Here is a 115343-nt window from a genome sequence, read left to right as displayed (position 1 = left end):
ATAATGTTACGATTTGGATCAAGCCAAAGACTGTTGAGAAAAAATGGTATTTAATTGATGCAGCAGATAGAGTTTTAGGTAAAGTTGCTGTAGATGTTGTTAGGATTTTAAGAGGCAAGCATAAAGCTTATTATACTCCTCATCAAGATTTAGGTGATAATGTTATTATTATTAATGCTTCTAAGGTTAGGCTGACTGGAAAAAAACATCAACAAAAACTTTATTATAGGCACTCAAGATATCCAGGAGGTCTTTATTCTGATACTTTTAAAACATTGTCAGAGAGAAAGCCTTGTGCACCTCTTGAGATCGCTATTAAAGGTATGTTGCCAAAAGGTCCTTTAGGGCGTGATCTTTTTAGAAATTTAAAAGTCTTTTCTGGTTCAGAGCATACTCTTAAAGCTCAAAATCCTATAAAGCTGGAAGCTAATTTAAGAGAGGTAAAATGAAAAAATCAAATTTTAGCAATGTTAATTTATCAATGGGAACTGGTAGGAGAAAGTCTTCTGTTGCTAGAGTTTACATTAGAGAGGGTAGTGGAAATATTAGAGTAAATAATAGAGATTTTGACTCTTATATCCAGCTTGAAAATTTAAGAACAATGGCACTATCGCCTTTAGTTTTGACAAATACACTTGGAAAATATGATCTTTATATTAATGTTTATGGGGGAGGAATTTCAGGTCAATCGGGTGCAATAAGGCACGGAATCTCAAGGGCTCTTTTTGAACTTGATGAATCTAATAAGATGATTTTGAGATCTAATGGGTTTTTAACAAGAGATTCTAGGAGAGTTGAACGTAAAAAATTTGGGCAGAAAAAAGCACGAAAAAGTTTTCAATTTTCCAAAAGATAATTTTATTTTTTATACATTTTACATTGTTATTTAAGCAAAAAAAAATCCCTTTTACAGGGATTTGATTTGTTTTTGCTTAATAGAATAAAAGACGTTTTTACCGTGGTATTCTGCAGTTGTTTCTAATTCTTCTTCTATTCTTATGAGTTGATTGTATTTTGCTATCCTATCTGTTCTTGAGAGTGAACCAGTTTTAATTTGTCCCGTTCCAAGAGCTACTACAAGATCAGCTATTGTCGTATCTTCTGTTTCTCCTGATCTATGAGATACTATAGCTGTGTATCCTGCTTTTTTAGCCATTTCCACAGCTTCAAATGTTTCTGTTAGTGTTCCAATTTGATTTACCTTTATAAGGATTGAATTAGCAACCCCCATTTCAATTCCTTTTTTAAGAAATGAGGTGTTTGTTACAAATAAATCATCTCCAACAAGTTGTATTTTGTGTCCAATTTTGTCTGTAAGTTTTTTCCATCCATCCCAATCTTCTTCGGCCATACCATCTTCGATTGAAATAATTGGATATTTTTCTACCCATTTTGACCAATATTCAACCATTTGTTCGGAAGTAAGCTCTTCTTTTGTTGACCATTTAAGTACATATTTTTTTGTTTTTGGATCATAAAGCTCAGATGTTGCTGGATCAAGAGCTATTGCTATGTCTTTTCCAGGCTCATATCCTGCCTTTTTTATTGCTTCTATAATCATTTCGCAAGCTTCTTCGTTTGATTTTAAATTTGGAGCAAATCCCCCTTCATCTCCAACAGAAGTTGCATACCCTTTGCCATTTAGAATGCCTTTTAGTGTATGAAAAACTTCTACCGCCATTCTTATTGCTTCACTAAAAGTTTTTGCTCCTACGGGCATTATCATGAACTCCTGAAAGTCAACAGAGTTGTCAGAATGTGCACCACCATTGATAATATTACACATAGGTGTAGGCAAAATATTGGCTTTGTAAGCTCCAAGATATTGATAAACCTTGAGCCCAAGGTACTTCGCAGCAGCTTTAGCTGTAGCCATTGAAACTGCTAAGATTGCATTAGCGCCAAGCTTTTCTTTTGTAGGGGTTCCATCAAGTTCAAGCATTTTTCTATCGATTGCAACCTGATTTAAGGCGCTCATACCCTCAAGTTCTGGGGCAATTATGTTTTTTATATTTTCAATTGCCTTTAAAACCCCTTTTCCCATATATACAGACTTATCACCATCTCTAAGCTCAACAGCTTCGTTAATTCCTGTTGATGCACCTGATGGTACAGCAGATCTTCCGCAAGTTCCATCTTCTAAAATGACATCAGCTTCAACTGTTGGATTCCCCCTAGAATCAATAATTTGTCTGGCTTTGATTTCATAAATGTGAAAACCCATTTTTATTACTCCTCTTATTATTTATTTACTTTAATGTATGTTTTTAGTATAATGTTAAAAAGTTTAAATGTGTAGCATTTGCCAAAAGAATTATTATTGTGGGCTTTGTATATAATCTATGAAAGAAAGCTTTTTGTATTTATTTATTTTTACAGCTTTATGTGTTAATAATCTTTTTTCAGATGATTATGTAATATATGATTTTGATTTAAGTTTAAATGAATTTTTAGAAGTTTCAACAAGAAAAGGCAATCTTGAGCCCATAGTTGATTCCAAACGCATATTATTATTTTATCCTCCCAATAAGGAAATTAGAAAAATTTTTGCTGCTTTTGACTTTGATCACTATTCTAAGAAATATTTATTCAAAAAAAATGAGTATGGAGTTTTTTTTGTTAAAGTTAATATTCCACATGGCACAAGCAATATAAAATATAGGCTTATTGTAGATGGTGTTTGGACTAATGATGAGTATAATAAAAATGTGGTTTACAATGAGGATTTAATCCCATTTTCTAAAATTGAGGTTGCTAAAGAAAAGTCCAGTTATATTTCGTTGAGAAATCCAATACAATCTTATGATAATAATGAGATTGAAATTTTTTATATTGGTCGTCCTGGACAAATAGTTACAATAGCTGGTAGTTTTAATAATTTTAATCCTTTTTTAAATAGGCTTGTAGAAAAAGAAGATAATAGGGGAATTTATACTATTAAGCTTAAAAATTTGCCGAAGGATAGAATTTATTATTATTTTATTGATTCTGGTAACAAAGTAATAGATAAAAATAATGTTAATAGAATTAATTTATATTTTGTTGAGGGGATTGATAATAAAATAGATTTTGAAGTCTCCTATTTTGATCATAAGTAAACTTTTAAATTATTTATTTATTCATTTCATCAAAAAGGTATTTAGATACAAAGTGATCTTTTTCTACTTCTTCAAGTTTTGGGTGTGCTTGGGTTGATAAATGAATTTTTCTAATGTTTGCTAGAGTTTGTTCGTCTAGTTTTATATTTTTATTTTTTCTTTTTTCAGGGTTGATTTCAGGAATTGATGCTATTAGCATTTTAGTATATGGATGAATTGGGTTTGAAAATAGTGTTTCTCTGGATGCAAGTTCCAAAATAACCCCAAGGTACATTACAGCGATTTTATCACTCATATATTTTACTACAGCAAGATCATGAGAAATAAATAAATAAGATAAATTGAATTCTTTTTGCAGGGTTTTTAGCAGATTTAAAATTTGGGCTCTTATTGATACATCAAGGGCAGAAACTGCTTCATCTAAAAGTAAAAGCTTGGGATTTAAGGCCAATGCTCTAGCAATTCCTATTCTTTGCCTTTGCCCCCCTGAAAATTCGTGAGGATATCTAGCCAACATGCTTTTATGTAACCCAACAATATCTGTTAGTTCCGTTACTCTTTGCTCTATTTCTTGTTTTGTTTTTGGAAGAATTTTGTTTTCATTGTATATTTCCAGCGGCTCTGCTATTATTTCTTTTATTGTCATTCTTGGATCAAGTGAAGTATGGGGATCTTGGAATACCATTTGCATATCTTTTTTTGTTTTTAAGAGCTCTTTTTTTGAAAGTTTAGTTATGTTTTTCCCGTTAAAGTAAATATTTCCAGAAGTTGGTGTGTAAAGCTGCATTATTGAGCGAAGAGTGGTGGATTTGCCGCAGCCAGATTCTCCTACAAGTCCCAAAGTTTTGTTTTTTTCAACTTCAAAGCTAACATTGTTTACTGCATTTACTTTTTGTTTGTTTTTCCAAAATAAAAAATCTTCTCCAGTTGTGAATGTTTGTATTAAGTTTTCTACTTTAAGAATTATTTCTTTTTTACTGCTCATTTAAAACTCCTCAATACTGGTTTTTGTGATATTAATAGTATTTTCTTTTATTGAATAAAGTTTTTTATTTGGATCTTGTTCTAGTGTAAGAATTGATTTTAAGAGCCCAATAGTGTAGGGGTGTTTGGGATTATTAAATATTTCTTCTACTGTTCCTTCTTCTACAATTTTTCCTTGATACATGACAGATACTGTATCACAAATTTCAGCAACAACTGCAAGATCGTGAGTTATAAATATTGTAGAAGTATTGAATTTTTTAGATAGATTTTTGATTAATAATAATATTTGCTCTTGGATTGTAACATCAAGGGCTGTTGTAGGTTCATCCGCTATTAGTAGAGATGGATGACAGCTAAGTGCCATAGCAATCATTACTCTTTGCCTCATTCCTCCTGAAAATTGATGAGGGAAATGTCTTATTCTCTCTTCTGCGTTTACAACACCGACAGTTTTTAACATTTCTATTGCTTTTTCTTTGGCGTCTTTTTTCCCTAATCCTTGGTGTAAGATTATTGTTTCTTCAAGTTGAGTTGATATTCTTAAAAATGGGTTTAATGAAGTCATTGGGTCTTGAAATATCATTGATATTTTATTCCCTCTGATTTTTAAAAGTTCTTTTTCGCTAAGTTTTAGCAGATCTTGATTTTCAAATAGTATTTCTCCACTTTTATATACTGTTGTAAGTTCTGGTAATAATTTTAGAATAGCCATGCTTGTTACGGATTTCCCACTTCCAGATTCTCCAACAATAGCTCTAATTTCTCCTCTTTTTACAGATAGGTTAATATTTCTTACAGGATGAATTGTTGTATGTTTTAATCTAAATTCAATTGCTAAATTTTTTATTTCTAATATATTTTCTTTTTCCATTCAATTTCTCCTTAGATGCTATCTTTTGGATCAAATGCATCCCTTAATCCGTCACCTAAAAAGTTCATAAATAATAGAAATATTGTCATAACTATAGCAGGAATAAAAACTTTCCATGGATATTCAACAAATGTAGCAATTCCATTTTGTACTAATTCTCCCCAGCTTGTCATTGGAGCTGAAATTCCAAGGCCTAAAAAGGATAAAAATGCCTCAGCTATAATAAAGCTTGGAACTCTTATTGTGGTGAATATAACTATCATTCCAATGCTATTAGGTATTAAGTGTTTTAAGATTATTCTTTGATTTGTTGCACCAAAGGTTTTGGCTGCCTGTATAAATTCTGAACTTGATAGTGATTGTACCTGACCTCTTACAACTCGAGCTACTGTTAACCACGATACAAATGCAAGTGCTATAAATAATCCTATTATACTTCTTTCCATTATTGCCATTAGTATTATTACAATAAGCAAATAGGGTAATACATAAAGAATTTCGATTATTTTGGTGATTATTTTGTCAGGCAATCCCCCAAAAAAACCTGCTATTGAGCCCAGAATAGTTCCTATTATCATAGACAAAAAAGCCCCAATAAATCCTACAGCAAGAGATATTTGGCTGCCTTGTATTAATCTTGCAAGCAAGTCTCTTCCAAGATTGTCTGTGCCAAGCAAATACACTCTTTTATGTACTTTTACTTCCTTTTTATCTATTATTTGAACTTCATTCTCTATTTTTCTTTTTATGTCTTCAAGTTTTTTTAGTTCGTTTTCATTTATTTCTCTTTTTTCTTTTTTTGCTAATCTTTCAATAAATTTTTTTTCTTTTTTGTACCATAGTTCTCCAGCAGGCTGGAAAGATGGTGGTAAATCGGAATGTTCTACTATTTGAGTATGGTATTTATATATTGGCAATATTGGCCGCAAAATGGCAATTGAGATATAAAATCCAATTACAAAAAGACTGCCAAATGCCAGTTTATTTTCTTTGAATCTTGACCAAGCTCTTCTTTCGGATTTAGAACTGTTTTCTTCATTTTGTTTTTCAATGCTATTCATTTTGATTTCCTTTTATACTCTTGGATCTAACATTTTATATATAATATCTGATATTAATATAGAAATAAGAAGTATTATTGAATATACTAACAATCCTCCCATTAATACTGGATAATCTCTGTTTAGTGCGGATTCTGTTATAAACATTCCCATCCCAGCAATTCTAAATATTTTTTCAATAACTACGCTTCCAGAGATTATGGCAGCAAATGCTGGACCTATATAACTTACTACAGGCAGCATTGCTCCTCTTAACATGTGCTTTATAACGATCTTTCTGAAGCTTAGTCCTTTTGCACGTGCAGTTCTTACAAAGTCGCTCTGTATTATTTCTAGCATTGAGCCTCTGATTATTCTTGAGAAAATAGCTATATTGGGCATGGTAAGAGTTATTATGGGTAGAATTAAATTTGAAAATCCCCCTCTTTCTGTGATCCATCCGGAGGTGTAAAGCAAACCCCATTTAATTGCAAAAAAGTATTGTAAAATTGGTCCTATTACGAATAATGGTATGGAAATTCCGAATATTGCTATTGATACTATTATATAATCTATATAAGTGTTTTTATAAATAGCAGCTAATATTCCTATTGGTATTCCTATTGATAGTGATATTATAAGGGATATTACTCCTAGTGTAAGTGATTTTGGAAATCCTAATTTTATATATTGATTAACTGTAAGGTCTTTCTTTTTTAAAGAAGGTCCCAGATCTCCTTTTAGAACGTTTAAAATATAATAAAAAGCTTGAATATAAAAAGGTTTGTCAAGATGATATTTTTCCATTAATCTTGCTTTTACTTGAGGATCAATAGGTTTTTCAGAATCAAATGGACTTCCAGGAGCCATCCTCATTACAAAAAAGCATAAAAAAACGATTGCTAGTAAAGTTGGTATCATTCCTATTATTTTTTTTAAAGTAAACCTTAACATTTTTGCTCCTTTGTAAATAGATTGGCAACATTACGTATTAGTCCATTATATCATATAGTGTTTATTGTTTTTCAAGTTATAAATTATAATTTTTGATAGGATAGAAGGTTTTTTGCATTGTAATTAATAGTTTAATTTTCAATAAAATTAACTTTTGTCTTTTTTAAAATTTTTTATTAGAAATTTTGTTATATTGATTGGAGAAAGGTTTATTTTTTTATTTAAGATTCTAAGGTAATTTCAACTTAGAATCTTAAACATTATTTGTATATTTTTGCCTTTATATTAGACTCAAATATTATTTTTAATTTATATTAAGCCCTTTTAAAAAATTAATTAATTTCGTTTTGCATTTTTAATTGATTTTAATTCAAAAAAATAATAAATTTCTGATACATTAGGACTCCATCCAGTCCACTTATCGTTTCTGAAAAGATAGTGTCCAGAATATATGTATATTGGTGCGGCAGGAAAATCTTTTTCAATTATTATTGATTCTGCCTTTCTGAGTAAATTTTTTCTTTTTATAGGATCTTGCTCAAAATCTGATTCTTTGATAAGCTTGTCAAATTCTAAGTTTGCATATTTGTATGATGCAAGTTGAGAATTTTTGCTTGTGAATATAGTGAAGTATGTGTGTGGATCCAAATATTCTCCAATGCGCCCAATTCTTATTATTTCAAAATTACCCGTATTTCTACTATTGGTAAGAACAGGCCAATTTTCATTAGTAAGCATAATATTTATATTTAAAATTTTTTTCCATTGGTTTTGAATAAATGTAGCAACTTTTTTATGAGTTTCGTTTGTATTATATTTTAGCGTTAGGGTTGGGAATCCTTTTCCATTAGGATATCCAGCTTCTGTTAAAAGCTTTTTAGATTTTTCAGGATCAAATAAAGCCAATTTTTTGCCATAATTGTAATTTTCAAGATCAGGCGTTATTTCTCTTGTGGGAACTGTGCCGTCATTAAGTACTTTGTAAGTTAAAGTTTCTCTGTCAATAGCTAACGTTAAAGCTTCTCTAACCTTAGCATCATCAAGGGGTTTTATTTTTGTATTAAACGAGTATAAATAAATTGCATTGCTTTTGTGTTGATAATAGTCATTTTGTAGTTTTATTTCATTTACAATATCCGGCGGTATGCTGTTAAAAATAGCATCGATTTCATTGTTTTTGTACATATTATATACAGTCATATCATTGTCAGACGTAATGTAGACAAGCTCTTCAAGTTCTACTTCTTTTGCATTGTAATAATGTTCGTTTTTTTCAAATATAATTTTTTCATTAGGCAATCTTTTTTTTAATTTAAAAGGACCGCTGGTAACCATGTTTTCAGGGTTTGTCCAATTCTCCTTATATTTTTCAATAACATGAATAGGCACTGGCATGAATGTGTGATGTAGGAGCAATTCAAGAAAATAGGTTTTTGGAGATGTAAGTGTTATTTCCAATGTTTTGCTATCAATTGCCTTAAATCCAAGTTCAGAATCAGATACTTTTCCATCAAAATATTCCTGTCCATTTTTTATTATTGATTTAAGCATATCAACATGTGTAGATTCTGTTTCTTTATTTAAAATTCTTAAAAAAGATTTTTTTATCCCTTCAGCGGTAATTGAAACTCCATCGCTCCAAAAAAGGTTGTCTCTTAGGTAAAATTGATATGTTTTTTTATCTTTTGAGGCTTCCCAATTTTTAGCAAGTCCAGGCATTAGCTTTCCTGTTTTGGTATTTAATGCTAAGAGTCCCGAGAATACTTGTTCTAAAATTCTTGCTCCGATTGTCTCATCTACTAAGTGTGGGTCAAGTGATGAAGGTGCTCCCCCTATGTATACTTTAAATGTTAATTTTTCCTTTTCTGAATTGTTATTACATGTAATTAAAGATATGGCAAGCATAATTAGTGCTGCTATTTTGATTTTTCTACCAATTTTCTTAGCTTTATTAAAATTCATTTTAACCTTTCCCCAAAATTTAAAATTATTTTATTTTTTTTATAAGTTTTAAGCTATCTTCTTTTTAGAAGAAAGTCAATAAAAAAATCGCCTATGAAAAGAAATTCATAGACGATTTTTATTTAATTAAAGATTATTTATTTATTTTTTTAATTTTAGTTGAGATAAATCGAATCTTTCTGTAATATTGGTATTCCGGCCTGTCCACTTGTCATTTCTGAAAAGGTAACTATTTCCATATATATATATTGGGGCTATTGGAAAATCTTTTTCAATAATTATCTCTTCTGCTTTTCTTAGGATATCTTGTCTTTTTATTGGATCAAGTTCAAGATCAGACTTTTTAATAAGTTCGTTGTATTCTGGGCTTGAATAATTGTGAGATGAGAATTGTGTGTATCCTTGTGTGAATATACTTAAAAATGTTAAAGGATCAGCATAATCGCCTATCCACCCTGCTCTTGCTATTTCGTAATTTCCATTTGACCTAGTGTTTAGGTAAGTTGTCCATTCTTCGTTTTCAAGTTCCACATCAATGTTTAAAATTTTTTTCCATTGGTTTTGAATAAATTCACAAATTTTTTTATGAGCTTCACTTGTATTATATTTTAATTTTAAAATAGGAAATCCATTGCCATTAGGGTAACCAGCTTCAGCTAGAAGGGTTTTTGCAATTTCAGGATTAAATAATTCCAAATTTTTTGCATAAGAATATGAGCTAAAGTTAGGGGCTATTCTCCTTGTAGGAGTAGTCCCATTGTCAAGAACTTTATAGGTAAGTGTTTCTCTATCAATAGCAAGAGTTAAGGCTTTTCTAACTTTAACATTGTCTAATGGTTTAATGTGCGTGTTGAATGCGTAAAAATATATAGCATTAACAGCTGATGAGTAATAATCACTTCTTAACTTTAGATCTTTAATTAAATCAGGCGGTATGGAGCCAAATATTGCATCTAATTCTTTATTTTCATACATTTTGTATGCTGTTGAGCTGTCATTGGTTGTATAAAATGTAATTTCTTGTACTTCTACTTGGTTTGAGTTATAGTACTTATCATTTTTTTCGACCACATATTTTTCGTTAGGAATTCTTTCTTTTAACTTAAAAGGACCGCTGGTAACTATGTTCTCAGGGCTTGTCCAGCTTTGTCCATACTTTTCGGCAATATGAATCGGTATTGGAATAAATGATTGGTGTACTAACATATCGATAAAATAGGGTTTTGGTGATTCGAGTGTTATTTCTAATGTTTTTTCGTCAATTGCCCTAATTCCAAGTTCAGAGTCAGACACTTGTCCATCAAAATATTTTTGACCATTCTTAATGGTTGATTTAACCATTTCAGCATAATTTGAGCCAGTTTCTTTATTTAAAATTCTAAGATAAGATTTTCTAATCCCTTCTGCAGTGATTGCAACCCCATCACTCCAGATGATTTTTTCTCTTAGGGTGAATGTGTAAACTGTTCCGTCAGGAGAAATATCCCAACTTTTTGCAAGTCCTGGTTTGTTTCCTCCTGTGTTAGGATCGCCTGTAATAAGCCCTCTAAACATTGTGTCTATCATTTTTGATCCGACATTGTCGTCTGCTAATTGGGGGTCAAGACTGCTTGGTTCTGATCCCAGGCTTATTTTAAATGATATTCCTTCTTTTTTTTCCTCTTTATTACAACAAAGAAAAGTTAGAAAAAATATTACTGAAAATAATAACTTTTGTAATTTCATAATTTTTTATTCCTCCGTTTTAAAGTTAACTTTAATTTTATAATTGCCCCTCCGTAGATATTAATTTTAAATCTTAATTTTAAAATTACTTAATTTATTATTTTTTAGTTTTAATATTTTCATATAAATAGCTTTCTGCAATATTTGGCGCCCATCCTGTCCATTTATCATTTCTGAAAAGGTAATGAGATTTGGGTATAGATAAGGGCGCCATAGGAAAATCTTTTTCTACTATGATTGCTTCAGCTTCTCTTAAAATGTCTTGCCTTTTTATTGGATCAAGTTCTAAATTAGATTTTGTTATTAATGCATCATACTCTTTGTTTGAATATTTGTATGCTCCAAAAAAATGATTTTCTGTTGTAAATAAGCTTTCTAAGAATGTTAAAGGATCAAAATAGTCTCCTATCCATCCCACACTTGAAATTTGGTAATTTCCAGTTCTTCTGCTTCCTAAAAATGTTGTCCATTCCTCGTTTTCGATTTCTATTTTAATGTTTAGGATTTTTTTAAATTGTTCTTGTAAGAATTCTGCTCCTTTTTGGCCTCCCCCTGAGACTTTATATTTTAATGTAGGGAATCCTTTCCCATCTGGATATCCAGCTTCAGCTAAAAGTTTTTTTGCATTCTCGGGATCAAATAATATTAAATTTTTTCCATAAGAATAATCATCAAATTTTGGAGTTAAGTTTCTTGTTGGCTCTGAACTTCCTTTTAAAACTATTTTACATAAAGTTTCTCTATCAATAGCAAGTGAGATAGCTTGTCGAACTTTTAAATTATCTAGTGGCTTTATGGTTGTATTGAATGCTATGTATGCCACTCCATTTTTTAATCCTGAGTAATAATCATCTCTTATTTTAATTTCTTCTAAATTGCTCTTTTCTGCTCCTTGCAGAAAATCGAGTTCACCGTTTATGTACATATTGTAAGCTACATTACCTTCTATTGGATAAAATATCACTTCATCAATTTCTACATTTTTTGCATTATAATATTTTTCATTTTTTTCTATTACGATTTTATCGTTAATTAATCTTTCTTTGAGTTTGTATGCGCCATTAACAACTATATTTTCGGGATTTGTCCAATTTTCTCCATATTTTTCAACAATATGTATTGGAACTGGTATGTATGCTGAGTTTGTTAGCATATCGGGGAAATAAGGCTTTGGAGATGTTAATGTTATTTCCAGGGTTTTACTGTCAATAGCTTTTATACCAAGCTCAGATTCAGGCACTGTCTCATCAAAATATTCTTGTGCGTTTTTTATTGTAGACTTTACTAAATTGGCATATAGTGCAGCTGTTTTTTTATTTAAAATTCTTAGATATGATTTTTTTATCTCTTCAGCAGTAATGGCAACTCCATCGCTCCAAACTATATCTTCTCTTAGGGTAAATGTGTAAATAGTTCCCTTGCCAGAAATATCCCAGCTTTTTGCAAGTCCTGGTTTATATCTTCCAGTTTGTGAATCTTTTACTGCTAGCCCTAAGAATAGGTTTGTAATAATATTGCTACCGTAAAGGTCTGTTGAGAGCTGTGGATCAAGTGATGATGGTTCGCTTAAGTTTGACGCTCTAAAGGTTATTTTTTCTTTTTTTCCATTATTAGTACAGGCTATTAAAGAGAAGATAGTTAGTATTAAAGCTATTTTTATGTATTTCATGGGATTTTCCTTTTTCAATATTTTACATATTTGTTTTGTTGATTTTTTATTAATCTTTTTTAATAAAAAATATTTACTTTATTTTGCTTTTAAATATGGGTCCCTCCTGTACTTTGATTTGCCTTATGTTAAAATTTTACTTTAAATCTTGCAATAAGGAAAGTCTAATAAATTGGGTAGTTTTTAATAATATTTTTCTATTCATGTAGATTAAAATGTTACTTTAATTTGTGTAATAAATAAGGTATAATGGGTCTAAAATGTTGTCAAAAATGTATGCTTTTTAATATTAGTTATGTATTTTTAGCTTTTTAGAATTATTTGTTAGTAAAAAATGATTTAACTAATGATTAAGTGGCAACATAGAATGCTTTAAAAGGTGCTAGTTTTATGTTTGTACAAAATGAAAGTTTTGATAAATATTTTAAAGATATGGAGAGCGACTTTATAAGTCAATTTAAGTCTGTTGAAAATGTTAATTATTTGGATAAATCTTATCGCAATGCAGATTCTAATAGTAGAAAATTGGCAGATAGAATGATAGAGAGACTTCTTAAGAGCGGATCTACAATTGTTGGCATTCAAAATATTTTAGAACTTTACGAAAAGGCCAAATCTGGTAAGTCTTCAATTATATTAATGGAGCATTATAGTAATTTTGATTTTCCCTGTTTCCAATTTTTACTTTATAAAATGGGTTATCATGAAATTGCAGATCATATTATTCCAATAGCTGGAGTTAAGCTTTTTAGAGACAATTTATTTGTTAAAACTCTTTCTTTGGGATACAATGCAATATTGGTGTATCCACCACACGCATTTGTTGGGGTTGGTTTAGAGCATGCGAGGCAAAGACGTGTTTTTAATGCTAATTCTATGAAATATATTTATGAAAAGAAAAATAGTGGATACATTATACTTATTTTCCCTACGGCTACTAGATATAGAAAAGGAAGGCCTGAAACAAAAAAAATAATTTTCGAAATTGGTAATTATTTTAAAATTTTTGATTATTGTTTGATGATTGGAGTCAATGGAAATGTTTTAGAAGTTTCTGAAGATGGAGATATGTCTCACGATGTTTTTAAAAGAGATTCTCTTATATATAATGCTGACAAGGTTATGAGTATTGCTGAATATAGGGATAAAATTTTAAGCGCTTTAAAAGATTGTCAGACAGAGATTACAAAAGAGGTTTTAGGGTTGAAAATTGCTGAAGATTTAGAAAATCGTTTTAATGTTCTTCATGCAGAAGGACTTGAAGTTTATAAAAAGAGTTTTTGATGAGCTAGGAACTTGATTGCAATATGCCTGATATAGATAAGATAAAGCAGTTTAAAAGAGAAATATTAGATAATCTTTCATTAGAAAGATTATCTAAAGAATCTTTTGGTGTAAGTATGGATGTTAAGGTTCCTGAACCTGGAGAGAGTATTGTTCCCTGGATAAGTGAAGATCTTGCTTTAGAGGAAAATGATGATGACCTTGATTTAAATTTTATGCTTGATGCTCTTGAGAATGAGGATAAATTACCTTACTCTGACATTTTTAATGACAATTTACCTTTAAGTAGTTCTGACTTGAGAGTTGATATGGATTCAGAGTTTTCAACTTTGAATAATGATTTTGATGTTTCTTCTAGCGATTCTTTTGAAAACAATATTGACAAAGTTCTTGATGATAATTCTATTGATTTAGACATTGCTTCTAAACTTGATTTTGATAAGTTAATCAATTCTTCAGAATTTAATTCTGAAGAATTGATTAACAATCAAGACAATAATAATTTTTTAGAATCTAATAATGATTTTTCTGTTTCAGGGGATGATGATTTTTTAAAATCTAATAAATCTAATGAAATTAATATTGATGCCACAGTAAATGATAAAATTCCGGCAGACGAACAATCAGAGATGTTTGTTGGAGGTGATTTAAATTTAGGTACTTATGACAATGATTTTGAAAATGTTGCAGATGATTTTAAATTTTTAGAGTATAGTCAAAATACAAATTCTAAACGCTTTGAATTTAAGGTTAATTATCCGTTATTTTTAAAACATTTAAGTTCCTATCCTAGAAATTTAAGAATTGCAATTGCTGAGGCTTTAACTAAGGAGAATGTTTCAAAGTATAAACTTGAAGCTTTAATTGATCTTGTTGAAAAAAATAAAAAAGGGTTGAAATTTATTGCTAAATTCGTAGGAGATATTGTTGGGCGATCTATTAAATTGCCTTTAATTTATTTTAAGGCGGAAGAATTTAGCAAGCTTCAGCAGAAATTAAGCTATAGAATATCAAGGGCTTTACTACCTTTGATAAAAATAGCTTCCCTTTTTGTTGTTTTAGTCTTAGTTTCTTTGTACTTTATAGTAGATGTAGTATTTTTTTATGTTGCCTCTGAGGGTAAGTATAAAGAGGGTATAGAATCTATATATGCAAATAAAAGAGAGCTTGCAAAAGCTATCTTTAGAGACGCTTATTACATTAGGCCTGATGATAAATGGTTTTTAAATTATGCTAAAGCGTTTGAAGAAATCAGAGATTTTGATAGTGCTGAAGAGAAGTATGAGGAATTGTTTACAATTGAGCCTTTTTCTAAAAATTCTACAAGCAGAAGGCGAAAAAAGTTTAATAAGGAAGGATATATTGCATATGCTTCTATGAAAATTAGTCTTGGAGAATACTCTCAGGCTAATTCAATACTTGATGAGGTTATATCTTACGATCTTTATGATTATGATGCTTTAGTATTAAAGGGAGATAATTATTTTAAATGGGCTAAGACAAATTCTAATTACTATAAAGATAGTATTAATAGTTATACAGTTGCGCTTTCAAAGTATGGACAAAAAAAGGAAATTTTATTTAAACTTTTCAATGCTTATATTGAAGCCGATTTAGATACTGAGTCTGACAATGTTAATAATTTTATTAAGTCAAATGAAATCCTAGATGTTGATGAAGTTGTTTATACAAAATATGCTAAAAAGCTGGTAGACAAGTATATTTCTTTTGTGACCTATAATCAGAGGGCAAATAATCTTGCCATAAACCTAAATTATCTTAATGGGCAAACAAATTTATTGAATAAGGAATTCTCTGATTTTAAAAGAAATGATAGTAGAACTATTTTTAAGCTTGACAATAATGTTAATATGAATTCAGAGATTGAATACATTCTCAGAAAAATATTAAATAAAAATCCCAATTATGATAAGGCACTTTTCGAAAGTGGAAGATATTCTTATTACATAGGGGATTTTAAGAAAGCGGAAGTATATTTGCTTAAGGCATTAAATAGCTTTAGGCAGAAAAATTCAATTGAAGATGCTGAGGACAAGATATTGGCTTATAAAATTTTAGCAGACATTTATGAAAAATCTAAGGATTCTCTTAGAGCTAGTAATATTATTGGTTTGGCCCTGAATGATTATTCTTTTTATAAAAAACACAATCTTATACAAGGGTCTAAGGAGATTTCTTCAATTTATGAAAAGCAAGGCGATATTCTTAGATCTTTAAATGATTTTAAGTCTGCGATATCTTCTTATAAATTAGCAATAAATGAGGGCGTTGATTATCCGGATGTTTACTATAAGGTTGGATTACTTAGTTACAGGGAAAATAATTATGATGATGCATTAAAATATTTGTTTAAAGTAGAGAGCATGGCGGGGTTTTCAAGTAGTAACGAAGTTTTAAATTCTATTGCCCTAACTCTTTATAAAATAGGTGATTTTTTAGCTTCTAGGAGCTATTATTTAAGAGTTATGCAAAATTTAGAACTAGAAAAGGCTAATGTTTTGAATTTTAATCCCAAAGAAAATGATTATCATAAAATTCTTTTATTAAAAGAAATTGAAACTTATAATAATCTTGGAGTTGTAGAAGTGATGGCTTCTTTTTCATCCATAAGAGATACTAAACTTTTTAATTCTGGGCTTAGTAATTTAAGCGAATCAGCTAAGATTTTTGATATATTAAATAGAGATGAAGATATGATAAAAAGTGTTAAAAAAGATCTTGCTAGCTTAAATCTCAGGAATATTTTTAAGAATAGTTTTTCCAAATCGAATGTTTTGTTTTATGAAAATTTATCCGAAAAACTTTAATTATAGGTCTTATTTATTTGTTTTGAGTTATTTATGAGGGCGGTTTCCTTATGAAGAAAATTTTTTTCTTTCTTTTTATTAGCTTTTATTTGTTTGGATTTGAAGATAAATCTTTAAAAATCGACATTGATGATGTTTACGTTGAGGCCCATGAAGAGGGATTTCATCTTTTTATTAGAAAAAAACCTTCAATCAAGTCAGTAATATTGACAGAGTCTTTTGAAATTCCTGATAAGAAAAAAGATGTGGCGACTTATTCATTTCGTACATTAAGTTATAATAAGATTAATGGAGATGAAATTCGAATTTTAAATGGAAGGGTTATTAAGAATAAAGAACTTTTATCATTAACATCGTCAACACCTGTTCCTAATAAGAAGTTTGGAGAAGCTTTTCATATATTGATTCCAAAAAAATTAAAATATGGATTTCCAAATTTTTCAACAAGAAGTGGTGATATTGATTTAGAAATATTAAAAAGCAAGAAAGAACCCTTTTGGTTTTCTATAAGATCTTTTGAGAAAAAATATAATGATTATTTAGGTAGGTACCAAGACAATGCTTATGAATTGTTTTTTAAGGATACTCAAAATCAAGGAAAAATTGAATTTAATGAATTAAAAGATACTTTTACAAAATTTTCAGATGAGGTTGTTATTGCTAATAATGGCATTGATATTGTTGATAAAATAAAAAAAATTTTAAAAAACTCAGAAGATTCAGTTTATGATTTAGATCTAGTGCTTGTTGTTGATGTTACTGACAGCATGAAAAGTAATATTGAGATTTTAAAAGAGCATTTATTTTCAATAATAGAACCTCAACTGCAAAAGTTTAAATCCTATAGAATAGGTCTTGTTTTTTATAAAGACTATCTTGAAGATTTTTTAACCAAAGCTTTTGATTTTAATACTATTCCCTATTTAAATAATATTCTTAAATATGTCAGTGTTGGTGGTGGTGGAGATTATCCAGAGGCTGTGTTTGAGGGGATTGATGCTGCCATAACTCAGTTTGATTGGAGGGCAGAAAGAAGATTTATTATTGTTATAGGAGATGCCCCTCCTCATGAATATCCAAGAGGGTCTGTTGTTTATAAAGATGTTATCAATTCTGCAAAAGAAAAAGATATTACAATTTATGGAATAATATTCCAGTAAAAATTTTTATTTTTTTAAATTTTTATTTTCCATTTTATTTAATATTTTTTTAGCTAAAGGCTTAATCCATTTAGGCATTTCCGCCTTATTTTCTATTAGCTCTTCAAATATTTCTTTTGCTTTTTCTGTTTTGTTTATTGTGTAGTATATGAATGCAATTTCATATTTGCCAGTAGCAACTATATTCGGATTGTGATCGAAATTTTGAATCATTTTTTCGTATGCTTTTAACGCAGAGTTGTAATCATTAACATTGATAGCCTTTTGAGCTTCTCTAAGATAAATCCCATAAGGAGTTTCTTTTGTTAATTTTTTTAAGTTAATTGTATAGCATGAAATGAGTATTAAGTTTAATAATGCTAGTTTTCTCATTTTCTGTCTCTTTTAGAATGTTTTTATTTTTAATTTTATTAGATATAAAACAAGAAAGCAAGGCCGAAGAGCCTTGCTTTCTGATTATTTTTAATTATTTAGCAGGAATTATTATCTTCCAGTTGGAATGAATCAGATCTGGATTTTGTATTTTTTGTCTGTAGCCAAACCAATTTTTTGGCCATAAGTAAGGGTCGTTGTATAATTTTTTAGAAATGCCCCATAAGGTATTGCCTATTTTTATTACATAAAGCTCACTACTTGCATTGCTTTGATAAGCTTCTAGGTATCTTGCAGATTCTAAAAATAATTCATTGGCAAGTCTAAAGTTTTTGACATTTTTAGCCTCAACTCCTTTTTCCCATAATTTTCTAGATCGCTCAATAAGTTCTAGTGTTTTGAATTGTTCTTGAGGTTTAGAGTTTTTTGCTATTTCTAACTTTTCTGCATATGCTAGTACTATTGGAGTTTCTGTTTCTCCAAGAAGATAGGTGTCTTCATTAATGTTTAAAAGGTTTAAGTGACTGTTTCTTTCTTTAATAAATGCTCTACCATTCCATGGTGATGGTTTAATAAGCTTATTGTTGCTATAAATTGGCAAGTTGGAAGCCGCTTCAAGAGCTTTTAATTGTTTATACATTCTTTCATCAGTTTCTTTTAAAGCTTTAGCTTCTTTAGCATTTTTTGCCGCTTGTTGTGCTCTGTTGAATGCTTTGCTATACATGTCAAGGGCATCGTCAAGATCGTAATTTTTATATTTTCTTGTTGCTTCGAAGTACAAGTTGTTTACTTCGTCGATTTCCAAAGGAATCCATATATATGCTTCATTTGCTTCTGCATCGTTTAGATACTTTTCAATATTTTCTTTAAGGTAATTTACTTTTTCTTTTTTTTCTCTTGGTTCTTTTATTATTGGTTTATATCTTTCAAGCACTTTTAGCGCAATTTCATTTACTTCTTTTGCTTTTTTTTTAGAAAAATTTTGTTTCATTACTTCTTCTAATTTTTCAGCTTCATTGAACTCTTTAGAATAAAAAAGATGTCCTCTTTCTTTTATTACTTCATTTTTAATGTCTTTTATATCTCTTAATTCAAAACTTTTAGTATCTGGCTTTGCAATTTTAGCATTTTTGCTCTCTCTTGCTTCTGGAGGCGTTTTGCATGCGATAAAAGAGACTGCTACTACAATGCACAGCATCAATATTAATTTATTCTTTATATTCATAAATACACCCTTCTAATAACTTGGCTTCTATTATCTTTAAAGTAAGAACCCCTAAATATTAAAGTTCTTTTTTGCTATTCTATTATTATAGCAATTATAGCATGTCAATAAAAACCTAATATTTTTAATTCTTAAATTAAATTATAGTTCTTTTTCAGCATTGTTCAAAGTGTAATAAATTTATGTAAAACAAGGTATAATTAAGTTTATGAGTTTTTTAAAGATCGGGAGAGCTATATTTTTAGAATATATTATTTTGTCCTTTTGGTATTGCTTTTAAGCAGGGTGTTGTTTTCTCAAGTAGCAGTTATAAAAGAAATAGAAGGTAAAGTTGGCGTTATTAGAAATACAGTTCCTGTTAAGTTGGATTTAGATGACGAAATTTTTGAGTATGATTTTATCGAGGTTGGAGAAAATTCAAAGCTCAAAATAAATTTATATGGAATAAACGGTATTTCTGCAGATTTAATTTTTTATTCCAATACAAATAGTTTAGTGTTTTATTCTTCTTTTAAAGATTTGCAAGATGCAAAAATATATTTATTTAGAGGAAGCCTTGATGCTGTAATTTACAATATTGTTAAAGGATCTTCATTTTCTGTTATAATAGACAATAATTCATTTAAAGCTGAAAATGCGTCAAAATTTTATGCCAACAGTGATTATTTTAATAATTTTTTTATTAATGTTTATAAGGGTCGTTTGAGGCATATTAATAAAGCCGAATATTTAATTTTTCCCAATACTAGTCTTTTGCTTTTTAATGGAAATTCTTTTTTACATAAAGTCAATGAAGGCACTTTAAAGGGTGTTAATCAAAATTTTATAAGGATGGCTAAAGATAATTTTATATCTTTAAATCAAGGGTTTTTATATTTTTTTATTTTAAAATACATTGAAGATAGTTTTAGATTTAACTTTATGTATGATTATTTAATGAAAGATTTTAAATTTAATTCTATATATTCAAAATGGAGCTTGGAAGATAAAAATTACAAACTTGGTAACAGGGTTGACATGATTAAAAATGTTAATTATTTAAAGGGAAGAATTGGTGTACTTTTTAATAATTTTGTTGACTTGGCCAATAGGTTTTATTTTGTGGATCATATTTTTAAATCTTTTTCTACTTTTTTAGACAAGTCAATAGCTGCTAATAGCCCTATTTCAAAATTTTTAAAAGATTACAAAGCTAATAAGAATGTTTTAAAAAATAAGTTTTTTAAAACAATTCATTCTCTAAAGATGTATTTAAGACGTTCTAATGATGACATTACCAGTAATTTAAATGTTAATGAATTGCATTTATTGCGCCCTAGAGAGTTTTGATTTTTATATATTTAGCTTTTTATGTTAAAGTTATTTGTTGGATAAAATGATATATTCCTTGAACTTGAAAATTCAAATAAAAGGAGAAATTAGCTGATTGGTTTCGATAGCTATTTTAAACCATTGATATTGAGTATTTTTTAAAAAATAAAAAATTTTCAAATTTTATTATATATTATTCAACGGAATTTAAAATTTACATTCAAAATTTGCTTAATATTTTATTTAATTTGGATTTTGATTTTTTTTACAAAATCTTATAATAAGGGGAAAAATGTGCTCTTCAGATGTTTAGATAATTTTTTAATTAGTTGTGGAGGCTTTATTTTTATAGCTTATTATCGATCTTTTTTGTATTTGACTTTTGTGGTATTAATGTGAATTTAATAATAATTAATAAAAGGGTGTTTTGTCTTTATGAGTAAGAACGTGTTTTTTAAAGTGTTTTGGATTTTATTCACAGTATTTCATTTATATTTATTTGTTTATTTAATTTTTTTAAAGAAGCGAAAAACCGACGTTTCTAATAAAACTAATATTGCTTTATTTATTCCAGGGGTTATTTCAGGGTCTCCATCTTATAAAGAAATGTATGATTCTTTGTTTGAATTCAAAAAAAAGCACGAAGATCTTGAAATTAAAGTTTTAGAAGCCGGATTTAATCAAAGCGAGTGGATAGAAATGCTTGAAAAATTATTAAATTCAAAAAAATATGATTTTTTAATAACTACGAATAATGCTATGCAAGATATTGTTGATAGTGTTTCGAGTAATTATCCCCACACTAAGTTTCTCATTTTTGATTCTTTAGTCAAAAACACCAACAATCAAGTTTATTCAGTTTCTTATAACGTTGCAGAAGAGGCATATATTTTAGGGTATTATGTAGGCCTTTTTTTAATGGAATTTATTAAATCTGGCTTTGGAAATGCTGCTCTGATTGCAGGTCAAAACTATCCTGCTATGAGAGATTATATTTATTATTATTTCAAAAAAGGCATTCTTGATGTGGATGTTAGGTCTGAAGTTTATTATAGAGTTTTAGGCAATTGGCATGATAGTAATTTGGCTAAATTGTTATCAGACTCTTTAATTAAGGATTCGGGTGCTTTGGTAATACTTCCTATTGTAGGACCTGCTGTTGAAGGAGTACTTTCTTCTGTTAGAGAGAATAATATTTCTGCGGTTCTTTTTGATAGTGAAGATTATTTAGATAATAAAGAAAATATTATTGGTTCGGGAATTACAAATCAAAAATATTATGTTTCATATATTTTAGATAAGGCTCTTAAGTCAGAGATTAACTATGGGAATTCTGATGTTTTTGGTATAAAACATAAAGGGGTTTTATTTAATGTTTCAAATGTTTTTTACTTAGAGCAAACCAGTCAAAAGTTGAAAGAAGATCTTTTAAAAAAAATAGAAGAGGTTAGTGCAAATGGTATAAAAATTGATTTGGAACAAAATTAATGGTAGAGTTTAAAAATATAGTTAAGTATTTTCCAGATATTGATAAGCCTATTTTAGATAGTATTAATTTAAAAATTGGAGAAGTTAAAATTTTCACAGTAGTTGGTAAAAATGGAGAAGGGAAGAGTACTCTAGCCAAGATTATTGCTGGGCTTGTTGAATTTGATAGTGGTGAAATATTGGTCAATGGTATTAAACAGAAAAATTGGAATGTAGATAAAGCTAAAAATAACGGCATTTATCTTGTTTCTCAAGTTCCTAATTTGAAAATGAATTTAAGAGTATGGGAATATTTGAGTATCTATTGGTTTGGTTATGCATTTTTCATGCCGATGAATAAATCTAAGACCTATAAATATTATAAATGGCTTATGCAATTTTATAATATTTCTTTTAATCTAGATAAGAAAATTAAAGATTTAAATATTAAAGAGATTTATTTTTTACTTATTATTGCTTCTCTTAAAGAGAATGCAAAAATAATTATTTTTGATGAGAGTGCTGCTTATTTTTCTCAAAAAGAAGCTCAAGCTTTTATAAAATTGCTTGTATTGCTTAAGAAATCAGGAATTGCTTCTTTTTTTATTACCCACAGCGAGATAACAGATGCTGTAAAATTTAGCGATGAGTTTATTGTTTTAAAAGATGGTAAGTGTTTTAGAACAATAAATAAAGAATCAATTTTGAGCAAACTTGAATCCTCTAGCGATAAAACATTTTTTGCAAATATTAATTTTAATAAATTTGAAAAAGATTCTATTAAATTTAATCTGTTTTTTGAAGATTTTTGGAAGTACGATGTTAGTTTTTCTTTAAATAAAAGGGGTGTTTTAGGAATAATTGGTGAAGAAGCTACAATTAAAACTTGGGAAAAATTATTCTTAGGAGAGCTTATTTTTGTTGGATGCATAAAAATTGATGGCATCAGATATGAGCGAATAAATATTTTTGAGTGTAAAGCGGGATTTTTACCCCTAGGTATTGGCAATTTATTTCCTGATAATAGCAGTATATTGGATAATTTTTTAGCTAAATTTATGAATTTTGAAAATAAAATTTTTATTAGGCAATCTTATATTAATAATATTAAAGATTTTTTTAAAAAAAAAATGGAATTTTGTAGTGAAGAGAAAATATATAGAATTCTTTATTCCAAATCTTTGGCATTTTCTGGAGGAACTTTGAAGAAGTTTGCTCTTTACAGAGAAATGTATATTGCAAAAAGTTTTTTAGTTTGTTTTTCTCCTTTAAGCAATTTAGATCATAAGGCTTATAATGAAATGTCTGTTGCTATTCGTAATTATTCAAAAGAAAAACCAGTTCTTTTGATTACCTCTAATTTAGATGAATTACTTTTGCTCTCTGATAACATTTTAGCAATGAAAATGGGAGAAGTTTTGTTAAACGCATCTAGAGAAAAGATTAGTAAAGAAAAATTAAAGGAATTGCTATTTTTATGACCTTGTTTAGAAATGGTTTAATGGCATTGATTTCTTCTTTTTTGATATTAAGTATTAGCTATTTTTTTAGTGATTTTTTTCAATTTTCTTATATAAAGATGATATCTTGGCGCTTTATTTTATTTTTAATAATGGCTACTGGCATTGCTACTTGCGCCAAGAGCAATGCATTAAATCTGGGGAATGAAGGCCAGGTTTATTTTGGAGCATTTTTCGTTTATATATTTTCAAGTTTTTTTGGATTGACTTATTTTAATTTTATATATTTGATATTTTTAAGTTCTTTTTTTGTGGGGCTTTTAGGGCTTCTTCCCTTTTTTATTACTTTTTTCTTTGGATTAAACAGAGCTTTAACAGGGCTTTTAATATCTTATGGAAATCAAAGGTTGGTAGATGGATTTATTTTAAATATGTTAAAAACAGGTAGTTTTTCTAATCAGACAAAAAGAATCAATGGTTTATTTGCTTTAGATTCATCATTTATTTACTTATTTTTATTTGGTATGTCAATTTGGCTTTTTTATTTTTTTATTCATAAAAAAACTATTTATGGACTTCAGCTTGAAATATTAAGTAATAAAAAAAAGATAGATATTTTTTCCAATATAAATGAATTTAAATATAAGTTTTTTGCTGTATTTGGTAGTGCTTTTTTAAATGGTCTTGCAGGTTCTATATTTGTAGTGTTTTTTAAGCCATATTTGGTTTTAGGGCTGACTTCAGGGCTTGGTTGGAACAGTTTAATTGTTGCTGTAATTTCAGGATTTAATTATATTTATGTATTATTTTTTAGCCTATTATTTTCAATATTAATCGAATTTAACAATTTTCTTAATATAAATTATGACTTTAAGTATGAATTTATTGGCCTTTGTCAATCAATTGCTATTTTTCTCTCTTTATTTTTGATTAAAGCTAGGAAAAAGTAGATGTTTGGTATTTTTGAGCAGGCTATTGTATTTTCGTATTTAGCACTTGGGGCCCTTTATACAGAAAGGATAAAACTCTTAAATGTATCTATTGAAGGCATTTCGTATCTTTCAATATTTTTAACATCTTTTTTTATTTATTTGGGATATGGAATTTTTATGTCGACCATTTTCACTCTTTTTATCAGCTTTTTGTTTGGATTTTTTTTATCTTTTATAGTAAAGAAAAATTATGATATTTTTATAGCAGGAATAGGTATTAATATTTTTTGTTATTTTTTTGTTGATTATTTAATGAAGAGTAATTTTAACTTCATTCCTGGTTTTACTTTGAATTTATCTGGTAATTTTGAGATTATTATTTTTATTACTATTTTTTTCATTTTTTTATTTATTACTGTTTATGTTATAAGTTATTCAAGAATTAGAGCAGTTTTTGAATTTATATCTTCAGGAAATTATGAAGACATTTTGGGTGAGAAAATAAGCAATCGTTTCAAATCTTTTGCAATTTTTGTATCAATTTTCACAGCAAGTCTTGCCGGTTCATTTGTTGCGGTAAATCTTAATGCTTACTCTTATAATTTGGGACTAAACAATGGCTGGCTTGCTATTTGCATTCTTTATATTTCATTTTCAAATCCTTTATTAATTTTCCCAATTTCTTTTTTAATAGTTTTTTTTGAATATCAATTTTTTCACACCCAAGAGTATATAAATTCCTATTTTTCTCTTTCTTTTCCATTTTATGTGGCAATAATAATAAATATATTGGTTTCGCTGATTAAGCAAAAAGATAAATCTTAGTTCAAGTTTTGCACATTGTGTTTTGAATTGTTTTTAAGGCACTAATTTGTAGGTATAATTCTTTTAATTTTTTCCTATTAAAATAATAGAAGGGTATTTGTTTTATTATTTCTAAATTATTTAAAAAAATTATGAATAAGGTATCGTCATTAAGCGCTAATTGGAATGTTGAAGTCAATATTGTATTAAATGCTTCATTTTCATTATTTATAAAATGATAAATACTTTTTTTAAAAAGAGCATCAATTGCTATAAATATATTTTCTTTGAACAATTCCTTACCGCTTTGGAAAAATTTAATTATGTAGTCCATTGAATTTTCAACCTCTCCTATTAAAAAGTATGCCCAAGAGATATCTAAAAAGTTTTTTTTATCTTTAAAGTCTATTATTTTTAAGTAATCTTGAGATTTAACAATTGCTTTCTTCCAGTTTTTATTTAAATATTCCAATTCTGAAAGCAAAAGATGGGCATCAACTTGATTTTGATCCATGTTAACTATTTTTTTTAGATTTGCTATAGCTTTGTTATATTTTTTTGAGTTTTTTAACAGCATTGATTTTTGATAAAGTTTTTCTATTTTATATTTGTTTGCTTGTTCATTGAGCTTTGATGTTGATTTTATTTCAGGGTAAATATTTGTGATCAAACCATAGAAAAGCGCTATTATTATTGTTTTTCTCATTATATTCCTTCTTTTATTTGTTCGACAATATCTATTAGTATATTTTTATATCTATTTTTTAATGGGTATAAATTGAGTTCGGTTTTAAACTCGTTTAGATATTTTAAAGCAATAGTAGTTGAATTCCTTATTGATTTTGATGAATTTATCATCTCTGTTAGTTTAAATATTTCTTTTCTTTCTGTAGTGGTTTGGGCATTTTTTATTTGATTAAATTTTGCAATAATTTTTGGTTCAAATTTTTTTTCTTGTAAAAAATAAATTATTGGCAAACTTTTTTTTCCTTCAATTAAATCGTCTCCGAATTCTTTGCCATTAATTTTATTTTTTATATTTTTAATATCGTCTATTATTTGGAAATAAACACCGAGTTTTAAGAATGTGCTGTAAAGCTTTTTAGCTTTGTCTTCATTATTTGTGATTATTGCAGCTAGAAAGCTGGCCATCCCGAAAAGCGAAGCTGTTTTTAATTCTACTAAGGAAATGTATTCCTTGATGCTTGGAATGTATGATTCGTTGTGAAATTTAATATCAATTCCTTGTCCTAGATGGAGATTTGAAAGAGTTGTAAAGTAATTTTCATAAATCAATAATTTTTGATTTTCTTTTAAATTTGATCTTTCTATTAATTTTGCAGGTAAAAAATAAATTAAATTACCAGCATTTATGCTGTTATCTATTCCATAGATTAAATGTATTGCTGATCTGCCTCGCCTTTTTAACGAATTGTCTTCAATGTCATCAATAATCAAACTTCCAGAATGAGGAAGTTCAAGCAGTAAGCTTAATTTATATATTAGTCTGTCGTTTTTTTCTTTTAAACCCAATGCGTATGCTAAAAGAATCATTAGCATTGGTCTTATTCGGTCTCCACCTCTATTAATTATTTCAATTGCTGGGAATTTAATATAATCGAGGGTTTCCTTTTTTATTTTAAAAGTAAAATTTAAATCTTTATCTTTGAATAAATTTAAAAAATTGGTTGTTGAAAAGATGCTGTTAATATTTTTTTCAATATTTTTTAAAAACAGTTTATTTTGCATAATAAGAATTATTATGAAAAAGTATTATAAAGTGTATTAAAGGGATTGATGTGTATCATTTGGGTGATGAGTATTCTCAAAAAGCTAAAAGAGAAGGGTATTTGGCAAGATCTGTTTACAAATTGATAGAAATTAATGAAAAATTTTCTTTATTTTCTTCTGGCAATGTTTTAGATATTGGTGCATCACCTGGTAGTTTTTCTCAATATGCTTATAAAAAGCTTAAAAGAGGCGTTCTAGTGTCTGTTGATATTAATGATATTAGCCTTAGGTATGTTAATAATTTTTATTTTATAAAGGGAGATATATTTTCAGATGATACAGCTTCTAAAATTAATAAATTTGGGCCTTATAGCCTTGTAATTAGTGATGTGGCTCCCAAAACTACTGGAAATAGACTTGTAGACACCAGCAATTCTTTTAATTTAAACATGAGAATAATAGATTTATCGTTTGAAGTTTTACTTAAAAAAGGAAATTTGCTTGTTAAAGTTTTTCAGGGAGGAGATGAGATGCAAATTTTTAAAAAGTTTGAAAAATATTTTAAATTTGTAAAAAAAATTAGACCCAAAGCTGTAAGGAAAAATTCTTTTGAAATTTATTTTTTGGGTAAAAGTTTTGGCAAATAGCAAGTTAATCAAATTGCTATAAGTATCAATTTAAAGGTATGAAATATGTTGAGAAAAGAAATATCTGAAGACAGGAAGTCGCAGCTTCAAGTTGCAGGTTTTAAAATAGGCAAAGAAAGTTATGGTGTGTCAATAGAGCATATTAGAGAAATTATTAAAGTTCCATCAGAAGGAGTTTATGCTATACCAAATGTTCCTGAATATATTATAGGTATTTATAATCTTAGAGGCAGTATTATTCCTTTAGTTAATTTAAATATTAAATTTGGGGTTCCTTCTATTTCAGTAACAGAAGAAGATATGCTTTTGACAGGATACTTAATAGTTAAGATTAAGAATAAACTTTTGGGCATTTTTGTTGACAGGGTTCTTAAAGTTATTAGCTTTGATGATTCTAGGATTCAAGAACCCCCTGCTACTTTACAAACTTTAGATAGAAAATATATATCTGGAGTTGTAAAGCTTGATGATGCTGATAATCTTGAGAGTGAATATTTAGTATTAATTGATATTGCAAAAATTTTTGATAAATGCGAATTTGACGATATTCCCTATAAAGATCAACATGAAGAGTAAGGCTCTTCTTTGTATTAATACTTTAAAGTCGGGAGCTGGTATTTTAGGCGATGATATTAAAGTTTATTTAGAAACTAAGCATTTTGTTGAGGTGGTGTTAATAGATGTTAGTAAGCCTTTATTATCTTTTCCAAGAGAAAATTTTCTTTTTTTGATAACTTTAGGAGGAGATGGGACAGTTCTTTTGGCTGTTAATTTGCTTCTTGAAAATAAAAATGTTGATATCCCAATTATTTCAATTAATATGGGGAAGGTGGGATTTTTAGCAGATATTAAGATTGAAGATTTTAAAAAAGTCATAGATAGATTTTTTAAAAATTCTTTAGTAATTAATAAAAAATTTTTGCTTCATGTAACAGTTTATAAGCACGGCAAAGATTTAATTTCTAGGTATGCTTTAAACGATATTATTATTCGCTCAAGTCTTCTTAATAAAATGATTCATGTAGATCTTAAGGTTAATTCCGAGAATTTTTTATCATATAAAAGTGATGGGATAATTGTGTCTACTCCAACAGGTTCAACAGGATATTCTTTCTCAGCAGGAGGTCCTATTTTAGAAGCAGAACTTGAGGGATTTTTACTTACACCTATTTCTCCCCATTCTGTTTATAATCGCTCTTTTGTGTTCTCTAAATTAAGTAAACTTTCTCTTTCTTTTTCAAAGGAATATTTTATAGCGCCAGCATCAATTTTTTTAGATGGAATTAATTTTGGTTCTTTCGGAGTTGATGTTGTTTTTGAATTTGAAATTTCTTCTCAAAGCTTAAATTTTGTCTCATTTTGTACGGATACTTTTGTTAAGAGATTAAAAAACAAATTATTATAAGTTTAATGCTCTTTTAAACAGTTTGCTTTTTAATAAATATTGTTATTGGTTTTTATTTGAATTTTTGATTTAATCTGATCTTTAATTAGACTAGAGGATTTTGTGTGTTTTAAGACTTGGTACTTTTAAAAATTAGTTAAAATTTTACATAATTTATTATAAGGGCGTTAATGTTTTGTTTATTAGCAGACTAAATGTTCTAAGGGTGTTTTTTATAAATTTATAACTTGTTAAAATATTTAATATGTTTGTTGCTAAAATCAATATATTGGATAACTGATAAATCACCTTTTTATGAGTTTTAGGCAGGTGTTTATGGATTTAGTTGATAATGAAAATTATAAAAAAATATTGTATATTAATAATCTTGTTTTGAGGACTTTAAATGATATAGCCGCTATAAAAGAGATTAACGAATTTACATCAAATGCTAAACTTTCATTTGATCTTATTGATTTCAATTTAAATGTTTTAAGCTATATTTCGTCTTTAAATTATTATTATACTAGGCCTAGATTGAAAGTAAATTATTCTATAAAAAAAATTTTGTCTGGGTTGATTTCTGATTTTAGCTTAGTTATTAGCCCTGTTCTTAGCATAACTCCAAGAGAATTGATTGAAATACCTCAGACTCTTAATTTAAACCCCGAAGAGAGGTTTTTAATTGTTAAAAAATTGGGATATTTAATTGATTTGGCTAAAAATTTTAGCAAAAAAGATTCTAAAACACTTGTTTTTCTTGAGGATATGTATCTTAAATTTATTGTTTTTTCTAAAAATATTATTGATTTTAGAGATTTTTCTAAAAATTTACAACTTGAGAGTCCTTATTATACATTTCAATTTGAGCACCTTATTAAAGTGCTGGAACTTTTAGAAGAAGGAGCATTTATTTTAAGAGGCAAATATGAGCTTAGTGGATCTCATGAATTTGGACTACATTCTCTTGGTTATCTTGAAGCAGGAAGGGTTTTAGCCACCATAGCTTCTCAAAAAGAAGCTGCTGAAAAATTTTCAAGGTTTCATGGAGTTTGGTCTTCAAAGTTTAGTTCAGATTTAATTAAAGCAAAATAATAGATTAAAGTTGGAGAAAGTAGTTATATTGAGTTTTAATGTAGAAGAGGGCACAAGTAAATTCAGAAAATTAAAAATTTTTTTGATCTTGAGCTTATTTTTATTATTTATAATTTTGATTGATTTCTTTATAAGATCTACCATGGCTGTATCTAATTTTTATGATTTTAAGAATTTTGAAAATAAATCTGATTATAAAAATATAAATTTAAGCAAGAATGTCTTTGTATCAAATAAGGTTTTAAATCTCAATTTTAGAGAATCTTGTTATTCTCTTTTAAGTGATAACTTAATAAGTTCTTCAGACTATTATTATGTGCTTTTTAATTCTAGCAAGGATTATTCTGTTTTTTCCGTTAAAAACAATAAATTTTTATTTACACTTAAGTCCAAAGATTTTGTTTTTGTAATAAATAATTTAATTTTTACTTTAAACGACTTTTATAAAACTTTAGAGATTTATGATTTTGGCGGGAATAATATACTAGTGCTTAATTTTTTGTCTTCAATTTTAAGTGTAGACTATAATAATGAAGTTTTAGTTTTAGGGCTTTCTAATGGGGAGATTCATATATATAAACAAGGTAAGATGATTTATATGGAAAATTTTTTAGAGAGAAAATTTCCAACGTGTTTTGTTAAATTAAGTTCTGATAATAAGTATTTAGTTTCATTAAAGGGTAATTCTGAGTATTTTTTAGAAATAATTGATTTAGAGAGTGATTATAAAAAAATTTTAGAATTAAACAATTTAACTATTAATAGTTTTGAGACTTTTATAAAAATAGATGATTATAATAATTTGTTTATTGAAGTTGAAAATTCACTTGTGGTTATAAATATTAAAAGTGGTAGAATATTTAAAGTTGAAAATAAAATTTCTATTTTAAGAGCATCATATGATTATTTTCAAAATATTTACAGAGTATATTTTTATTCTGAGAGTGAAAAAATCATTAATATAAAAACTTATTCTGCAAATTCTTTTGGATTGTTTGACAATGTTTTTATTAGAGATGAAATAAGCTCTTTTGTTGAATTTGGAAAAGGACTTTTGTATTTTAATGGTAATAATGATTTAAAATATTTGGGATTGGGGCAGTGATTTTAATTGTTTTTGTATTTTTCTTTAATGTTTTAGATTTATATCCATTTTTGGAATTTAGAAATGATGAAAAGTTTGCCTTAGTTAAAGATTTTGGTGTATTAGATAATGATAAATTAAATATTGGAATAAGGTTAAAACCTTTGGAAAAGACGGTATCTGTTTTTTCCAATAATTATAAAATCTTATATTCAAAAAATAGATTAGATAGGGATAATAGTATTTTAATCATTTTTGACAATGATTTAAATTTAAATCTAGAGATTTTAGGAGGGTTTTTTTATAAACTTGGAAAAATCTTTTTAAAAGATGAAAAGAGTGTTATTGATTTAGTAGTTAATGATCCCAGTGCTAAAAAGATTATCAATCCTTTGTTTGTTATAAAGAATAGGAACAATTTAGTTGCTGAGACGGTCTATACTTTAGGCAGGGTTTTTTTAAAAGGAAAGGGTGATGATGAAAGATTGGAGGTATTTAAAAATATAAATTTAAATGTCGATTCTGGTCAATATAGTCTTTTATTATATTTTCATACTCAAAAAGTAGAATCTTTTAAAAATTCTCTTAAAGGAATTTATTATTTTGAGGCTATTTTGAATAATAAAAGTATTTTTCGTTCAGATTTTCAAAATATTTTTTTGTTTAATAATACATATACCTTGGCTCAAGAGAAAAATTATGGATTAGATATTTTGAATATCAAAAAAGATGGTGGATGCCTTAAAATAAATGATCTTAATTTTATTAAGGGTAAGAATGAACTTAAAATAAAATATGGAGATGTTTATGGAAATGAAAAAAAAATAATTTATAGGTTTAAATTAAATGAATAATAATGTTTTTCATTTTCCAGTACTTCTTGATGCAATTTGCAAGCTCATAGAAGATTTGCCTGTAAAAAGCGATTTAATATATATTGATTCTACTCTTGGAGAAGGTGCTCATGCAAAAGCGATTCTTGAAAAATATGACTTTTTAAGTTTGGTTGGAATTGAAAGAGATCCTCAAATTTTAGAAAGAGCAAAGCAGTTTCTTTTTGCTTTTAAAGGGAGAATTACATATTTTAATGACTGGTTTGATAATTTTTTCGTAAATTACCCTTTAAATGCCAAAGCTAATTTTATTTTAGTTGATCTTGGTATTTCTATGTTTCATTACAAAGGAAGTAAAAAAGGATTTTCTTTTCTTGAAGATGAACCTTTAGATATGAGACTTTGTTCTTCCTCTTGTAGTATTAGTGCGGCTGATATTGTAAATACTTTTAGTAAATATGATCTTGAAAGTTTAATTTATGATTTAAGTAATGAGCATTATTCTAGAAGAATCTCTAAAGCTATTGTAGAATATCGAAAAATTAAAAGAATAGAAACTACAAAAGAGTTGCAAGCTGTAATAAATAAAGTTTATCCTTTTTCAAAAGCTAAAATAAATCCAGCTACAAAAACTTTTCAAGCTTTAAGAATTTGTGTAAATGATGAGCTTGCTAGGCTTAAAAGAAGCTTGCCTTTGTGGATAGAAAATTTAGCCAAAGATGGAATTTTAGCTATTATCACATTTCATTCAATAGAGGATCGTATTGTAAAAGATTTTTTTAGAAGTTTAAGCTGTGATTTGTATGCTAAGATTTCAAAAAAGCCCATTATTCCAAGTTTTGATGAGATAAAAAAAAACAAACCTTCAAGGAGTGCTAAGCTTAGAGCTTTAAAAAAAATATGAATAGTATAAGTAAGATTGAGTTTGAAGTTTATTGTATTTTAATTTTAATACTAACAGTCATAGTGTGTTTTAATATTTACTTAAATTTTAGATATGTTGTAAAGCTTAGAGAATTTAATCACTTAGACAATGAGCAGGAAAATATTATTGATGATAATTTAAGATTGCTGACAGTAATATATGAACTTGAAAATATTAATAGAATAGAGAGTTTTTCTTTTGGAGAATTAAATTTGGAAAAAAAAGCTAATGAAGATATAAATATTTTTGCTGAGTAAAATATTTTATATGAGGTTTGAGTGCGTATAAAGATTAAGGATATTTTAATCTCTTCTAAAGATGTAAAGTTTGTAGGGAATATAAAAAATATTGAAAAGGTAGTCTCTTTTTATTCGTTAGATAGTCGCGAAATAAAGGATGATAATATCAATGTTAGTCTTTATTTTGCATATAGGGGAAATAAAGTAGATGGATTTTCTTTTGTTAAATATTTAATTGATTTGGGTGTTAAATGTTTTATATGTGCAAGAGAGCATGAATCTGAGTGTATTAAATATTTAAATGATAATGAAGGGTTAGTTTTTTTGCTTACAAGTGATGTAATAAAACTCCTTCAAACTTTAGCATCGTGTTTAATTGAAAGGACAAACTTTAAAAGAATTGCTATTACAGGGAGTAATGGTAAAACTACAACCAAAGAAATGCTTTATAGTATACTTTCAAAGAAATATAAAACTTACAAAACTTGGGGTAATTTAAATTCTGACATTGGACTTCCTCTTAGTATTTTAAGAGTAGAAGGTAATGAAGAATATGCTGGTTTTGAAGTTGGAGGTAGCTATATTGGAGAAATGGATCTTTTATCCCAAATTTTAAAACCAGAAATTGTTATTATTACTAATATAAGCTATGCACATATGCAAGCTTTTAAGGAGTTACAATCTATTGCTTTTGAAAAGAGTAAAATAATTGGCAAAAACATTGAAATCTTTGTTACAAATGAAATGAATGATTATTGTATTTATCTTGAAAAAAGAGCAAAAATCGCAAATCCAAATGTTAAAATCGTTTATTTTGATTTTGAAAGTCTTAATATTAAATCATTTTCTTTTCTGGAAGGGAAATTTTCTTATGATTTTGTTTACAAAGGGTTTGAGTACTCTATTTTATTGCTAGGGCGGCATAATATTTTTAATGCAATAGGTTGTATTAATTTGGCTCTATTTTTAGGAATGAGAGAAAAAGAAATAAGAGAAGGTCTTATTGAGACTGCTTTCCAAAAGGGTAGGGCAGAAATTTTAACAAAAAATGGATATTTAATTTTAAATGATTCTTATAATGGCAATATGGGTTCTTTTATAGCCTTGAAAAATATGATTTTAGATCTTGATATTCAGGGCAAAAAATTTATGGTTCTTGGGTCTTTTAAAGAGCTTGGAGAATTTGCATACAAAACCCACAAAGATTTAATTAAAGAGGCTGTTTCAATGAATTTTGATAAAATTTTTTTAATTGGCGAAGAATTTTTAGATGTTAGATATTCTGAGAATTTAGTTGAAAAGCGTTTATATTATTTTAGCGAGTTTGATAAATTTATTGATTTTTTTTTAAACAGCTTAGAACCTTCAGTTTTTATTGTCATTAAGGGTTCACGGTTCAACAGGCTTGAGAGAATTTTAAATTATATTTAGATGATAATGAGGTTATTATGTTTTATCTTTTAGGTTTGCGCTTACTCAAATATATTACCTTTAGAATGGCTTATGCTACAATTTTTGCATTTTTGCTTTCTTTGATTATAGGTCCTCATATTATTTTAAGGTTAAAGAAATTAAGAGTTGACCAGGTTTTAAGAGAAGATGGCCCTAAAAGACATTTGAGTGAAAAAGCAGGAATTCCTACTATGGGAGGCATTCTTATTTTTTTTTGCGTTTTTATTTCTTTGGTGTTTTGGAGTAATATTTTAAATGTTTATTTTTTGATCATGCTTTTTGTTATGCTTGGATTTGCTTTTTTGGGATTTATAGATGATTTTTTGAAAATCAAAAAGAAAACCTCAGATGGACTTAAGGCTCGATTTAAGATTTATGGGCAAATAATATTTTCTTTTATTTCTGTTGGCACCCTTTATTATTTTGGGAGTGAACATGTTAGTATGATCTATTTCCCTTTTATTAAGTCTTTTCGAATAGATTTAGGATTGTTTTACATTCCTTTTGGTATGTTTATTTTAATTTCTGCTTCTAATTCTTTTAATTTAACAGATGGACTTGATGGACTTGCAATTGGATTAAGTATAGTTATAACAGGAGCTTTAATAATAATCGCTTATCTTACAAGCAGGGCTGATTTTGCAGCTTATTTGCATATTCCAAATATTAAGGGTTCTGAAGAGCTTGTAATATTTCTTGGAGCTTTGCTTGGAGGTAGTTTTGGATTTTTATGGTTTAATGCCTATCCCGCTAAAATTATGATGGGAGATACAGGCAGTTTGGCTTTGGGTGCTATTCTTGGAATGGCAGCTTTGATTGTAAAAAGTGAAATACTTTTTTCAATTCTTGCAGGAGTTTTCATTATTGAAACTATGTCTGTAATTATTCAAGTCATGGTTTACAAAAAGACCAAAAAAAGAGTATTTAAAATGGCTCCACTTCATCATCATTTTGAAGAACTTGGGTGGTCTGAGATGCAAGTTGTTATTAGATTTTGGATAATAGGGTTAATATTTGCTATAATTGCTTTAAGTACGATAAAAATCAGATAATTTATTATGTTTGTAGAGATAAATTCACTTAGGATATGTTATTTGCTTGTTTTGCTGCTATTAGTAGCCTATGGTCTTGTAGTTTTTTATACTTCTTCCTTTTTCCTAAGCTTAGAGTTGACAGGTAATCCAAATTTTTTATTTTTCACAAGACTTAATTATCTTTTTTTAAGTTTTATAGTTTTTCTGGTTTTTGAGAGAATTTCTTTAAATTTTTTAAAAAAATCAATATTTTCTGTATTAACCATAACTCTTTTTTTAATTATGGCAACTTTTTTATCTCCGAGTATTTCCGGAGCAAAAAGATGGATATTCTTTCAAGGTATTAGTATTCAGCCCTCTGAGATTTTTAAAATATCTTTTACTATTTATCTTTCAGCTTATTTGAGTAAATTTGATCTAAGAAAAAACAATGGTGTTTCATACTGGTTAAAGCCAATGTTGATTTTTGCAATTTTTTGGGTGTTAATCATTTTACAAAACGATTATTCAACAGCTATTTATTTTGCTATTCTTTTTTTTATTGTTTTGTTTGTTTCTAATATGGCATTTAGTTATGTTCTTGCTATTGTGATTACTTTTTTGCCAGTTTCTGCTATATTTTTAATGCTTGAACCTTATAGGGTTTCTAGAATTTTTGCTTTTCTCAATCCTTACGATGATCCGTCTGGGAAAGGTTATCAAATAATAGCATCTCTTAATGCTTTAAAAAGTGGGGGAATTTTAGGTAAAGGTTTAGGAATGGGAGAGGTGAAACTTGGAAAACTGCCGGAGGCTAATTCTGATTTTATTTTTTCAGTTCTTGGAGAAGAATTGGGATTTTTAGGTGTTTTGTTTGCCATAAGCTTATTTTTTTTATTTTTTTACTTTGGCTATTTTATAGCTATTAATTCTAATAGTAGGTTTAAATTTTTTATTGCATTTATTTCAAGTCTTGCAATTTTTCTTCAAAGCATAATGAATATTTTAATTGCAATTGGTCTTTTGCCCCCTACTGGGATAAATTTACCGTTTTTTTCATCTGGAGGATCGTCTATTATTGTTACCATGGCACTTTCTGGTCTTATTTCAAATGTTGCAAAAAACTTAAGTAATAATTGATTTGATTTTTCTAGTACTGTAAATCGGGTTAGTTTATGATTTTTGAGAGAAAGTTTTTAATTAAGTATATATATTTTTCAACTTCTTTAATTTTTTTTGAAATAATAGTTATTGTTTTTGCGTCTCCTTATTTTTTGATTAGGTATATTAGCATTAATAATGATACTTCTCTTTCTAAAGAAGATATAATCAGGATTTCGGGAATCAAACCTAATACATATTATCATAATGCTAATGCTAGAATATATGAAGAGAATCTTAAAAAAGATTTAAGGGTAAAGAATGTTAAGGTTGATCTTCAGTTTCCCAATAAAATCAATATTAAAATAGAAAAAAGAATACCCGTTGCTGTTGCTTTAGAAAACATAAATGGTAATATTACTTATTATTGCATTGCATCAGATGGTGTAATTTTAGAAAAAGGCAAACATTTAATTTATGATTTGCCTATAATCAGCGGATTAGTTTTAAGTGACAATAATGTAGGAGATTTTCTAGAAGATAGAATGCTTAATGTTGTAAGGAGCCTTGATTATCTTAAAATAAATCAAAAATATTTGTATAATTTAATATCAGAGGTCAATTTTTTAAAATTGAATTTCTATGATTATAATGTAATTTTGTATATTAAAAGTATATATAATAAAATATTGATAACAGTTGATATGGATTTAATGGATGTGATGCATAAAGTGTTTCTTGGAGTTAATTTACTTAAAGGAAAGCCTGGCGTTATAGATTTAAGAAGTGGTGATATCATTTTGTTAGGAGAAGGTTAGTGTCTAGGAATTTGATAGTGGGGTTGGATGTTGGAACTTCAAAAATTTGTACTGTTGTTGCTGAGGTAAATTTAAATGATCAATTAGAAATAGTTGGAATAGGCACTAGTATATCAAGAGGAGTTAGGAAGGGAGTTTTAATAAATATTGAAGCGGCTCTTGATTCAATATCTAATTCTATTGAGGCTGCAGAGCTCATCTCAGGATGTGACATTACATCTCTTTCAGTTTCTATGTCTGGAAGTAGTGTTGAGGGAACTAATTCGCGCGGTGTTGTTGCAATAAATTCAAGAACAAGAGAGATTAATGAAGAAGATGTTGAGAGGGTAATTGAAGCAGCAAAGGCAATTGTCATTCCAATGGATAGAGAAATTCTTCATGTTATTCCTCAAGAATTTATTGTAGATGGAATACCTCATATAAAAAACCCAATAGACATGATGGGTATTCGCCTTGAAGGAGAGGTTCACATTATTACGGGGTCTAGCTCTTCTAGTCAGAATTTAGTTAGATGCGTAAATAGAGCTGGCTTTGCCGTTGATGAGGTTGTTCTTGGAAGCTTAGCTTCATCTTACGCAACTCTTTCCAAAGAAGAGCGCGAGATGGGTGTTTTATTTATTGATATGGGTAAAGGTACAACGGATATTATTCTTTATATTGATGGCTCTCCTTATTATACAGGCGTGATTCCTATTGGCGTTAATAGAGTAACTCTTGATATTGCACAAGTTTGGAAGGTTCCTGAGGATGTTGCTGAAAATATTAAAATAACGGCTGGAATTGCTCATCCGTCTATTCTAGAGAGTCAAATGGAAACTGTAATTATTCCAAACCTTGGGACTCGACCTCCTCAAGAGAAAAGTAGAAAAGAGTTGTCTGTAATAATTAATTCAAGACTTAGAGAAATTTTTGAAATAATGAGAGCAGAAATACTTAAAAGGGGACTTTATAATAAAATTAATGGTGGAATAGTTTTAACAGGTGGAGGAGCTTTATTTCCAGGTATTTCTAATTTAATAGAAGAAGTATTTAATTACCCCGCAAGAATAGGTTTGCCAATGAGTATTAATGGGGTTGGGGAGAAGCATATAGATCCCAAGTTTTCTTCAGCTCTTGGTCTTGTTCTTTATAAGCACGAGCACCAAAAATTCATTAAATTAAAGAAGGTAAGCAGTAAAGTTAAAAGAAAAAATAAAATATCTTCAAAGTTGAAAGGTTGGTTTTTGAAAGAATGGTTTTGACCAATCGTGGAGGAAGCGTTAATGAAAGATTATAATATGATTGATAGCCATACAAGAAGATTCGATTCTACTACAAATCCTACAATTCTTAAGGTGATTGGTGCGGGAGGAGGAGGTAGCAATGCTGTTAATCGTATGATTGAATATGGAGTAAGAGATGTTGAATTTATTGTGGCCAATACTGATCTTCAGGCTCTTCAAACCTCTATTGCTCCCATAAAAATTGCTCTTGGAGCAAAAGTTACAGCAGGGCTTGGTGCTGGAGGAAAGCCTGAGATTGGGCAAGCTGCAGCAGAGGAAGACATAGATGTTATACGCAACCATCTTTCCGGCGCTGATATGGTGTTTATTACTGCTGGAATGGGAGGTGGAACAGGAACCGGGGCGGCTCCGGTTATTGCACAAGTTGCAAAAGAGCTTGGTATTTTAACGGTTGGAGTTGTAACAAAGCCTTTTAAGTTTGAAGGTCCTAAGAAGTTGAGACTTGCGGAGCAAGGAATAAATAACTTAAGGAAGTCTGTAGATACATTGATTATTATTCCAAATCAAAAGCTTTTAACTGTTGTTGACAAAAGGACTACCATTAAAGATGCTTTTAAGCGTGCAGATGATGTTTTGAGAATGGGTGTTCAAGGTATTGCGGGACTTATTATTGAACATGGAGAGGTTAATATTGATTTTGCTGATGTTAAAAGCATTATGCAAGGGCAGGGTGATGCTTTAATGGGAATCGGATATGGCAAGGGTGAAAACAGAGCTGTTGATGCTGCAACTTCTGCGATTAGCAATCCACTACTTGAAGAAGTTCGTATTGAAGGGTCTAAGGGGCTTCTTGTTAATGTTACTGGTGGAGATGATTTTTCATTACTTGAACTTGAAGAGATTATGGGGATCATTACTGTTAGTGTTGATGATGAAGCTACTGTGATATATGGTCATGCTATTAATTCAAATCTTGAAGATGAAATTTACGTTACAGTTGTTGCGACGGGCTTTGCGTCTAAAAACCAAAAAGAAATATTAAGTTCACCAGAAAATAATACCTTAAGTTCTAAAGAATTTGATACTTTAATGTCAGGCAATCAAAATGTGCCTTCTGGATCTTATGAGCATCAAGATTCTTCTTTTGCAGCAAAGTCCAAAAATGTTAATTATTTTGATGAAGATATTGATGTTCCAACATTTCTTAGAAATTTAAATAAAAAAAGTAGCGATGATTAGATGAAAATTTTATCGTTAATAATACTTATTAATTTATTTTTATCTTGTGGCAGTGAATCTAAAGAAAAATTGAATCTTGGGCTTAGATTGAGAGAATTGGAAATTTCAGGCGGTGGATCTGAATCCAAGATTGAAGTTTATAAGGAATTTATTGAAAAAGAAGATAAAAATATTTTAAAGATAGTCAATTCTATTGATAAGAAAGCCAGATTTTTCAATTTGATTGGTCTTGAATTTTTTAAGCTTGGTCAGTATGGACCTGCTATTGAGTATTTTGTTAAAAATTTAGAAATCAACTCCAATAATTATTTATCTCATTTTTATATAGGTGTTGCTTCTTATAATTTAGCTAAAAATTTAAGAGTAAAAGATGAGGTTGAAAAATACATAATTCTTGCTGAAAATTCTTTTTTAAAATCACTTTCAATTAGAGATGATTTTAAAGATTCTCTTTTTGCTATTTCTAATATGTATGTATATGATCTTGACAAACAACTTGAAGCTAAAAATTATTTAAATAAACTTGATGATATGGGTGAGGATTATTTTGAGTTTTTCATGTTAAGAGGTGCAAATTATTATTCGCTAGGTGATCTTGGTAATGCTATATTGTTTTATGAGAAAGCTAGTAAAAATGCTTCAACTGAAGAGCAAAAAGAAGGTGTTTCTAGGATTATGAGTAATTTGAAGTAATTATTTATGATGAAATTGCTTTATATTGATAATTTGAAATTTTTAAAAGGCAAAGAAAAATTAAAACTTTTTAATAATTTTGATTTTAATGATATTATTAAATTGACCCAAAAAGACATTGAGTCTTATCTTTTAAGATCATTTAGAAGATCATTTAGGTTGCCCGATTTAAAATTAGTAGAATTGCAAGAAAAAGTTATTCGAAGGACAAATGCCAAAATTACTATTTTAGGGTCTAAATCTTATCCTAATAAGCTTAAACGAATTTATGACCCTCCTTTTACTATTTACTATAAAGGTAATTTGCCAAATTCCTCTTCATTGTCTTGGGCTATTGTTGGTTCTAGAAGAACTAGCAAAGCTCTTGCCGAGAGAACAAGAGAATTTTCTTCACATCTTGCAAAAAATGGTGTAGAGATTGTTTCTGGATTTGCAATTGGGGCTGATATTGAAGCTCATATAGCAGCAATCAATGAGAATAGCAGAACATTTGCTGTTATTCCAACAGATATTGATAATATTTATCCTAAGCAAAATCGAAAATATGTTTTTAAACTTTTGGAACAAGGCGGAGGAATAATTAGCGAGACTTTGTCATTTGATAAAATTCAAAATTATTTTTTTGCTAAAAGAAATAGATTGATCTCAGGCTTGTCAGATGCTATTTTTATAACTTATGCGCCCTTAAAATCGGGAGCTTTAATTACTGCTGAACTTGGTCTTGACTTGGGGCTTGACATTTATGTTTATGATTTAGATTTTTGTGGTGATGGGGCTTTAAAATTTATACGATTTTGGTGCTCAAGAGATAAAAACTGTAAGGGATCTTTATGCTTTATTGAATATTCAATATGTAGACTCTAATAATATTGAAGATGATCCTAAAGAGTGTTGTAATTGTAAAAATGGTTCTCATGTTCTTATTGGAGACCTTTTAAAAGAGATATATAAATAGGGGGGTAATATGGGCTTTAAAGGAACCACAGTTATTGCAATAAAAAAAAATGGTAAGACTGTGGTGGCAGCAGATGGACAAGTACTTTTTGGACATACTGTTTTAAAGAGTAATGCTATTAAAATAAGAAAATTGCTTAATGGGAAAATTTTGGCAGGATTTGCAGGTTCGACATCCGATGCAATTACTCTTTTTGAAAAATTTGAAGAAAAAATCAAGGCAAAAGGTGATGGTTTGATTGATATTAAAAGGGCGGCTGTTGACCTTGCAAAAGATTGGCGTTCTGACAAAATACTTCATAAGCTTGAGGCCATGATGCTTGTTGCTGATTCTAAGAATATCCTTTTGATTTCTGGCACCGGTGATGTTGTTGAACCGGAAGAGGATGTTATTTCAATTGGTAGTGGTGGTAATTATGCATATTCAGCAGCTCTTGCTTACATGGAGAATAAAAAATTAAGTGCTTTTGAGGTTGCACTTAGATCTTTAAAAATAGCAGCAAGAGTATGTATATATACTAATTCTAACATTGTGCTTGAGGAGATTGAAAATGAATAAATTAGAAGAGCATTATATAGTTCCCAAAGATGTGGTTTTAGAACTTGATAAGTACATAATAGGTCAAGATGAAGCTAAAAAATTAGTATCAATTGCTCTTGTTAATAGATATATAAGGTCTAGACTTCCAAAAGAAATAAAAGATGAGGTAATGCCTAAAAATATTATTATGATTGGATCAACTGGCATTGGAAAGACTGAGATTGCAAGAAGGCTTTCTAAGTTAATTAAAGCTCCTTTTATTAAGGTTGAAGCTACAAAATATACTGAGGTTGGATATGTTGGTCGCGATGTTGAATCTATGGTTAGAGATTTGATGAGCATTGCAGTTAATATGGTAAAAGAAGAGATGTATAACACTGTAAGAGATGATGCGTTAGTAAAAACAGAAGAGAGAATAGTTGAAAGTCTTTTTAAAGGATCTGGTAATTCTGAGAATGTAGATCCAAATGAAATAAAGGCGGAGGAAAAGGTAAAAGAGAAGCTTAGAAAAAAGCTTAGAGCAGGTGAGCTTGATAATACTACTATTGAAATACAAATTTCTAGTAAAATGCCATTTTCTACAATAGAAATATTTACAGGTGGTAATTTTGAAGAGATTGATATGGGAATTGGTGGTTTGTTGGGTAATATATTTGATAGAAAAAAGAAAAGAGAATTGAAAATTAAAAAGGCAAAGGAAATAATTTTAGCAGAAGAGCTTGAAAAATTGGTCGATCACGAAAATATTTCAGATATTGCAAAATCTAAAGTTGAAAATATGGGAATTATTTTTATTGACGAGATTGATAAAATAGCTGCTAAGAATAGGAGCGGCAATGATGTATCTAGAGAAGGTGTTCAAAGAGATATTTTACCAATTATGAAAGGCTCTAAAGTTAATACAAAATATGGAATAGTTGATACTTCTCATATTTTATTTATTGCAGCAGGAGCATTTAATTTGGCCAAACCTTCTGATTTAATACCCGAGCTTCAAGGGAGATTTCCTATTAAGGTTGAGCTTAAGAGCCTAAGCATAGATGATTTGAAAAAAATTTTAAAACAAACAAAAAATTCTCTAATAAAGCAATATGTTGCGATGTTTAAGGTTTATAATTTAGATTTAAAGTTTAGTGAAGAGGCCATAGATAGAATTGCCGAGCTTACTTTTAATATGAATCTTGAGAATGAAAATCTTGGTGCCAGAAGACTTCACGGCGTTATGGAAAGAGTGCTTGCAGATCTTTTTTTTGAGGTACCTGGTAGTAAGTTAAAAAAATTTGAAATAAACTTGGACTATGTTAATAAAAAAATACAAATTAACGAACAAAAAGATTTGAATTATTATATAATTTAGTTAAAAGCAATTTTAAACAGAGGGGGTTTTAATTTGAATGATTTTGAAAGATCTATAGATTTTTCACATAGGTATTTAGATGTTCTAAGCTTAAGACAAGGTGTTATTTCTGACAATATAGCAAATGTAGATACTCCAAATTTTAAAAGAAGTAGAATTTCTTTTGAGTCAGAGCTTGAAAAGGCTTTTTTAAATAAAGGTAAAAATGATCTAAGCCTAATTAAGTCTAGCGATAAGCATTTATCTGGTCTTAAAAATCCAGAGTATTCAGATGTCAAGCCCCACAGAGTTCTTGACCATTTTTCAACTATGAATAATAATGGCAATAATGTTGATATTGATTCTGAGATTAAGGCACTTGTACAAAATCAAATGATGTATCATCTTATGACTAATATTCAGGCGCATTATTTCAAAAGTGTAAATATTGTATTAAAATAAATTAATATCTTAAGGAATGTAAAATGGGATTGTTTTCAAGCATTAATGTAGCTTCAACGGGATTGACAGCACAAAGGTTGAGGATTGATGTTATTTCTAATAATATTGCAAATGTTTCCACTTCTAGAACTCCTGATGGTGGACCTTATAGAAGGCAAAGGATTATTTTTGCTCCAAGGGTTAGTAATCCTTATTGGAAAGGCCCTTTTATTCCAAATTATCTTGATAATGGAATTGGGCAAGGAGTTCGGGTTGTCAACATTGAAAAAGATAAGTCTCCATTAAAGTTAAAATATGACCCAACTCATCCTGATTCAATAAGTTTTGGGGATAAAAAAGGCTATGTGGAGCTTCCTAATGTTAATTTAGTTGAAGAAATGGTAGATATGATTTCAGCTTCTCGTGCTTATGAGGCAAATTCTACTGTTGTCAATAGTAGCAAGTCTATGTTTAGAAGTGCGTTAGCTATACTTCAAAGCTAAAGGAGAGATCATTGGTAAGAATAGATGCTTTTTTTACAGAGAATAATATTAATTTGATTAAAAAAAATCCTTTGCATTTGGACGTGAATTTTTTTAGTTCTAAAAGCAGTACCAAAAATAATGATGCTAAAACATTTAAGGATGTTTTAATAAATACGATTACTGATATCAACAAAAGCCAATTAAATGTTTCTAAAGTTATGGAACAAGTTGTTCTTAGTCCCAGTAGTGTTGATGTTCATGATTTTGCAATAGCGCTGTCTAAGGCTAATATGAATTTAAGTATTTTAAAGGCTGTTGTTGAGAGAGGCATAAAGGCTTATCAAGATATAATTAATATTCGTTAAGGAGCCATAAGATTTTGAGCAATTTTTTTACTAATTTTTTTGCTTCAGCAAAAGGAATCTTCAAAAAAGCTAGTACGGTTCAGAAAATAGCCTTAGGATTGATTATTTTTTTTGTAATTCTTGCGTTTGTTTTTTTAATAGGGTTTTCTACCAAAAGTCAAAGCATTGCTCTTTTTGGAGTTGAGATTAAAGATCAATATCTCTTAGATAGGATATCGCAAAGACTTGATAGAGAAAATGTTAAGTATTTTTTGAGTTCCGATGGAAGAATTTATTTGGATGATGAAAAGCTTGCAAAAAAAATGAGAGCAATTCTTGTCAGAGAAGAGCTTGTGCCTGTTCATATGGATCCATGGGCCTTGTTTGATATTGATAGGTGGACTATTACTGATTTTGAAAGAAGTATTAACCTTAGAAGATCTATTACAAGAGCAGTTGAGCAGCACATTGTAGCTTTAGATGATGTTGATGCTGTTAGCGTAAATCTTGTTATGCCCGAGAAGGCTCTTTTTAAAGAAGCTCAAGAGCCCGTTAAGGCATCTGTTAGGATTACCCCAAGACCCGGTTCTGATATTATTACCAATAGAAAAAAGGTTGAAGGACTTGTTAAGCTTATTCAGTATGCCATTGAAGGTCTTGAATCTGACAATATCGCTATTGTTGATAATAGTGGGACTATTTTAAATGATTTTTCTAATTTAGATGGAATAGATAGAATAGACTTAGCAGAAAAAGAACGTAAATTAAAGCTTAAATATGAAGCTATGCTTAGGGGAGAAATCGACTCTGCATTAAGTAAAGTTTTATCCATTGATAGATTTATGATAGCAAGGGTAAATGTAAAACTTGACACCTCAAAAGAAACTACAGAGTCTAAAGAGTATGCTCCTATTGAGCTTCAATCCCAAGACCCAAAAGCTTCTTATAATACTAGAAAAGTAAGCGATTCGACTATCATATCTTCTCAGACGCAAAAAAAAGAATATCAGGGACAAGGATATAGTCCGTGGGGACCTCCTGGGCAGGAAGGCAATACTCCTCCTGAATATCAAGATTTAAGCGATATTACTGGTAAATATAATGAGTCTCAAGAGATCAAAAATGTTGCTTTAAATGAAAAAAAATCTACAAGCGAAAAAGAGCCCGCTAGGATTGTAGGTGTTTCTCTTGGTATTTTCGTGGATGGTGTTTGGAATTTTGTGTATGACGAGAAGGGAGATTTCGTAATAGAAAATGGAATGAGAAAAAGAGAATATAAGCCTATGGCCTTAGAAGAAATAAAAAATATTGAAGATGTTTTGCAAAGCTCTTTTGAATATAAGCCAGAAAGAGGCGATTCAATAACGGTTAGAAACATATCTTTTGATCGTATGAATGAATTTAGAAAAATAGATGAAAATTATTTTGCAAGTGAAAGGTTTAAATATTTTTTATTTATTGCAAGTATAATGTTTTCACTATTAATTTTAGCATTTACAATATTTTTTGCTATTTCTAGAGAACTTGAAAGACGAAGACGTCTTAGAGAAGAGGAATTGGCAAAACAGGCGCATTTAAGACGCCAGCAAGCCTTAATGGATGGTGGTGACGATATTGGTGTTGATGATGTTGTTGGTGGGATTAGAGAAGGTGATGAGCTTCAAAACAATGCTGAGCTTTTAGCCAGAGAAAAGCCAGAAGATGTTGCCAAGCTTATAAGAACATGGCTTTTGAAAAATGCGTAGAAGGTAGTAATTGATATGGAAGAAAAAAAAGAAAAGGAGATTCTTGATGTTTCTGCTTTAACAGGCAAGCAAAAGGCCGCTATTTTATTGGTTTCAATAGGTTCTGAAATCTCTTCTAAAGTGTTTAAGTATCTTTCTCAAGAAGAGATAGAGTCTTTGACATTTGAGATAGCAAAGCTTGAGACAATTACTTCTGAGCTTAAAGATAATGTTCTTTTAGAGTTTAAAGAATTAATGATGGCTCAAGAGTTCATTCAAAAAGGCGGAATTGATTATGCAAGAGAGCTTCTTGAAAAATCTCTTGGGACTCAAAAAGCAGTTGACATTATTAATAATTTGGGATCTGCTTTACAGTCTAGACCTTTTGAATTTGTAAGAAGAGCAGATCCTGCAAATATTTTAAACTTTATTCAACAAGAACATCCTCAAACAATTGCCTTAATACTTTCATATCTTGATCCCCAAAAGGCATCTTTTATTCTCTCTAGTTTGCCTACAGAGGTGCAAACAAATGTTGCAAGGAGAATTGCATTAATGGATAGAACTTCTCCCGAAGTTGTAAGAGAGGTTGAGAGAGTTCTTGAGAAAAAACTGGCTTCTCTTTCTTCAGAAGATTACACATCAGCAGGAGGAGTTGACAATGTTGTTGAGATAATTAATATGGCTGATAGAAAGACTGAGAAGTTTATTATTGAATCTCTTGAAGAAGAAGATCCAGAGCTTGCAGAAGAGATTAAGAAGAAAATGTTTGTATTTGAGGATATAGTTTTGCTTGATGACAGATCTATACAAAGGGTTTTAAGAGAAATAGATGGTCAAGAACTGGCAAAAGCTTTAAAATCTGTAGATATTCCTGTCCAAGAAAAAATTTTCAAAAACATGTCAAAAAGAGCAGCTTCAATGCTTAAAGAGGATATGGAATTTTTGGGACCTACTAGGCGAAAAGACGTTGAGGAATCCCAGCAAAAAATTGTTTCTCTTATTAGAAAGTTAGAAGAACAGGGAGAAATAGTTATTTCAAGAGGTGGTGAGGAAGATGTGCTTGTCTGATAAAGGAGTTTTGTTTGCCTAAGGTTTTATATAAATCATCAGAAGTTGATAATTCAGTAAAGTTTGAATTTGTTGAGATAGCAAAGCCTGTTTTTGAATCTTTGGAAATTAAGGAGAAGGAAGGCAAGGTTTACGACATAGAAAGTCGAATTGCCAAACTTAAAGAAGAGTTACAATTTTTAAGAGATGAAAAATTACGACTTGAGGAAGAGCTTGTTAAAAGACAAGAACTTGCCAAAGAAGAAATCCAAATTGAATCTGAGAGGCTTATTGAAGAGGCTAGGATAAAAGCCAATGAAGTATTAGAGATGGCAAAGCAAGAAGCAGATCTTTTGCAAAGAGAAGCTATTTATAAGAAGGAATCTATTGAGGCTGAGTCTAATGCCGAGATTGAAAGATTGTCAAGAGAGTATGAGGAAAAATTAAAAAGAGATCTTGAGGTAGCAACTGCTAAAGGCAGGGAAGAGGGGTATAACAAAGGTTATGAAAGTGGTTTTGAAGATTTTGATAAAGTTATGAGAAAGCTGCATAGCATAATAGCATCTTTGATCGCCGAAAGGAAAAGCATTCTTGAATCTTCTAGTGGTCAAATAGTAAGTCTTGTTATGCAAATTGCAATTAAGGTTATTAAGAGAATTACAGATTCTCAAAAAGATATTGTCTTAGAAAATGTTAATGAGGTGTTGAAAAGGGTAAAAGATAAGACACAGATTACTATTCGTGTAAATCTTGATGATTTAGATATTGTTAGACATAAAAAGAGTGATTTTATTTCTAGATTTGATATTATAGAAACTTTAGAAATAATAGAAGATCCCAACATAGGTAAAGGTGGTTGTATAATTGAAACTAATTTTGGAGAGATTGATGCGCGTATTTCTTCTCAACTTGATAAAATAGAGGAAAAGTTTAAAAATTTTTCGTTATTGAGTTAAGTATTTAAAGGAATTTTGGTGAGCAATTTTTTTGAAAATTATTTAAGACAAGTAGATGATATTGAAACTGTTTCTTTTGTTGGCAGGGTGCAAAAAATAAAGGGTCTTTTAGTTGAAAGTTTGGGGCCTCAGTGTGCTTTTGGGGATTTATGTTTAATTGATCAAAGGAATAATAAAAAGGTATTTGCTGAGGTTTTAGGCTTTAATGGGCCTTATGTTAGTCTTATGGCTTATGAAGGATTTAGCGGAATTGAAGTTGGGAATAAAGTCTATTCTTTAAATAAAGGGCTAGAAATAAATCTTAGTGATGAGCTTTTAGGAAGAGTTATTGATTCTCTTGGTAGGCCCATTGATAATAAAGGGTCATTTTTAAAAAATAGATATAAAGAGTTAACTTTTGAGAAGATTAATCCAATTAATAGAAGTATTTTCGAAGAACAGATATTAACAGGAGTTAAAGTTCTTGATGGATTTTTGCCAGTCGAAAAAGGTCAAAGAGTTGGTATTTTTTCTGGTGCTGGCGTTGGTAAATCTACTTTGCTTGGCATGATTGCAAAGAATTCAAATGCAGATGTAAACGTTATAGCTTTTATTGGGGAAAGAGGTCGAGAGCTTAATGAGTTTATTGAACACGAGCTTGGTGAGGAGCGTTTAAAAAAAAGTGTTTTAGTTGTTTCAACTTCTGATGAATCACCTATATCAAGGTATAAAGGAGCTTATGTTGCTACCATGATAGCGGAATACTTTAGAGATCAAGGTAAAGATGTAGCTTTGCTTTTTGATTCTATTACTAGGTTTGCTAATGCTAAAAGGGAGATGTCTCTTTCTTTAGGAGAGCCTCCGGTATCTAAAGGTTATCCGCCTTCTGTTTTTGTTGAAATTCCAATTTTACTTGAGAGATCAGGGTTTAATGGTAATGGAGGAAGTGTTACTGGGTTTTATACCGTTCTTGTTGAGGGAGATGATTTTACAGAGCCTGTAGCCGATAATATTAAGGCTGTTTTAGATGGTCATATTATTTTAGACAGAGATTTATTTGACAGAGGAATTTATCCTTCAATAAATATTCTTAGTTCAACTTCAAGATCTATTAATAGGATAATGAATTTAGAAAAACAAAAATTAATAATGAAGGCTAGAAATTTATTGTCTATTTATAAAGATTATGAAGATCTTATTAGAACGGGGATTTATATCAAAGGATCCAATAAGGATGTTGATTTTGCAATTTCCAAGTATCCCAAGATTATTGATTTTATTTCTCAAGGAATAAATGAGATATTTGATTTTGAAAATTTAGAAGATGAAATAAGGGAAATATTATCTTGAATGATTTAAACTTTAGAAAACAAAAGCTTAATAGAATATTAACCATTAGAGCCTATCATCGAAAGTTAAGTGAGAGAAACTTAATGAATATAAATAAAAAAATTTCAAAAATAAATCAGTTTTCAGATGGAATTCCTAATCTTTTAAAAAGCTTAAATAATTTTGATGCTCTTTCCATAAGAGGTTATATAGACTATTTAAATTTTAAAAAAAAACAAAATTTTAAAATTCTTGAAGAACTTAGAAAGCATTATAATGAGTGTTATGATATTTATGTGGATAAATATAGGGAAGAAAAAAAGATTAAGATATTAATAAAAACTTTAAATAATTCTATAATTAAAAATAGAGAAAAGAAGGAAAGCTTATTGCTAGATGAGCATGTAAATTATAAAGTTTGTCAAAATCTGAGGATTGAAAGTGAATAATTTTTTATCGTTCTTTTTTAGGGCATTTTTTTTGTTGTTTTTAATTGTTATTTTATTTTTCTTTGTATTATTCTTTATCGATTTTCTTGGAATGTATAATACTAAGAGATATTTCCCTGAGTTTATAAGAACTAAGTTTTTAGGAGAAACTTCTCTAGTCTTTGATCATAATTCCAATATAATTCTTGATGAAGCTAGGCTTGTTAAGGAAAGGGAAGCTATTGATATTAAGAATCAGCAGATTGAAAAGCTTAAAGAAGATCTAAAGTTAAAAGAAGACAGTTTAAATAAGCTTGAATTTGAGCTTAAGCAAAAGCAGAAAGATTTAGATTTAAAACAAAAGGTAATAGATGACATTATAAATAAATATAATGACGAGGAAGCAAATATTTTACAAGCAGCTGTATATTTAATGAACATGCCGCCAGAAGATGCTGTTAAGCGACTTGAGGATTTAAATCCTGAGCTTGCAATATCTTATATGCGGAAAATTGAAGAACTTTCTAAAAAAGAAGGCCGGTTATCAATTGTTCCTTATTGGTTATCTCTTATGGATTCTAAAAAAGCTGCTGTATTGATTAGAAAAATGTCTGTTAGTTCATTGGAGTAGTGTGTATATGAGTAATTTATTAAATTTAAGTAAAGCTTATGGCAATAAATTTAATCTCTTAAATACAATTAAAGGATTAAATTTAAATGTTTCTAAAATGGAATCTAGAGAGAATGCTAGCTCTTTTTTTAATGTTATGTCTTCTAAATCTAAAAAAATAGCTAAAGCAAAATTAATGATATTTGATTTTTTGAATTTTTTTAAAGATAATGGACTTATTGCTAAAAATTCAAAAAAATCTCCTTTAGACAAATCCTTTTTTTTAAAAAAACTTGATAATGAGGCTTTTGTTTCTGATTTGAAATCCTTGATTGCCAAAATGAATGTTTTTTTAGATTTTGAAGGTTTAAATAGCATTAAAGAAAATTTATCATTTAATTTTGATAATTTTGATTTTCTAAATAAAGAAAAATTTTTTGAAAAAATTGAAAGACTTTGTTTGGCTTTTAATGATTTAAGCTCTTTTTTGGGTTTTGATTTTTTAACTGCCTTGATTGATGATCATTATAATCAGATAAGCTTGAATGATAAAAAGGAAGAAAAAAATGTTATCAACATTTATGTGAAAAATTTTAAGAAGAATAATAGTGATCACAATGATTTTGTTTTTTCAAAGTTTAGCTTAAATACAATTGATGGTCAAAATTTTGCTGGTAGGTATAAAGTTAAAGAAATATCAGACGACTCTTTAAAAGGTTTTGTTGAAGAATTTGCGAATTATAACATAAAAAGTTCTAAAGAAGCTGATAGTTTTGATTTTGTCAGCAGTTTAAAGCCAGAGTGGAATCTTAAGATTAATAAAAATATTGTGGATAAAGCTAAAGTTGTGTTAAAATCGAATAATACAGGAGAGATTAAGTTGGTTTTAAAGCCTAAAGAGCTTGGCAGCATACGAATTAATTTAAACCTTGATTCTAATAATAATTTATTGGGGAAGATTGTGGTGGACAATCAAAATGTTAAAATGCTTTTTGACCAAAATATGCATTCATTAAATAAAATGCTTGGCGAGAGCGGTTTTAATGCCAGTTTAAATCTTTTTCTGGCAGGTGAGAATTTAAATTCTTTTTCTAAAAATTTTAAAGATGACTCTAGGGATCAAAATTTTCATTTTGGCTATAATAAATTTTTTCAAATTGAAGAAGAAGTTGAATTTTCTTATGATGTAGATAAAAATGTTAATTTAATTGTTTAGAGGGTAGAGTTAAATGAGTAAAATGAATGGTATTGAAAATGTTTCTAATTTGACTAATAGTAGTAAAATTAAAAAAGAATCAGATTTTAAGATTGACAATGTATCTAGTAAGGTTAATCTTGGCAAGGATGATTTTTTAAAGTTGCTCATTACTCAACTTAGGTATCAAGATCCTACAAATCCAATGAAAGATAAAGAATTTATTTCTCAAATGGCGCAATTTTCGGCCCTTGAGCAAATGACTAATATGAGTAAGTCATTTGAGAAGCTTTCATCTTCTTTAGGAATAAGAAGAGATTTGGATTTATTAGGCAAAGTAATTAAATTTCAGCATGGTGATGGGGAGGTTGTTAAAGGTCGTGTTACAAACATTAAGACGGGCACAATACCCCAAGTTATGGTTAATGGTAATTATTATGTATATAAAAATATATTATCGGTAGGTTTGGAGGAGTAATTATATGATGAGGTCTTTATATTCTGGTGTTTCTGGGCTTCAGAATCATCAAACAAGAATGGATGTTGTTGGTAATAACATCGCGAATGTAAATACAATTGGTTTTAAAAAGGGAAGAGTAAATTTTCAGGATATGATATCGCAGTCTATTTCTGGAGCTTCTCGTCCTACTGATTCTCGTGGCGGTACTAATCCTAAGCAAGTTGGATTAGGCATGAATGTTGCTACAATTGACACTATTCACACTCAAGGGGCTTTTCAAAGTACTCAAAAAGCATCTGATCTTGGGGTTAGTGGTAATGGATTTTTTATTTTAAAAGAAGGTAAAAATTTGTTTTATACAAGAGCCGGTGCTTTTGATGTGGACTCTGATCGACACCTTGTAAATCCTGCAAATGGAATGCGAATTCAAGGCTGGATGGCAAGAGATTTAGAAGGTGAAAAGGTTATCCATACAGCCTCTGATATTGAGGATTTGATTATTCCGATTGGAGATAAAGAGGGAGCAAAATCTACTAAAAACATTACTTTTGCCTGTAATCTTGATAAGAGATTGCCCATAATTGAAGAAGGTGCAAGTTCGGCAGATATTGCACGTGGAACTTGGGTTGTTAATAAGTCATTATATGACAGTTTTGGAAATGTTAGTGTTCTTGAGCTTACGGTTGTAAAAGATCTAAATACTCCTAATTTATGGAATGCACCAGTACTAATAAATGGTGAGCAAAATTCAAATTTTACAATTGGATTTGACAATGAAGGAGCATTGGCGTCTTTAAATGGGCAGCCAGGCCAAAAAGAAGATATTCTCCAAATTCCCATAACATTTAATGTTGTAGGTGCAAATGTAGGTGAAGTTGGTGAACAGCAAACTGTAAATTTGAAACTGGGAACAGTTGGGAGCTATACTGATTCAATTACTCAATTTGCTGATTCTAGTAGTACAAAGGCTATTATTCAAGATGGATATGGCATGGGATATATGGAAAATTATGAAATTGATCAAAATGGTGTCATAGTTGGGATTTATTCAAATGGCATAAGGCGAGATCTTGGTAAGATTGCTCTTGCTTCTTTTATGAATCCTGGAGGACTTGCAAAATCAGGCGATACTAATTTTGTAGAAACAAGTAATTCAGGTCAAGTTAGAATAGGTGAGACTGGGCTTGCTGGACTTGGTGATATTAGGTCTGGTGTTTTAGAAATGGCCAATGTTGATCTTGCAGAGCAGTTTACAGATATGATAGTGACTCAAAGAGGATTTCAAGCAAATGCTAAAACTATTACCACTTCTGACCAATTATTGCAAGAACTTGTAAGATTAAAAAATTAAGCTAAGATTGTTTTTTAACATATGATTTTTGTAACTAAGCTTAATGGTTATGGATATTATTTAAATCCTTATCATATTGAAAGTATTGAAGCTAATCCTGATACTACAATTCTTCTTATGAATGGTAAGAAGCTAATTGTAAAAGAAAAAGTTGAAGAGGTGGTCAATAGGATCAAGTTGTACAGGAAAGAAGTTGCTTCTTTTGAAAAAATTGTAGGAGAAGGAAATGGGAGTGTTGAATTATGAATTTAGCTAGTATAATTGGGTGGGGAGTTGGATTTGGAGCTATTTTAATTTCCATGGCATTTACTCCTACAGGACTTGGTGTTTTTTGGGATTTAAGCTCTGTTTTTATTACTATTGTTGGATCTTTTTCTGCTCTTATGGCTTCTTCGGAAGTTATTGCTGTAAAAAAAATTCCAACGTATTTGGGATTTTTCTTTAGAAGAAATTCTTATGCCAAGGTTTCTATTATAAAAATATTAGTAGAGCTTTCAGAAAAGGCTAGAAAAGAAGGTCTTTTATCTCTTGATGATGAGCTTGAACAAATTAATGATCCATTTTTTAAGTCAGGAATGAGACTTGTTGTTGATGGTGCAGATCCTGAGGTAATTAGAACTATGCTTTATTTAGAGCTTGATCAAATGCAAGAAAGGCACAGAGTTGGTTCAGAACTTTTTAAGACTTGGGCAAAACTTGCCCCAGCTTTTGGTATGATAGGTACTCTTATTGGACTTGTGGCTCTTCTTGGTAACCTAGAGGACAAGTCTGCGCTTGGTTCTTCTATGGCTGTTGCTCTTATTACAACTCTTTATGGAACCATAATGGCAAATTTAATGTTTACTCCTGTCCAACTTAAGTTGGAGAAAATTGATTCTGAGGAAGCTGCAGTAAAGACAATGATAATTGAGGGTGTTTTATCAATTCAGTCTGGAGATAATCCTAGAATTTTAGAGCAAAAATTAATGACGTTTTTAACCCCCAAAGATCGAAGCCATCTTAGTAGTAGTATTGGGGGTGAATAATGGCCTTGCGAGTTAAAAAACCTTCAAAATGTGATGAAGGAACTCCAGATTATATGTTGACTTATGGGGACATGGTTACTTTGCTGCTTGTATTTTTTGTTACAATGTTTTCATTAAATGATATTATTTTTCAAGAAAATGTAATAAGGATAATGTCTGCATCTTTTACGGGTGCAGGATTTTTTAAAGGCGGTAAAACTTTAGATTTTAATAAATTATCTTATTTGAGTAATAGTTTTATGTCTTTGCCTTCTACTGTGCGCAATAAACAAGCATCCCAGACTGCTAAAAATAAATCTATGATTGAATTTATTGAAAAAATCCAGTCTAAAAATATTATGGTTAGACAGGAAGAGAGAGGCATCGTGATATCTCTTGCAGCAGATGCATTTTTTGATTCTGCTAGTGCAGATGTTAAGCTTGAAGATAATAGAGATTCTATTCAAAAAATAGCATCTTTTATTGGGGTTTTAAGCTCTAGAGGCTATAATTTTAAAATAGAAGGACATACAGATAATATTGATACTGATGTAAATGGGCCTTGGAAAAGCAATTGGGAGCTTTCGGCTGCAAGATCTGTTAATATGCTAGAACATATTTTAAACTATTTAGATCAGTCTAATGTTAATAGCATTGAAAATAAGTTTGAAGTATCTGGTTTTGGTGGAAGTAGACCTATTGCAACAGATGATACTCCCGAGGGCAGAGCTTATAATAGAAGGATTGATATATTAATTACTACGGATGCATCTTTAAGTTTTCCTAAGGAAATTGCGCAGTAATAAATCTTTTTAACTGTAAAGAAGAAATTAATAGGAGGAATTTTATTATGCCGAATAAGGATGATGAAAATTTAGATATAGGGGATTCTAATGTTGGTAGAAAAGGTGGTTTGTTGCCTGATATTATAATAAAAATTTTGCAGATACTTGCAATAGGAATATTTACTGTTGCGACAATGATAATTGTTTCTTATTTTGTATCTAAAATGGTAGTAAGCCAAAGTGGGGCTCCTAGCGATTTTCCAGTTTTTTCTAATGAATACTTAGGAAAGCCACCTATGCTTATATGGTATGAAAGCATAGATGAGATTAGAGGTAATACTTTAGATGTTCCTCCAAAAACTTTTGTTGTAAAGCTTGCTTTAGGGTATGCAGAGAATAATGTTAATATCCTCAATGAGCTTGGGAGGCAAAAAGTTCGCTTAAAAGATATTATTAGAGAATATTTTAGCCAAAGGACTGGTCAAGAAATAAAGAATGAAAGTCAAATAAAGGCAGAGATTAAGGCAAGGATTAATAGTATCCTTAGAAATGGAGAAATAAAAGAAATAGCATTAACCCAAATTGATATTTTTGATATGTAATAAATAAATTAAAAGGAATTTTAAATGGCAAACAATCCAGGAGCTTTATCTCAAGACGATATAGATAGTCTTTTAGAGTCTATTAATTCGTCTGAAAGTTTATCGTTAGACGAATCCCTTTCTAATGTTATATCTAGTCCTACGGGTAAAAAACAGAAAGTTAAGGTTTATGACTTTAAAAGGCCAGATAAATTTTCAAAAGAGCAGGTCAGAACAGTTTCAAGTTTTCATGAGGCATTTGCTAGGTATACTACAACCTCACTTTCTGCTCTTTTAAGAAAAATGGTTCATGTTCATGTGGCCTCAGTTGATCAATTAACCTATGAAGAGTTTATTAGGTCAATACCCAATCCCACAACTTTAGCAATAATAAATATGGATCCCCTTAAAGGATCTGCTATTTTTGAAGTTGATCCAACCATAGCATTTGCTATAGTAGATAGGCTTTTTGGGGGAGACGGAGATACGATTAAAGATAAAAGTAGAGATTTAACAGAAATTGAGCAGTCTGTCATGGAAAGTGTTATTATTCGTATACTTGCTAATATGAGAGAGGCTTGGTCTCAAGTAGTTGATCTAAGGCCAAGATTTGGGCATATTGAGGTTAATCCACAGTTTGCGCAAATAGTCCCTCCTACAGAAATGATTATTTTAGTCACTCTTGAGGTTAAAATAGGAAAAGTGGAAGGGCTTATGAATTTTTGTTTACCTTATATTACTATAGAGCCTATTGTTTCAAAATTATCAACAAGATATTGGCATTCTTTGATTGGTGTTGGGACTACTAGTGAGAATCTTGATGCTTTGCGTGAAAAGTTAGAAAATACAGCAATGCCTTTGATAGCAGAAATAGGTGAAGTTAAACTTAAAGTAAGAGAAATTTTATCGCTTGACAAAGGTGATGTTTTAAATCTTGAATCTTCTCTAATAAATAAAGATTTAACTTTAAAAGTTGGTACTAAAGAAAAGTTTAAATGTAGAATGGGTTTGATGGGGAATAAAGTTTCAGTACAAATTACAGAAAAAATTGGAGATATAAAAGGTTTTGATTTGTTAAAAGAGCTTACAGAAGAGGTTGAGTGATAGTTATTTTATTTATTGTAACTTAAATTATTAAGAGGTTGAATTATGAGTGTAGATGAAAAAAGTGATGGTGGAGAAAAGCCAGAAATAAAAGGGGTTAAGCTTCCTGATTTAATTGATACTTTGCCAGAAGGAGTTGATCCTAGTAATTTTGGGCTTTTAATGGATGTTTCTATGCAGCTTACTGTAGAACTTGGAAGAACCGAGCGCAAAATAAAGGATATACTTGGTATGTCTGAGGGTACGATTATTACTCTTGATAAACTTGCCGGAGAGCCTGTAGATATTTTAGTAAACGGTAAAATAGTTGCCAGGGGAGAAGTAGTTGTAATTGATGAAAATTTTGGAGTTAGAATTACTGAGATAATTAAAACTAAAAATGAATAATAAATTTTTATTTTTAGTTTTTTTAGCGTTTTCTAATTTTTTTACATATGCTAATTCACAAAAGCAAGTAAATTCAGTATCTGTTGATTTAGAAAATGAATCTAGTTTGCCAATCTTTGAAGAGGATAAGGCAAATCTTGCTAACAATGTTAGTGCTCAGCCAGTTTCTCTTTTTAATATTTTAGATTTGGTTAAGATAGTTTTATTTTTACTTATTGCTTTTTTTATCTTTTTCTTATTTAAGAAGTTAATTTTTAATTCAAAAAAAAGCAAATATGAACAAAGTTCTAATTTGATTAAAGAGCTTGTTTTTTACGAGATAGATGTTAAAAATTCAATAAGAATTATAAACATACTAGACAATGTTTACATATTTTTAGTTTCTAGTAATTCTTCTACCTTGCTAAAAGAGATTAAATCTGAAGAAGAGCTAGAAGATTTAAAACTTAGGCTTAGTAAAATTAATAATTTTGCTAAGAAAGATTCTTTTAAATCAATCTTTAAGAAAATGTTGCTCAAAAAAGAAGATATTGCTTTTTCCGGGAATGATTATGTTAAACTTGAGAAGAAAATTGAGACTTCACTTAAAGATAAACAAGATAGATTAAAAAAATTTTAGAGGGTTTATTTTGAGAAAGTGTTTTAATTTTTTTTTATTTTTTAGTGTAACAAGTTTGTCTTTTGCTCAAACAAAATCTTTGCAAGCCGCCAAAGGTCTTAATTTCCCGTTTTTAAATTTTGAAAATATTGGTGGTTCAGAGATAGCTTTTTCTTTGCAGCTTTTAATTCTATTGACCATTATTACTCTTTCTCCAGCATTTTTAGTTTTAATGACTTCGTTTTTGAGAATATCTATAGTTTTGGATTTTATTAGGCGTGCTTTATCTCTTCAACAATCTCCTCCTACTCAGATAGTAATGGGATTGGCTTTATTTTTAACTATTTTTACCATGTGGCCAACCTTTAATGTTATATATAAACAAGCTTATTTGCCCCTTAAAGAGTCAAAAATAAATTTTGATGAATTTTACAACAAAGGAATTGCTCCTCTTAGAATTTTTATGTATAAGCAGATGTCCGATGGGCGTCATGAAGAGATTAGATTATTTATGAGTATTAGCAATTATGATCGACCAAAAAATTTTAGCGAAGTGCCGACACATGTTTTAATTGCAGCTTTTATTTTGCATGAGCTTAAAGTGGCTTTCAAAATGGGAATTTTAATATTTTTGCCGTTTATAGTTTTAGACATTATTGTTGCTTCTGTTTTAATGGCTATGGGTATGATAATGTTGCCCCCTGTAATGATATCTTTGCCTTTTAAGTTGATTCTTTTTGTAATGGTAGATGGTTGGACTTTAATTACTAGTGGTCTTATTAAAAGTTTTATGTAAGGTTATATATGACTGCAGGACACATTCTTTATTTAATTAGGATTTCTATTGAAAACATTATGATTTTATCAGCTCCGATGTTAATTATAGCTCTTATAGTTGGACTTTTGATTTCCATTTTTCAAGCTATTACTTCAATTCAAGATCAAACTTTAAGTTTTATTCCAAAGATTATTGTTATACTTTTAACCATTGTTATTTTTGGTCCTTGGATTTTGAATAAGCTTATGCAATTTACCTATATGATTTTTAATCAATTGCAAAATGTTTAACTTATGACTTAAAATTGTATTATTTGGATGAAATTTTGAATTTGAGTTTTTTAGTTTTAAAATCTTTTACAATTTTACCTATATTGGTTAGAATTTTTATGTTTTTAAAATTTTCTCCATTTTTTTCAACAATAAAAATTGGATATTTTAATTTTTTCTTTTCTTTGATTTTATCTGTAATTGTTGTTGAAAAGATTAGGATTATTTATCCTTTAGACAGTATGCTTTCTTTTATGTTAATTTTATCAGGAGAAGCTATTTTAGGTCTTATTCAGGCATTTTTTGTTAGTATAATTTTTAATGTTTTTCATTTAGTTGGATTTTTCTTCTCTAATCAAATTGGACTTGCTTATGCAAATATTTTTGATGTTTTTTCAGAAGAAGATAGCATGATTATTTCACAAATTTTTGCTTATTTGTTTTTACTTTTGTTTTTATCAAGCGATTTTTTACTTCGTTTTTTTGTGATTGGCATACATGATTCTGTTTTGAACATTAGGGTTGAACATTTGGTCAATATGAGAAATTTAGAATTTATAAAGCTTTTGCTTATGTCTTTTGGATTTCTTTTTGAAAAAGCCTTATTAATTTCGTTTCCAATATTGGCTTTACTTTTACTTTTTTATTTAGTATTAGGAATACTTTCAAAATCATCGCCTCAGATTAATTTATTAATAATTAGTTTTTCGACTTCGCTATTTTTAGGGCTATTGATTTTGTATATTGGATTTCCAAGCTTAGCAGTATCTTCAAAAAAAGTGATTGAACTCTCCTTAGATTCTCTTGCTAGTTTTTTAAAATTGTTTTCTAGAGTTTTAAAATAATGCTAAAAGATGAATTTTTGATTAAAAGTTGGTATATTCCTCTTGATTTTTTCTCTGCAGATGATGAGGGAAGAACTGAATTACCTACTGATCAGAAAAAGCAAAAAGCAAGAGAAGAAGGACGGGTATTAAAGTCTACTGAAATTAATACCGCTGTTAGTCTTTTGTTGTTATTTTCATTGTTTTTTTTCATGCTTTCTTATTTTGCTTTAGATTTAGTAGCTGTTTTTAAAGAGCAAGCTAGCAAGCTTCCCGAAGTTATGAGAATGAGTGTTTATTCTATGGGTTTTGCATATATTAGAGCCATCATTGGATATGTCGTTTTGTTTTTTATTGCATCTTTAGTTGTTAATTTTTTTGTTAATATTATTCAAGTAGGCTTTTTCATTACTTTTAAATCTTTGGAGCCAAGGTGGGATAAGGTTAGTTTTAATTTTTCCAGGTGGGCAAAAAATTCTTTTTTCTCAGCAGGAGCTTTTTTCAATTTGTTTAAAAGTTTATTAAAAGTTGTTATAATATGCTTGATATATTATTTTATTATAGAAAACAATATAGGCAAAATTTCTAAGCTTTCGGAGTATACACTTAATTCTGGGATTTCTATTGTATTGGTTCTTGCCTATAAGATATGTTTTTTCTCAGTAATGTTTTTGGCAATTGTTGGGGTGCTTGATTATTTGTTTCAAAGATCTCAGTACATTGAGAGTTTGAAAATGACAAAAGAAGAGGTAAAGCAGGAGAGAAAGGAAATGGAAGGTGATCCTTTACTTCGATCTAGAATAAAAGATAGAATGAGGGTTGTTTTAAGTACTAATTTAAGAGTAGCTATTCCCCAGGCAGATGTGGTAATTGTAAATCCAGAACATTTTGCAGTTGCTATTAAGTGGGATAGCGAAACAATGCTAGCTCCAAGAGTGCTTGCAAAAGGTCAGGATGAAATAGCTCTCACAATTAAAAAAATTGCAAGAGAAAATAATGTCCCTTTAATGGAAAATAAGCTGCTTGCAAGAGCGCTTTATGCTAATGTTAAGGTTAACGAAGAGATTCCAAGAGAATATTGGGAGGTTGTTTCAAAAATTCTTGTGAGAGTATATTCTATTACTAAAAAGTTTAATTAGAGGTTCTATTGTTGGATGCTAGAAAAAATTCTATATTAGGATATTTAAGGCTTAATAATAAGTCTGATTTAATAATTTCGATTGGTTTAATATTTATTGTTGCTGGGTTTATCTTACCCCTTCCTGCAGTTATTTTAGATTTTTTGATTACGATTAATTTAGTAATAAGTCTTTTAATTATTTTAATTGTTCTTTATTCTAAGAGATCTCTAGATTTTTCTGTTTTTCCCACCTTATTGCTTGTGATGACTATTTTTGGACTTGTTCTTAATATTTCTTCTACTAGATTGATTTTAACTAAGGGTATAAATTTTGATGGGCAAATGATAAGAACATTTGGTACATTTGTTGTAGGTAGTTCTGGAATTCAAGGACTTGTTATTGGCTTTATTATATTTATAATAATCATTGCCGTTCAATTTATTGTAATTACCAAAGGAGCAACAAGGGTAGCTGAAGTTGCAGCTCGGTTTGCTCTTGATGCGCTTCCCGGTAAGCAAATGGCCATTGATTCTGCCTACAGCTCTGGAAATTTGACAGAAGAAGAGGCTACAAGGCAAAAAAACGATTTGCAATCAGAGGTTAATTTTTATGGCGCAATGGATGGAGCTTCTAAATTTGTATCGGGAAACGTTAAGGTTGGATTTTTGATAACCCTTATAAATATTCTTGGTGGTTTGCTGGTAGGAACAACTTTACAGGGTCTTAATTTTAGCGAAGCTCTTAATAATTATGTTTCATTAACAGTTGGTGATGGGCTTGTGTCTCAATTGCCGGCTCTTTTAATTTCAACGGCTACAGGATTGATTGTTACTAGGTCGATTTCAAAAAATAGCTTTGGTGGCGAAATTTTTGAGCAATTCACAAATCATTTAGGAATTTATTGGATTGTTTCTGGGTTTTTGTGTTTTTTAGCCTTTCTTCCTGGATTTCCAACCTTAATTCTTCTTTTTTTAAGTTTGCTCATTGCATTTTTAGCTTATTCTCTTTCAGGAATAAAGCGCAAAGAAGAAATTAATGAAAAAATAAAATTGGAAGAAGAGCAAGCGGCAATTTATTCAGATAAAGATGTTGCGCCTGTTGTTCCTCTTGATCCACTAGCTCTTGAGATTGGATATAATCTTGTTCCAATAGTTGATGATACAAAAACTTCTGAATTACTTGATCGTATTGTTAAGATAAGGCGTGAGATTGCATTTGAATTTGGAATAGTTGTGCCTAAGATTAGAATAGTTGATAATATGCGGCTTCAGCCCAATGCTTATTCTTTTAAACTAAGAGGAGTTGAAGTTGGACGAGGTGAAATTAAACTTGGTAAATTTTTAGTGATAAATGTTGGAATTGATTCTGGAATAGATGGAGATCTTGTTAAAGATCCTTCATTTGGGCTTCCTTCTCTTTGGGTAAATGATGATGGGCGAGAAACTGCTGAAAAATTGGGATATACTGTTGTGGATCCTCCCTCGATTATTGCTACACACATGACAGAGCTTATTAAAAGACATTCTTACGAAATTTTGACTCGTCAAGATGTTCAAAATACACTTGATCTTTTTAAGAAAGATTATGGGGCTATTGTTGAGGAGGTCCTTAAGAATTTTTCAGTTGGCGAGATTCAGAGAGTTTTACAAGGTCTTTTAAAAGAGCAAGTTTCAATTCGAAATTTGGTTACAATTTTTGAAACATTTGCAGATTTTACAAGTATTACTAAGGATATATTTTTCTTAATTGAAAAATGTAGACAATCAGTTGGAAGACAAATAACTAGTGGGTATTTAAACTTAAATTCTGAGCTTAATGTAATAACTTTAAACCCTAGTTTTGAGCAAATAATAATAGATTCTCGTATAGAATCCAATCATGATCTTATAAGTTCAATTGATCCTAATTTGAAAACTAAATTTATTTATGAACTTTTTAAAATTGTAAACGAAGTTCAAGCAGAAGGGTTTTATCCAGTTATTCTTTCAAGCGAATCGTCAAGACCTATAATAAAAGTGATAACAAGTAGAGAGATTCCAGAACTTGTTGTTATGTCTGTTTTAGAGGTTCCCCAAAATATTAAAGTTAATGTTCTTAAAACAGTAGAGGTTGAAGAATAGTATTATGGTTCAATATTTTACAGAAAAAGGTCCAACTTATAATGAGGTTATAGAAATAATTAAGAAAAAATATGGCAAGAATGCTAGGGTTATGACCTATAAAACCGTTCCTCATGGAGGGATTTTGGGTTTGTTTAGCAAAGATTGGGTTGAAGTTTCAGGTTATGTTAGATATGACATTGGTAATCAACAGATTAATGTTGAAGATGAAAAACGAAAGATCCTTCAAAGCATTAAAAGAGAGGAAAATTCTTCAATTGAAGATGTGTTAAAAGAAGTTAAATCTCTTAAAACAGAACTTGCTCACAAAAAAGAAAATATTAATCATCCAACAATTACGAAAATCGAAGATATTCTAAGAGAAAATGATTTTTCTGAAAACTATATTAAAGACATTAATGAGTTTATTAAGAGAGAATTTAGTTTGTCAGATCTTGATGATTATGAGAGAGTTAGAGAGGATGTTGTTTTATATATTGCAAAGACAATTAAATGTTCGGGTTCTATTATAGATGATCTTAAGAAAAGAGTTTTTATTTTAGTTGGCCCAACAGGTGTTGGAAAGACTACCACAATTGCAAAACTTGCAGCAATTTATGGTATTAATGGAGAATCTAAGAGTTTGAATATTAAGATTATTACTATTGATAATTATCGTATTGGAGCTAAAAAACAAATTCAAACTTATGGTGATATTATGGGTATTCCGGTTAGAGCAATTGAGTCTTTTAAAGATTTAAAAGACGAAATTACTGATTCAAAGGATTTCGATCTGATACTTGTTGATACAATTGGTAAAAGTCCTAAAGATTTTATGAAGCTTGCTGAGATGAAGGAGCTTCTTAATGCTTGTGGAAGAGATGCCGAATTTCACTTGGCCGTAAGCTCTACTACAAAAACATCAGATGTTAAAGAAATATTTCATCAATTCTCTCCTTTTAATTACAAAACTGTGATTTTTACTAAAGTGGATGAAACCACTTGTGTTGGGAATTTAATAAGTTTGATTTACGAAATGAAAAAAGTAGTTTCTTATGTTACAGATGGGCAAATTGTTCCTCATAATATCAGTGTTGCAGAACCACTTACTTTTATTAGAAGAATAAATGGCTACAGAATAAGCGATGATGCAGAGTTTATTAAGAAGATAAAAAGTAAATCTTATTATTAAGGAAAGTTATAATGGAAGATCAAGCTCAAAGTTTAAGAGATATGATGAAATTAAACGGTAAATTTAATTTTTCAGTTGATGAGAAAGTTCAAAACAGTAAAACAAGATTCATTGCTGTTAGTAGTGGCAAAGGTGGTGTTGGCAAAAGCAATATTGCAATTGGGCTTGCTCTTAAATATTCTGAGCTTGGCAAAAAGGTATTAATACTTGACGCGGACATTGGAATGGCTAATGTTAATATTTTGCTTGGAGTTATTCCTAAGTATAGTATATATCATATGATTACTCAAAATCGTGATATTAGGGAAGTAATAACAAAGACAGAGTATAATATTGATCTTTTAGCCGGCGCTTCTGGTACGATGGAGCTTTTAGATCTCTCTGATGTTGATGTTAATAAATTTATAAAAGAATTATTAAAAATATATGAATATGATATAGTTGTAATAGACACTAGTGCTGGAATTTCAAGGCAAGTTATTTCTTTTTTGCTTTCCAGTGACGATGTTGTTATTGTTACTACTCCAGAGCCTACTTCGATTACCGATGCTTATGGAATAATAAAGGTTTTGTCTTATAAGATGGAGAATTTAAAAAATTTAAGACTTATTGTTAATAGAGTAGCTAATGTTAGTGAGGCTAAGGGGGTTGCTAAAAAGGTTATAGATATTTCAGGCCAATTTTTAAATTTAAATATTGATTATTTGGGGTATATTTATGAGGATCAAAATGTTAGAAGTTCTGTTTTTAAGCAAAAGCCTTTTGTTTTGGTAAATCCAAATAGCAAGGCTAGCTATTGTCTTGATTCTATTGTTGCCACTCTTGAAGAGGTTTCTCTAGATAGCAGAAAAAGAAGGGGTGTTATAGGCTTTATATTAAGATTTTTTGGTGTGGAGTAGTAGGGCATTATGTTTATAAGTAGGGAATTAAAGTATATTTTATTAGCTAGTGTGTCAGCATTGTTTATCTCAGCAGTTTTAGGTTTGTTTTGTGGCTTGCCATTTTTTACAATCTTAGTGAGATCTTTTTTGCAGTTTGCATTTTTTTTTGCTATTGGACTTTTAATTGAGTTAATCTATAAGAAATATTTATCTAATCTTTTTTCGGCAGAATTGTCTAGTGATATGGAAAATAAGCTTCAAGATGATAAGAAGGTTCATAAGGATTTAAACGACAATCTTGATTCTCAAAATAAAAATTCTCTTTATGAGAGCTTCCAAAATAACATTAGTAGTGTTGATTTTATAGAAGAGGTCAAAAAGTATAAATTTGATACTGAAGACATGAGTGAGGGAAGTGGCAAAATTAAAAAAATGTCATTTATTGAAGATAATGATCCAAAAGTTGTTGCAGATGCTATTAAAACTTTAATGAGTAAGAAGGAATAAGTATGGATGATGCGGCTATAAATTTTTCTGAACTTTGTGATAAAATGCGAGCTTACTTGGAAAGAGAAAATCATGTTGATTTGATGGAAATAGAAGCAGATACTCTTGAAGAAGCCTTAAATGATGCTTCTTTAGAACTTTCAGTGCCTTATAAAGAATTAGACTATGAGATTTTGTTAAAAGGTAGTAATGGCATATTGGGATATGGGAGAAAAAAATGGAAAATAGTTGCCTATAGAAATTCTTCTAGCAAACCAAAAGTTTCTCTTGATTCAAAAAATGATTCAGGAGAAGAAAAAACGATTTCATCGGACGGTGAATTTTTTATCAAAAAATCTTCTAAGGGTGTATTTCTAAAGGTTATCTCGTCAAAGGGACAAGGAGTTCCTATTAATTATCAAGATGTTCTTTCCAAATTAGAATTACATAGCAATATTGAAAATTTTAATAAAGATATTGTAAAGGGTATAGTTGAGAATGCTAGTGGATACTATGAAAAAATTGCCGATTTTGAATCTGATCCTTCTGAAAATGTTACAATGATGGTTCACATATCAGAAAATTCAATGTCAGTCACTATTGAATTTACCACGCCCGGAATTAATGGAGCTGAAATTTTTGCACAAGATATTTTCAATATCCTTAGAAAATATGGAGTAATAGATATTGCAATACTTAAGGATAAAGTAGCAAAATTTGTGGATTATCCTGTTTATGGTGAGCCTGTTGAACTTGCAAGAGGATTGGAGCCAGTAAAAGGTAAGGATTCTTATATCGATTTTATTGTTGATGAAAACAATAGGCTTGGTGAGTATGAGGTTTCAAGCATAGGCTTTAGGAATGTTATTGAAGGCGAGGAATTGGCCAGAATTATTCCTTTTGGTAAAGGCGTAGATGGCTATACCGTTTTTGGCAAAGTGTTAAAATCAGAGAGTGGACAGGATATTAATTTTATTTTAGGTGAAAATACTTTTAGAGATGGTTATAAAATTCGTGCAAAATGTAATGGGTATATGTCTGTTTCAGATGGTATAATATCTGTTCATAATATTTATTTGGTCAAGGGTGATGTTGGACCTGCTACTGGAGATATAGTAAATAATGGAATGGTTCTTGTTCAAGGCAATGTTTTAGATGGATACAATATTATGGCCAAAAGTGGAATAGAAGTGAAAGGATTAGTGGGTCGGTGCAATTTAAAAACGGATGGGTCTATTATTTTTCATAGTGGCGTGAATGGCAAGGGTGATTCTAAGATTTATGCAAGGGGTAATATTAGGGCCAAGTTTTTAGAAAATGTTACTTTAAGTTGCGGTGGGGAAGTTGAAGTTTTAAGAGGCATTGTAAATTCTTCAGTTTCTTCTAAAAAGAGAGTTCTTTGCATCGGTAAAAAATCAAAAATAGTTGGTTCGAGTGTTTATGCTAAAGAAGAGGTTAGAGCTTATTCTATAGGCTCTGATAGAAGTTGTGAAACTTGCATTGATGTTGGTTATGATCCTGAAATTAAAGATTTACTAACTAGGTTTACTAGCCATCTTGAAAAGATTGAAAAGCGATTAGAAGTTTTAACTAAAGATATTGTTGCTTTAAAAAAGAATATTGTGCTCATTACAGATAAGTCAGAAAAATCCTTAAAGATTGACAGTTACAATGAATTTGTTAATGAGAGTAAAATTCTTAGAATGGAAATAAAAATGATAGAGGCTAAGCGAATTGATTTGCAAAATGAGCTTGAAAATACTAAGATAGAGGGTAAGGTTTCTGTTGAAAATATAGCTTACTCAGGTGTTAAACTTTATATTAAGAATGCTTTTTATGAGCTTTCAAAAGATTACAGCAATGTTACTTTTGTAGAGGATGATAATTATATTAAGGTTATGACCTATATTCCTTTTAAGTCTAGGTGAATGATCTTTAATATGAGGATTTGGATATGGATACGTTTGAAGTTTTTAAAATGTCTTTTGTTAGTTCTTTTAAGGCTAGGCAAATTTTAAGTGAAGATGAAAAGCTCAAAAGATTAAAAATTAATCAAAATACTAGATTGAAATTTTTAAGAGATTCTCATACTGATTCTGAGGTTAGTAATGTATGTGCAGTTAGTAAGGTTGAGGATAATTTTTTACTTTCATTGCCAGTTAAAAAAAATAAGAATGAAGAGCGGATAATGCTTAGTTTGTATTCTGGTAAATTTGAAGATCCTAAAATTGGCAAAAATGTTAATATTAAGAGATAAAATTTTTTAGGGCTTTTATATGTTTATTGTTTTTTATCTTATTTTAGTTATATTTATTTTTATATATTTTCATGTGTATATTAATTTGAAAATAAAATCTAATAGCATACTTAAAAAGTTTAAAAGCGAGGTAGATAAAACAATTATTGAAATTAATCAAGCTACGGATAGAAATATAAATATTATTGAAATAAAAATTGAAAGTTTAAATAGAATCATTAAAGAGGTTGACGAGAGGATTGAAATTCTTGATCAGAGATTGTTGGGTTTTAACAACAGTCCTATTCCTGGGAATAGTTCTTCTAATTTTGGATCTAAGAGTGGTGGAATTTATAAAAGCAATTTGGATTATTCTATCCCTACTATTGAAAAAAATATAATAAAAGAAAGTTATAATGTTCGAAATCAAATTATTTTACTTCATGAACAAGGCATGTCTTTTGAAGCTATTGCTAAAAAATTTAAGTTAGATCTAGGTGAGGTTGAATTGATTGTTTCAATACATAGGGGAGGTATTCATGAAAAAATGGATAGGTATTGATCTTGGAACCACAAATACTGTAGCATCGTATTTTGATGTTAGTTCTAAGATAATATTAAATGAAAGGGGTGAGCGAATGACCCCTTCTATTGTTTCTTTCTCAGATAAGGACGTTTTTGTTGGAAGTGCCGCTAAAAATCAAATATTAGTTAATCCTCAAAAGACATTCTATAATTTTAAAACCAATATAGGCTCTAATACTTTTTATAAAGTAGATGGTGAATTTTATAGAGCAGAATATATTTCAGCACATTTGCTTTCTAGTGTCAAAAAGAATGCTGAAAAATTTTTAGATGAAGAGATTGAAAATGTTGTAATAACAGTTCCTGCGTATTTTTCTGAGATTCAAAGGAGAGGTGTTGTTGAAGCTGCAAATTTTGCTGGTTTGAATTGCAAGGCCATACTTAATGAACCAACCGCAGCTGCTATTGCTTATGCCTTTGAAAGTCAGATTGATGGAATTTTTCTTATTTATGATCTTGGCGGTGGAACTTTTGATGTAACTCTTATGGAAAAACAAAGCGACACCTATACTGTTCTTTCAGTTAAAGGACAAAGCCGACTTGGAGGTAATGATTTTAATAAAATTATTGAAAAGCATGTTTTAGACAATTTTAAAAATGAATATCCCGATTTTAATTTAGAAGATGTTTTTCTTCTTGAACAGCTAAGAGAACAAATTGAAGAGGGTAAAAAAAATTTATCTGTTATGGAAGAGGTCGACATTACTTTGCTTTTCCTTGATGGTAATCATTTAAGTTATAAACTTAAAAGGAATGAATTTAATGCAATGATAAGTGAATATGTTGACAAAACTATTCACTTATCTAAGGAATGTATTGTTGATGCTGGTGTTGGTATTAGTAGTATTTCTAAAATAATACTTTCTGGTGGTTCAACAAGGATTCCCTTGATTCAAAAAGTTTTAAAGGAATCCTTTCCTTCTGTTTTGATTTTAGATGCTTTAAATCAAGATGAAGTTGTAGCTATTGGCGCAGGTATTCATGCCTTTAGTCTTTCTAGAAATGACTCTGTTATTAAGTTTAAAGATGTTACCCCTTATTCTCTTGGACTTGAGATAAGGGATAATAAATTTTTTACTTTAATAGAGAGAAATACTGCTTTACCAATTTCTAGAAGCAAATTATTTACAACTACTAATGACTATCAAGATGAAATTGAGATCCATGTACTTCAAGGTGAATATAAAAAAGCTTCTTTGAATTATTCTATAGGTAGATTTTCCTTTGGCAATATTCAAAAAGCTTTAAAAGGAATTCCTAAAATAGAGGTACTTTTTACTTTAAATGAAAGTGGTATTTTAAGTGTTAATGCTAAAGATTTAGAGACAAATTCTTCTAATTTTATTGAAATAAAAATTACAAGTTCATCTGACAATGTAGCAAAAGAAAGTCTTTCAAACATTTTTACAAGTATTATTGAATAAAAACTTAAGGAAATATATATTTTTTTAAAAGTAATAAATTATTTTTCCCAATATGTTATCAATTTTTATGAATCCGTAATCTCTTGAGTCTAATGAGGTTTGTTTATTTTCTCCTATGACTAAATAGTGATTATCAGGAATTTTTTTATTATTTTTTTTTAAAATATTTTCATCTATTTTAAAGTTTAAGTTATGTATGCATATTTTATTTTTTTCTATTTGTTTAAATTTTTCTCCCGGAATTGCAAAAATTCTTTTGACAGCAATTTTGTTTGTTATGGGATCTTTAATAAGTATCATTTCATTTTTTTTGGGGGTTTTCCACAATAAAAGATATTTTTGACGACTTTTAAGTCTAAGTCCATATGCAAATTTGTGATTTACAATCCAATTTTTGTCAAATATTATTGGGATCATTGATTCGCCTTTTACTATGTAAAAGGATAAGAATAGCTTTATTAAGGTTATTAAAAGTAAGCAAGCAGCTAAAATTGACGCTAGTTCATATTTGTGAGCTTTAAATATTCTCATAACTTTTAAACAATGCCTTCATTAAAATGCAATTTTCTATTGTATAATGAAATAGCATGTTATGATTATACCAAAAAAAAAGCAAAGGGTAGAAAAACGTAAAAAAAATTTTTTATTCAGTAGTAAGAAGAATATTAATTTTGAATTAAAAGATTTTGCCGATATTAGGAATATTGGTAAAAGAAGAAAAAAAGTTTTCAAGTTAAAAAACTTTTTTAAAAAAATTGATTTTTTTTTAAAAAAAGTTTCTTTATTTTCCTATAAGCTTAAAATACAAAATATTAATCATTATGAATATAAATATTATTACAATAACTTTAAAGAAAAAGTTTTTGACATTTTTAGCTTGAAATTCGATTATAAGCTTATTTTTAAGCTAAATGCAATAATCTTTATTTTTGTATTAATATTTTATATTAATATTTTTTCTTATTACGGTTCTTATATTTTTTTAAATAGACTCACCTTACCCAAAGATTATTTTATTGATACATTTTTATATTATAGCGATCAAGATATAGCGCAAATTAGTAGCTATTTGCCCGATTCTAATGTTTCTGCAAATGTTCCTGAATTTAAAAAAAATTTTGTATTAAAGGTGCTTGACCATAAAATTAAGCCCGGAGAAACGCTTTCTCATGTTGCAGCTAGATATCAGACAACTAGTGAAACTTTAATTTCTTTTAATGAAATTAAAGATGTAAGAAATATTAAGCCAAATTCAATTATTAAAGTTCCTAATATGAACGGAATTGTTTATGTTGTTAAAAAAAATGACTCCATTTCATCTATAGCTAGTGCCTATAATATTCCCAAAGTGGATATTTTAGATTCTAATAATCTTGATAATGAAGTTTTATTTTTAGGGCAAAAATTGTTTATTCCTGGAGGAAGATTGCCCAAAGATTTTTTAAAAGAGGTATTAGGAGAGATTTTTATTTATCCTGTACAAGGCGTTATTACTTCAGGATATGGTTATCGACCAGATCCGTTTACAAGAGTTATTAGCTTTCACAATGGAATAGATATTGCAAATTTAGCCAATACTCCCATTAAAGCCGCAAGAGAGGGCATTGTTGTAACGGTGGGATTTAATGCGGGAGGATATGGGAAATATATTGTTATTTCTCATAGTAATGGATTTCAAACTTTATATGCGCATTTGAATTCTTTTGCTGTTAAAGTTGGGAAAAAAGTTTCAAGGGGAGCAGTAATAGGCTATATGGGAAGTACTGGCTATAGCACAGGTAATCACTTGCATTTTACAATTTTTAAGAATGGCAAAACAGAAAATCCTATGAAATATTTAAGATAGTATTTTTTATGTGTATTTTGATATGTTAATTTTTTTAAGTATTTGAGTTAGTTTTTTGCCTTCTACTAGATCAATAAGCCTTCCTTCAATCATTTGTTTAGCCTTTAAAGAGAATTTTGATGGAGCAATGCAGAGTCCTTTTATTTTATTTTCTTTTATTTTTGAAATGAAATCTTTTAAGAATAATTCACCAAAAGTATCTTGTTCGGTTCTTACAAATCGTACTATTAAATTTTCTTCCCATTGATTGTTAGCTAAGTGAAAGTTCATATCAATAAATTGTGATGTTATTTCGTTTATTTTAGAATCTCTTACTTGAAATTTATTTAAATATAGTTTTAAAATAATTTCATTTGCTATTTTTCCAAAATTTTCTTTTGAACTGCGCAAGTATATTCTTAGCGCTATGTTTTCGTTTAATCTTTTACTAAATTCTAATTTTTCTTTAATTTTTTTGTAATTTGGATCAATATCTTCAACTTTGGTAAAAGCTTCTGTAGCTTTTTGATAATTTTCAACAGAGATTTGGAGTTCTCCAAGATTATAAAATAATTCAAGGAAAATTTTTTTAGGCAAGTCAGGTTTTACTTTTATTATTTCTTTAATATTTTGTTCTAATTTATCCAATTCTTTATTTTTTGAATGAATCTCAGATGTAATTAATAAAGCCTCATAAATCATTCCGTCTTTTTGTTTTATTTTGTTAGCAATCTCTAGTGCCAGATGATCTTGATTCATTTTTGACAAAGACTTAGCATATGCTAAAAGAGCGTCAATGTCGCCTTGTATGTGTTTTTTTATGTTATTAAATATTCCAGCAGCTTTTCTATAGCTTTCCAGGTTAAATAAAGTTATCCCTATGTATTTTAGGATGTCTTTATTATTTTTATTAAACTTGTAAACTTTTGTAAGATAGTATAGAGCTTCTTTATACATTTCATTTTTTAAGAATGCTATACCAAGATAATAATTTGCATCCTCATCTGTTTTTTTTATGAGGTATGCTTTTTTTAAAAATTCTAAGGCTTCTCTGTTAAAATTTCTTTTAAGATTATAAAATCCATAGCTTAAAAAAGCTTTAAATGTGTTTATTTCTTGACTTATTGGGTTGTCTTCTATTAATTGGCATAATTTTTTTGCATATTTTATACCATTCTCATGGTCTTGATTTTTATAGTAGTAATTATTTAAAATTTCAAGGGCACCTATTTCGTTTGGATTTGTTTTTAATAGAGAAATTGCTCTTTCGATTAGTTTTTGCGTTCTTTCGTCATCTTTTTTAATTTTCCCTCTAGTTTTGCCTATTGTAAGCTTTAATGCTATTTTAAAAAATAAAAATACTAAAATAAATACTATAAATGAAGAGATTACTATAAATAGCGGTAACACTTTTATTGCTCCTAAATTCAAAATATCCCATTAATTTGCATCATCATATCTACTTTTAAGAAAAGTTTATTTACTTAAAATAAAAGTAATTTGTAAGTTGAATATCACATTATTTATATTATATTATAGTTATAATAATAATGATAACTATAATTAGTATATAAGTTTGGTTTCAATAAAATAAAGCAAAGAGGTTATAATTTTTGAAAGGGTTTTTAGCGATTAAATTATCTAATAATGAATATTATTCGGTTTTAAATTTAGATGATAGTTCTGTTAAGAGGGTAATATTAGGCAAGGTTGCAGGTGATACTAGTATTAAGTTGAATTTTTATGTTAGTGAATATGAAGATTTTTCAGATCCTTTTTTAGTTGGTTCTTTTTTCTTGGATAATTTAAAAAGGGAAAGCTTAAGTGTAAATGTTTATTTTAAAGTTATGGACGAAATACTTTATGTTTATAGTGAATCTAATGGGATTCAAGATAAATCTAAGTTTGATTTAAGTCTTTTAGATTTTAATCAAACCTTTAAAGGGTCTAATGGGGGTAGGCTTTCAAATGATTTAAAAAGCGGCATTGGCAATGATTTGCCTGTTGAAAATTTGGGTTCTGAATTTGATTTAAATTTTGAAGAAAAAGATGATTTTGTTAAAAAAGATGTTTTTGATTTAAGTATTCCTGCTATTAATTCTTTAGATCTAAAAACTGAAGAAGATCAAAAAGATGATTCAGGTGATTCAGATTTTGAAGGTTTTGATGATAATGACGAAAATTATGTTGATTCTAAAGAGCTTAATTTAGAAAATAAAAAAGTTGAGTATATTAATGAAGAGTCTTTAAACCTTAATAATTTTGAGTTTCAAAAATTAGAAGAATCTTTAGAAGAGGATGAGGAAGAAGATTTGCATGATTTAAGCGTTGAAGATATTATTGCAGATATTGACAAAGATTTAATAGATACTTCAGATGAAGATGTTGAACTAGATCTTAGAGAAGATTTTGAGAATGATGCTGTAAAAAACAATTTTAAGTTAAATTCAAGTGAAGGAGTGGTCCATTCTCCTATGTTGGATTTGAGCCTTATTTCTCTTTTTCTTTTGATATTTTTTTCTTTATTTTTAGTTTTTTCAAAAATTTTGAAGCCTAGAGATTTTATCTCATATTACTTTGAATGTGGTAAAAAAAGAATTGAGAGATATGAAAACGATCAATATGTTTAATAGAAATTCTTGCGTATTGCAAAATTTTCTTTTTTTATTTTTAAGTTTATTTTCTTGCGTTGTTAAAAAAGAAGTTTCGAGTAGTGATTTTATAAAGATGCATTCAAAAGAGTTTGATTTAAATAATTTAAATTGGTTATGGAATTTTGATTATTCAAAAAAAAATTTTGACAAGCATTTTAACATAGATCCAAGTTCTTATATATACGTTGCTTATTTGTTTAAAAAAATAGGGTTTGAAGAGAAATTTGTAGAGTATATGAAAAAGGCTATAGCCAATGGAGATAATATTGCATCCCAGTTTGCTGGAATTAAACTTATTGAATATTTTAACTCAATAAAAGAGTATTCTGAGTCTGAATTGATTGGGGAGAGTCTTTATAAAAAATACGAAAATAATAAATTTATTATACTAGGGTATTTCAAAAGTCTTTATTGGCAAAAGAAAAACGATAAGGCACTTAGCCTTTTAAATAAGCTTAATAAGATGGAATTTCCTGATTATCAGGAAAATGAAAATATTTTGTTAAAAGCGGCTCTTTATCTTAATCTTTCTAATGTAAGTGAGTCGAAAATTTATTTTAATGAACTTTTTGAAAATTTACCTGCAAATTATTTACATGTAAGGGCTTATGATTACTTTATTATTGAAAATAAGTCTAAGTACTTTGGTACAAATTTTTTAAATCTTGTTAGGTTTAAGTATGAAGTGGCAAATGGTAATTTTAATAGTGCAATAAATATATTGAATAAAAATGGTTTAAGTGGCTATTATGACAATAACATTGTATTAAGTGATGTTTATAAGGCTTTTATTAGTTCTGGCAAAATTTCAAATGCTTTAACATTTTTTAGTAAAATAAGGAGCAAATATAAAAATTATTATTTGGGTATTCTAAATCTTAGGGGGAAAAATAATTCAGGCCTTCTTCTTTTGAAGGAATATCTTGAGGGCTTAAATCTTAAAAATGAGATCAACAGGCTTGATTTGCTTAATACGGCTTTTAGTAATTTAATTTTTACTCAAAGTGCAAGAAATTATTTTGCCGAAAGCGTAGCCAAGTTTTATACCGAGAGTGATAAAAAAAATTCTACTTTTATTAAGATTTTAGAAGATTATATTTTAGAATCAATTCAGCTTGAAGACTATGGCAACCTTTATAAGCTTTATTCTAATGCTCAAAAAGTTATTTCTGATTCTATTTTATCTAAGCTTGCTTTTATTAATGCAAGGCTTATATATCATAAATTAATTAAATCTAATGTAAGCGGAGAATACAAGAGTCTTTTGCATTCTGCTATTAATTATGATAAATGGTCTTATTCTTCATTTATGAGCAGGTATTTATTAGATCAAAATATTGATGAATTTTTTACAAGTGGACATGATATTAAATATGAGCAATCTGATTATGAGATTTTTTTGGAGGGATTTTTAAAATTTAATCTTTATCATTATGTTAGAGGGTTTATTTCTGAAGATTTTAGGAATGGATATAAATTTTCACTCGATTTTTATCGAAGAATATACGATGAGCTTTTAAAGAGTGAAAATTATTACGATGCAACCCTTGTGATTAATTATCTTGTAAATCAAGATGAATCTGCTTTAATGGAAAATGACTATAAAAGGCTTTATCCATATCTTTATGGATCTTTGGTAGAATATTGGGCTAAAAGGCGTGGGCTTGAATCCAGCATTGTATTTTCTTTAATAAAAGCTGAAAGTAGCTTTGAGAAAAATGCTGTCTCAAAACCCGGTGCTGTTGGCCTTATGCAGGTTATGCCGTCAACAGCGAATGATATTTCTAAAGAACTTAAGTATTTTGATTATAATTTAAAGATCCCAAAAGATAATATAATAATTGGGACATATTATTTGAAAAAAAGAATATCTACAACCGGCAGCCTTTATAAGGCTCTTGCATCTTATAATGGGGGCATTGGTAATGTTAGAAAGTGGAAAAAAAGTTATGGACATTGTTCTAAAGAGCTTTTTATTGAGGCAATTCCTTTTAGTCAGACTAGAAATTATATTAAAAAAATATTAGTTTATTCGGTATTTTATGATGCTTTATATGAAAAGAAGGGAATAGATTCGGTAATAGTTAAAATTATGGGCGAATTTCCCAAAAATTAGTATTGGAGTATTTAATGATAAATATTTTAAATGCAATTATTTTGGGTATTGTTCAAGGTATTACAGAGTTTTTACCAATATCTAGTTCGGGGCATTTATTGCTTTTTAGGCATTTTATGCATTTAAAGCTCCCAATAATATTTGATATTTATTTGCACCTTGCAACAGTTTTAGTAATTATTATTTACTATCGCCAAAGGATTTTAGAGCTTTTTTTAACTTTTATTAGATTTTCGTTAAGAAAAACTAATAAATCTGATTTGACAAATTTAAAATTAATATTGCTAATATTAATAATAACTATTGTTACCGGAGTTGTTGGAACTTTTATTTCAAAATACGAGAGAATGTTTATATTGCCTTTTATTTTAATTAATTTTATTATAACAGGGATTTTAATCTTGATGCTAGAATTTAATTTTTTTAAAATTGATTTTAAAGGTAATATTTTGTTAGTAGGAATTTTTATAGGACTGATGCAAGGTTTAGGTGCGTTTCCAGGAATCTCTCGTTCTGGAATTACAATTTTTTCTGCGGTGTCGCTTGGATTTAATAGAAAAAGTGCATTTGAAATTTCATTTTTGTCTTTAATTCCAATAGTTTTTGGAGCAATTTTATTTAAATATAAAGAATTTTATGATATTTTTATGGTTTTAAATTTTTTTGAAATAAACTTAGGAGCATTGGTTGCTTTTGTTGTTGGCATTATCTCAATAAATTTCTTTTTTAAAATGCTTAATAACAAAAAACTATATTATTTTTCAATATATTTATTTGCACTTTCAATTACATTTTGTTGTTTTTTTAGAATATGAAAGATTTTTATCAGTATTTTCAATTTTTGTTTTTTTTTATGCTTACGATTATTTCTTTTTCTCTTTTTGTAGCATTGACCCCTTTAAGCAATATATTTGTATTTTTTGTTTTCAATCTAATAGGACAAATACTGGTTAATGTTTTTTCATTCTTGTCATTTTATTTAATAATTTATCCACTTGTTAATTGGTACGCCTATAAAAAACATATTTTTACTAAACGATTTATATTTAATTGGAATTATACAGTAATACTGTTTTTTACTTTAATATTTTTAATAAAAATTAATTCTAATGTTGAAAAATCTTATCTTATTAAGATATTTCTTATTAATTTTGGTACAATATTGGGAAATTTTTTTGTTTTTATTCTTTTAATTTTAGAATTTGTTGTTTGGATTTACTTGAATTATGTCTTTTTCAAAGATGTTAATTTTATTTTGGATGCTTTGAAATTTTTAGAGTTTAAGATTAAAATTTTGTTTGAAAACATATTAAGTTATTTACCCTTTTCAAATTCATTGGATGTTAAAAAAGATATTAAAATTTATGGAGATTTTGCAGAGGATATAAAAGATCCTCAAGCTTTTGATGATAATAAGAATATTATTAATGATGAGGAATATCAAGCCTTATGGTCATTTAGTGCTTTTTTAAGAAACAATAAAAAACCCTCTAATGTTAATTTAGCCAAAACTGTTTTTGAAGACTCAGATTCCAAAGATGCAAGCTCCTCAAATAAGGAGATTTCAAATAATAGCGCTTTAAATGCAGATGAAATTGATGAGTCTTGTGAGTATAAATCTTTGGACAATCTTGAAGATAATAAATTAATTATTAGTGGAAAGGTTAAGGCCAGTGAGATAAGGACTAAAGGCATAATTAGTCAAGTTGCTATTCCCAATGCTTATAACGAAAATGTAGTTTTGAATAAAAAAAGTGATTCTTACGTTATTGATATTTCAGTTTTTGACCAGAGAGAGGTTAAAAATGATGTAGAGGATATTGAATATGATAAAGAAATTCAAAAGCAATCAATTATTCTCCAGGAGACATTAAAAGAGTTTAATATTAATGCTAAATTAATTGATATTATTAAAGGGCCTGTTGTAACAATGTATGCTATTCGTCCGGACAAGGGAATTAAGCTTTCTAAGATTACTTCTATTTCTGATAATATTGCTTTAAGGCTTGCGGCTATTAGGGTTAGAATTATTGCTCCAATTCCTGGCAGAGAAGCTGTTGGAATTGAAATTCCTAATAAAAGACGTGAATTTATTGTAATTTCAGAGATAATAGATAGCAAGGAATTCAGAGGTGATTTTAGAATTCCTTTTGCTCTTGGAAAGGAGATTAGTGGCGAAAATATTGTTTTTGATCTTGTTAATTCTCCACATCTATTAATAGCTGGTGCAACTGGAGCAGGTAAATCGGTTTGTGTAAATTCTTTAATTGCTTCAATTATTTTTTCAAAATCTCCAGATGAAGTAAAATTAATTATGATAGATCCCAAAATAGTTGAGCTTAAACTTTTCAATGATATTCCTCATTTATTAACTCCAGTTATTACAGATGTAAAGAGAGCATTAGAAGCTCTTAGATGGTGTCTTGATGAAATGGAGAGGAGGTATGTGCTTCTTGATAATTTATTGGTAAGAGATATTTCTTCTTATAATAAAAAAATAAAAGATGAGAATTTAAATTTAATGATCTTGCCATATCTTGTAATAATTATTGATGAATTTGCAGATCTTATTCTTTCTGCAAGAAAAGATTTAGAAAATTTAATTTCTAGACTTGCTGCAATGGCTAGAGCTGTGGGGATTCATTTAGTTCTTGCGACCCAAAGGCCTTCAGTTGATGTTATTACGGGGGTAATAAAAGCCAATTTTCCTTCAAGAATTTCTTTTATGGTAGCTAGTTCTATGGATTCGAGAATAATTCTTGGATCTTCTGGTGCTGAAAAGCTTTTAGGAAAAGGGGATATGCTTTATATTAGTTCTTTAAATCCTTTTCCTCAAAGAATTCAGGGTGGATTTTTAAAAGAAAGAGAAGTTTACAGACTTGTTGAAGAGGTTAAAAAATTTGGTTCTCCAAATTATATTGATGATGAAATCTTTATTGATAGTGTAAAAGAGCAAGATTTAGTTGCTCTTGGACCTTCTGATGAACCAATGTTTGATGAAGCTCTTGAGATTGTTAAAACCACAAGAAAAGCATCAGCATCTTATTTGCAAAGAAGGTTGAAGATAGGTTACAATAGGGCAGCTCGAATTATTGAAATCATGGAAGATATGGGTTATATAGGGCCTGTTAACGGATCAAAGCCAAGAGAGGTATTAATTTAAAATAAAGAGATATCCATTTGAACATCTCTTACTATTTACCTATTAGTTTTTTGTTTTAATTTTCTTACTTTTTTTGCTTGTTTTCTTTTAAACGCTTTTTCCTTTTTCACACGGATTGTGGATGGTTTCTCATAATATTCTCTTCTTTTCCATTCACGAATAATTGCTTCTTTTTCAATCATTCTTTTAAAACGTTTCAATGCTTTTTCAAGATTTTCATTTTTGTCCACAGTGACTGTTACCAAAAAATCACCTCCTTTTACTCTATTCTTTTAATATTATTTATTATTTTATTTTTGTCAATAAGCATGCCATTTAAAAGGAAATCTGGGTTTATTGCTATGCCATTAATTCTTACTTCGAAGTGTAAATGAGGGCCTGTTGAGAGGCCTGTATTTCCAGTATGTCCAACATATTCGCCGGCACTAACTACTTTATTTTCACTTATTCCTAATTTTGAGAGGTGAAGGTAAATTGTAAACACACCTGGCAAATGCTGTATTATAAGGGTGTTCCCTGTTAGTTCTCTATTTTGTGCAAATACAACTTTTCCTTTGCCTGCAGCAAAAATTGGAGTATTTTCTCTTTTAAATGGGGCATAATCAATTCCATTATGCATCGTATAATTTGAAATTTTTTTGCTGCCTTGCATGTAAAGCCTTAAATCTCCATATTGACTTGTTATAATGTATTGATCTTTTATGGGTTTAACTAAAGCATCGTAGTGATATATTGTTGTATCTCCAATATTGCCAATAATATTCCATAAAACCAAAGCTTGTTCTTTTTGTTTTATGGATTTTTTTTGGGTAATAAGCTTGGCTTTTTCTTTATTAAAACTAATTGTTGTTTTTTTGAAGTTAAATTTTTTTATTTCTACTTCTTTGACATAGCTTTTATTTTTGAATTCTATTTGAATTTTTCTTTTCCCCTCTTTTATCATTGGTGTAATTCCTATAAATGCTATGTAGTAAGTTTTACTTCCTACTGTAAATTTGAATGGAGAAGAACTTATGATTGGATTTTTATTTATGCTTAAAAGCGACAACTTTTTAAAGTTTTCATTACTTGCAAAGTATATGTAATCTCCTTGAAATGCTTCTTTTTTATATTGGACTTTAGGAATAGTATTTATTATTTCTGAATTTATATTTTCTATTCCTAGAATACAAAATATAAGTAAGGTTTTTTGTATTCTATACATTGATTTGAGCGCTCTTTTTTATGTCTATGATTTTCAAAATTTTTTCTCTCGGGCAGTAAAAATCTTCATTAATTGTAAAAATGATGTCTAAATATTGATTTTCTTTTATATTTAATTCTTCTATTTTTTTTGTTCCGTTAAAAAAAATAGCTTTATAGTAGTCGTTTTGTGATTTAATGCGCATATTTATATGTTTTGAGTTATGATTTTTGTCAATTGTTTTGAGTTCTTGAAGGTAAACATTTTCCATCATTAATATTGGCTCTCTAAATTCATAGCCATAAGGTTCAAATATTTCTATTGTTTTAAAAAGAGAATCTTTTGTTAAATTCTTTGGAACAATAGTATCTATTAATATTGACTCGTTTTCATCAGTAGTTTCATATTTAACTTTTGTAGTTGCATATTCTAATTCTTTAATAAAGTCTTCGAGTAAATTTTCATTCAGCGTAAATCCAGCGGCAGCTTTATGTCCCCCTGAATTTATTATTAAATGAGAAGGTATTGTCGATATTAATGCTTTTGAATTGATTTTATTGTTTGACCTAATTGATCCTTTAATAATATTATCTTGTTTTGTTAAAAAAATAGCAACTTTTTGGTAGTAAGCAGAAAGTCTAGTTGCAAGTCTTGAACTTATTCCTTTTGGGGTGTTTTTATCATAACAAACTATGAATTTATCATTTTTAAAAATAGTATTTTTATTATGAGAATTCCAAGCTTTTTCTTCTTTATATTTTCTTAGTTCGTTGATTTCTTTTATTTCTTTAAATTTATTTTCTATTTGATTAATGTCGTCAGCTAGTAAAAAGTTTATTGCAATATCTGCTTTTTCAAGTCTTCCTGTTGAGTTTAGTATTGGTGCAATTTTATATGCGATATCCATTGAAGTTATATTTGGTTTTGTTAATATGTTTGCATCTTTTAATAGATAATTAATAGACATTCTTTCTCTTAGTGCAATTTCTTTAAGCCCTGCTTTTAGGATTATTCTATTTTCATTGATAATGGGCATATTGTCTGCTATTGTTCCTATTGCAACAAAGCTAAGTCTTTTTAGACATCTTTGGAGCAAATTTTTGTTAGTTTCAAAAATTATGTTGTAAAATATGTAGTAAAGCTTGTCTTTAATCTCAACTTCTTTATATCTAAAATATTTAGTTGCTTGGATTAAGTCTTTTAATGTTTTTTTTCTGAAATTTGGGTATTTTTTTATAAAATTTTCACTAATATCAATTGTGTTAATATTTATGCTTATCCCGAAGTGTTTATTTAATAATTGACCTTGATCTTCTTTGTTAAAGATTACTATGTATTTGTTTTGTATAAATTTTTCTAGTTTGTTTAAGTTAATTGAAGGGTCATTTTTGTTATTTAATCTTAGATATTGTTTTAAAATATAGTTTTTTATTTCTATTGCATTAAGAATAATTTCATTATTTGTTTTTTCTAAAAATAAAAATACAAGGTTTTTAGAATAAAGATCTGTAAAGGACATGCTAAGAGCAAGGCAAGTTTTAAAACTTACGCAACATCCTGCTATTTCTTTGAATGGATATTTATCATCTTTTAGGTGAGGATTTATAACTATGCTTTCAGTTTTAAAATCTTCGCTTGGAAGATGGTGATCTGTGATTATTATTTCTATTCCTTTTGAATTTGCATAATTTATTTCTTCAATACTAGAGATACCATTATCAACGGTTATTATTAAAGAGATTTTTTTTTCTAAAGCTATGTTGATTAATTCTTTTGAAAGTCCATAAAATTCTCCATTTGAAGGTATTTTATAACTTACATTAAGTCCAAAATCTTTAAGAGTCTCATACATTATTATTGTTGCTGTGATTCCATCAGCATCTTTATCTCCAAAGATTAATATGTTTTCATTCTCTTTAATTGCTTTATTGATTCTGTTTATAAATTTATCTATATCTTTTAATAAGAATGGATTGTGTAGTAAATTTGTGCTGTCTTCAAGGAAAAATATGAAATCTTCTTCTTTAATTTCTCGCTTTATGAGCAAAGTTGCTTCAAAGGGATTTATATTATATTGCTTAGCAATGCGAGTTAATTCTTGGATTTGTATATTAGTTTCTTTTTGTTTCCAAATTTTCATTTACTTCTCTAGAATTTATTTTTTAATCGATTTTTCAAGGATTCTTCTTTACTAACTTCACCATAGATTAATTAATTTTAAGTAGTGGGCATTATGTTTATTATTGAATGGTACAGTTTTAGTGGGCTGTAATTTTCATCATAATCTAAATTTATGTTCATAATTTTAACTGTGCAAATTCTCATTTTATTATTTTATAATAAAAAAATATATTATTAAATGAATTTTCATAAAATATTTGTTTTGTTATAATTAGCTTAGGAGATTTCAAATTTTATGGATGAATTTAAAAAAGCTAGGTTAATAGATAAAAAAAAAGAAAAAACCGCAGCTGGAATTTTACCTCATTCTAACAAGCCTGCAAGAGTACCTTTAATAGCGGTTCCCTCTCATCCAGTTTTTCCAGGGATGTTTATTCCGATTGTTATAATCTCTGATTCTGATATGAAAGCAATCGATTATGCTATGAAAGGTAATGGAATCATTGCTTTATTTGTTTTGAATGATAAATTTTTAGGAAAAAACAATAATAATGCTCAACAGAAATTAATTATTGATTATAGTAAAGATATTTATTCTGTTGGAGTTACTGCAAAGGTAATAAAAAAAATTAATCTTCCAGATGGTGGCTACAACATATTCGTTTCAACTTTTGATAGGATTAAATTTGTTAAAGTTGTTCTTAATGAGAAATTTCCTATAATTGAGATTGACTACTTAAAGCAAATTCCAGTTAGAAAAGATGATATTCAATCAAAGGCAGTTTATAGTAGTATTTTGCTTAGAACTAAAGAGATATTTTCACATAGAAAAATGCCGGAAGTTCAATTAAATATGGTTAATATTGAGGATAAGGGGAAATTATGTGATATTGTGGCCAGTACCATTTCCTCTTCAAAAAATGATCATCAAATAGTTCTTGAAACTTTGAGTGTAAAAGATAGGCTTAAAAAAGTTTTAGAGTTGATTTATGAAGAGCTTAATTTAATTGAAATCCAAAATAAAATTGCTAAGGGGATTCAAGAGAGATTAGAGAAACAACAAAAAGAGTTTTTTTTAAAAGAACAGCTTAAAGCTATTAAAGCTGAACTTGGTATAGGCGATAAAAAAAACAGCGATTTCGAAAAGCTTAAAACTAAGCTAAAGACTTTGGAGTTGAAAGGTGAGTCTTTAGAGGTAGTTGAAAAAGAGTTAGAAAAATTTTCACTTCTTGAGACAAGCTCGGCTGAATATATTGTTATTAGAAATTATCTTGAACTTATTACTGAGCTTCCTTGGCGAGATTTTAAAATTAATTTTGATAAATTAGATTTGCAAAAATCTAAAAAAATTTTAGATAAAACTCATTATGGAATGACGGAGGTTAAGGATAGAATTATTGAATATATTTCTGTTCTTAAATTAAGAAAGACTCAAAAAGGGGCTATTATTCTTTTAGTAGGGCCTCCTGGTGTGGGGAAAACTTCTATTGGGGCAGCTATTGCAAAGGTTTTGCGCACTAAGTTTTTTAGATTTTCTGTTGGTGGAATGCGCGATGAATCAGAGATTAAAGGGCACAGAAGAACTTATGTTGGGGCTTTGCCTGGCAAAATTATTCAAGGCTTAAGAATTACTAAGACAAATTCTCCTGTTTTTTTAATTGATGAGGTGGATAAAATTTCTGCTTCAAATTATGGGGACCCTTTTTCAGTTCTTCTTGAAGTTTTAGATCCCGAACAGAATGTTAAATTTAGAGATCATTATCTTGACCTTCCTTTTGATATTTCGAATGTATTTTTTATTTTAACTGCTAATTCTGTTGAAACAATACCAAGACCTTTGTTAAATAGAATGGAGGTTATTGAAGTTTCTGGATATGTTGATAACGAAAAAATAGAGATTGCAAGAAAGTATTTAATTCCTAAAGTTTTAAGTGAAAACGGAGTTGATAAAGATTCTTTAAAATTTCAAAGTTCAGCTCTTGTTCAAATTGCTCAAGAGTATGCAAGAGATAATGGGGTAAGAAATTTTGAAAAATATTTAAATAAAATTGTACGAAAGGTTGCAAGAAAGCTTATTGAGAATACTGAGGTCAAATCCTATCAAATTTCTAATGACAATCTAGAAGAATATGTTGGCGTACCTGTTTTTAGAAAGGAAAGCATGCCTAATGCTATGTATTCTGGGATGGTAATGGGTCTTGCTTGGACAAATTATGGAGGTTCTACATTAATAATTGAGACTGTAAAGACAGAGTCCAAGGTAGGTGGAATTAAATTGACAGGTAGGCTTGGGGACGTAATGAAGGAATCTGCTAATATTGCCTATACTTATGTTAATAGTATTAAAGGAGATCTAAGTATTAGCAAATCTTTTTTTGAAAAAAATATTATTCATTTACATATTCCAGAAGGAGCTACCCCAAAAGATGGGCCTTCTGCAGGAATTACAATAGCTAGTGCTTTTATTTCTCTTGCTCTTAATAAGGTTGTTAGGCCCCATTTAGCTATGACAGGGGAGCTTTCTCTTACTGGGAATGTAATGATGATAGGAGGTCTTAGAGAAAAAATAATTGCAGCAAAGCGTAGTGGCGTGGAGCACATTATTGTTCCTAAGGCAAATAGAGTTGACTTAGAAGAGATTCCTATTAACATTAAGAGCGGTATTAATTTTTATCTTGTAGATAATATGTGCGAGGTCATTAAATTATTGTTTTAATTTTTTAAATTGTTATTTAAGGCCAGTTTAACTCTAACTCTAGGTTTAAATAAATAAATTAATAATGGAAGAAGAGTTAGTGATGCAAGGGATGTCGTTAGCATTGTAAAAGCAATTATTGCCCCAAGAGTTGATATTATTTTATATGCTGAAAATGTTAAGGTTAAAAAACCTATTCCAACAGAAATAGAATTTGCGAATATTCCATTAAATACGCTGGGTATTGATTTAAGTAGTGCATTTTTGTAGATTTGACTTTTTTGGTATTTTAAAATAAACGTGTTAAAAAAATGAATTGAATAATCTACTCCGACTCCCATGCTTACAGATGCAATTGTTGCTGTTGCAGGGTTTAAAGTTATCCCAAATAATCTCATTACAGCAAAGTTTAGAAACACTGACCATGCCACTGGGATTGCAATAATTATTCCAGTTTTTATAGATTTGAAGAAAAACATAAGTAGCAGTGTTATTGATCCAAGAGTTGTTACAATGTTCATAACCTGCTCTCTTACCATTGTTTTAGCTATTAACACCTTATCATATACCCCTGAAAAATGATATTTATTATTTCTCATATGTTCATTAATTGTTTCAATAGCATATTTTTCAAATTTTTTTATTCCTTCGGTTGAGTTGTCTTCAATTCTTACCATAATAGATATTAATGACCAATCATCATTAATATACATTTTTTTATTGTCTTTAGTCCAATCGCTTTTATCTATCAAATTTATTAGTTTGTTTAATATGGTTTTGCTTTCGGGCAGTTTATACTCTAGCGGGGATTCTTTTTTAATTTTAAAATTTACAAATTTTAAAATTCCATTAATAGAGCTTGATTGAGTTTTTGCAGAAAATTCATCAAGTTTGTCTGTAATTAAATCTAAGGTTTGCATTGCTTTAGCATTTTTAAATTCACCGGGTTTGCCTTCAAGTTCTATTTTGAAAATCGATATTCCTCCCATTTCTTTTTGCATTAGGTTTAATGTTTTTTTTACACTTGTGCTTTCTTTAAAGTAATCTTTTTCATCAAAATTGATTTCTATTTTTAAAAGACCCGCAATAGAAATTCCCAGTATGATGATGACTACTATAGAGGATATGTATTTTCTTTTTAATATAGACTTTGTTATTTGTGTATTTAGTTTGGCAAGTTTTTCAAGGAAAAATATTCTATACGGTTTATTTTCTTTTTGTTTTTCAAGAGACTTTTTTTTTGTAAATGGAATTAATGTTATTATTCCAGGTAAAACGGTTAATGAGATTGCCATTGAGATAATTACTCCAATTGACATGAATATACCCATTGTTTTGTAAGCATTAATTGAAGAGGTTGTAAGAGATAAAAATCCAAATGCAGTTGTAAGAGATGTTAGAAGTATTGGTGTTTTAAGTTTTTTAATTGTTGTTTTTATTGATTCTTTTGAGAGTTGTTCTTTTTTTATTAATTTAAATATTCCATTTATTATATGTACAGCATTATCACATCCGATTGAAATGAGTAAAACAATCATTGAAGTTTCTGGCACTGTAATGGGGGAGTTTACAAGTCCTTTAATTCCAAAAGTCCAAATCAATGATAATAATGCAATAAAAATGGGAATTAATGCACCCATTAGATTTTTTATAATAAGATAAAGTGAAATTATTACTACAAAAGCAGCAAGAGGTCCTAAAATCTTGAAGTCTTCAACCATGTAGTTTAAGATTTTTTCTCTTACTATTAAATCTCCTGTAAGATACAACTTTAGATTGTCTGTTTCATATTTTTTAATTGTTTCCTCCATCTCATCAAGTTCATTTTTTAAATTTCTACTGAAGTTAATTTTGTCACTTTCTGATGGGATTATTATGAAGTATATTAAATTTTCTGAGTTGCCTAAAAATGTGTTTTTTACGAATGGAGTTGACTTTATTTTATTTTTTATTTCTTCTATGTCTTTATCTGTGTAAATTTCTTTTTTAAATTGCGGAAAATAAGAAAATATGCTTGTTACGGCATTTGGAGATACTTTTAAAATTTTGGTTATTTCATTGATTACACTGTTTATTGTTTCAAAATTTTTTTTATTGAAAATATTTTTTTTATCTTGAAATATTACTATTGTAGATAAAAGTGAATTACTTTTATCAATGTCTATTAAGCTTTCAGTTTCTTTAGTTTTGGGGATAAGTTTTAAGATGTTTGCATCGAATTTAAGATTTTTTAAAAAAAACCCTAAAAAAATAGTAATTAATATAAATATTGTGAATATAATTTTCCTATATCTAATGCTTAGACTTTCAAAGTCCATATAATGCCTCTTTTTTACTTTATCACTATGTTGACAAGCTTGTTTTTAATTGCAATTATTTTTACAATTTTTTTATTTAATAAGTTTGCTTTTATTTTGCTATTTCCCATTGCTATTTCTTTTAACTCTTCTTCATCTGTCTCTTTGCTTAGTAAAATTTTGTCTTTCATTTTTCCATTTATTTGTAAGACAATTTCTTTTGCGTCTTTAATAATAAGGTTTTCATCGAATTCTGGCCATTTTGAATTTTTAAATAAACTGGGAGTTTCTCCAATATATTCCCATAACTCTTCTGCTAAATGGGGTGCATAAGGGGATAAAATAATAATGAATGGTTTAAATATATTTAAATAATTTTTTTCATACTTTATAAGCTCATTTACAAATATCATCATCGCTGAGATTGCTGTATTGAAGCTTAGTTTTTCTGTATCTTCTGTGACCTTTTTTATTGCTTTATGCAGTTGAGATATTATTTCTTTTGGAGGATTGTCTTTTGATAGTTCTTTTTCTCTTAAGTTCCAAATTTTGTTTAAAAATCGAAAAACACCAATAATACCTTTGGTGTTCCAAGGTTTAGAATCTGTTAGTGGACCCATAAACATTTCATAAATTCTTATTGAGTCTGCTCCAAATTCTTTAATAATGTCGTCTGGGTTTATTACATTTTTTAAGGATTTTGACATCTTGGCAATTACTTGGATTACTTCTTTATTATCCCTTTTGTCAAAAAATTTACTGTTTTTTTCTATAACTTGGTCATTAGGTATTAAAATCCCATTTTCTTTTTGATAAGAAAATGCGGTTATTATGCCTTGATTTATTAGCTTTTTAAAAGGTTCTTTGGTATTTACATACCCTAGATCATAAAGAACCTTGTGCCAAAACCTTGAGTAAAGTAGGTGTAATACCGTATGTTCAGCTCCACCTATGTATAGGTCAACTGGCATCCAATATTCAATTTTTTTTTTACTTGCAAATTCTTTTGGGTTTTTAGGATCGAGGTATCTTAAATAATACCAACAAGAGCCTGCCCATTGAGGCATTGTGTTTGTTTCTCTTGTAAAGCCTGTATCTTTTAGGTTTACCCAATCTTTAATCCTTGATAAAGGAGATTCTCCCGTTCTAGAAGGTTTATAGTTTGCAGTTTTTGGAAGCTTTAAGGGAAGATCATTTTTTTCTAAAGGTACTGCATTTCCAAGCTTATCAAATAAAATGGGTATAGGCTCTCCCCAGTATCTTTGTCTTGAAAAAATCCAATCTCTAAGCTTGTAGGTAACTTTTTCTTTCCCTTTTTTGTTTTTAATAAGCCATTCTATTACTTTATCTTTTACTTCAGAATTTTTAAGATTATTAAATTCATTAGGAGAATTTATTGAAATTCCATCATCAATAAATGCTTTTTCTAATATTTCATTTTTTCCCGATTTTGATATTACAGGCAAAATTTTTAATTTATACTTTTTAGCAAATTGAAAGTCTCTCTCATCGTGGGCTGGAACACCCATTACAGCTCCACTACCATAAGTTCCTAGTACGTAGCTTCCAATCCAAATTGGAATTTTTTCATTTGTTATTGGATGAAATGCATAAGATCCTGTAAAAACGCCTGATTTATCTTTTTCAAGAGAGGTTCTCTTAAGATCACTTTTTAGTTCTTCGTGCTTTACATATTTTAAGACATTTCTTTTAAAGTTATTTTTTGTTATTTTCTCTATTAGCTTGCTTTCTGGTGCGATTACTAAATATGTGATACCAAAGATTGTGTCTGGCCTTGTTGTAAAAACTTTGATTTTATCATTGTGACCTTCAATTTCAAAGTCGATTTCAACCCCTGTTGATTTTCCAATCCAATTTCGCTGCATTTCTTTTACAGATTCAGGCCATTCTAATTCTTCAAGGTCGTTTAACAATCTTTCAGCATACTTCGTGATTTTTAAAACCCACTGTCTTAAATATTTTTTTTCGACATTGTGAAATCCTCTCTCAGATTTTGGTCCATCTGGAGTTTGAATAATCTCTTCATTTGCCAATACTGTTCCAAGTTCAGGACAGTACCATACAGGCATTTCTTTTGCATAGGCCAGACCTTTTTTATATAATTCCAAAAAAATCCATTGTGTCCATTTATAGTAATTCTCGTCATGTGTTCTGATTTCTCGATCCCAATCGTAGGCAAATCCCAAAGCTTTTATTTGTTTTTTAAACTTATTAATATTTTCTTCTGTACTTTTTTGAGGATGAGTTCCTGTTTGTATTGCATAATTTTCAGCAGGCAGTCCAAAACTATCAAATCCTATTGGATGAAGTACATGAAATCCATTTAAAAGCTTGTATCTTCCAAATATGTCGGTAGCTGTGTATCCTTCTGGATGGCCAACATGAAGTCCGTTTGCAGAAGGATAGGGGAACATGTCAAGGATGTATAATCTTTTTTCTTTAGGAATGTTTGGATCTTCTTTTACTTTGTATGTTTTATTATTATCCCAAAATTCTTGCCATTTTTTTTCAATTTTTATGAATTCGTATTTAGACATTTGTCCTCTTGAAAATTAATCTATAATTTATTCTCTAGTATCCTTTTGGATCACATTTGTGTTTATTTCAATAAGCTACTTAACAATTTTGATGCTGTGAACTGGACTTGAACCAGCATGGGCTTACGCCCACTAGCCCCTCAAGCTAGCGTGTCTACCACTTCCACCACCACAGCACTATTAACCATTATATTTTTTATTTTAAATTTTTGTCAACTTTTTTATTTTTTTTAATTACCCAGATTATTATTGTTGTTGATATTATGGTAATAAATATTGCAAATATAATTATTTTTATTTTTGAAAATATTATTTCAAATGATTGTCCTAGTTTAAAGCTTAGAGTAAAATAAACCATTATTGAAAGTAGAGTTGCAAAAAAGTCAGAAACAATAAATAGATTGGATTTCATATTTCCCATTCCTGCTGATATAAATATTGCATTTCTAACTCCAAAGGGTATAAACCTTCCTATAAATAAAGTTAATACTCCGTATTGACCATAATAGTAATTTATTTTGTCAAGTAGGTTATTGTCTTTCTTATTTTTGAACAATTTATTTCCCATTAATTTCCCAATGTAAAAAGATATTATGTCTCCAAGATATGCTCCCCAAAAAATTCCTAAAAATATTAATACAGTATATTCATTTTTTCGACTAGATAAAATTCCACCCATTAGTACTATTGCATCTTCTGAAATAGGAACATTAAGCCCTGCTAAGATTAGTAAAGAAAAAAATACTATTGGGGAATAAGCTATGTTTGAATCAATGGATTCTATTATTGTGTTTATATGCATTGTTATCATCTATTTCTTGTTTTATAGGTTAAATATATGCTTGCTAAAGTTAAATATGTAAAGTAAAGGATGAGAATTGTTTTTGATATTTTTAAAGCTGTTGTGGATAAGTCTAGAAATATTGATACAACAAATATTACGCAACTTATTATTGTTATTGGTATGGTAATTTTCTTTAATTCTTTAGTTTTTGATGGGTAAATAAATTTTATTGGGACAAAGCTTATCACAATACATATTGATATCATAACAAGATTTGTTATTTGTTCTATTTTAAAAATTATGTTTAATATTACAAAGAGATTCCATATAGAAGGAAATCCTCTGAAGTAGTTGTCATTTGTTTTTGCATCTATTCTTGAGAATTGGTATGCTGATGAGAGTAAAATTCCAATGCAAATGGCGACTTTATATTTTTCTTCAATAAATTCTCCCCAATAAAAAAATATAACGGGTATGAATGTATAGTTTATGTAGTCTATAATGTTATCAAGTAGAGCGCCATCAATTTCAGGTATTAATTCTTTTACCTTAAGCTTTCTTGCCATAGTTCCATCAATTCCATCTATTATAAGTCCTATTACTGTTAACTTTAAAAGAAGAGAATAATCACCATTTACAATTGAAATTATTGAGTAAAGTCCTACAATCAAGCCAGATGCTGTAAAAATATGTACAAGCCAAGCTAAAATCAAATTGATATTTTTCACAGTAAATCTCCTTTTATTGGAATATTTTCTTTATCTCTTCAAGTCTACATTTGAAAATGTTAATAGTATTTTCTATTGTTGCTTTTTTTGTTAAATCTACCCCGGTAATATTTAAAGAATCTAATGGATATTTAGAACCACCTGTTTTTAAAAATTTTATATAATTCTCTACAGCATCTTTTTTATTTTCTTTAATGTCTTTGTATATTGATAGAGCAGCTGCAATGCCTGTGGCATACTGATATACATAAAAGGGAGAATAAAAGTGAGGGATCCTAAGGCATTCAAGGGAGCTTAATTCATCAAATTTTAGGCTAGGTCCAAAGTATTTTTTTAGCAAATTCATATAAGTTTCTGTTAGTGTTTCTTTTACTATAGGTTCTTCTTTGCTAATCATTTCATGAATAATGTATTCAAATTCAGCAAACATTGTTTGTCGGAAGAATGTTGAAATCATGTCGTCAATTTGTGTGAGTTTTATATATTTTATTTTTTTAGTATCGGTTTCGTTTTTAAGCAAATATTCTGCTAATATTTGTTCGTTAATTATTGATGCTATTTCTGCTTCAAAAATAGAATAATTATAATGCGGAAATGGGTTATTTTTTATGCTAAAGTAAGAGTGCATTGAATGTCCTGCTTCGTGTGCAAGTGTAAACATATCTCTTATTGATTCTTCTTTGTAATTAAGCAGTATATAAGGTTTTCCATTGTATGATCCAGCGCTAAAAGCCCCTGATCTTTTTCCAGTATTCTCGTATTTATCAACCCATCTTTCTTTCAAAAGGCCATTTTTTAAGATTTCTGTATATTCATTTCCCAATATCTCTAAAGATTTTAATATTTTTTCACAAGCTTCTTCAAACGAATTTTTAAATGTTATTCCTTTTGTTAATGGTACGTAAACATCGTAGTGATATAGATATTCTTGGTTTAAAATTTTTTTTCTAAATTCATAATAGTCATTAAGCGCAGATAAATTTTCATTGACAGTTTCGATTAAATTTGTATAAACTTTTTTGTCAATGTTATTTGAAAAGAGTTGCATTGAAAAAGTATTTTGAAACTTTCTTGTCTTTGCAATGAAGTGATTTTTTTTAAAGTCTGAGATAATAAGATTAGCAAGCGTATTTTCGTTATTTTTGTATTTTTGATAAAATTTGAAAAAAGCTTCTTTTCGTATTTTTTGATTTTCGTTTTGTAAAAATAGTGTGTAGGTGGAATTGGTTAAAGGATTTCCATTAATTTCTCCGAATTCCATATCAGCATTTGTTAATGTTGAGAATATGTTTTGATAAGATGAGTAAAGAGGGGTGTAGTTAGCAAGTATTTCCTCTTCTTGTTCGCTTAAAATATGATTTTTTTCTCTTAGTATTTTTTCAATTGCAATTTTTTTTTCTTTAAGCTCAGGCTTATTTATCCAAGCTTGAATTTTTTTTGCATCTGATTTTAGTATTTTGGGCATTAAGAATGAGGTGGCATTAGATACTTTTGTAGCTATATTGACACATATAGAATATATTTTATTTGAATCCTTATTGGTTACATCTGTTTCTAATTGAAGCATTGCATAGTAAGAGACTTTCTCTAAATCTTCCATAATTTCATAGTATTTATTTAAAGTTTCTTTAAATAAATCAAAATTTAATTCCAATTTTTCATATTTTTTAAATTCTTTGGTTTTAATTTCAATAGCATTGATTGCTTTTGCATATTCTTCTTCATTTGCAAATAGAAAAGATAAATCCCATTTATCATTCTCATTGATTTCATTTCTATTTATCACTAAATTCTCCTCTTCCTTTTTTTCATTGTTTGGAAAGAAATAGTACATTGAAATTTTATAAACATTGTGCTTTTTATTTTACAATAAAGTCTAAACTTTATATATAAAAAGCTTTTAAGTTTAGTTGTTGAATAAAGATTTTAATAAAAATTTTTTAAATTTTGAAAATGCTATTCCCCGATGAGATATTTTATTTTTTTCTTCAAGTGTTAGATCGCTAAGCTTTTTATTATTTTTAGTTAAAAATATTGAATCATAACCAAATCCATAGTTTTTATCATCATTTAAACTTAAGGCAATTTCCCCTTTAATAATTCCTTCAAAATTTAATATTTGTCTATCTTTTGATATATAACTTATGTTGCATATAAAATATGCTTTTCTGTTTTTTTCATTTTTCATTAAGTCTAAAATAAGTTGATTTTTTTCATTAGTGCTTAATTTTTTACATAGCTTATAAGTGTCATATCTTTTAGAGTAAATTCCAGGCTCCAAGTTTAGTGCCTCAATGCACAATCCAGAATCTTCTCCAAAAACATTTTGATTTTTATTTAAAATTGCAAACAGAGCTTTTGCTTTAAGTAAAGAGTTTTCTTTAAATGTTGTTCCTGTTTCTTTTATGTTGAAGTTTTTAGGTACCACTAAATTTAAATTGGGCATATCTAATATATTCTTTACCTCATTTATTTTATTTTCATTTGTTGTTGCAAAAAATAGTGTTTTCATTTATATAATAATAAAGTATTTGTGAGTTTAATTGTATAGCTATATTAGTTTTAAGTATTATTCTCTTTAATTATGTGTATTTTATTCAATATTTTTGTACCGTGTTTTTATCGAAAAATTTGGATTTTTATCTAAAGTATTAAAATAGATTTTTAATTTTTTTGTTTGAGTATGGTAATTTTTGGTAGGGTTTGTTATGAAGAAAAGAATTAAATTTAAAATTATTTTAGGTTTTAAAGGAATTCTCAAGTTTTTTTGGGTTATTTATAATTCTTTGTTTATAACCCTCAAAGTTATACATTCTTTTTTTAAGCAAAATATTAGCTTTATGATTATTCCCCATGTTAAAGGGAATGTAAAAAATATTAAAATTTCTTTTTTGACTTTATTTTTCTTTTCTACTTTTTTTTTAGGCGGTTTTATAGGCTTTGTTTTACTTGCTGTAAATTATGTTACTCTCTCATCAATTGTGAAATCTACAGAGAAAAATTACTCTTTAGCAGAATCTGAGATTGAAGATTTTAGAAATACAGTTGTGGAAATTAATTCTGTTGCAAAAAATTTTTCCAAAATTTTAGATGAGCTTAAAACCTCTTTAAAAATTAATTCTAATGGTGCTGATTTAAATAAAAATAAACTAGATGGAGATCTTTCTGATTTTATTGATTTGCAAATTTTAGAAGCCAATTCAATAAAAGAACTTAGCGATCTTAAAAATATTAAAAGCAAAATAGAAAGTTCAATTCCTCCTCTTAAAAGCATAGTTAAGGTCTTACACGCTCAAGATAAGCTTTTAAATGACATTCCTTCTCTTTGGCCTCTTGCGGGTGGATCTGGAATTATTACTTTGCATTTTGGTCCTGCTATTGAACCTTTTACTAGGCAATGGTATATTCATAAAGGCATAGATCTTGGAGGGGTTAGAATTGGAACCCCTATTGTTGCAACTGCTGATGGGGAGGTCGTTAGGGCAAGTTATCAATCAGCAGGCTATGGCAATTTTGTTCAAATTAAGCATAAGTATGGACTTGCCACTCTTTATGCACATATGTCGCGCCTTAATACTTCTAAAGGGTCTTATGTTAAAAAGGGACAGGTCATTGGATTTATGGGACAGACAGGCTATGCAACGGGTCCTCATGTTCATTATGAGGTTCGCGTAGGTTCTCAAGTTATTAATCCCGATATGTATTTAAATTTAGCAACAGGAGCTTCAAAATAGATGTTAAATTTTTTGACTGTAAAAAAAGAAAGAAAAGCATCATCTTTGTTTATTTTTGATGAAATAAAAACAATAGTGGGTGTTGGTGATTTTTTTAAAGGAGATTTAGTTTCAAATAATTTTATTCGACTTGATGGCGATTTTATGGGTACTATTAGTTCTACTAAAAGAGTAATTATTGGAGAGAGTGGTAGGGTTAAGTCTAGTATTGATGCTAATGAACTTGTTATTTCCGGAATAGTTGTGGGCAATATTTATGCTAAAAGCAAGATTAAAATATTTGCATCGGGGTGTGTTATTGGAAATATTTCTTGCAAGTCGATTGAAGTTGAAGAGGGTGCTATTATTGATGGGTATATGGATATTGGCGCTGAGTATCTTAGAGCTCCTGAAAAAAATACATTTTTTTATACTGGTTCTTATAAGGTTAATGAAGATCTTTTAATTGAAATCAATAAGGAATATCAAGAAGAAAAAAAATCTTCTCAACCTTTAGAAGGTGAAGATGATAAATATTTTACAAGCGTTATGAGTAAAATAGATGAAAGTAAATAATTTGATTGCCGGAGTATTAAATCTTAATTCAAAAGATTATAAAAAAGGTGGCAAAAAAGTATTCTTTGATAAGAACAATGCTTTTTCTTCGGTGTTTCAGATTGAAAGTGTTAAAGAGGATAAGTATTTTATTTTACTTGAAAATGGCGAATTTAATCTTGATTTGATTAAAAGTATGTTAGATGGAATTAACGAGATTGGCGAAAGACTTTTAAGCGAGCCTTCAAGACAAAATGTGATTTTTTACAAAAAAGTTATTTCAGAGTTTATGTCTATTATTATATCATCTTCTGTTTGCTTGAAAGAACAAAAAGGGGGCAGCTTTGGAGATCCTAAGCGGCCCAAGTATAGAATTATTAAGATTATTAACGACAAGTTGGATAGACTTGCCTATTCTGTTTTGCAAAATCAAATGACCCAGATTAAGCTTTTAGACAGCATTGAAGAGATTCAAGGCTTGCTTGTGAATTTGTTAATGTGAATTAGGTTTAAGGCTTTTGAAATGTTTTAAATTTTAAATTAAAAGGGATTGTTAAACAATCCCTTTGTTTAATAGTAAAAATTAATTTAATTTTTAATTAAATATTTTTTGCTTATTTCTAAAAAGGTTTTTATTTGTTCATTTTTCCACTTTTCAGATTTATTTAATTTTTTCATCATTATTTCAGCAACCCTTGGGGCAGCTTCAATTGCAGCTTGAGGATTTAAAGGCAACGATCTTGTTCTTCTTGCTAAAACATCGTCAATAGTTTTGGCTTGTTCAAATTCAATCGAAAAAGCTATTTGAGCTTCATTTAAATCTAAGCTCTCGTGTATCTTTTTGTCAAACCCTTCCATATTTTTTAGAATTTCAAAGTCACTACCATAAGTTCTAAAAGATTCAGGAATTTTTACTGCCTCTTCTTTTTTAAGATAGCCGTGTAACTTTAAATTTTCTGTAGTTGGTGGATAATTTGGTAATAAATTTTTTTCTATGGCTTTGAGCAAGGTTTTTTCTGCCATTTTTCTATATGTAATATATTTGCCTCCCGCTATTGTAATAAGATTTGAATCTGATATAAATATTTTTTCGTTTCTTGAAATTTTTGAAGTGTTGCCTTCGACTTTTGGATCCATTATTAAGGGTCTTATTCCAGTATATACGCTTTTTACATCTGATTTTTCTATTTTAATATTTAAATAATTGTTTAAATTATTTATTATAAAGTCAATCTCCTCATCAAGTCTTTTGGGCTCTACTTCTATCTCTTTTATTGGAATGTCGGTACTTCCACAAACAACGCCATCATACCAAGGAATAGCGAATAAAATTCTATTATCACTAGTTTTAGGTATTAATATTGCATAATTTTGGGGGAATTTGTCTTTTTTGATTATTAAATGGCTACCTTGGGAAGGTTTGATAATGTTTAAAGCTTTTTCATCATCCAATCTTCTTATTTCATCTGAAAATATTCCTGTTGCGTTTATTATACATTTACTTTTTAATGAAATTTGTTCTTTTGACAATTTATTTTGTATTAAAACCCCTGAAAGTTTTCCGTTTTCCTTGTTAAATTGTACAAGCTCTGTGTAGTTAAGGGCAATTCCTCCTTTTTCGGTAAAAGTTCTTAATAATGTTATTGCCATTCTAGCATCATCGAATGAATCATCGTAATATAAAACAGAGCATTTAAGGCCTTTTGTTTTAATATTAGTAGCTTTTTCAATGGTAGATTTTTTGGATAGTAATTTAGTTTTATATTTGGTAGCTTTTTCTTTGCCCATAAGATTGTGGTAATAAGTTAATCCCAGATAATAATAAGGTATTTCTAAGATATTATAAATAGGGGTAATAAATGCACATTCGTTAATTAAATGAGGTGCATTTTTTTCAAGAATTGCTTTTTCATGTAAGGCTTCTTTAACCAAAGAAATATTCCATTGAGCTAAATATCTTACTCCCCCGTGAATTAATTTGCTTGATCTAGAGGAAGTTCCTTTTGCGTAGTCAAATTTTTCTATAAGTATTGCTTTATATCCCCTTGTGATTGCATCTACTGCGATACCAAGACCTGTTGCGCCTCCTCCAATTATTATGAGATCAAATTCTTGATTTTCAAGATCTTTTAATTTTGTTTCTTTGTTATTATTCATGAAATTTAAATATTCCTCCATTTTAGTTAATTTCTTTTCTTTTTAATTAAATGCCAGATTTGAGAAATTCGCAAAGATCATTTGTTTTAATTTTATTGAATAATATTATAAATTAATTGCATTGGTAAATTTTTCAATTTTTTGTGATTTTTCTTTCGATTTAATACAGACATTTTTATCATATGTTGTTCTAGTTTTAAAAAAATCAAATAAATTGTGCATAATTTTGTCTCCGGTATATTTTTGTTATAATCTTTAAAGTCTTGTTTTAAACTTTTATAGACTATTGGAATTCTGTATCCAGGATTTTGATCTTTCAATTGCTCTGTTCCAATTTTCAAGAAGCTTTTCTTTTTGATTTTTTGGCATTGAAGGTTCAAATATTTTATCTACTTGCCAAAGGCTTATGATTTCCTCGGCGCTTTGCCAATAACCCGATGCAAGTCCTGCAAGATAAGCAGCCCCAAGTGCTGTTGTTTCTGTTATTTTTGGTCTTACAACTTTACATTCTAAAAGATCAGCTTGAAATTGCATTAATAGATTGTTTTGACTTGCTCCTCCGTCTACTCTTAATTCTTTAATTTCAAAGTTGGGAATGGATTTTTTCATAGTATTTAGTATATCAAAACTTTGAAATGCGATGCTTTCAAGAGCAGCTCTTGTAATGTGCGCTTTTGTCGATCCCCTTGTTATTCCAATGATTGTTCCTCTTGCATAAGAATCCCAATGAGGTGCACCGAGCCCAACAAATGCTGGTACAAAATAAACCCCTCCATTATCTGAAGCAGAGCTTGCCAATGATTCTGCATCTGAACTTTTTCTGAAAAATTCAAGACCGTCTCTTAGCCATTGGATTACGGCTCCACCAATAAAAACGCTTCCTTCAAGAACATAAGTTACGGTTTTTTTTCTTCCCCAGGCGATTGAAGTTAAAAGTCTTTCATGGTTAATAATTGGTTCTTTACCTATATTTACCGTTAAAAAGCAACCAGTTCCATATGTGTTTTTAGCCATACCTTTTTTAAGGCAGGCTTGTCCAAATGTTGCTGCAAATTGATCTCCGGCAATTCCTGCAATAGGAATTTCTGCTCCAAATATCGATTTGTCTGTTTCGCCATATATTGTAGAGCTTTCTTTAAGTTCAGGCAAAATTGCTTTTGGAATATTTAATATCTTTAAAAGTTCATCATCCCATTCTAATGTTTTAATGTTTAACAATAATGTTCTTGAAGCATTAGAATAGTCGGTTGCATGTACTTTTTTTTGAGTCAGATTCCATAATAGCCATGTATCTATTGTTCCAAAACACAATTCACCATTTTCAGCTTTTTGTCTAGCGCCCTCTACATTATCCAAGATCCACAGTATTTTTGTACCACTAAAATAAGAATCTAGTACTAAACCTGTTTTTTCCAAAATAATTTTATCTTTTCCCTCTTTTGTTAATTGGTCACAAATTTTTGCAGTTCTTCTATCTTGCCATACTATTGCATTATAAATGGGTTTTCCTGTACTTTTTTCCCATATAACTGTAGTTTCTCTTTGATTAGTTATTCCAATAGCATCAACTTCATTTGGTAAAATTCTTGAATTTGCAAGAGCTTCTGTTATAACTCCAAGTTGCGATCCCCATATTTCAGTAGGATCATGCTCCACCCAGCTTGGTTGTGGATAAATTTGAGTAAATTCTTTTTGAGCAAGCCCTTTTATGTTTGCATGTTTATCAAATACTATTGCTCTTGAGCTAGTAGTACCTTGATCAATAGATAAAATATATTTCATAATTTTTCCCTTTTAGTTTTAATAAAGCTGAATATCTTTTAGCCTTTATTGTTTTTTAGTGTAAATTCGTAAATTGTAGCGCCTAAAATTGCTCCAATTATTGGACCAATTATTGGCACAATAAATATACTTAGGTTATTAAAGCCGTGATTTTTAAATCCAGCAAATAAGAGTAAAATTCTTGGTCCCAGGTCTCTTGCAGGATTAATAGCATAGCCGTTCATTCCTCCAAAACTTATTCCTATTGCTAAAACCACTGCTCCTATAATAAATGGAATAAATGGACTATCGTCATGTTTTTTTACAAATTCTCCAACAACAGAAATTAAAAACATTAGCAAAAAGGTTCCAAAAACTTGATCAATAAATCCAGGCAAAAATCCAGGAACAGCAGGGAAAGTTGCCATTATACCTTGAGTATTTTCTAGACCAGGATCTATTTCCATCCATTTAGAATAAAATACAACAAGTGTCATTAATGCTCCTGTAAATGCTCCTAATATTTGAGCTACAATGTAATGCAAAAGTTTTGAAACGGGAAATTTTCCAACACTTGCCAATCCTATGCTAACAGCTGGGTTTAGGTGTGCCCCACTAATTCTTGCTGATGTATAAATACCAAACGTTACACCTAGTCCCCATCCAAATACTATATTTGTATATCCCCCTTTTATTATTTCACCCGTTATTTCAGGACTTGATGGAAATAATACTGTCATTGCAACAGATCCAGTTCCTAGAGCTAATAGGATAAATGTTCCCAAAAATTCCGATATGAATTCTTGAAATTTCGTATAATTCATATTTTATCTCCTTATTGTTACAATAATTTTCTTTTTTCTTAAAAAGTTTTAATTTTCAATTTTTGAATCTGAATATATTAAATTTTTTAATCAAATTTTGTTGTGTTTTTTGCAAAATAGCTAGATTTTTATATTTTAGCCTATTCCTTCCAAATATAATTAATATTTTTAATTATAGCTTTATAATATTTATATTTAATATATTATTTTTAATTAAGATTAATGTCAATAATTTAAAAATTTTAATTTTTAAATTATTGATTTCTTTCTCCAAATTTGTTTAAGGATTTTTTATTTTATATTAAAATTTTTACATTGGATTTTTTTGATTAATTGAGTTTTTGTTTTAGCAATTCTTTTTTATTGGCTTATGTATGGAAATTATTTAAGTTATTTTTGGAGGTAGACTTGGTGATTGTAATAGAAGGTTTAATTGGGGTAGGAAAAACTACTCTTGGAAATATTTTATCAAATGAATTAAAAGTTCCTTTTTACAGTGAACTTAATAATGATTTTACTTTGGCTGTATTAGATAAATTTTATAGGGATAAATCCAGATGGGCATTCCCAGTTCAAATTAATTTTCTTAATGAGAGGTTTAAGCTAATAAAAGGTGTGTTTAGAACAAAAGGGGGCATACTTGACAGATCTATTTATGGTGATTGTGTGTTTGCGTCTCTTTTAAATTGCGATGGGCATATTTCTGATGAGGAATATAAAATATATATTGATCTTCTTGATAATATGCTTGAACATTCTCAGCGTCCAAGTTTACTTATTTATCTTGATTGTAGTATTGATGAGGTTGAGCGTAGGATTAAAAATAGAAATAGAAGCTTTGAAATGAATATTCCTAGAGATTATCTTGAGGGCCTTAATAGGAAATATTTGAAGTGGTATAATGAATACAGCTTGTCTTCAAAGATAAAATTTTCTTACGATGATATAAATATTTTTAACGAAGAAGATAAGAATAAAGTGATTTCTTTAATTAGAGATAAACTTGTATTATAATTACTTATAGTAGATTGACATTCTTTTGTTTTATTTTAAAGGTTGAGTGTTAATGGAGGTTCTTATGGGGAGATTATTTCTTCTGTATTTTTTATGCTCTTTTGTTTTTTTAAATTTGTTTGCTCAAGGGAGTTCTTCTTATACTGATAAACAAAAAGAGCTTGCTATTTTTTATTATGAGGTTGGTCAAAGGTATATAAATGTTGGCAAAATTAAAAAGGGAAAGCTATTTCAAGCAAAAGCTTTAAAGTTTTATCCAGATTTGAAAAAGGGAGTTGATATTAAGCTTGTAGTTAAAGAGCTTGATACTAGGATTAAAGATGACAATTCCAAGGTTGTTATGCTTGAGAATGTTAAGCTTGAGGAGATACCAGGAATAGTGCACGAAAAAATAGAAATCAATGATTTTACAAATGCTCCTAAAATAGGATATCTTGCTGAAAGAGAAAGAAGTAAAAATCAAGATAAAATTATTAAATTTCAATTTGGAAAGTTTACAAGAGCTTTAATTTCTCAGAAATTTGATTTGTTTGACTCTGTTGTTGCGGATAAAGTTGATGTTATGGGTCAATTTGAATCAAAAGGTGATTTTATATCAGCTTTATCAAGAGCTTCATCTAAGGTTGATGCAGATGAGTTAGAGTATTTATCAGTTGATGATTATTATGATTTAAAGTCTTTGAAAATTTCAAAATCCAATGATACTGCTTTTGCCGTTAATGTGAATACCAAAAAAAATGATGTTACTAAAAATTTTCCATTTTGGAAAGAACATCAGACTTTGATTTTTACCAAAGAGGATGATAATAATTGGTTTTTGTCTTCCATAAAGTGAAATCTTAGCGTGATAATTAAAAACATTATCATTAATATATGTATAAACGAGTCTCCAATTTTTTCATAGATAGTTGTAAATGTTGGGGACAGTTTTACAGTTGATAATAAGTAGCCTTTTTTAAAAGTTTCTAATCTTTTAATGCTTTCTCCGTATTCATTGATTATTGCAGTAATCCCTGAATTTGTAGCTCTAATGGTTTTGATTCCATTTTCAATACTTCTAAATTTAGCTACAACAAAGTGTTGCCATTCTGCTGAATTTGTTTTTGACCAAGAATCGTTTGAAAAATTTAGCAATGTATTAGCGCCTTGGGTTTTATAAAACCTTGAAAGTTCTGGAAATGCATCGTCATAACATATTAAGGGAGCAAATTTAAATTTTTTCAATTTTAATATTTCAATTTTATTCCCTTCAAGCTGTCCCAAGATTCTAAAATTTTTTTTAAAAAATTTTCTTACAAATTCATATTCGTAAAATGGGATTTTTTCTGCAAAAGGGACTAAGAATATTTTAGAGTATATGTTTGCAATGTTAAGGTTTGGTTCTATCATATAAATAGAATTTTGTTGAATTCCTATAGTTTTGTCGACATTTGAGGGAGCTCCAATAGCAAATGGGATTTTTCTTTCTTTTATAAAATTTTTCAGTTCATTATATAGGTCATAGTTTTTAAAGTATTGGTCTTTTTCGCTAAAAGGGTAGGTTAATACCCCTTCGCTCCAGACCACAAATTCTATTTCTGGATTTTCTTTTAAGGCTTGTTCTGTAATTGCAATAGAATCTCTTATTCCTTTTTTGTCATTTCCAGGTAACCATGGGTCAGTGTTGAGCTGAATGGCTGCAATGTTTAGGCTATCTATTTTTTTTGCTAATAAGTTTTTTAGTTCTATTTTTTTAAGCATTCCGTAAGTAAAAGATGTCGTTATTAGCAATATTGGAAATATTGTGTTTAGCAAATTTGTTTTGTTTTTATGGATTAAAAAGTCCGCAATTCCTGAGTTTAAAAAGTAGACTGCAAATGATACAAAAAATACACCAAAAATGTCTGCTACTTGAATTAAATCGTTGAAGTTATTTACGGTGAAAGCCGCAAGCCCCCAGGGATATGCTAAAAATCCAATTGATCTTGAATAATCATAAAATGTAAAAAGCATTGCTATTACTATTGTCTTATTTTTAAAGCTTTTTAAAGAGTAATAAAGAAAATAACCCAAAGTTAATGAATATGGGATATATCCTATTATTACTCCTATGAATGTAATCCATCCAAATGCATGAAAAAATCCAAGCCAAAAATTTTGTAAGCTATTGGCTATTATAAAGTAAAATACTGTTAATCTTATTAATGTTTTTTTATCTTCTAGTTTGTTTAAGGCTATAAAAAGCGGTACATAAGCAACAAATCCTAGGATTGAATATCCGGTTTCTTTAATTTCATTTGGAATTGCAAGTGTTGTAAGAATTCCTGAAAATGCGGCTAGGCAAAAACATCTAGTTTTCATTTTTCCTCTTTTTTACTATTATTAGTAACATAATGATGTAGTATATTTAACATTATCATTAATAATTTTATATGATAGCATTAATTTTTTTGTATTATTTTTGGAAAAATTGTGCTTATAATAGGTCTTTAAAGAGTAAGGGGATTATGTTAATTTTTGGTTTTATTGGTTTGTTTTTTTTAAATCTTTTTAGTTTAAATGCTCAAGGAATAGTTACCAATAAAGATGCTCAAGAAGAGTTTAAATGGGCTCTTAATTCCTATAATAATGGAATTTATGATGATGCTCTTTTGTCTTTTAAAAAAATTTTAAGCTTTGATCCTAATAACCTTGATTATCATTTTTGGACTGGTAATGTTTATTATAGACTTGGTTATGTTGAAGAGGCTTTAATGGAATGGAGAAATTTAAAAGATCAAGGTTATAAGGTCCCTTATCTTAGACATTTGATTTCTACTATTGAGCAAAGGAGAGGTATTTTTTCAAATTACGAACTTAATTTTAAAAAACTTGTAAAAGTTGCTTCCCTTGATAATTCTATTTATAAAAGACCACACGGGTATCAGATTACATCTTTGAGGGCTGATAAGTATGGTGGATATTATGCTGCTAACTTTGTAGGTAATGAAATATTGTATTTTGATGTTAATAATAATGTTAATGCTTTAGTTAAAGATGGATTTAGTTATGTAAAATCACCTTATGATGTTGTTGAAGCTAATAATTTGCTTTATGTGACTCTTTATTCAAGTGATGAAATTGGCGTTTACGACAAAGTTCTTGGCGTTAAAAAGAGATCTATTGGGAAAAAAGGCACAAAAGATGGCGAATTGCTTGCTCCTCAGTATATGGCTATTGATAAGAGAAACTATATTTATGTAAGCGAGTGGGGTAATAAAAGAGTGAGTAAATTTGGACTTGAGGGTGATTTTATTCTGCATTTTGGTTATAAAACTTCGGGTTATAATGGGCTTCTAGGTCCTACAGGTATTACTTACTTAAATGAAAACATTTATGTTGCAGATTCTTTGAGAAACACTATTGAAGTTTTTGATACTAGTGGTAATCATTTGTATTCAATTTTTACTTCTATTGAAGGAATAGAGGGCCTTAGTAGTGATTCTGCTGGCAATAATGTTATAATATCTTCAAAATATGGTGTTTATAAATACAATATTGCTAAAAAAACAATTACAAAAATTTTAAAAGCAGACAAAGTAAATTCTAAAATTTCTTCATCTATTTTGGATGCCAACAATCAGATGATTGTCTCAGATTTTAATAATGCTAAGGTTTCAGTTTACAAGAGTGATTCAAGCCTTTATGATAGTTTAAATGTTGATGTTAGAAGAATAGTTAGACTTGGTGGGCCTAAAATTTACGTTGAGCTTAATGTTAGCAGTAAAAGCGGATTACCAGTTGTTGGACTTAAAAGTGAAAATTTTTCAATTGCAAATGAAAATTATTACATTGTAAATCCCAAAGTAGTTTATAATGTAAATGCTTCAAAAGACATTAATATAGCGGTTGTTTTTGATAAATCTTCTTATATGAAAAATTATGATCTAGATCAAATAGTAGGTCTAAATGCTTTAATAGAATCGTCAAAAAATAAAAACTTTAGTTTTATAAATGCAACAAGTGTGCCCATTATAGATAATATTGAAAGTTTGACAAGCAGCATTAAAAACACAAGTTCTCTTGGTCCTTATAGTACAGATACTGTAAAAACAGATGTTAGTTTGAAGCTAGCGGGTTCCGGGCTTATGTCAAAAAGCTCAAGAAGGGCAGTAGTTTATTTTAGTGGCGGTGTTTTAAATCATAAAGCTTTTGAAAAGTACTCTTTAGATACAATAGTAAGCTATTATAAAAATAATGATATAAGGTTTTACTTGATATTATTTGGCAACGATCCTGTTAACAGTAAGCTTGAGTATTTAGTTAATGAAACAGGTGGAGCTATAATTCCTTTTTCATCTTATGAAGGAGTATCCAAGGTTTATGATTTAATTTTAGAACAAAAAACAGGTACTTATTTGCTAGAATATTATTATCCAGGCCCCCAAGAGCCTAATAAATATTTTAATTTATCTGTTGAAGCAAATATAAATCAACAAACAGGAAGAGGAGAGTTTGCATATTTTATTAATTAGATTGCTTTTTGATTTTAGGGGCTTGAACTATGAAACTTAATGCGGGGATTGTTGGACTTCCCAATGTGGGTAAATCTACTTTATTTTCATCGTTGACATCATCTAAGGTTGAGATTGCGAATTATCCTTTTTGTACTATTGAGCCAAATTTAGGAATAGTGGAAATTCCTGATGAAAGGCTTTTAAAAATCTCAGGATGCATTGTTCCACAAAAAATTATTCCTGCTGTTATGGAATTTGTGGATATTGCGGGTCTTGTTAAGGGAGCATCAACAGGGGAAGGGCTTGGTAATAAATTTTTGGCCAATATTCGAGAAGTTTCTCTTATTGTTCATGTTGTAAGATGTTTTGAAGAAAAAGAGGTTATTCATATTAATGATGATATTAATCCTGAAAAAGATATAACTACAATTAATGTTGAACTTTGTCTATCAGATCTTGAGACCATTCAAAAAAGCCTTCAAAAACAAGAAAAAAATGTTAAAAGCACCGATAAAAAAATTAGCGAATCCTCTAAGGCAATTGTTTCAATGTTAAAAAGACTTGAAGATCATTTAAGCAATATGAATCCTGCTATTGAGTTTAAATTTGATGATTTTGAATACAGCTTTATTAGATCATTAAATCTTTTGACTTTTAAAAAAGTTTTGTATGTTTGCAATGTTGATGAAAATTCACTTAGTGGTAATAAATATACAGATATTGTAAAAAATATTGCCTTAAAAGAAGGGAGTGATTTTTTAATCTTGTGTGCCAAAATTGAAGCCGAGCTTGCTGAAATAAAGGATATATCTTATAAAAATGAAATGTTAGAATCATTTGGAATAAATGATAGCGGTCTTAGTAATTTAATTAAAAAAGCCTATTATACTTTAGGACTTAGAACCTATTTTACAGCAGGTTTACAAGAAGTTAGAGCTTGGACATTTAAACAGGGCATGAAAGCTCCTAAAGCTGCTGGAATAATTCATAGTGATTTTGAAAGAGGTTTTATTAAAGCAGAGGTTTATTCTTGTGAAGATTTGTTTAAATTTCAAAGTGTTCAAAAGCTAAAAGAGAAAGGACTTATTAGGATTGAAGGCAAAGAATATCTAGTAAGAGATGGAGATGTAATCTTTTTTAAATTTAATGTTTAGATTTATTTTATATTATGGGTAATTTATTTTTTAATAATATAAGATTAATTAGTCTATTTGTTTTTAATATTGCGCTTTGTTTTCTTTATTTGTTTTTTTATGATAAAAGTTTTTTCTACTTTGTTCTGGTACCTCTTTTAGTAAATTTTTTTTTAATTCTTTTTTATTTAAAATATTTTTGTTCCATCTCTTTTAAGGGCACTAGGATTTATTATAAGGGCATTTTCTTAAGTTATAATTTTTATTTTGATGATATTATTTCTTTTGAAAAAAGATTGTCAGACAATGTTTTGGTTTTGAAATTAAAAAATAAAAAAAAAATTAAGATTTGTTTTTTAACAAGTAATGGTTCTAATGAATTATTCAAAGAGCTTAAATTTAAAAGAAAAGATTTATTTATCCCAAAATTGGAAAATTTTCCAATACGATATTATTTATCTTATTCTTATCTTTTCATGTTTTTAGCTCGCATTATGATTAGTTTATTTGTTTATTATATTTCATTAAGCAATATATTTATTTTTTTATTTATTTGTTTTATTGACATTAAAGTTTTGTTAGGTGATTTTTCAGTTATTAGTAATGTAGTATTGTTTTATGAATTTAGGAAAGATTCAATTTATGAAAGGAAAATCTTTAAAAGTGAAATTTATTTTTATGAATTTTTTGAAAAAATTTTTATTTCTAGGGAATTTGAATTTAACAATAAAAATTATTTATGCTTTTCCTATAAAGGGAATCATCCAACAAAAAAGGTATATATTTTGAATAAAAAAATTGCTTATTCTATGCAAAAGGTTTTTGAATATATTAATCAAAACTATTGTGCTGAATTAACTTAAGCTTTGATTGACTATATTTAAATTAGTTGATATATTAAAAATATTGTTTAATAATATTAAGGAGTATCATTTGAGAAAAAATGCATCTGCATTGAAGCGCTCTCGTCAAAATTTAAAAAGAAAGATTAGAAATGTAAGCGTAGAAAGTGAATTAAAAACAATAGAAAAGCGCTGTATCAATATGATTAAAGCGGGCAGGAAAGACGAAGCTATTGAATTTTTTAAGTTTGTTGCAAAAAAACTAGACACTGCTGCTAGAAAGCGAATAATTCATAAAAATAAGGCCGCTAGAAAAAAATCTCGTTTAAATATTTTGCTATTAAAGTAAGGAAATTAGTTTATGTCTTTTTCAAGAAGACCGAAGATTACTAAATCAGATATTGTTGATCAAATATCTTTGAATATTAGAAATAATAATCTAAAATTAGAAAAAAAATACATAAGACTCGTAATAGATGCTTTTTTTGAAGAGCTTAAAGGTAATCTTTGTTTAAATAATGTTATTGAGTTTAGATCTTTTGGTACATTTGAAGTTAGAAAAAGAAAGGGGCGTTTAAATGCGCGCAATCCTCAAACAGGGGAATATGTTAAGGTTTTAGATCATCATGTTGCGTATTTTCGTCCAGGCAAGGATTTGAAAGAGAGAGTGTGGGGTATTAAAGGTTAAATGCCGGTTAACATGGTAGATTCTTATAAATGGGATTGTAAGCTGGATGCTAGTTTAACTTTTAGAGGAAAATTAAAATTTGAAGGAACTTTGTATCTCGATTCTTCTTTTGAGGGTGAAATATCTTCGAAAGGAGGTGTGCTTTTTATTGGTAAAAACAGCAAGGTTATCACCAATGTGGTAATTTGTGATACATTAATAGTAGAAGGAATTTTGAAGGGCAATGTAAATGCTGCTAGTAAAGTTTATTTAAATAGCGGTTGTAAAATATATGGGGATGTAAAGACAAAAAAAATATTTATTAATGATAACATAATTTTTGATGGTAAGTGTGAAATGATAAAGTCTAATGAAATTGTAGATTTATTTTCTTTCACCGTTTCACAAATAAAAGATACTTTGCAATAAGGTCGGTGTTTTTTATTAATTAATAATAAGTAGATTTTTATAAAATCCTTTCTCAAAAATTTAATTCGTAGAGGAAAGTATGGATAAAAAAAATGTTGGATTTGATTTGGAAAGTGAAATAAGGCGGTTGGATGTTTCTAAAGAGTTTAAAATTGAAGATAATTTGAAAAAAAAAGTGGTTAAAGTTGTTGCTAAAAAGGATTCTGCATCTAATGTGACAAAATCTGCAGATTTAAGTAGCGCAAAGGATTCAAACGGTGTATTATTTTCTGAATTTGATTATGATATTCCCGCTTCAGGTTTAGAAAATAACATTAAAACTTTAGAGCAAAGCAATATCATAAAGTTTTTTAATGGTAAAGATTATGTAGAGATTGAAAAACTTTATGATAAGCCAATTACAGAGGTTAGAAAAATTGTTGAGGGTCTTGGGACCAATCATACTATTGCTGTAACAATGAAAAAAACCGAATTAATATTTTTATTGGTAAAAATATTAAGTGAGAATAATATTAATGTTTTATTTACAGGCGTGCTTGATGTGCTTAGTGATGGTTATGGCTTTTTAAGAACTGCATCGAATTCTTATCTTTCAGGAGGTAATGATGTTTACGTTTCTCCTTCTCAGATTAGACTTTTTAATTTAAGGACTGGTGATATTTTATATGGCCAAATTAGATCGCCTAGAGATGGTGAGAGATTTTTTGCTATGGTTAAAATTAAATCTATCAATAATCAAGATCCTACATTTGCTCAAAACAGAATACCTTTTGATAATTTAACTCCTCTTTATCCTAATATTAAATTGAATCTTGAATATGAAAATTGTAATATTTCTACAAGACTTATTAATCTTTTTTCACCTATAGGCAAGGGACAAAGAGCTTTAATAGTTTCTCCTCCAAAAGCGGGAAAGACTACCTTGCTTCAAAAAATAGCTAATGCAATAACTACTAATTATTCGGATGTTATTTTGATGATATTGCTTATTGATGAGAGGCCAGAAGAAGTTACAGATATGATTCGTAGTGTTAAAGGCGAAGTGATTGCATCTAATTTTGATGAACAGGCTAGCAGGCATGTTCAGGTAGCAGAAATGGTTATTGAAAAGGCAAAAAGGCTTGTTGAAAACAAAAAAGATGTTGTTATTTTACTTGATTCTATTACAAGGCTTGCAAGGGCATATAATCAAACTATGCCAACTTCTGGTAAAATTTTATCGGGTGGGGTAGATTCTAATGCTCTTCATAAACCAAAGAGGTTTTTTGGATCTGCTAGAAATATTGAGGAAGGCGGAAGTTTAACTATTATAGCTACTGCTTTGGTTGATACTGGAAGCAAAATGGATGAAGTTATTTTTGAAGAATTTAAAAGTACCGGTAATATGGAATTAATTCTTGATAGAAGTTTGGCAGATAGAAGACTTTTCCCCGCTATTAATATTAAAAAGTCAGGTACCAGAAAAGAAGAGTTACTGTTAAGTGAAGAGGAGCGTTCTAAGATTTTACTTATTAGAAGAATACTCGGAGGCGTTGATGATTATGAGGGAGTTGAAGTTCTAATAGAAAAGATGAAAAAAAGCAAAAATAATGAGATTTTTTTAAAGACTATGAGCAATGGTAATTAAATAAATTGACATTATTTCTAATGTAAATTAAACTTTAGTGAAGGTTAAGAGGAAGGTTTTATGAGAAAAGGTGTACATCCTAAAAATAACTTAGTTGTATTTAAAGACGGATCAAATGGAGCAATGTTTTTAACCAGGTCTACTTTGAATTCAAAGGAAACTATTAAATATACTGATGGAAAGGAATATCCATTGATTACTGTGGAGATTACAAGTAGATCACATCCTTTTTATACTGGTCAACAAAAGTTTGTTGATGCAGCAGGAAGAATTGATAAATTTAATAAAAGGTATAAAAAGTCCTAAAAATTAGTTTTTTTGTATGAAATTTTGAGAAAATATTAGTAAATTTTTTTTACTTTATATTCTTTTCCTATTAGTCTTTCCAGATTGTTTTTTTCTTCTTCATATTTTTGATTATTTACTAAAGATGCAACGCTATTGTGTTGTCTTATTTGTATTAGAATCTTTTCTGATATTTCTTTAATATCTTGAGGTGTAATTGTAAAATAGGCATTTCGAATGTCTTGTCTTAAACTATCGCTAATATTTAACATTTTTCTTCTATAGCTTTGTAAAGCTTCTGTAGCTTTAGTTTTTACGTAGATGTTGGTTCCTATTAAACCTACTAAATAGGTATAAATCTCTTCATTTGTCATTTTATTATTGGCCAATTCTTCTAAAGAGTTTTCAAAAGCTTGATACGTTTTGATAAAATTGGGATCTCTGTAGGATGCAAAAGAGAAAATCCCGTTAGCTATCGATGCGCTTGCTCCGTATGCACCGCCTATTACCCTTATTTTTTCCCAAAAAATTCCACTTCTTAATATATGCTCTAAAAAATTTGCTTTTGGATAATTCTCATCGTTGATTTTGTAACTAGGGAAACATATAGCATTGAAAGCTACTTTTGATTGAATAATTATTATTTCTTTTAATGTTTTATTATTTGTCTCAATATTAAGTAATTCATCGCAATAATTATTATTCTCTTTTAGGCTTTCTTTTAGATGAGACATTTCATTTTCCAAACTTTTAAGAATATCGTCAGCGTTGCCCATTATAAGTGCAGATAGATTGTTTTTTAAAATTATCTTATTTTTTAAATTGTCTAATTTATTTGCGATTTCTTTTAAAGACTCCGTATCGGTTTTTATTTTTTGCCAAAATTCTCTACCTGTTATTCCATTTTGTAATTCTTTTAAATATTCATTTAATTTTAGCTTTGATTTAGACCTTAATATTGCTAAAAGATGTCCTTTGGGTATTAATAAGGATTTAAAATCATTTTTCAAGCTTAGTGTTATTTCTTTCAATCTCTCATAATCATGGAAGTTAATATTAATTAAAATTTCTTTTATTAGTTCAAATGAATCTTTAACTTTATGGTTAAAGGATTTAAAGCTAATATTAAATGAATTTAAAATGTTTCCATTAATATCCTCGTCGTAACTTTCAGATATATTTATTTGTCCTAAGGTATTTTGGATTTGATTGTTAATATCTATGTAAGAATAATTTTTTGTAGATAAATCTTGGAGAGCTCTTTTAAATAAAGATAAGTATATATAATCTTCTTTTTCTAAAAAATTTAGTTTAAAAAATAAGTTTACATTAAAAATATTGTTATTCTTAAATTTAAAAGAATGTAAATTTAGTTCTTTTATTTCATTGAGATCTAAGCTTTTTTCTATTTGTTTTGGCAAATCCTCTATTTTTAGTAAAGGAAGTTTTGCTATATCTGCTTTAGAGTCTTTTTTATTTTGGTATTTTTTAAACTGATTATAGTCTTTTTTAAATTGTAAAAATTCTTCTGGATTTTGTTTAATTGCAATTTCCTTTGTCATTAATTTTTTTTCAATTTCTTCTTCCATTTCTTTTTCTGTATCATATGATGGAATAAAGCTTATTAATGTATAATGATTGTTACATATTAGATATTTTTCGATTAAATTTTCGAAGTAATAAATTCCTTTTTCCAATTTATTTGTAATTTCATTTATATAGTAGCTTGTTTCTAATGTTTTGATTGGATGCATCCCATTTAGCCATCCTTTGAAACTTTTTATCATTAAGGCGATAGGGTGATTTTGTCCTTTTTCTTCTTTTAGAGCGAATTCGTAGCCAAAAAGAATTCCTTTTATTAGTTCTTTTGGAATTTTATTTTTTACTAAATTTTTAAGTTCACTGAAAATTAAATTTTTAAATTCTTTTTCTTTTTTTTCAACAACATTTTGAAGTCCAAATGAAAAAATGGATTCTTTTAAATCTGTATTGATTCCGCTAATATGGGCTATATCTTCGCCAAGCCCGCTTTTTAAGATATTGATTATGAATGGACAAGAATCATCTAAGAGTATTTCTGAGAGAATTTCAAGACCAATGCTGTCTTCAATATTGTTAATTTCTGTGCAAAGCCAATTTATTGTGTATACCCCAAGAGTATTATCGTTTTCTTTGGGGATTTTGTATGTTAATTTTTTCCCTTTTTCCCATCTTTTAACTTTTTCTATGTCAATATTAACATTGTTTTTTTCTTTTTTATAAGACCTTATTATATATTTTTCAATGAAATTTAGATTTTTTTCAGTCTGAGTGTTGCCGCATAAAAATATTTTACAGTTTTCAAGTGTATAATATTTTTTATAAAAATCTAAAAAACTTTCATAAGTAAGGTCAATAATATTTGTTGGGATTCCACCCGAATCGTATTTATATGCTCCCTCCTCAAAAAGAGAACTACTTGCTATTTCGTTTATTAGAGAATTTTTATTTGAGTAGCTGCCCTTCATTTCATTAAAGACAATTCCAGATACTTTAAAATCTTTTGGATTTATATTATATCCTTCTTGCATAAATGACTCTTTTTTAAGCAGTGGGTGAAATATAGAATCGGCATAGATATTGAATAAATTGAAATAGTCTTTTTCAATTGTGGATGCTGCTGGATAAATAGTTTTGTCTGGAAATGTCATTGCATTTAAAAATGTGTTTAGACTTCCCTTTAATAGGTAAAGAAATGGATCTTTTATTTTATATTTGTTAGAACCACAAAAAATTGTATGTTCTAAAACATGTGCAACTCCGGTATTGTTTGAAGGTATTGTCTTGAAAGCTATGCAAAATGCATGTTCTTTAAAGGAATCACTTTTTAAGTGAAATACTTCAAGGCCGCTGTCATGTTTAAAATAAAATCCTTCTGCATTATATTCTTCTAAATAAGTTTTTGAAATTAATTTGAAAATTTTTTTCTTTTTCATTTATGCTTTTAATCCTTATTTTACAAATTGTGCTATTTCATTTTCATTAAATTCAAATATGTTTTGGAGCTCCTCGGTGTCGTCTAGTTTAAATGTGTACTCAGGAAATTTAATAATAATTTTTTTGTTTTCAAAGTAAATTACTGCTTGCTGTAAATCAAATAATAATTCGTTAGGTAAAATTTTTTCTTTAATTTTTTTTATAAAAAATGGGAATGCTTCATCTGTTTTAATTATGTCATCAATGTTATAAATATAATTTCCTTTATCCTGAATGTAATAGCTTCTGTAATTTGTAATAGGACTGTCATGGATTTCTTGAGTTGCAATAAGTATTATTGTATAAGTATTGTATCCATGGTAAATTTCATAGTCTATTTTTAAGCTGAATTTTTTATCCTCAGGTTTAAGCTCTTTACTAACAATATCAAGTCTTGCTACGCTTTGGCTTACATATTCATTAAGTTCAGTATTTAATTCCTCAAGATTTCCTTTTTCTTTTCCTTCAATTATTAATTTAGGTATTCTAATGCTGTATTCATAAAATTTTGATTCTTCTTTTGAACTCATTGAAGTTATTGTTAAAGAATTCATTTTGT

The 115343-nt window shown here is 28.8% G+C and carries 107 protein-coding genes, 1 tRNA gene and 1 pseudogene (2 of these 109 cut by a window edge); 79 read left to right on the top strand and 30 right to left on the bottom strand.

The genetic code is table 11. The features are described from left to right. Positions 1 to 449, top strand: partial view of a 50S ribosomal protein L13 gene (rplM, locus tag BG_RS01645; RefSeq protein WP_011193668.1) — the 3' portion only. Its footprint begins 16 nt before the window's first position; 449 of the gene's 465 nt are visible here — the last part of the coding sequence; its start codon lies beyond the left edge, outside the window; it ends in the stop codon at positions 447 to 449. Next, on the top strand, positions 446 to 856 hold the full coding sequence (gene rpsI / locus BG_RS01640; RefSeq protein ID WP_011193667.1) for a 30S ribosomal protein S9: 411 nt from the start codon (positions 446 to 448) through the stop codon (positions 854 to 856). Before rplM ends, rpsI begins: the two co-directional genes overlap by 4 nt. A gap of 51 nt (positions 857 to 907) precedes the next feature. On the opposite strand, the gene eno is transcribed toward rpsI, so the two are convergent. Then, on the bottom strand, positions 908 to 2224 hold the full coding sequence (gene eno, locus BG_RS01635) for a phosphopyruvate hydratase (protein WP_011193666.1): 1317 nt from the start codon (positions 2222 to 2224) through the stop codon (positions 908 to 910). Positions 2225 to 2342: 118 nt separating this feature from the next. Here eno and BG_RS01630 point away from each other — a divergent pair, with 118 nt between their 5' ends. After that, positions 2343 to 3098, top strand: a complete 756-nt coding sequence (locus tag BG_RS01630) for an early set domain-containing protein (protein ID WP_011193665.1) — start codon at positions 2343 to 2345, stop codon at positions 3096 to 3098. 13 nt (positions 3099 to 3111) lie between these two features. Here BG_RS01630 and BG_RS01625 read toward each other — a convergent pair whose 3' ends face one another. From BG_RS01625 to BG_RS01595, 7 genes are all read right to left on the bottom strand, one after another. Next, entirely contained in the window at positions 3112 to 4083 is a 972-nt protein-coding gene (locus BG_RS01625; protein WP_011193664.1) for an ATP-binding cassette domain-containing protein, read from the bottom strand. Beyond that, positions 4084 to 4956, bottom strand: coding sequence for an ABC transporter ATP-binding protein (locus BG_RS01620; protein WP_011193663.1), 873 nt, complete (start codon positions 4954 to 4956; stop codon positions 4084 to 4086). Between the two features lie 11 nt (positions 4957 to 4967). Further along, a complete protein-coding gene (locus BG_RS01615; protein ID WP_011193662.1) occupies positions 4968 to 6017 on the bottom strand; it encodes an ABC transporter permease in 1050 nt (349 codons plus the stop codon). A gap of 12 nt (positions 6018 to 6029) precedes the next feature. Then, positions 6030 to 6950, bottom strand: a complete 921-nt coding sequence (locus tag BG_RS01610; RefSeq protein WP_011193661.1) for an ABC transporter permease — start codon at positions 6948 to 6950, stop codon at positions 6030 to 6032. Between the two features lie 336 nt (positions 6951 to 7286). Then, complete coding sequence (locus tag BG_RS01605) at positions 7287 to 8912, bottom strand: peptide ABC transporter substrate-binding protein (RefSeq protein WP_011193660.1); 1626 nt, start codon at positions 8910 to 8912, stop codon at positions 7287 to 7289. A gap of 141 nt (positions 8913 to 9053) precedes the next feature. Continuing rightward, positions 9054 to 10637: a peptide ABC transporter substrate-binding protein gene (locus tag BG_RS01600; protein ID WP_011193659.1), complete on the bottom strand. Its 1584-nt coding sequence runs from the start codon at positions 10635 to 10637 to the stop codon at positions 9054 to 9056. Between the two features lie 97 nt (positions 10638 to 10734). Further along, positions 10735 to 12306 carry a peptide ABC transporter substrate-binding protein gene (locus tag BG_RS01595; protein WP_011193658.1) on the bottom strand — a complete coding sequence of 524 codons (1572 nt, stop codon included), beginning with the start codon at positions 12304 to 12306 and terminating at the stop codon, positions 10735 to 10737. 390 nt (positions 12307 to 12696) lie between these two features. Between BG_RS01595 and BG_RS01590 the strand changes: the two genes are divergently transcribed. The 3 genes from BG_RS01590 to BG_RS01580 are packed head-to-tail and all read left to right on the top strand — an operon-like array spanning position 12697 to position 17578. Beyond that, positions 12697 to 13590, top strand: coding sequence for a 1-acyl-sn-glycerol-3-phosphate acyltransferase (locus BG_RS01590; RefSeq protein ID WP_011193657.1), 894 nt, complete (start codon positions 12697 to 12699; stop codon positions 13588 to 13590). Between the two features lie 23 nt (positions 13591 to 13613). Beyond that, positions 13614 to 16418 (top strand): periplasmic flagellar collar protein FlcA, encoded by a 2805-nt coding sequence (gene flcA / locus BG_RS01585; RefSeq protein WP_011193656.1) that lies wholly within the window; start codon positions 13614 to 13616, stop codon positions 16416 to 16418. A gap of 50 nt (positions 16419 to 16468) precedes the next feature. Continuing rightward, positions 16469 to 17578, top strand: coding sequence for a VWA domain-containing protein (locus BG_RS01580; RefSeq protein ID WP_011193655.1), 1110 nt, complete (start codon positions 16469 to 16471; stop codon positions 17576 to 17578). A 6-nt stretch (positions 17579 to 17584) separates the two neighbouring features. On the opposite strand, the gene BG_RS01575 is transcribed toward BG_RS01580, so the two are convergent. Both BG_RS01575 and BG_RS01570 read right to left on the bottom strand, forming a co-directional pair. Next, positions 17585 to 17950, bottom strand: coding sequence for a tetratricopeptide repeat protein (locus BG_RS01575; protein ID WP_011193654.1), 366 nt, complete (start codon positions 17948 to 17950; stop codon positions 17585 to 17587). 94 nt (positions 17951 to 18044) lie between these two features. Beyond that, positions 18045 to 19175 carry a LysM peptidoglycan-binding domain-containing protein gene (locus tag BG_RS01570; protein WP_011193653.1) on the bottom strand — a complete coding sequence of 377 codons (1131 nt, stop codon included), beginning with the start codon at positions 19173 to 19175 and terminating at the stop codon, positions 18045 to 18047. Between the two features lie 270 nt (positions 19176 to 19445). Here BG_RS01570 and BG_RS01565 point away from each other — a divergent pair, with 270 nt between their 5' ends. The 5 genes from BG_RS01565 (at position 19446) to BG_RS01545 (ending at position 25170) form a co-directional block, all read left to right on the top strand. Then, complete coding sequence (locus BG_RS01565; protein ID WP_044007953.1) at positions 19446 to 20504, top strand: hypothetical protein; 1059 nt, start codon at positions 19446 to 19448, stop codon at positions 20502 to 20504. Between the two features lie 417 nt (positions 20505 to 20921). Beyond that, positions 20922 to 21974, top strand: coding sequence for a BMP family ABC transporter substrate-binding protein (locus BG_RS01560; RefSeq protein WP_011193651.1), 1053 nt, complete (start codon positions 20922 to 20924; stop codon positions 21972 to 21974). After that, the gene (locus BG_RS01555) at positions 21974 to 23434 is read left to right on the top strand and encodes an ATP-binding cassette domain-containing protein (protein ID WP_011193650.1); all 1461 of its coding nucleotides are present in this window, start codon (positions 21974 to 21976) and stop codon (positions 23432 to 23434) included. The genes BG_RS01560 and BG_RS01555 overlap by 1 nt, the downstream gene beginning before the upstream one ends. Continuing rightward, the gene (locus tag BG_RS01550; RefSeq protein ID WP_011193649.1) at positions 23431 to 24363 is read left to right on the top strand and encodes an ABC transporter permease; all 933 of its coding nucleotides are present in this window, start codon (positions 23431 to 23433) and stop codon (positions 24361 to 24363) included. The genes BG_RS01555 and BG_RS01550 overlap by 4 nt, the downstream gene beginning before the upstream one ends. Then, positions 24364 to 25170, top strand: coding sequence for an ABC transporter permease (locus BG_RS01545; protein ID WP_011193648.1), 807 nt, complete (start codon positions 24364 to 24366; stop codon positions 25168 to 25170). Between the two features lies 1 nt (position 25171). Here the strand turns inward: BG_RS01545 and BG_RS01540 are convergent, their stop codons facing one another. After that, the gene (locus BG_RS01540; protein WP_011193647.1) at positions 25172 to 25855 is read right to left on the bottom strand and encodes a tetratricopeptide repeat protein; all 684 of its coding nucleotides are present in this window, start codon (positions 25853 to 25855) and stop codon (positions 25172 to 25174) included. Beyond that, complete coding sequence (locus BG_RS01535) at positions 25855 to 26898, bottom strand: polyprenyl synthetase family protein (protein WP_011193646.1); 1044 nt, start codon at positions 26896 to 26898, stop codon at positions 25855 to 25857. The genes BG_RS01540 and BG_RS01535 overlap by 1 nt, the downstream gene beginning before the upstream one ends. A gap of 50 nt (positions 26899 to 26948) precedes the next feature. Here BG_RS01535 and BG_RS01530 point away from each other — a divergent pair, with 50 nt between their 5' ends. The 49 genes and pseudogenes from BG_RS01530 to BG_RS01290 all read left to right on the top strand — a co-directional run bounded on the left by BG_RS01530 (position 26949) and on the right by BG_RS01290 (position 70163). Then, positions 26949 to 27527, top strand: coding sequence for an SAM-dependent methyltransferase (locus tag BG_RS01530; protein ID WP_011193645.1), 579 nt, complete (start codon positions 26949 to 26951; stop codon positions 27525 to 27527). Positions 27528 to 27572: 45 nt separating this feature from the next. Then, on the top strand, positions 27573 to 28103 hold the full coding sequence (locus tag BG_RS01525; protein WP_011193644.1) for a chemotaxis protein CheW: 531 nt from the start codon (positions 27573 to 27575) through the stop codon (positions 28101 to 28103). Further along, on the top strand, positions 28093 to 28932 hold the full coding sequence (locus tag BG_RS01520; protein ID WP_011193643.1) for an NAD(+)/NADH kinase: 840 nt from the start codon (positions 28093 to 28095) through the stop codon (positions 28930 to 28932). The genes BG_RS01525 and BG_RS01520 overlap by 11 nt, the downstream gene beginning before the upstream one ends. A 315-nt stretch (positions 28933 to 29247) precedes the next feature. Further along, complete coding sequence (locus BG_RS01515) at positions 29248 to 30006, top strand: TP0443 family flagellar-associated protein (RefSeq protein WP_011193642.1); 759 nt, start codon at positions 29248 to 29250, stop codon at positions 30004 to 30006. Between the two features lie 28 nt (positions 30007 to 30034). Next, the gene (locus tag BG_RS01510) at positions 30035 to 31111 is read left to right on the top strand and encodes a TP_0783 family beta-propeller protein (RefSeq protein ID WP_011193641.1); all 1077 of its coding nucleotides are present in this window, start codon (positions 30035 to 30037) and stop codon (positions 31109 to 31111) included. Continuing rightward, a complete protein-coding gene (locus tag BG_RS01505; RefSeq protein ID WP_011193640.1) occupies positions 31108 to 31944 on the top strand; it encodes a hypothetical protein in 837 nt (278 codons plus the stop codon). Before BG_RS01510 ends, BG_RS01505 begins: the two co-directional genes overlap by 4 nt. After that, positions 31937 to 32827 carry a 16S rRNA (cytosine(1402)-N(4))-methyltransferase RsmH gene (gene rsmH, locus BG_RS01500; protein ID WP_011193639.1) on the top strand — a complete coding sequence of 297 codons (891 nt, stop codon included), beginning with the start codon at positions 31937 to 31939 and terminating at the stop codon, positions 32825 to 32827. The genes BG_RS01505 and rsmH overlap by 8 nt, the downstream gene beginning before the upstream one ends. Then, entirely contained in the window at positions 32824 to 33105 is a 282-nt protein-coding gene (locus tag BG_RS01495; RefSeq protein WP_011193638.1) for a hypothetical protein, read from the top strand. Before rsmH ends, BG_RS01495 begins: the two co-directional genes overlap by 4 nt. Positions 33106 to 33126: 21 nt before the next feature. Next, positions 33127 to 34518, top strand: coding sequence for a UDP-N-acetylmuramoyl-tripeptide--D-alanyl-D-alanine ligase (locus tag BG_RS01490; RefSeq protein WP_011193637.1), 1392 nt, complete (start codon positions 33127 to 33129; stop codon positions 34516 to 34518). Between the two features lie 17 nt (positions 34519 to 34535). Then, positions 34536 to 35591 carry a phospho-N-acetylmuramoyl-pentapeptide-transferase gene (gene mraY / locus BG_RS01485; RefSeq protein WP_011193636.1) on the top strand — a complete coding sequence of 352 codons (1056 nt, stop codon included), beginning with the start codon at positions 34536 to 34538 and terminating at the stop codon, positions 35589 to 35591. Between the two features lie 42 nt (positions 35592 to 35633). Continuing rightward, positions 35634 to 36692 carry a putative lipid II flippase FtsW gene (gene ftsW / locus BG_RS01480; RefSeq protein WP_011193635.1) on the top strand — a complete coding sequence of 353 codons (1059 nt, stop codon included), beginning with the start codon at positions 35634 to 35636 and terminating at the stop codon, positions 36690 to 36692. A gap of 35 nt (positions 36693 to 36727) precedes the next feature. Further along, positions 36728 to 37471, top strand: coding sequence for a cell division protein FtsQ/DivIB (locus tag BG_RS01475; protein ID WP_011193634.1), 744 nt, complete (start codon positions 36728 to 36730; stop codon positions 37469 to 37471). Continuing rightward, on the top strand, positions 37471 to 38712 hold the full coding sequence (ftsA, locus tag BG_RS01470) for a cell division protein FtsA (RefSeq protein WP_011193633.1): 1242 nt from the start codon (positions 37471 to 37473) through the stop codon (positions 38710 to 38712). The genes BG_RS01475 and ftsA overlap by 1 nt, the downstream gene beginning before the upstream one ends. 21 nt (positions 38713 to 38733) lie before the next feature. After that, positions 38734 to 39933 carry a cell division protein FtsZ gene (gene ftsZ / locus BG_RS01465; RefSeq protein WP_011193632.1) on the top strand — a complete coding sequence of 400 codons (1200 nt, stop codon included), beginning with the start codon at positions 38734 to 38736 and terminating at the stop codon, positions 39931 to 39933. Continuing rightward, on the top strand, positions 39934 to 40626 hold the full coding sequence (locus tag BG_RS01460) for a tetratricopeptide repeat protein (protein WP_004791807.1): 693 nt from the start codon (positions 39934 to 39936) through the stop codon (positions 40624 to 40626). A gap of 9 nt (positions 40627 to 40635) precedes the next feature. Further along, positions 40636 to 41581 (top strand): annotated as a pseudogene (gene dprA / locus BG_RS01455) (DNA-processing protein DprA). 9 nt (positions 41582 to 41590) lie between these two features. After that, a complete protein-coding gene (gene hslV / locus BG_RS01450; protein ID WP_011193629.1) occupies positions 41591 to 42139 on the top strand; it encodes an ATP-dependent protease subunit HslV in 549 nt (182 codons plus the stop codon). Then, positions 42132 to 43478, top strand: coding sequence for an ATP-dependent protease ATPase subunit HslU (gene hslU, locus BG_RS01445; protein WP_011193628.1), 1347 nt, complete (start codon positions 42132 to 42134; stop codon positions 43476 to 43478). The genes hslV and hslU overlap by 8 nt, the downstream gene beginning before the upstream one ends. A gap of 33 nt (positions 43479 to 43511) precedes the next feature. Further along, entirely contained in the window at positions 43512 to 43919 is a 408-nt protein-coding gene (flgB, locus tag BG_RS01440) for a flagellar basal body rod protein FlgB (RefSeq protein WP_011193627.1), read from the top strand. Between the two features lie 23 nt (positions 43920 to 43942). Further along, positions 43943 to 44401 (top strand): flagellar basal body rod protein FlgC, encoded by a 459-nt coding sequence (gene flgC, locus BG_RS01435; protein WP_011193626.1) that lies wholly within the window; start codon positions 43943 to 43945, stop codon positions 44399 to 44401. Between the two features lie 11 nt (positions 44402 to 44412). Beyond that, entirely contained in the window at positions 44413 to 44748 is a 336-nt protein-coding gene (fliE, locus tag BG_RS01430) for a flagellar hook-basal body complex protein FliE (protein ID WP_011193625.1), read from the top strand. A 14-nt stretch (positions 44749 to 44762) separates the two neighbouring features. Further along, positions 44763 to 46472, top strand: coding sequence for a flagellar basal-body MS-ring/collar protein FliF (gene fliF, locus BG_RS01425; RefSeq protein ID WP_011193624.1), 1710 nt, complete (start codon positions 44763 to 44765; stop codon positions 46470 to 46472). A 15-nt stretch (positions 46473 to 46487) separates the two neighbouring features. Next, entirely contained in the window at positions 46488 to 47522 is a 1035-nt protein-coding gene (gene fliG / locus BG_RS01420) for a flagellar motor switch protein FliG (RefSeq protein WP_002556889.1), read from the top strand. Positions 47523 to 47536: 14 nt separating this feature from the next. After that, positions 47537 to 48457: a flagellar assembly protein FliH gene (gene fliH / locus BG_RS01415; RefSeq protein WP_011193623.1), complete on the top strand. Its 921-nt coding sequence runs from the start codon at positions 47537 to 47539 to the stop codon at positions 48455 to 48457. Between the two features lie 18 nt (positions 48458 to 48475). Continuing rightward, a complete protein-coding gene (locus tag BG_RS01410) occupies positions 48476 to 49786 on the top strand; it encodes a FliI/YscN family ATPase (RefSeq protein WP_011193622.1) in 1311 nt (436 codons plus the stop codon). Further along, a complete protein-coding gene (locus BG_RS01405) occupies positions 49783 to 50214 on the top strand; it encodes a flagellar FliJ family protein (protein WP_011193621.1) in 432 nt (143 codons plus the stop codon). Before BG_RS01410 ends, BG_RS01405 begins: the two co-directional genes overlap by 4 nt. Next, positions 50207 to 50824: a periplasmic-type flagellar collar protein FlbB gene (locus BG_RS01400; RefSeq protein ID WP_044007878.1), complete on the top strand. Its 618-nt coding sequence runs from the start codon at positions 50207 to 50209 to the stop codon at positions 50822 to 50824. The genes BG_RS01405 and BG_RS01400 overlap by 8 nt, the downstream gene beginning before the upstream one ends. A gap of 7 nt (positions 50825 to 50831) precedes the next feature. Then, positions 50832 to 52019, top strand: coding sequence for a flagellar hook-length control protein FliK (locus BG_RS01395; RefSeq protein ID WP_011193619.1), 1188 nt, complete (start codon positions 50832 to 50834; stop codon positions 52017 to 52019). A 13-nt stretch (positions 52020 to 52032) separates the two neighbouring features. Next, positions 52033 to 52476 (top strand): flagellar hook assembly protein FlgD, encoded by a 444-nt coding sequence (gene flgD, locus BG_RS01390; protein WP_011193618.1) that lies wholly within the window; start codon positions 52033 to 52035, stop codon positions 52474 to 52476. A gap of 4 nt (positions 52477 to 52480) precedes the next feature. After that, positions 52481 to 53809: a flagellar hook protein FlgE gene (flgE, locus tag BG_RS01385; RefSeq protein WP_011193617.1), complete on the top strand. Its 1329-nt coding sequence runs from the start codon at positions 52481 to 52483 to the stop codon at positions 53807 to 53809. 21 nt (positions 53810 to 53830) lie between these two features. After that, entirely contained in the window at positions 53831 to 54055 is a 225-nt protein-coding gene (locus BG_RS01380) for a flagellar FlbD family protein (protein ID WP_011193616.1), read from the top strand. Then, positions 54052 to 54834: a motility protein A gene (locus tag BG_RS01375; RefSeq protein ID WP_004791773.1), complete on the top strand. Its 783-nt coding sequence runs from the start codon at positions 54052 to 54054 to the stop codon at positions 54832 to 54834. Before BG_RS01380 ends, BG_RS01375 begins: the two co-directional genes overlap by 4 nt. Next, on the top strand, positions 54834 to 55616 hold the full coding sequence (gene motB / locus BG_RS01370; RefSeq protein WP_011193615.1) for a flagellar motor protein MotB: 783 nt from the start codon (positions 54834 to 54836) through the stop codon (positions 55614 to 55616). Before BG_RS01375 ends, motB begins: the two co-directional genes overlap by 1 nt. 47 nt (positions 55617 to 55663) lie before the next feature. Then, positions 55664 to 56200: a flagellar basal body-associated protein FliL gene (fliL, locus tag BG_RS01365; protein WP_011193614.1), complete on the top strand. Its 537-nt coding sequence runs from the start codon at positions 55664 to 55666 to the stop codon at positions 56198 to 56200. 24 nt (positions 56201 to 56224) lie between these two features. Continuing rightward, on the top strand, positions 56225 to 57283 hold the full coding sequence (fliM, locus tag BG_RS01360) for a flagellar motor switch protein FliM (RefSeq protein ID WP_004791557.1): 1059 nt from the start codon (positions 56225 to 56227) through the stop codon (positions 57281 to 57283). A gap of 45 nt (positions 57284 to 57328) precedes the next feature. Next, the gene (gene fliN, locus BG_RS01355) at positions 57329 to 57670 is read left to right on the top strand and encodes a flagellar motor switch protein FliN (protein WP_004791803.1); all 342 of its coding nucleotides are present in this window, start codon (positions 57329 to 57331) and stop codon (positions 57668 to 57670) included. Next, positions 57663 to 58289, top strand: coding sequence for a flagella biosynthesis regulatory protein FliZ (locus BG_RS01350; RefSeq protein ID WP_011193613.1), 627 nt, complete (start codon positions 57663 to 57665; stop codon positions 58287 to 58289). Before fliN ends, BG_RS01350 begins: the two co-directional genes overlap by 8 nt. Positions 58290 to 58299: 10 nt before the next feature. Continuing rightward, positions 58300 to 59064, top strand: coding sequence for a flagellar type III secretion system pore protein FliP (gene fliP / locus BG_RS01345; protein WP_011193612.1), 765 nt, complete (start codon positions 58300 to 58302; stop codon positions 59062 to 59064). Between the two features lie 8 nt (positions 59065 to 59072). Next, entirely contained in the window at positions 59073 to 59336 is a 264-nt protein-coding gene (gene fliQ, locus BG_RS01340; protein ID WP_011193611.1) for a flagellar biosynthesis protein FliQ, read from the top strand. A gap of 35 nt (positions 59337 to 59371) precedes the next feature. Then, entirely contained in the window at positions 59372 to 60160 is a 789-nt protein-coding gene (gene fliR / locus BG_RS01335; protein WP_011193610.1) for a flagellar biosynthetic protein FliR, read from the top strand. After that, on the top strand, positions 60160 to 61278 hold the full coding sequence (flhB, locus tag BG_RS01330) for a flagellar biosynthesis protein FlhB (RefSeq protein ID WP_011193609.1): 1119 nt from the start codon (positions 60160 to 60162) through the stop codon (positions 61276 to 61278). Before fliR ends, flhB begins: the two co-directional genes overlap by 1 nt. 8 nt (positions 61279 to 61286) lie before the next feature. Continuing rightward, a complete protein-coding gene (gene flhA, locus BG_RS01325; RefSeq protein WP_095205639.1) occupies positions 61287 to 63380 on the top strand; it encodes a flagellar biosynthesis protein FlhA in 2094 nt (697 codons plus the stop codon). A 4-nt stretch (positions 63381 to 63384) separates the two neighbouring features. After that, positions 63385 to 64551: a flagellar biosynthesis GTPase FlhF gene (flhF, locus tag BG_RS01320; protein ID WP_004791903.1), complete on the top strand. Its 1167-nt coding sequence runs from the start codon at positions 63385 to 63387 to the stop codon at positions 64549 to 64551. A gap of 11 nt (positions 64552 to 64562) precedes the next feature. Further along, positions 64563 to 65450, top strand: coding sequence for a MinD/ParA family protein (locus tag BG_RS01315; protein ID WP_004791828.1), 888 nt, complete (start codon positions 64563 to 64565; stop codon positions 65448 to 65450). Positions 65451 to 65459: 9 nt separating this feature from the next. Beyond that, a complete protein-coding gene (locus BG_RS01310; protein ID WP_011193607.1) occupies positions 65460 to 65939 on the top strand; it encodes a hypothetical protein in 480 nt (159 codons plus the stop codon). 2 nt (positions 65940 to 65941) lie between these two features. Next, positions 65942 to 67846 carry a FapA family protein gene (locus BG_RS01305; protein WP_011193606.1) on the top strand — a complete coding sequence of 635 codons (1905 nt, stop codon included), beginning with the start codon at positions 65942 to 65944 and terminating at the stop codon, positions 67844 to 67846. A gap of 26 nt (positions 67847 to 67872) precedes the next feature. Beyond that, positions 67873 to 68175 carry a hypothetical protein gene (locus BG_RS01300; protein WP_011193605.1) on the top strand — a complete coding sequence of 101 codons (303 nt, stop codon included), beginning with the start codon at positions 67873 to 67875 and terminating at the stop codon, positions 68173 to 68175. A gap of 19 nt (positions 68176 to 68194) precedes the next feature. Continuing rightward, positions 68195 to 68716, top strand: coding sequence for a DUF6115 domain-containing protein (locus BG_RS01295; RefSeq protein ID WP_011193604.1), 522 nt, complete (start codon positions 68195 to 68197; stop codon positions 68714 to 68716). After that, positions 68694 to 70163 (top strand): Hsp70 family protein, encoded by a 1470-nt coding sequence (locus BG_RS01290; RefSeq protein WP_011193603.1) that lies wholly within the window; start codon positions 68694 to 68696, stop codon positions 70161 to 70163. Before BG_RS01295 ends, BG_RS01290 begins: the two co-directional genes overlap by 23 nt. Before the next feature lie 24 nt (positions 70164 to 70187). On the opposite strand, the gene lepB is transcribed toward BG_RS01290, so the two are convergent. Continuing rightward, entirely contained in the window at positions 70188 to 70694 is a 507-nt protein-coding gene (lepB, locus tag BG_RS01285) for a signal peptidase I (RefSeq protein WP_044007877.1), read from the bottom strand. 61 nt (positions 70695 to 70755) lie between these two features. On the opposite strand from lepB, the gene BG_RS01280 reads away from it, so the two are divergent. Continuing rightward, positions 70756 to 72009 (top strand): M23 family metallopeptidase, encoded by a 1254-nt coding sequence (locus tag BG_RS01280; RefSeq protein ID WP_011193601.1) that lies wholly within the window; start codon positions 70756 to 70758, stop codon positions 72007 to 72009. Between the two features lie 6 nt (positions 72010 to 72015). On the opposite strand, the gene BG_RS01275 is transcribed toward BG_RS01280, so the two are convergent. Then, on the bottom strand, positions 72016 to 73398 hold the full coding sequence (locus BG_RS01275) for a tetratricopeptide repeat protein (RefSeq protein WP_011193600.1): 1383 nt from the start codon (positions 73396 to 73398) through the stop codon (positions 72016 to 72018). A 203-nt stretch (positions 73399 to 73601) separates the two neighbouring features. Between BG_RS01275 and BG_RS01270 the strand changes: the two genes are divergently transcribed. Genes BG_RS01270 through BG_RS01255 form a run of 4 tightly spaced genes read left to right on the top strand, consistent with a single transcriptional unit; the run spans position 73602 to position 79921 of the window. Next, positions 73602 to 74618, top strand: a complete 1017-nt coding sequence (locus BG_RS01270; RefSeq protein ID WP_011193599.1) for a hypothetical protein — start codon at positions 73602 to 73604, stop codon at positions 74616 to 74618. Beyond that, complete coding sequence (locus BG_RS01265; protein ID WP_011193598.1) at positions 74611 to 76758, top strand: flagellar assembly lytic transglycosylase; 2148 nt, start codon at positions 74611 to 74613, stop codon at positions 76756 to 76758. The genes BG_RS01270 and BG_RS01265 overlap by 8 nt, the downstream gene beginning before the upstream one ends. A 14-nt stretch (positions 76759 to 76772) precedes the next feature. Next, positions 76773 to 77573 carry an undecaprenyl-diphosphate phosphatase gene (locus tag BG_RS01260; protein ID WP_011193597.1) on the top strand — a complete coding sequence of 267 codons (801 nt, stop codon included), beginning with the start codon at positions 76773 to 76775 and terminating at the stop codon, positions 77571 to 77573. Beyond that, positions 77570 to 79921, top strand: a complete 2352-nt coding sequence (locus BG_RS01255) for a DNA translocase FtsK (protein WP_011193596.1) — start codon at positions 77570 to 77572, stop codon at positions 79919 to 79921. Before BG_RS01260 ends, BG_RS01255 begins: the two co-directional genes overlap by 4 nt. A 35-nt stretch (positions 79922 to 79956) precedes the next feature. On the opposite strand, the gene rpsU is transcribed toward BG_RS01255, so the two are convergent. Genes rpsU through recJ form a run of 3 tightly spaced genes read right to left on the bottom strand, consistent with a single transcriptional unit; the run spans position 79957 to position 83244 of the window. Continuing rightward, positions 79957 to 80166 (bottom strand): 30S ribosomal protein S21, encoded by a 210-nt coding sequence (rpsU, locus tag BG_RS01250; protein ID WP_002656880.1) that lies wholly within the window; start codon positions 80164 to 80166, stop codon positions 79957 to 79959. Positions 80167 to 80180: 14 nt separating this feature from the next. Continuing rightward, positions 80181 to 81125 (bottom strand): M23 family metallopeptidase, encoded by a 945-nt coding sequence (locus tag BG_RS01245; RefSeq protein ID WP_011193595.1) that lies wholly within the window; start codon positions 81123 to 81125, stop codon positions 80181 to 80183. Further along, positions 81118 to 83244, bottom strand: a complete 2127-nt coding sequence (gene recJ / locus BG_RS01240; RefSeq protein WP_011193594.1) for a single-stranded-DNA-specific exonuclease RecJ — start codon at positions 83242 to 83244, stop codon at positions 81118 to 81120. Before recJ ends, BG_RS01245 begins: the two co-directional genes overlap by 8 nt. A 276-nt stretch (positions 83245 to 83520) precedes the next feature. On the opposite strand from recJ, the gene lon reads away from it, so the two are divergent. Continuing rightward, a complete protein-coding gene (lon, locus tag BG_RS01235) occupies positions 83521 to 85941 on the top strand; it encodes an endopeptidase La (RefSeq protein ID WP_011193593.1) in 2421 nt (806 codons plus the stop codon). On the opposite strand, the gene BG_RS01230 is transcribed toward lon, so the two are convergent. From BG_RS01230 to rdgB, 7 genes are all read right to left on the bottom strand, one after another. After that, positions 85938 to 88238, bottom strand: a complete 2301-nt coding sequence (locus BG_RS01230) for an efflux RND transporter permease subunit (RefSeq protein WP_011193592.1) — start codon at positions 88236 to 88238, stop codon at positions 85938 to 85940. The genes lon and BG_RS01230 overlap by 4 nt on opposite strands. Positions 88239 to 88252: 14 nt before the next feature. Then, positions 88253 to 90775, bottom strand: a complete 2523-nt coding sequence (gene leuS / locus BG_RS01225; protein ID WP_011193591.1) for a leucine--tRNA ligase — start codon at positions 90773 to 90775, stop codon at positions 88253 to 88255. A 92-nt stretch (positions 90776 to 90867) separates the two neighbouring features. Next, positions 90868 to 90951 (bottom strand) — tRNA-Leu (locus tag BG_RS01220). 20 nt (positions 90952 to 90971) lie between these two features. Beyond that, positions 90972 to 91586 carry a DedA family protein gene (locus BG_RS01215; protein ID WP_011193590.1) on the bottom strand — a complete coding sequence of 205 codons (615 nt, stop codon included), beginning with the start codon at positions 91584 to 91586 and terminating at the stop codon, positions 90972 to 90974. Beyond that, a complete protein-coding gene (pcsA, locus tag BG_RS01210; protein ID WP_011193589.1) occupies positions 91583 to 92287 on the bottom strand; it encodes a phosphatidylcholine synthase in 705 nt (234 codons plus the stop codon). Before pcsA ends, BG_RS01215 begins: the two co-directional genes overlap by 4 nt. A gap of 13 nt (positions 92288 to 92300) precedes the next feature. After that, positions 92301 to 94073, bottom strand: coding sequence for an oligoendopeptidase F (gene pepF / locus BG_RS01205; RefSeq protein ID WP_011193588.1), 1773 nt, complete (start codon positions 94071 to 94073; stop codon positions 92301 to 92303). Between the two features lie 120 nt (positions 94074 to 94193). Beyond that, positions 94194 to 94799 (bottom strand): RdgB/HAM1 family non-canonical purine NTP pyrophosphatase, encoded by a 606-nt coding sequence (rdgB, locus tag BG_RS01200; protein ID WP_011193587.1) that lies wholly within the window; start codon positions 94797 to 94799, stop codon positions 94194 to 94196. Between the two features lie 196 nt (positions 94800 to 94995). Here rdgB and BG_RS01195 point away from each other — a divergent pair, with 196 nt between their 5' ends. The 3 genes from BG_RS01195 to BG_RS01185 are packed head-to-tail and all read left to right on the top strand — an operon-like array spanning position 94996 to position 97057. Then, positions 94996 to 96021: a M23 family metallopeptidase gene (locus BG_RS01195; RefSeq protein WP_011193586.1), complete on the top strand. Its 1026-nt coding sequence runs from the start codon at positions 94996 to 94998 to the stop codon at positions 96019 to 96021. Beyond that, complete coding sequence (locus tag BG_RS01190) at positions 96022 to 96576, top strand: bactofilin family protein (protein WP_011193585.1); 555 nt, start codon at positions 96022 to 96024, stop codon at positions 96574 to 96576. Further along, positions 96563 to 97057: a YaaR family protein gene (locus BG_RS01185; RefSeq protein WP_011193584.1), complete on the top strand. Its 495-nt coding sequence runs from the start codon at positions 96563 to 96565 to the stop codon at positions 97055 to 97057. Before BG_RS01190 ends, BG_RS01185 begins: the two co-directional genes overlap by 14 nt. A gap of 86 nt (positions 97058 to 97143) precedes the next feature. Here BG_RS01185 and BG_RS01180 read toward each other — a convergent pair whose 3' ends face one another. From BG_RS01180 to BG_RS01170, 3 genes are all read right to left on the bottom strand, one after another. Continuing rightward, the gene (locus BG_RS01180; RefSeq protein ID WP_095205638.1) at positions 97144 to 98733 is read right to left on the bottom strand and encodes a glycerol-3-phosphate dehydrogenase/oxidase; all 1590 of its coding nucleotides are present in this window, start codon (positions 98731 to 98733) and stop codon (positions 97144 to 97146) included. A 255-nt stretch (positions 98734 to 98988) separates the two neighbouring features. Next, positions 98989 to 100494 carry a glycerol kinase GlpK gene (gene glpK / locus BG_RS01175; RefSeq protein ID WP_011193582.1) on the bottom strand — a complete coding sequence of 502 codons (1506 nt, stop codon included), beginning with the start codon at positions 100492 to 100494 and terminating at the stop codon, positions 98989 to 98991. Between the two features lie 38 nt (positions 100495 to 100532). After that, positions 100533 to 101297, bottom strand: coding sequence for an MIP/aquaporin family protein (locus BG_RS01170; protein WP_011193581.1), 765 nt, complete (start codon positions 101295 to 101297; stop codon positions 100533 to 100535). A 411-nt stretch (positions 101298 to 101708) separates the two neighbouring features. On the opposite strand from BG_RS01170, the gene BG_RS01165 reads away from it, so the two are divergent. Together BG_RS01165 and BG_RS01160 are read left to right on the top strand one after the other, a co-directional pair. After that, complete coding sequence (locus tag BG_RS01165) at positions 101709 to 102311, top strand: deoxynucleoside kinase (protein WP_011193580.1); 603 nt, start codon at positions 101709 to 101711, stop codon at positions 102309 to 102311. Positions 102312 to 102375: 64 nt separating this feature from the next. Then, positions 102376 to 103146, top strand: a complete 771-nt coding sequence (locus BG_RS01160) for a hypothetical protein (RefSeq protein ID WP_011193579.1) — start codon at positions 102376 to 102378, stop codon at positions 103144 to 103146. Here BG_RS01160 and lnt read toward each other — a convergent pair. Next, positions 103086 to 104651: an apolipoprotein N-acyltransferase gene (gene lnt, locus BG_RS01155; protein ID WP_011193578.1), complete on the bottom strand. Its 1566-nt coding sequence runs from the start codon at positions 104649 to 104651 to the stop codon at positions 103086 to 103088. The two genes, BG_RS01160 and lnt, sit on opposite strands and share 61 nt — an antisense overlap. Positions 104652 to 104797: 146 nt before the next feature. Between lnt and BG_RS01150 the strand changes: the two genes are divergently transcribed. From BG_RS01150 to BG_RS01115, 8 genes are all read left to right on the top strand, one after another. Further along, positions 104798 to 106804, top strand: coding sequence for a hypothetical protein (locus tag BG_RS01150; RefSeq protein ID WP_011193577.1), 2007 nt, complete (start codon positions 104798 to 104800; stop codon positions 106802 to 106804). A 29-nt stretch (positions 106805 to 106833) separates the two neighbouring features. After that, positions 106834 to 107940: a redox-regulated ATPase YchF gene (gene ychF, locus BG_RS01145; RefSeq protein WP_011193576.1), complete on the top strand. Its 1107-nt coding sequence runs from the start codon at positions 106834 to 106836 to the stop codon at positions 107938 to 107940. A gap of 14 nt (positions 107941 to 107954) precedes the next feature. Then, positions 107955 to 108782 (top strand): hypothetical protein, encoded by an 828-nt coding sequence (locus tag BG_RS01140; RefSeq protein ID WP_011193575.1) that lies wholly within the window; start codon positions 107955 to 107957, stop codon positions 108780 to 108782. 70 nt (positions 108783 to 108852) lie between these two features. Next, positions 108853 to 109110 (top strand): 30S ribosomal protein S20, encoded by a 258-nt coding sequence (gene rpsT, locus BG_RS01135; RefSeq protein WP_011193574.1) that lies wholly within the window; start codon positions 108853 to 108855, stop codon positions 109108 to 109110. A 12-nt stretch (positions 109111 to 109122) separates the two neighbouring features. Next, the gene (locus tag BG_RS01130) at positions 109123 to 109449 is read left to right on the top strand and encodes an HU family DNA-binding protein (RefSeq protein WP_004793776.1); all 327 of its coding nucleotides are present in this window, start codon (positions 109123 to 109125) and stop codon (positions 109447 to 109449) included. Then, complete coding sequence (locus BG_RS01125) at positions 109450 to 109857, top strand: bactofilin family protein (protein ID WP_004791504.1); 408 nt, start codon at positions 109450 to 109452, stop codon at positions 109855 to 109857. A gap of 79 nt (positions 109858 to 109936) precedes the next feature. Then, positions 109937 to 111484, top strand: a complete 1548-nt coding sequence (gene rho / locus BG_RS01120) for a transcription termination factor Rho (protein ID WP_004793771.1) — start codon at positions 109937 to 109939, stop codon at positions 111482 to 111484. Positions 111485 to 111544: 60 nt separating this feature from the next. Next, the gene (locus tag BG_RS01115; protein ID WP_004791864.1) at positions 111545 to 111790 is read left to right on the top strand and encodes a type B 50S ribosomal protein L31; all 246 of its coding nucleotides are present in this window, start codon (positions 111545 to 111547) and stop codon (positions 111788 to 111790) included. A gap of 35 nt (positions 111791 to 111825) precedes the next feature. Here BG_RS01115 and BG_RS01110 read toward each other — a convergent pair whose 3' ends face one another. Beyond that, positions 111826 to 114744: an insulinase family protein gene (locus BG_RS01110; protein WP_011193573.1), complete on the bottom strand. Its 2919-nt coding sequence runs from the start codon at positions 114742 to 114744 to the stop codon at positions 111826 to 111828. 15 nt (positions 114745 to 114759) lie between these two features. Beyond that, positions 114760 to 115343 carry the 3' portion of a hypothetical protein gene (locus tag BG_RS01105; protein WP_011193572.1) on the bottom strand. Its footprint extends 118 nt past the window's final position, so only the last 584 of its 702 coding nucleotides appear in the window; its start codon lies off the right edge, out of view; it ends in the stop codon at positions 114760 to 114762.

This window comes from Borreliella bavariensis PBi, from assembly GCF_000196215.1.
Taxonomy (GTDB): domain Bacteria; phylum Spirochaetota; class Spirochaetia; order Borreliales; family Borreliaceae; genus Borreliella; species Borreliella garinii.
This window is presented reverse-complemented; position numbering and strand designations above follow the sequence as displayed.

What these genes read in the sequence shown, in the direction of transcription:
- rho (WP_004793771.1), top strand. Translation starts at nt 109,937, where the DNA reads ATGGATAAAAAAAATGTTGGATTTGATTTGGAAAGTGAAATAAGGCGG.
- flgC (WP_011193626.1), top strand. Translation starts at nt 43,943, where the DNA reads ATGGGATTGTTTTCAAGCATTAATGTAGCTTCAACGGGATTGACAGCA.
- BG_RS01130 (WP_004793776.1), top strand. Translation starts at nt 109,123, where the DNA reads ATGTCTTTTTCAAGAAGACCGAAGATTACTAAATCAGATATTGTTGAT.
- hslV (WP_011193629.1), top strand. Translation starts at nt 41,591, where the DNA reads ATGGGCTTTAAAGGAACCACAGTTATTGCAATAAAAAAAAATGGTAAG.
- mraY (WP_011193636.1), top strand. Translation starts at nt 34,536, where the DNA reads ATGTTTTATCTTTTAGGTTTGCGCTTACTCAAATATATTACCTTTAGA.
- BG_RS01520 (WP_011193643.1), top strand. Translation starts at nt 28,093, where the DNA reads ATGAAGAGTAAGGCTCTTCTTTGTATTAATACTTTAAAGTCGGGAGCT.
- BG_RS01545 (WP_011193648.1), top strand. Translation starts at nt 24,364, where the DNA reads ATGTTTGGTATTTTTGAGCAGGCTATTGTATTTTCGTATTTAGCACTT.
- BG_RS01610 (WP_011193661.1), bottom strand. Translation starts at nt 6,950, where the DNA reads ATGTTAAGGTTTACTTTAAAAAAAATAATAGGAATGATACCAACTTTA.
- fliG (WP_002556889.1), top strand. Translation starts at nt 46,488, where the DNA reads ATGGAAGAAAAAAAAGAAAAGGAGATTCTTGATGTTTCTGCTTTAACA.
- BG_RS01310 (WP_011193607.1), top strand. Translation starts at nt 65,460, where the DNA reads ATGTTTATAAGTAGGGAATTAAAGTATATTTTATTAGCTAGTGTGTCA.
- flhB (WP_011193609.1), top strand. Translation starts at nt 60,160, where the DNA reads ATGCTAAAAGATGAATTTTTGATTAAAAGTTGGTATATTCCTCTTGAT.
- lepB (WP_044007877.1), bottom strand. Translation starts at nt 70,694, where the DNA reads ATGAGAATATTTAAAGCTCACAAATATGAACTAGCGTCAATTTTAGCT.
- BG_RS01190 (WP_011193585.1), top strand. Translation starts at nt 96,022, where the DNA reads ATGTTAAATTTTTTGACTGTAAAAAAAGAAAGAAAAGCATCATCTTTG.
- BG_RS01590 (WP_011193657.1), top strand. Translation starts at nt 12,697, where the DNA reads ATGTTTGTACAAAATGAAAGTTTTGATAAATATTTTAAAGATATGGAG.
- BG_RS01630 (WP_011193665.1), top strand. Translation starts at nt 2,343, where the DNA reads ATGAAAGAAAGCTTTTTGTATTTATTTATTTTTACAGCTTTATGTGTT.
- BG_RS01125 (WP_004791504.1), top strand. Translation starts at nt 109,450, where the DNA reads ATGCCGGTTAACATGGTAGATTCTTATAAATGGGATTGTAAGCTGGAT.
- BG_RS01550 (WP_011193649.1), top strand. Translation starts at nt 23,431, where the DNA reads ATGACCTTGTTTAGAAATGGTTTAATGGCATTGATTTCTTCTTTTTTG.
- flgE (WP_011193617.1), top strand. Translation starts at nt 52,481, where the DNA reads ATGATGAGGTCTTTATATTCTGGTGTTTCTGGGCTTCAGAATCATCAA.
- BG_RS01525 (WP_011193644.1), top strand. Translation starts at nt 27,573, where the DNA reads ATGTTGAGAAAAGAAATATCTGAAGACAGGAAGTCGCAGCTTCAAGTT.
- BG_RS01195 (WP_011193586.1), top strand. Translation starts at nt 94,996, where the DNA reads ATGAAGAAAAGAATTAAATTTAAAATTATTTTAGGTTTTAAAGGAATT.
- flhF (WP_004791903.1), top strand. Translation starts at nt 63,385, where the DNA reads ATGGTTCAATATTTTACAGAAAAAGGTCCAACTTATAATGAGGTTATA.
- BG_RS01170 (WP_011193581.1), bottom strand. Translation starts at nt 101,297, where the DNA reads ATGAATTATACGAAATTTCAAGAATTCATATCGGAATTTTTGGGAACA.
- BG_RS01295 (WP_011193604.1), top strand. Translation starts at nt 68,195, where the DNA reads ATGTTTATTGTTTTTTATCTTATTTTAGTTATATTTATTTTTATATAT.
- ftsZ (WP_011193632.1), top strand. Translation starts at nt 38,734, where the DNA reads ATGAAAGATTATAATATGATTGATAGCCATACAAGAAGATTCGATTCT.
- BG_RS01150 (WP_011193577.1), top strand. Translation starts at nt 104,798, where the DNA reads ATGTTAATTTTTGGTTTTATTGGTTTGTTTTTTTTAAATCTTTTTAGT.
- ychF (WP_011193576.1), top strand. Translation starts at nt 106,834, where the DNA reads ATGAAACTTAATGCGGGGATTGTTGGACTTCCCAATGTGGGTAAATCT.
- BG_RS01575 (WP_011193654.1), bottom strand. Translation starts at nt 17,950, where the DNA reads ATGAGAAAACTAGCATTATTAAACTTAATACTCATTTCATGCTATACA.
- BG_RS01245 (WP_011193595.1), bottom strand. Translation starts at nt 81,125, where the DNA reads ATGTATAGAATACAAAAAACCTTACTTATATTTTGTATTCTAGGAATA.
- BG_RS01540 (WP_011193647.1), bottom strand. Translation starts at nt 25,855, where the DNA reads ATGAGAAAAACAATAATAATAGCGCTTTTCTATGGTTTGATCACAAAT.
- BG_RS01110 (WP_011193573.1), bottom strand. Translation starts at nt 114,744, where the DNA reads ATGAAAAAGAAAAAAATTTTCAAATTAATTTCAAAAACTTATTTAGAA.
- BG_RS01115 (WP_004791864.1), top strand. Translation starts at nt 111,545, where the DNA reads ATGAGAAAAGGTGTACATCCTAAAAATAACTTAGTTGTATTTAAAGAC.
- BG_RS01580 (WP_011193655.1), top strand. Translation starts at nt 16,469, where the DNA reads ATGAAGAAAATTTTTTTCTTTCTTTTTATTAGCTTTTATTTGTTTGGA.
- BG_RS01160 (WP_011193579.1), top strand. Translation starts at nt 102,376, where the DNA reads ATGGGGAGATTATTTCTTCTGTATTTTTTATGCTCTTTTGTTTTTTTA.
- fliL (WP_011193614.1), top strand. Translation starts at nt 55,664, where the DNA reads ATGCCGAATAAGGATGATGAAAATTTAGATATAGGGGATTCTAATGTT.
- lnt (WP_011193578.1), bottom strand. Translation starts at nt 104,651, where the DNA reads ATGAAAACTAGATGTTTTTGCCTAGCCGCATTTTCAGGAATTCTTACA.
- BG_RS01255 (WP_011193596.1), top strand. Translation starts at nt 77,570, where the DNA reads ATGAAAGATTTTTATCAGTATTTTCAATTTTTGTTTTTTTTTATGCTT.
- fliQ (WP_011193611.1), top strand. Translation starts at nt 59,073, where the DNA reads ATGACTGCAGGACACATTCTTTATTTAATTAGGATTTCTATTGAAAAC.
- BG_RS01395 (WP_011193619.1), top strand. Translation starts at nt 50,832, where the DNA reads ATGAGTAATTTATTAAATTTAAGTAAAGCTTATGGCAATAAATTTAAT.
- BG_RS01305 (WP_011193606.1), top strand. Translation starts at nt 65,942, where the DNA reads ATGGATGATGCGGCTATAAATTTTTCTGAACTTTGTGATAAAATGCGA.
- BG_RS01475 (WP_011193634.1), top strand. Translation starts at nt 36,728, where the DNA reads ATGATTTTTGAGAGAAAGTTTTTAATTAAGTATATATATTTTTCAACT.
- BG_RS01535 (WP_011193646.1), bottom strand. Translation starts at nt 26,898, where the DNA reads ATGCAAAATAAACTGTTTTTAAAAAATATTGAAAAAAATATTAACAGC.
- eno (WP_011193666.1), bottom strand. Translation starts at nt 2,224, where the DNA reads ATGGGTTTTCACATTTATGAAATCAAAGCCAGACAAATTATTGATTCT.
- hslU (WP_011193628.1), top strand. Translation starts at nt 42,132, where the DNA reads ATGAATAAATTAGAAGAGCATTATATAGTTCCCAAAGATGTGGTTTTA.
- BG_RS01350 (WP_011193613.1), top strand. Translation starts at nt 57,663, where the DNA reads ATGAATAATAAATTTTTATTTTTAGTTTTTTTAGCGTTTTCTAATTTT.
- BG_RS01460 (WP_004791807.1), top strand. Translation starts at nt 39,934, where the DNA reads ATGAAAATTTTATCGTTAATAATACTTATTAATTTATTTTTATCTTGT.
- BG_RS01560 (WP_011193651.1), top strand. Translation starts at nt 20,922, where the DNA reads ATGAGTAAGAACGTGTTTTTTAAAGTGTTTTGGATTTTATTCACAGTA.
- BG_RS01230 (WP_011193592.1), bottom strand. Translation starts at nt 88,238, where the DNA reads ATGGACTTTGAAAGTCTAAGCATTAGATATAGGAAAATTATATTCACA.
- rsmH (WP_011193639.1), top strand. Translation starts at nt 31,937, where the DNA reads ATGAATAATAATGTTTTTCATTTTCCAGTACTTCTTGATGCAATTTGC.
- BG_RS01140 (WP_011193575.1), top strand. Translation starts at nt 107,955, where the DNA reads ATGGGTAATTTATTTTTTAATAATATAAGATTAATTAGTCTATTTGTT.
- BG_RS01290 (WP_011193603.1), top strand. Translation starts at nt 68,694, where the DNA reads ATGAAAAAATGGATAGGTATTGATCTTGGAACCACAAATACTGTAGCA.
- BG_RS01570 (WP_011193653.1), bottom strand. Translation starts at nt 19,175, where the DNA reads ATGAATATAAAGAATAAATTAATATTGATGCTGTGCATTGTAGTAGCA.
- fliN (WP_004791803.1), top strand. Translation starts at nt 57,329, where the DNA reads ATGAGTGTAGATGAAAAAAGTGATGGTGGAGAAAAGCCAGAAATAAAA.
- recJ (WP_011193594.1), bottom strand. Translation starts at nt 83,244, where the DNA reads ATGAAAATTTGGAAACAAAAAGAAACTAATATACAAATCCAAGAATTA.
- flgD (WP_011193618.1), top strand. Translation starts at nt 52,033, where the DNA reads ATGAGTAAAATGAATGGTATTGAAAATGTTTCTAATTTGACTAATAGT.
- leuS (WP_011193591.1), bottom strand. Translation starts at nt 90,775, where the DNA reads ATGTCTAAATACGAATTCATAAAAATTGAAAAAAAATGGCAAGAATTT.
- BG_RS01605 (WP_011193660.1), bottom strand. Translation starts at nt 8,912, where the DNA reads ATGAATTTTAATAAAGCTAAGAAAATTGGTAGAAAAATCAAAATAGCA.
- BG_RS01300 (WP_011193605.1), top strand. Translation starts at nt 67,873, where the DNA reads ATGGATACGTTTGAAGTTTTTAAAATGTCTTTTGTTAGTTCTTTTAAG.
- BG_RS01495 (WP_011193638.1), top strand. Translation starts at nt 32,824, where the DNA reads ATGAATAGTATAAGTAAGATTGAGTTTGAAGTTTATTGTATTTTAATT.
- BG_RS01625 (WP_011193664.1), bottom strand. Translation starts at nt 4,083, where the DNA reads ATGAGCAGTAAAAAAGAAATAATTCTTAAAGTAGAAAACTTAATACAA.
- BG_RS01180 (WP_095205638.1), bottom strand. Translation starts at nt 98,733, where the DNA reads ATGGAGGAATATTTAAATTTCATGAATAATAACAAAGAAACAAAATTA.
- BG_RS01515 (WP_011193642.1), top strand. Translation starts at nt 29,248, where the DNA reads ATGGATTTAGTTGATAATGAAAATTATAAAAAAATATTGTATATTAAT.
- glpK (WP_011193582.1), bottom strand. Translation starts at nt 100,494, where the DNA reads ATGAAATATATTTTATCTATTGATCAAGGTACTACTAGCTCAAGAGCA.
- BG_RS01375 (WP_004791773.1), top strand. Translation starts at nt 54,052, where the DNA reads ATGAATTTAGCTAGTATAATTGGGTGGGGAGTTGGATTTGGAGCTATT.
- BG_RS01260 (WP_011193597.1), top strand. Translation starts at nt 76,773, where the DNA reads ATGATAAATATTTTAAATGCAATTATTTTGGGTATTGTTCAAGGTATT.
- BG_RS01615 (WP_011193662.1), bottom strand. Translation starts at nt 6,017, where the DNA reads ATGAATAGCATTGAAAAACAAAATGAAGAAAACAGTTCTAAATCCGAA.
- lon (WP_011193593.1), top strand. Translation starts at nt 83,521, where the DNA reads ATGGATGAATTTAAAAAAGCTAGGTTAATAGATAAAAAAAAAGAAAAA.
- BG_RS01315 (WP_004791828.1), top strand. Translation starts at nt 64,563, where the DNA reads ATGGAAGATCAAGCTCAAAGTTTAAGAGATATGATGAAATTAAACGGT.
- BG_RS01595 (WP_011193658.1), bottom strand. Translation starts at nt 12,306, where the DNA reads ATGAAATACATAAAAATAGCTTTAATACTAACTATCTTCTCTTTAATA.
- rpsI (WP_011193667.1), top strand. Translation starts at nt 446, where the DNA reads ATGAAAAAATCAAATTTTAGCAATGTTAATTTATCAATGGGAACTGGT.
- flcA (WP_011193656.1), top strand. Translation starts at nt 13,614, where the DNA reads ATGCCTGATATAGATAAGATAAAGCAGTTTAAAAGAGAAATATTAGAT.
- BG_RS01280 (WP_011193601.1), top strand. Translation starts at nt 70,756, where the DNA reads ATGATTATACCAAAAAAAAAGCAAAGGGTAGAAAAACGTAAAAAAAAT.
- BG_RS01185 (WP_011193584.1), top strand. Translation starts at nt 96,563, where the DNA reads ATGAAAGTAAATAATTTGATTGCCGGAGTATTAAATCTTAATTCAAAA.
- BG_RS01600 (WP_011193659.1), bottom strand. Translation starts at nt 10,637, where the DNA reads ATGAAATTACAAAAGTTATTATTTTCAGTAATATTTTTTCTAACTTTT.
- fliM (WP_004791557.1), top strand. Translation starts at nt 56,225, where the DNA reads ATGGCAAACAATCCAGGAGCTTTATCTCAAGACGATATAGATAGTCTT.
- BG_RS01555 (WP_011193650.1), top strand. Translation starts at nt 21,974, where the DNA reads ATGGTAGAGTTTAAAAATATAGTTAAGTATTTTCCAGATATTGATAAG.
- BG_RS01215 (WP_011193590.1), bottom strand. Translation starts at nt 91,586, where the DNA reads ATGATAACAATGCATATAAACACAATAATAGAATCCATTGATTCAAAC.
- BG_RS01620 (WP_011193663.1), bottom strand. Translation starts at nt 4,956, where the DNA reads ATGGAAAAAGAAAATATATTAGAAATAAAAAATTTAGCAATTGAATTT.
- BG_RS01265 (WP_011193598.1), top strand. Translation starts at nt 74,611, where the DNA reads ATGTTTAATAGAAATTCTTGCGTATTGCAAAATTTTCTTTTTTTATTT.
- motB (WP_011193615.1), top strand. Translation starts at nt 54,834, where the DNA reads ATGGCCTTGCGAGTTAAAAAACCTTCAAAATGTGATGAAGGAACTCCA.
- rdgB (WP_011193587.1), bottom strand. Translation starts at nt 94,799, where the DNA reads ATGAAAACACTATTTTTTGCAACAACAAATGAAAATAAAATAAATGAG.
- BG_RS01380 (WP_011193616.1), top strand. Translation starts at nt 53,831, where the DNA reads ATGATTTTTGTAACTAAGCTTAATGGTTATGGATATTATTTAAATCCT.